The sequence below is a fragment of the Bosea sp. BIWAKO-01 genome, assembly GCF_001748145.1.
In the GTDB taxonomy this organism is placed as follows: Bacteria; Pseudomonadota; Alphaproteobacteria; order Rhizobiales; family Beijerinckiaceae; genus Allobosea.
Genome location: NZ_BCQA01000001.1, coordinates 5,144,633 through 5,257,902, shown reverse-complemented (window position 1 = coordinate 5,257,902; position 113,270 = coordinate 5,144,633). Strand labels below are relative to the sequence as shown.

Here is a 113,270-nt window from a genome sequence, read left to right as displayed (position 1 = left end):
TTCAGGATCTCGCGCGTCGTCTCGATCGGCAGCTTGTCGAGCGGCATGCCGAGGATCGCCAAGGCCATGATCGGCTTGCCGCCCATCGCATAGACATCCGAGATCGCATTGGTCGCCGCTATCCGGCCGAAATCATGCGGATCGTCGACCATCGGCATGAAGAAATCCGTCGTCGCGACGACGCAGGTCTCATCGTCGATCTGCCAGACCGCCGCATCGTCGCCGGTCTCCGTGCCGACGAGAAGCTGACGGTAAGGCCCCGCCGCAGGGTGGTCCGCAAGCAGTTGCTGCAGGACCGACGGCGCCAGCTTGCAGCCGCAGCCGCCGCCATGCGCCAGGCTGGTCAGGCGGGGGGGAGCGGGAGTTTCGAGTTCGATCGTGTCGCCCATGGTCAAGTCTCCAGAAGAGCAGCGCCCCGTCCGCCTCGCCGACTAGGCCGTGATTTCGGCCGACTTGATCGTGTACTTGAACGTGTCGGCATCGAGACAGTCTAGCAACGCGCCAGCGATTTCGGCCTGCGGATACATCAGGAATGCCACCTTGTGGCGCGAGCCCGGCAATTCCAGGTCATGAGCCATGTTGTAGCCGAGCCAGTTGCCCTCCCAGGCGCCGAACAGCGTCCTTCGCGCCGCCACCACCTTCGGCGTGTCGATTGCATTGTTCCCTGGCGGCTCCTCCAGCACGACCTTGCGCACATCGGCGGGATCGGTTGCGACCCAACCATAGCCATCGAGCCAGACCTCGGCTCGGCAATGCTGCGCCTTGGTAATGGTCGCGGATCCGGCGCCGAGGCTGGCATAGCCGAACTTCGACGGCGCGACGCGAATACCGTAGATGTCGCGGGCCGGGATTCCAGCGGCACGTACCAGCGCGACGTAGAGCGCGTTCAGATCGGCGCATTTGCCGCCGAGATTGCCGGTGCGCAGCATCGAGGCGACGTCGCCGGTACCGCAACCGCGCGTCTTGGCGTCACGGAACGTGTTCACGACAACCCATTCGTAGATCGCCCGCGCCTTGTCGAGGTCGCTTGCCTTGCCGGCAATCGCCTTCTCGGCAGTCTCCTGGACGATGCCGTCGGTGGGCATCAGCTCGGTCGCCTCGAGATAGAGCCTGCGCTCGGCCGCGCTCAGCATTGGCACCTGGGAGCTTGCACCGAGATCTTCGGCCCGGTCGCGCAGCGAAAAACTGCTGCGAACCTCGATAGTCGGCGCTGGCTCACCGTCCTTGAAGACAACATGCAGAAACTGCGCGCCATATTTGGGATCACTGACGACCTCCGCCGAGGCAGCGTTGCCCTGCCAGGTGTTCTTGCCCAACCTGATCCATTCGCCCTCCTGCACTGACGGCAGCGGAATCCAGGCCTGTGCCCTGCCCCTCGCCGGCAACTCGAGATGGGTCAGCACCTCGAAGCCGCGCCAGGCACCGGGCGTAGGCGCAAAGACGGCGTCCTGGGCAAGGACGCGCTGCGGAGCTACAAACCCCGCGGCTGCGACCACGGCACCGGATTTCAGCATGTCACGACGCGTGATCATCGGATCTCCTCCCTGCTCTGGTTTCCATCGGTCGTCTCTCCGGCCAGCGTCCCGTCCTTGCGCTGCGACAGTCGCGTCAGCACGCGGATGACGGCTGGGCCCGTCCAATCGAGCGGCTCTTCGGCCTTCAAGGCCGGGCTCAGGTCGTGACCGAGCACGAAGCTCGTCGGCAATCCCTCAACATGCCAGGCCTTCATCGCACTGCGGTCGCGGTCCAGCAGGATGGGGAATGAAACCGGGCGCTCGCGGAAGAAGGTCCTGACACGGGCATCGACCTCGCCGACATCGACGGCCAGGATCGTGACCTGGACCGACTGCTGAGCCGCGAGTGCGTTCAGCGAGGCCATTTCCTCGATGCAGGGTGCGCACCATGTCGCGAAGAAATGGACGATCACGGGGCCGCCGCGCAGATCCGCCAGATCGATACGAGCGCCGTCGAGGCGGTCGAGAACGAGTGTTGGGGTGGGTTCAGCAAACCAAGGCTTGAGCACTTCGGCCGGGCCCGACGTGCTGGCGAGCACCAGCGACGAGGCGATCAACAGCACCCGCCAGGAGCGCCCTTGTCCGGCATTCAGTCGATGAGCGCCCCGAAACTCGGGAGCCGTGACCGTAACCACGCCACATCTTGTCCCAGATGCTCCAGCAAGGTCAATTTCGACTTTCGCCGCGACCCATGATGAGCGCGCACCCGGGGGCCTGTTTGGATCATGGGAGCGGACCCGATGTCCGGTCCGATGATGTGGTGCGCTTGTTGCCGGAGACGTTCCGCAAGCGGTTCGTCCCGATCATGGAATTCGCGCCGCTGCTTCAGAGCGAGAGGCGTGACCTCGCCTGCTCGGCCTGCGCCTTCGCCATCGCAATCAGCGGTGACCGGCGCGCGAGGACATCTTGGACATTCGTCTTGTCCGCACGCTCGGGAGCGCCTGAATCGAAGGGCGGTTGCGGGTCGTATTCAAGGACGAGCTGGATGCGGCGTGCGGTCTCCTCACCCTTGAGCGTGGCAGCGAGCGTCAATCCGAAATCCAGTCCGGCCGTCACACCTCCGCCGGTCATCCGGTTGCGATCGATCACGACGCGATCAGTCTGAAGCTCTGCGCCCATCACAGGCAGCAGATCCCGGACATACCAGTGCGAGGTTGCCCGATAGCCCTTCAACAGTCCTGCTGCTCCGAGCAGCAGAGAGCCGGTGCAGACGCTCGTGACATAACGAGCTTGCGCGCCTCGTTCGGCGAGGAAGCCCAGCACCTCGCTATCCCCCATCAGGGCGACACTGCCCTTCAACCCGCCGGGGAGGAACAGGACGTCGAGATCGCGTGGGCATTCGGAGAATGTCGCCGTTGGCGCAACCGGGATTTTCACGTCGCTGGTGACGGCCGCTCTGCTCTTCCAGACCAGATGAATTTCAGCTTGCAGCAGCGAGAACACCGTTAGCGGACCGACGAGATCGAGCAGAACCATATCCGGGTGGACAAGCATCGCGACACGTATCGGTGCCGAGCCCGTTTCCGCAGGTTGTGCCTCGGCCGCCCGCACATGTCCGAACAATCCCGAGAGCGCCCCTGTCGCTGCCAGTGCCGTCAGGTTCCGGCGCGTCATGTCATTCGTCATGGCTTGATCTCCACGGTCTCACCGAGGCGGATCATCTCGAAATCGGAGACCAGGATTTCGAGTTCGATGGTCCACCGACCCCCGATGGGAATGACGAGGCTGTCGACATGCCAGGTGCCGTCGCTCGACCGGACGGCCTGACGCTCGATCGGCTCGACACCGGCCGACGGGTTCGACATCACGCAGCGAACCTCCTTGACCGTGAGCGGTCCAAACTCCCCGTCCAGCAGTGAAATCGAAACGGAGGTCGGCCCCGCACGTCCAGGCGAGACACGGATGTCCGCCATCGCCTTGGCCGTGTGAATGTGGACCGATGCAGGCGGCGTGGCCGCATTGACAAGTGCCCGCGGCGGCGGCGTGAAGCGCCAGGTCGCAACGGTGCCAAGGACAAGGAACACCAGCAAGGTTTCGGCCGCGATCACGCGCCGCATCGTCTTGGCGGCGATGCCCGTTCGAGACAGGACAAGGGGCGTGAGGCGGTAGCGATTGACGGCAGCCAGGCCCAGCAGGATTGCAACCCACGCGAGCTTGATCAGCAGAACCCAGCCATAGCCGGTCGAAATCAGTGCGCCTGGCTGTTCGAGCTGAACTGCCGCCAGAATTCCGCCGCTGAGCAGGGTCAAGCCAACAACGACAGGGATCCAGCGCGAGAACTGGCGCAGCACGGCAACTGCGTCGGGCTCCCGCAGGGCAAAGAACAGAGGCAACAGGGCTCCTGCCCAGGCGGAGACGCTGACGGCGTGAACAAAGACTGCGGTCCGCATCAGCCATTGCGGGCTGGCCGCGCTGGCATGGCCGCTCGCGGCGAGTGCCACCCCTACACTCAGGAGGGCTGCTCCGCCGAAGACCTGCCCCATGCGGCCGCGTGCCGCCAGGGAGGCCAATCCGAGCAGGAATGCGACTGCTGCAGTCAGCGCCGTGCGGCCAAAGCTGCTGGCGGCCGCGGCGCTCCAGACGTCTGCCTCGCCCAGGCTACCGAGGGAACGATCCAGGACATCGAGCCCTTGCGCGGCGAGTGCGAGCGGCAAGGCGGCAGATCCGAGCAGGATGAACGATGCGACCGGTCGCCGGGCATTGCGAGGCAAGGGACCAATCCAGGCCGCATAGGCTGCCCCGCCGAGCCCCATGAGCAAGCCCAGATAGAGGCCCAGCTTTCCCAGCCATAGGGTAGCCCGCACAGCAGGATCAGTCCGCGTCTCAGGAGTTGGCGACTGGCCGCTTGGTGCACCGATTGAGAAGACCACTGCGCCGCCAACCGGGTGCCCATCCTCGGAAATGACGCGCCAGCTCAGAACATGCGTGCCGGTTGACAGGTCGGCGGGCGCTTCGATCATCAGCGTCCTGTCCTTCAGCACGAACCGATCGAGCGTGCGGGACGCGCTGTCTGGTCCGATCAGCTTCAGGACGAGCGGCGACACCGGTTCACTGAAGCTCAGTGTCAACACCGCAGGGGCATTGGTCACCACCGCGCCGTCCGCCGGCGAGGCGGCGATCAGCGCGGCATGAGCGAAGGCGCGTCCGGTCATTGCCGTGGCGACGGCCAAGGCGCAGGTCAGGGCGAAGACGAGGCGAAGGGGCCAGCGCATGGCAACTCCCAGCAGCCGGGCGCGAAGCCCTGCTGCCTTGCTCGGTTTACTTCTTCGGGGTGAGCTTCAGACCGGGAGCCGGATACTTGTAGTCGTCCGCGCTCTTGCCCTCAGTCGGGATCTCGATCCAGCGTTCGACTGCGCCGCCCTCGCACTCCTGGACGACCGGTACGTAGAGGACGGTGTCGGCCTTCAGGTCGGAGGTCAGATACCCGCGCAGCACGAACTCGTCATAGTGCTCGTCAAGCAGCCTGCCGCCGCTCCAGACCACTTCCTTCACGCCTTCCGAAGTCGGTGTGCCGTAGTAGTCGAAAGCTTTGCCATAGGGGCCCTTCACCGTTTCCAGTGTCCAGCCGGGCTTGGGCATCGGCTTGATCGCGATCACGCCCTCGGGAATCCGGACGCGGACTTTCGTTGTTGCGGCGCCCTGGCAACCATGGGGCACGCGCAGCACGGCCTTGTAGGTCGAGCCGACCGGAGCCTGCTGCGTTTCGAGGGTGATATGAGCGAGAGCACCGGTTGTTCCCAGAGTGACGAGCATCGCTGCGAGGAGATGGGTCTTCATGGCGTAATCCTTGGTCTGTGAGAGTGGCTCTGCGACGGATTGGTGAGAGCGTCCGTGACGCTCGATGCCTTTGAGTGTGGTCATCGGACTGCGAGTGCCGCCCGATGATGGCGATCCCGGCACGACGGCCTCGGACAGATTGCGATCAGCAAAGGAACCGCTGGCATGGGGATCCGAGGCATGGCAGGCGCGAGCCCCGTGCTTCATTCGCTTACAGGGCAGACATCGCGCCGAATGCTCGGATCCGCGAAGCTGGTGCACATCTGCAGGGGATGGCGGGCAAGTCGGCCTTGAAGCCGAGATCGCGCAACAGAGCGGCCCCGCATGCGCGAACGCATGGCGGCCTGCTCAGGTCTCAGACGGGCGGTGCGCGAGGATTGGCAGGCGATCGGCCGGCGACAAAGCCTTGGGGCGCGTCAAAATGCCTGATGAAGGCGTTCCGGTCGGCGATCCGGTAGACAACTGGCAGATAGCCAATTGCTGACGGCGCATCCGCTTGAGCCGAATGAGCGCAGCCGAGCGCGCAGCCGCTCATCAGATCATGCTGCGCAGTGCCACGCTCGGTCGTGCCAACCGGTGAAGAGGCGCTCGGCGAGCAAAGCGTTATGGCCAACGTGCGATCAAGAGCAATGCTCGCAGCATTGGCACCGGACGCGAGCCCCGTCAGAACCGCCTGGAGCACGAGCAGATAGGCCACGGCGACCGCAACCCAACGGCTCGAACCTACTCTCTGGCGCCACACGGACAAGGGCTGCCCTCCTGACGTTTGGATAGCACTGCTGTTGGCTGCGTCAATTGCTGAGGCGCAAACAAGCGTCGGGCACCTCACGTGAGGCAGCACGGCATGGAGCTGTATGCGCGGTCCCCCTCGCCCACCGCGCAGAGATCCCCGACCTGCCGAGAAGCTGGAGAGGCGATGCCGGCTTGACGGCGACGTCGCGGCGGCATCCTGCGCCGCCGCGACGAGCCTCGGGTGCTCAGCGAGCGGCGGCCCGGACGTACCGAGCGGCTTCGACCATGTTGACGAGGCCGGGCCTGACCTCCTCCCATTTGCGAGTCTTCAGGCCGCAATCGGGGTTGATCCAGAGCTGTTCGTCTGCGAGCTGGAGGCGAGCGAGTTTCATCAGGCTTGTCATCTCGCCCACCTCGGGCACCCGCGGCGAATGGATGTCATAGACGCCGGGACCGATCTCGTTGGGGTAGCGATAGGTCTTGAAGGCGTCGAGCAGTTCCATCTTCGAGCGCGAAGTCTCGATCGAGATCACATCGGCGTCCATCGCTGCGATCGCGTCGATGATGTCGTTGAACTCTGAGTAGCACATATGGGTGTGCACCTGGGTTGCGTCGGTGACGCCCGAAGCACAGAGCCTGAAGCTGCCGACTGCCCAGTCCAGATAGCCCTTCCACTCGCTCTTGCGCAGCGGCAGCCCCTCGCGCAGCGCTGCCTCGTCGATCTGGATCATCGCGGCTCCGGCCTTCTCCAAATCGATGACCTCGTCCCGGATCGCCAGCGCGATCTGGCGGCAGGAGGCACTGCGCGGGATGTCGTCGCGGACGAAGGACCAGTTCAGGATCGTCACAGGCCCAGTCAGCATGCCCTTCATCGGCCTCGTCGTCAGCGACTGCGAATAGGTCCACCAGCCGACTGTCATCGGCTTCGGCCGCGAGACGTCGCCGAACAGGATCGGCGGCCGCACACAGCGCGAGCCGTAGCTCTGGACCCAGCCGTGTTTGGTGAAGGCGAAGCCGGCGAGCTGTTCGCCGAAATACTGCACCATGTCGTTGCGCTCGAACTCGCCATGGACGAGCACGTCGAGGCCGATCTCCTCCTGCCAGCGCACCGTGCGCTCGGTCTCCTCACGCAGGAATTGCTCATAGTCGGCATCGGTGATCAGGCCCTTGGCATGAGCCGAGCGGGCCTTGCGGACCTCGGCTGTCTGCGGGAAGGAGCCGATCGTCGTCGTCGGGAAGGCCGGTAGGTTGAAGCGCTCGCGCTGCAATCTTGCGCGGGCGGCGAAGGGGCTCCCGCGGTCCGTCATGCTGGGCGTCACCGCCGCGACACGCGCAGCCACTGCGGCGTCGTGGACTTTCGGCGAGGCCTTTCGGGCCGCCGCTGCGGCCGCCGAGGCGTCCAGCGCATCCCTGACGCTGTCGCGGCCGCCCGCGAGGGCTTTGCCCAGCACCGAGAGTTCGCCCATCTTCTGCACGGAGAAGGCGAGCCAGCTCTTCAGGTCGGAATCGAGATCGGTTTCGAGATCGAGATCGATCGGCGTGTGCAGCAGCGAGCAGGACGACGCGATCTGGACATGGTCGGTACCGCGCCTGGCGACAACCGGCTCGACGCGGTCGAGCAGCGCCGGCAGGTTGGCCCGCCAGATGTTGCGGCCATCGATCATGCCGAGCTTCAGCACGAGCCCACGCGGCGCCTTGGCCAGCACCTCCTTGAGCTGCGCGGGAGCGCGCACGAGGTCGAGATGAAGGCCGGCGACAGGCAGCGTGACCGCTGTGTCGAGATTGTCGCCGAGAGCACCGAAATAGGTCGTCAGCATCACCTTCAGCTGCGGCAAGGCATGGGCGATGGTGGCGTAGGTCCGGCGCAGGGCGTCACAGGCGGCCTCTTCGAGATCGAGCACGAGACAAGGCTCGTCGATCTGGACCCATTCGGCGCCATTGGCAGAAAGGCGGCGCAGCACATCGATATAGACCGGCAGCAGCTCGCCGAGCAGCGAGAGCGGATCGAGGCTGGCATACTTGCTCTTGCCGAGCTTCAGATAGGTGACCGGTCCAAGCAGGACCGGGCGAGTGTCGTAGCCGAGTGACCTGGCCTCACGGTACTCGTCGACCGCCTTGAGAGAGGAGAGCGCGAAGCGCTGTCCGGTCGCGAATTCCGGCACCATGTAGTGGTAGTTGGTGTCGAACCACTTGGTCATTTCCTGCGCCGGGGCGCCGTGGGAATGTTCGTGGTCGTGGTGGGCATGGCCGCAGGAGGTGTGCGGCTCGGTCTCGCCTTGCGCACCTCGCGCCATGGCGAAATAGGTCGCCAGCCCGACCGGACCGCCCTTCCAGCCATAGATGTCGGGAATCGCGCCGACCATCGCGCTGGTGTCCAGCACCTGATCGTAGAACGAGAAGTCGTTCGACGGGATGACAGTGACGCCGCGCGCCTTCTGGCGGGCCCAGTTGGCGGCGCGCAATGCCGCGGCGGTGTCGAGCAGGTCCTTTTCGGTCGACTTGCCCGACCAATAGCTTTCGAGAGCGGACTTGAGTTCGCGGCGCGGACCAATGCGCGGCGTGCCAAGGGTCGCGACAGGAAGTGAAGATGACATAGGCTTACCCCAAAAGTTGGGGGCAAAGGCCAAAGCGGACGCGTCCAGGATTCCGCCGGCGAAGAGCCTGCGCAATCGCAAAGCGCTCCACCGGGACACCCCGCCCGAGGACGTTCAATTCGTCGAGGCAGGTCTCCTGGCTCACGGGTCATCGCTGCTGTCCGGCCTTCCCGAGACCTTGCCGGCCTCAGTGACACATCTTGGACAGCGGCTCACCGCTTACAGTTGCGGGGGCAGCGCCGGCCTTGCCCAGGTCAATAGCGACCCCGACGCACCGGCTTCCCTCTTAGCTCCGGGCAAACAGACCCGGAGAACCACGACAGCCCAACCTAGGTCCAAATGGCCGCTGCGGTCAATGGAAATATAAAGACATCTTTATGTCTCCATATCATTTTCTACGTCGACTGACGCTACCCCCGACTGCGGGACGTTCCCTGGTTGCGCGCTGACGATGCGGGGCAAGCAGTTCCCTTGAGATTGCTAAAGTAGAATAATTAGAATCTACATCTACTATAAATTGCAGATGTACTTTGCGAGATGAAGTCGCATCAGAAAACACTGTGTTAAATTTACAATTGCGAATCCTATCAACGGAGGACTACATCCACCCGCAAATGGACTGGGGTCTTCCAATGAAGAACAAATCAAAACTATATTTTTCAGCCGCTTTCCTTTTTACAATTCTTCAAAGCACGATTTGTTACTCTCAAGCTATCGCGGATGGCGGCAGTGCGTCACCGGCGTTCACGCTCGACCAGATTACGGTCACGGCGACGCGTGGTGAGAAGCAGGCTCTCGATGTTCCCGGCGTCGTGAACGTCATTTCACGGCAGGAACTCGACGAGCGCATGACGCGCGACATGCAGGACCTCGTGCGCTATCAGCCGGGCGTCAGCGTCAACCGCCTCACCAGCGGCACCGACCCGTTCGGCAACCTCGATGGCTTCACGATCCGCGGGGTCGGCGGCAACCGCGTCCAGATGCAGATCGATGGATCGCGCGTGATCGAACGCATCACCGACGGCAACCGCAACTTCGTCGACATGCCCTTCCTGAAGAGTGTCGAGATCGTGCGTGGGCCAGGCTCGGTGCTCTGGGGCGCCGATGCGCTGGGCGGCATCGTCGCCTATCGTACGCTCGATCCGCAGGACCTGCTGAAGGGCAAGGACAAGCCCTATGCCGTGCGTCTCGATGCCGGTTACGACAGTTTCGACCGCTCCTTCACCAAGACCGGCATCGCAGCCTTCAGGCTCACCCCTGCCCTCGAGGCCATTGTCGGCCTGAGCCAGAAGACAGCGGAGGAGGCCAAACTTGGCCGTGCCCGGGCCGATGGCGGCCGCTGGGGCTGCCCTGTGCCGAGCCTGCGCTATCTCGGCTGCGACACGCTGAACCCGCTCGACAGCACGGTCTGGAACGCCTTCGGCAAGATCGTCTTCTCGCCGACGACTGACCATACGTTCAAGCTGACCGGCGAGTATTTCGACAACAGTTCAAAGGTCAACCAGCTCTGGGACTACAACGTCGTCTCGTCCGGCATTCGCAACGGACCCTACATCCGAGACGAGGTGAAGTCGCGCCAACGCATCGCCTTCGAGCATCAATGGGATGTCGGCTCGAGCTTCCTTGACTCGATCCGCTGGCAGGCATCCTTCTCGCCGCAGAAGCGTGAAGTCACCAATAACCGGTTCCAGACGCAGGCCAATAACCAGGAGCGCTTCACGCGCGGCTTCCTCGACTATTCCGAGCAATTCTCGCAGCTCGACATCCAGGCCAAGTCGAGCTTCGCACTCGGCTCGAGCTTCCACAGGCTGACCTACGGGTTCCAGGGCGACGTCACCAAAACCGATTACGAGCGTCGCGACGACGTCCGGAACATGTCGACCGGCGTCACCACCACGACGATTGCAGGCGGTTTCAACTTCGCCAACGCGACGACGACGCGCTACGATTTCTATCTGCAGGACGAAATCGAGCTGATGAATGGTCGCTGGACGATCACGCCGGGTGTCCGTTACGCCAATTACAAGATCGACCCGAGCATTGGGCCAGGTTACGTCATCGTGCCCGGCAAGGCTCCGCGCGAGATCGACTCGCATAAGCTGATCCCGCAGGTCGGCACGATCTTCAAGCTCGACGAGACCTATTCGCTCTATGCCCGCTACGCCCAGGGCTTCAAGATGCCGACCGCGCAGCAGCTCTATACGTCGCTGCCGATGGGCACCCAGAACCTGATCCCGAATCCCGATCTCAAGCCCGAGAGCGTCACGTCCTACGAGGCCGGCTTCCGAGGTCGCTTCGACAATGGCTGGTTCTCGGTCGGCGTCTTCCATGCCGATTACAAGGACTTCATTCAGAACTTCGCGCCGATCCCCGGTTCGACCGATCTGACTTATCGCAACCTCTCGAGCGTGAAGATTTCCGGTATCGAGGCATCAGCCGAGTGGAAATTCCACGAGCGCTGGCTCGCCAATGTCGCGCTGAGCTACCAGTACGGCACGCAGAAGACCGACGCTGGCGCTTTGACCACGCCCTACAATGCCACCACTCCCCTGACCGCCGTGGCCGGGCTGAAATACCTGATGCCGGAATATGGGCTGGAGGCGGAGGTCATCGGAACCTTCGGAGCCGGCGTCACGCGCGCCAGCGCGCCGACTATCTTCAAGCCGGCAGGGTACACCGTGTTCGATGCCTTCCTGAACTGGAAGCCGACCTCGCACATCACCGTCCGCGGCGGCGTGCAGAACATCTTCGATCGCCGCTATTTCTCGAACGTCTATAATTTCGACAAGGTTCCTGCTTCGGCCGCAGTCGCCGCGACCAATCCGCTCGAACTGCAGACCGCGGCTGGCCGTACCTTCAAGCTCGCAGCCTCAGTCGAGTTCTGAGACGCAACGACTTAGCGCCACCCAATTCGCGACCGCGGCTGCAACGGCTGCGGTCAGTCACGCGACGCTCCGAGCGAGACCCCGGAGCGTCGCATCCTTTCCTTGGAGTCCCCTATGACAAACACCACACATCCCCGCGAACTGCTGAAGCAACCCTCGGCCGAAATCCTGGCAAGCCTGCCCGCCATGGGCCGCGTCATGCTGAGCGCACGCTCCGGCGGCGCGACGCATGAGCGCATGGGCGTAGTCGGCACCGTCACGATCGACGGGACCAAGGCGCGCCTTGAAGGAGAATTCCACGACAGCACGCTCGATCTTTCGGTCGTAACCCGACTGGTCGCCGACCGCACCAGCAAGATGCGCGACCGGGTGCTGCCCCGGCTCGAGTGCCAGGACGCTGCCGGCGAGGTGCTGTTCAGCCTGATCGGGCTCGACGGGTTGGAGCTCTTCGACAAGGCGCTTGCCCTATTCGGCCCCGGCGAGGCCCTGGAGCCGGTCGAGCGCGAGAGCGCTGCCGGCGGCGGATCGCCTGATGTGCCGCAGGATGATCTCGGTGCCGCGACCTTCGCCGCGATCCTGCGCAATGCCGTGCCGGTCTCGATCGATTTCACGAAACCAGGTCTGGCCCAGCATTGGGGAGGTGCGCTGCCGGAGCCGAAGCCGGCCATGGGCTTCGTCAACATCATGCAGGGCGACTTCCACCTTCACTTGCGCGCGGGTGCGGTCGCAGGCTGGCTGCGGCAGGTCGTCGGCTCAGAGGTCGAGCTTGCGGCGCATGATTCCGACGGCCAGCCGTTCGGCCTCGTGCTGCGCGGCCCGGCCGCGGCCTTCGATGGCGTTCCGCTCGGCAACGCCCATGGCTGAGCCCTCCCTCACCGCCGGATCGGTGTCTCTGGCTCATCCGCGCGCGACCTGGCTCTTGCTGGAGACCGGCGAGGCTATTGCCCAGCACGATCTGCTGCGGACGATGGCGCAGAAGCGCGTCGTGCTGCTCGGCGAGAGCCATGACATCGCCGAGATCCATCGCTGGCAGCTCCATGTCACGGCGTTCCTGCACGCGCTGCGGCCGCAGATGGCGGTCGGCTTCGAGATGTTCCCGCGCCGGCTCCAGCCGGTGCTAGACGGCTGGGTCGAGGGCGAGATGGACACCGCGACCTTCCTGGAGCGGTCGGAATGGGCACAGGTCTGGGGTTTCGATCCCGAGCTCTACCTGCCGCTCTTCCATTTCTGCCGACAGCAGCGCGTGCCGATGCTCGCGCTCAACTGCCATCGGCCGCTGGTCACGCGTGTCGGCCAGGTCGGTTGGGATGCAATCCCCGTCGATGAGCGCGATGGCGTGACGCCGGCTGCCCCCGCGACGGAGGGGTACCGGCGCTACCTCGCCGGAATCATGAGCGGTTTTTCCGGGCCAGATCGCCCGCGCGCCATGGAACCGGATCGCTTCGATCGCTTCATTCGAGCCCAGCAGACCTGGGATCGCGCCTTCGCCTGCGGCATCGCCGATCATCTGGCAAGGGCTCAAGACAACCCGCTCGTCGTCGGCATCATCGGGCGCGGCCATCTCGAATACGGCCATGGCACGCCCTATCAGCTCCGCGACCTCGGCATCGATGATCTGGCTGTCCTGCTGCCGACCGACCGTGCCAGCCATGACCAGGAAAGCCTGAAGGGCATTGGCGACGCGATCTTCAGGCTCGACACGCCGGAGCCGCCCTCGCCGCGACGCGGTTCGCCCAGGGCCTCTTCGTGACCAAGATCATCTCGCAGATCACGCTGTTGACCCGGCTCTGCATCAGCGGGCCGGGTGGGCGGGCCGGATTGGTCTACTTCGCGCTCGTGCTCGGGCTCGGCTTGGCCGGTGTCCAGGTTTCGGTCCGCCTGATCGCCTGGACGGCGGATTTCTACAATGCGCTGCAGAAGCTCGATGTCGAGGCGACACTGCACCAGATCGCGGTGTTCTTCGGGCTGGTCGCGATCAGCGTGAGCCTGTTCCTGAGTGGCAGCTACCTGCGCAAGATGCTGCAGATCCGCTGGCGCCGCTCGCTGACCGAAGCTGCGCTCGACCGCTGGCTCTCCAACAAGGCCTATTGGCATCTGCGAGACCGCACGGATAACGGCCTCGACAACCCGGACCAGCGCATCGCCGAAGACTGCCGCATCTTTGTCGACAAGCTGACCGGCGAGGCGATCGAGCTCATCACCAACACCGTCGCGCTGGTCTCCTTCTTCGCGATCCTGTGGTCGCTCTCGACCTTTCCCCTCGCCTTCACGGTTGGAGGCGTCGCGGTCGAGATCCCGCGCTACATGGTCTGGGCTGCGCCGCTCTACGTCGCGATCTCGAGCGGCCTGACGCATTGGCTCGGCAAGCCTTTGAAATCCCTCGCCTTCGAGCAGCAGCGCCGCGAGGCCGATTTCCGCTTCGCACTGACGCGGCTGCGCGAGCATGTCGAGGCCGTCGCTCTCGCGAATGGCGAGGCCGCTGAACGGCGCCTGCTCGCGGACCGCTTCGGCGCGATCATCCAGAACTGGCGCGGCCTCGCCAATCGCGAGTTGATCCTCGGCTGCTTCACCAGGCCCTATATGCAGACGGTCCTGCGCATCCCGCTCTTCCTTGCGTTGCCGGCCTTCCTGGCGGGGCGCGTCACCTTCGGCGGTTTGATGCAGATCGGCTCGGCCTTCCAGAATGTCGTGACCACGCTGTCCTGGTTCATCTTCTCCTATCGCGATCTTGCCGAGCTCGCGGCATCGGCCAGCCGTCTGAGTCATTTCCTTGGGGCGGCCGAGGACAACGTGGATACGCCGCGGCCAGCGCTCGTCACGGGACAGGAGAACCGGATCCTGCTGCAGGATGTCGCCCTCCGCGTCCCTGACGGCCGCGCCCTCGAGCCCCTCCCCGAGATCAGGCTTGAAGCAGGCGGGACCTATTGGATTTCAGCGCCCTCCGGGCATGGCAAGAGTGCCCTGGTGAAGGCCCTTGCCGGACTGTGGCGGCATGGCTCGGGGCAAATCGAACGGCCGGATGCCAAAATGGTCTTCCTGCCGCAGCAGCCCTACCTGCCCCTCGGCGGGTTGCGGGGAGCATTGGCCTATCCCGCCTCTCCTGAGACCCATCGGGCAGAGGACTATGAGCGAGCCCTGGGGGCCGTCGGCATGACCCAGTTGTGGGAGATCGACGAGCCGGCCTGGAACGACGCGCGCCGCGGCCTGTCCGGCGGCGAGCGTCAGCGGCTGGCGCTCGCCCGCATCCATCTCCAGAAGCCGGACTGGATCGTACTCGACGAGGCGACCAGTGCGCTCGACCCGGCGGCCGAACGCGATCTGCTCGCGACCTTGCGCCAGGACTTGCCGCTGGCGACTTTCATCCTGATCGCGCACCGGCCGCCCTTGGGCCTGGACGACTATCGCGCAATCCACCTGTCGAGACGCGATGGCGATGGCTCTTGCGCCGGAGCCTCTGACGAGCGCCGCGGCGAGTTTGCAGGGGCTTAGCATGTCCCGAAGCTGCCATCCTTGCTGCTGCGCTCCGATCGTTGCGGCTCCATCAGAGATCGTCAGATGACCGCCGCTTCGTTCACCGCTGGGTTGAGGTCAGCGCTACGCCAGCGTTTTCGGACCTTGGCCCTGCTGCCCCGGCTGCTGCACTCGTTCTGGCAGACGAGTCCCGCGCTGTCGGCCGCGATCATCGTCTTGCGCCTGCTGCGCGCCGCTCAACCGCCGCTCGTGCTGTTCATCGGCAAGCTGATCGTCGACGAGATCATCCTCCAGACCGCCTCACCAGCTCCTGGACCGACGCTGGCGGACTGGGTGGAAAGCGGGCGCCTGAGCGCGGTCGCTGGCTGGCTCCTGCTCGAGTTCCTGCTCGTCGCCACCGCAAATGCGCTCGCGCGCATCGGAGCCTTCGTGGAAAGGGTCCTGACCGAGCGCCATGATAATGCGCTCGGCGTGGCGCTCATCCAGCAGGTGGCGAGTCTGGATCTGCGCGACATCGAGGCCAGCTCTGCGCAGGACAGGCTGCAGCGGGCCCGCACCCAGCGCTTCATGGGTAACCAGCTGCTGACCTCCCTGCTGAGCCAGGCTCAGGATTTCGTCTCGCTCATCCTGTTTGTCATCGGCCTGCTCTCCTATGCGCCCCTGCTGATCGTTCTGCTGTTGCTCGCACTCCTGCCAACGCTCGCCGGTGAAGCGCATTTCAATGCAAAGGGTTATGGGCTGAACGTCTCGGTCACGCCCGAGCGCCGGCAAATGGATTACATCCAGATCGTCGGTTCAGTGGCCGAATCCGCCAAGGAGATGAAGCTGTTCGGGCTCGGCGCCTACCTGGCGGGTCGCTTTGCCGAACTCGCCGACAAGGTGCATCGGGGCAATCGCGATCTCGCGGCTCGGCGCACGCTCTGGGGCAGTCTGTTTGGGGCAATCGCCTCCCTGGCCTATTACGCGGCCTATGCCGTCATCGCCTGGCGTGCCCTGAAGGGTGAACTCGGCATCGGCGATCTCACCTTTCTCGCCGGCTCGTTGCTGCGGCTGAACGGCCTGTTCGAGCGGCTTATCCTCGGCCTGACCCAGATCACGTCGCAGACCCAGTATCTCGACGACTTCTTCTCGTTCATGGATCTCCGTTCGACGATGGTCGCTCCGTCGAACCCACGACCATTCCCGGTGCCGATGCGGCAGGGTATCGTCTTCGACAAGGTCGGATTCCGGTATCCCGGCAAGGGTGCCTGGGCGCTGCGCGATCTCAGCTTCTCCATTCCCGTCGGCGAGACACTCGCCCTCGTTGGTGAAAACGGCGCCGGCAAAACCACGATCGTCAAGCTGCTGACCAGGCTCTACGAGCCGGACGAGGGCCGCATCCTCGTCGACGGCATCGACATCCGCGATATCGACATCGCCGAGCTGCAGCACCAGGTCGGCGCCATTTTCCAGGATTTCGTGCGCTATCACATGACCGCCGCAGAGAATATCGGCATTGGGCGGGTCGGCTGCCTCAGCGATCGGCCGCGTGTCATCGAGGCGGCGCAAAAGAGCCTCGCCCATCCGCTGATCGAGACCCTGCCGGAGGGCTACGAGCAGATGCTGGGCCGCGTCTTTGCGCGTGGGCTCGATCTCTCGGGCGGCGAATGGCAGAAGATCGCGATTGCCAGAGCCTATTTCCGCGACGCAGCCATCCTGATTCTCGACGAGCCGACCGCAGCGCTGGATGCCCGCGCTGAAGCGGAGATCTTCGAACGCTTCCGCAATCTGAGCGAGGCGAAGACCGCATTGCTGATCTCGCATCGCTTCGCGACCGTCCGGATGGCCGACCGCATCCTGGTGCTGGAGAATGGCGCCATCCTCGAAAGCGGCAGCCATGAGGAGCTCATCGCGCTGCACGGGCGCTACGCCGAGCTGTTCGCGTTGCAGGCCGCAGGCTTCCAGTAAGGCCTCAGGCGCCTCGGGCCAGGGCCTCGACCGGGTCCAGGCCCGCGGCATTGCGCGCCGGCAGGAATCCGAAGCCGACACCGATCAGCGTCGAGCAGGCAATCGCTGCCGCGAACGCCTCGGCCGAGTAGATGAAGCGCACCGGCGAGCCGGAGAGCGCGAATCCCCAGCCGATGGAGAGCGCCAGAGCGATGCCGAGCACGCCCCCGATGAAGCAGACCAGAGAGGCCTCGATCAGGAATTGCTGGAGGATGTCGCCGCGTCGCGCGCCCACGGCCATGCGCAGCCCGATCTCGCCGGTGCGCTCGATCACCGAGACCAGCATGATGTTCATCACGCCGATGCCCCCGACGAGCAGGGAGATCACGGCGATCGAGGCGATCAGCAGCGCGAAGGTCGCGTTGTTGCTGGTGATCGCCTGACGGATTGCGTCATTGTTCCGGATAAAGAAATCCTCGGCGCGGTGGCGATGCGTCAACAGCTCGGTGACGGCGCTCTGCGCCGACTCCATCGGTGTGTCGTCATTGACGCGCAGGATGACGCTGCGCAACGAGAGATCCCCGAGGAAACGGCCCTGGACGGTGGTGTAAGGCAGGGAGACCTGCGGGTTCAGGCTGGCGCCGAAGCCGCTCTGCTGGGGCCGCATCACCCCGATAACGCGGGCCGGGACCGAGCCGACCAGGATGACGCTGCCGATCGGGTCCTGGCCGGTCCGCGCGAACAGGGCACTGACCGTGTTCTCGTCGATGACCACATCCTGCGAGAGGCGCCGGACGTCGTCCGCGTCGAAGAACCGGCCCTGGGCCAGGACGCCGCCCGTGACCGCGAAATACTGCTCGCCGACGCCCATGACGAGACCCGATGCCTCGGCGGAACCGAAACGCAGCGTGGCATTCGTCGACACGGTCGGCGTGACGCCTTCGGCATAGGGCTGACTCGCGAGGATATGGGCGTCGGCGACTGTCAGGGTCTTGATCTGGCCCGAGCGGCGATCTCCGATGGTGGCTCCGGGGTAGATCTCGAGCGTATTGGTGCCGAGCCCGGCGATATTGGCGAGAACCTGCTGGCGCGAGCCCTCCCCCAGCGCCACCACGCTGACGACAGAGGCGATGCCGATGACGATGCCGAGCATGGTCAGCGCGGAGCGCAGCTTATGGGCGCGCATCGACAGGAGGGCCATGCCGAAGGCCTCGCGCAGCCGGCCGAGCGCGGCCCGCCACGAGCCACCCCGCGGCACGTCCAGCACCGGGTTCGCCTTGGAACTGAGCGCTGGGCGGGTCCTCCGATCGGAGATGATCCGGCCGTCGCTAAGCTCGATGATGCGGTCGGCCCGGGCCGCGACGTTCATGTCATGGGTGACGAGAATGATCGTGTGGCCCTCGCGGCCGAGTTCCTCGAGCAGGCTCAGCATCTCCTCGCCGCTCTTGCGGTCGAGTGCGCCGGTCGGCTCGTCGGCAAGGATGACCCGGGCTCCGTTCATCAGGGCCCGCGCGATCGAAACCCGCTGCTGCTGGCCGCCGGACATCTCGGCAGGGCGGTGGGTCTTGCGGGCACCGAGGCCAAGCCTGTCGAGCAAGGCGGCCGCACGATTGCGCCGGGGCTCGGCGGCAACGCCTGCATAAATCGCCGGCACCTCGACATTGGCGAGTGCGGTCAGTTCCGACAGCAGATGATAGCGCTGGAAGACGAAGCCGAAATACTCGCGCCGCAGCCGTGCCAATTCGTCCGGCCCGAGATCGCGCGTCGGGCGACCGTCGATCTCGTAGACACCGCCGGTCGGCCGGTCGAGGCAGCCGATGATGTTCATCAAGGTGGACTTGCCCGAGCCCGACGGTCCGACGATCGCAACCATCTCGCCGGCCTCGATGGTCAACTCGGCCCCGTCGAGCGCCGCAATCGCCGCTTCGCCTGCGCCGAAATCGCGCCGGACCCCGCTCAGCCTGATCAGCGGCACGCCCATGCGGTCAGAACCCGAGCGGGCCACGCATGCGGCGGGCCGCTGCGGGGGAGCCCGCGTGCGCGACGACGACACGCTCGCCTGCCTTCAGCCCGGAAGAGATTTCCGCGACGATCTTGTTGTCGAGCCCAACCGTAACCTTGCGCGGCGCTGGCTTGCCATCGTCTCCGACGACATCGAGCAAGAGCTCTCCGCCTCGACGCCTGATTGCCGTGGACGGCACGGTGACGACACCCCGCACCCGCCCGACGACCACCGTTACCTGGACCGTCATCGAGGTCAGCAGCCTTCCGTCGGAATTGGGCACCTCGAACAGCGCGTTGTAATAGATCGCCGAGGAGGTCGAGGAGGAGTTGGTGCCCGAAGAGGCCGAGGCGCTGCTCGTATTCTGGGTCTTCAGCGTGTCCGGCGCCGGTTCGACAAAGGCGATCCTGCCAGGGAAGCGCCGATCGGGCGCGCCGAGAACACTGAACAGGGCCTCCTGGCCGGCCTTGACCCTCAGCACATCTGCTTCCGAGATCTTGGCCTTGACCGTCATGGTCGAAACATCGCCAAGCACGATGATGGTCGGCGCGGACTGAGCCGCGTTCACCGTCTGGCCCTCCTGCGTCACGATGGCCAATACAGTGCCCGCCGCCGGAGCCGTGATGCGGGTATAGCCGAGCTTGGCGCGAGCGGTCTCGACCTTGACGCCACCGGAAATGATCTGGGCGTCGAGCGCCGCGATCTGGGCGCGCGTCGTGCGCACCGTCATCTCGGCCGATTCGTAATTATCGCGGGAGACCGCGTTCTGGCCGAGCATCTGCTTCTGACGGGCAAGCACGGATTCGGCATAGGCGAGACTGGCCAGGCGCTCCTCCCGCTGCGCCTGCAGCACGGCGAGCTCGGCCTCGGCCGAGCGCAGTTCATTCTGCTGGGTGACGCCGTCGATCTCGGCGATCAGGTCGCCCTCGCTCACGTTCTGGCCCAGGGTCACCTTGAGCGAGATCAGCCGGCCGGAGACCTGCGCGCCGACGCTCACCTGCCGGATCGGCTCCAGCGCGCCGCTGGCCAGCACCACCTCTTCGACATCGCCCATCGTGGCGGCGACCGTCGGCAGTTGGATCGCGGCAGGCTGCGGCGCCTGCTGCGAGCACAGCGCATAGCCGCCCGCCCCCAGCATGCCCAGGACAAGCAGCAGCATGAAGGAACGGCGTGACGTCATGGGCTCGGGACCTCCACGGAGACGGCACGCAGGCGGGGCCCTTGCGGCGGGTCCTCGACGCGCGGGCGCGAGACCTCGACCGGCCGGAGCCAGCCGCCGCCAAGCGCCTTGTTGAGAGCGATGAACCGGGTCGCCAGCGCGATCTGACTCTGAATCCGCGAATCCTCGGAGCTATATTGCGAGCGCTGCGCATCGAGCACATCGAGGAAGCTGGCGCCGCCCGACTGGTAGAGCGCCTGGGACAGCTGCGCCGCCTGACCGGAAGTCGCAGCCGCCGTCGACAGGCTGCCCAGGCGCAGACGCTCCTGCCGCAATCCAACCAGTGCGTCCTCGACATCCTGCAGGGCGCTCAGCACGGCAAGCCGAAGCGCTGCATCCGACTGGTCGCGCCGGGCGCGCGCCACGTCGACCGCCGCCGCGAGTTCCCCGCCATTGAAGATCGGCACGCTAAGCGATGGACCGATCGACCAACCGATCGCACTGTTCTTCGCGAGGTCGCCGAGCTTCAGCGCCGAGGTCGAGATATTGCCGGTCAGGCTCACGGAAGGGTAGCGAACCGCCTCGGCCTGGCCGATCCGTGCCGTCGCCTGGGCGAGACTGCGCTCGGCCCGCCGGACATCCGGCCGATTGCGCAGCACATCCGCCGGGACGCCGGCTTGCGGTGGCGCGGGCGTGGCCGGCACCTTCGCTGCGCCGCTCAAGCGCGAGCCCATGGCGGATGGCGGGCGGCCAACCAGCACCGCAATGCGGTGCAGGGTCTGCGCCAGCGCGGTTTCGAGCGCCGGAATCTGCGCCTCGGTGCTCGCGACCTGCGCCACCGACCTCGCCGTATCGACGGCCGAGACATCGCCGGCCTGGAAACGGACCCGCGTCAGCGCCTCGGTCACCCTTTGGGTTTCGACCGTCCGCCGCGCCAGCACGATGCGCGCCTGGTAGCCGCGCGCCTCGATGACCGCCGCAGCAACATCGCCGACGAGCGTCAGCAGCACACCGTCAAGGTCGTCCTCGGCTGCCTCGGTCCCATAGGTTGCGGCTTCGATGGCACGGTCGCGTCCGCCGAAGATATCGAGCTCCCAGGAGGTGTCGAAGCCCGCGCGAAAGCTGTTGCCCATGCCGTTGCCGCCCCCTGAATCGGAGCTTGTGGCGTAGCGCGAGCGCGTTGCCGATGCTGAGCCATTGACCTGAGGAAACAGTGGGGCGATCGCCTGGACCCGGCTCGCGCGCGCTTCGCGAATTCGCGCCTTGGCCTGGGCGACATCGAGATTGCCTGCAACCGCTTCGGTGACGAGCCCATCCAGGACAGGGTCCTTGAATTGCCGCCACCATTCCGACGAAACGGGCGGTCGCGCAGGTGACGTGGCGCCGTTCCAGTGCGCCGGCAAATCTTGCGCCGGCGCGACATAGTCAGGGCCGACCGAACAGGCGCCGAGGCAGAGCAGAACGGGCAGCGCAAGCAGCCTCGTTCGATCCGATATCAGCCTGTCGCCAGAGTGCATCCCGTCCATGTCCGCCGCATTGGCGACCTTTCCATTCCGGGCGGAAAGGGCGCAGATCGGCGGTCATAGGCGCCGTATTTCAGAGTGATTCCAAAGAGAACGGCTCCGCGGAGTGCCGGTCTCTGGCGATGGTGAACGCCTACAAAGCGGCTTCGCGAATTGCAAGGCACCAGACCCGCGAAGCGGTTCATCGGGTCTGAGCCAGGACCAGGCTGATCAAGTGGCCAACGCGGCCATGATGCCATCCGCCCTGCCCCCGTGGACCTGGCCATATCGTCCGGCAGCGACCTGCGATCGATGGCGTATTGCGCCGTTCAGTCCTCGTCGCGTCTCCGAAGCAGATAGGTATCCATGATCCAGCCCTTTTCCTCTCGCGCTTCGCGCCGGCTGCGCTCGATATCGCCCATCACCTCCGAGAGCTTTCCGGCGATCAGGATTTCGTCCTCGGTGCCGAGATAGGCGCCCCAATAGATATCGAGATCTTCACCGGCGACGCGCCTGAAGGCCTGGTCCCCGTCGAGCATGACGACCACACTATCGAGGTCATTGGGAAAGCCTTCCGCGAGTTTGCGTCCAGTGGTGATCAGCACCGGCTCGCCAATCCGGTTGAGGGTGACCCGGTGTTGCGCCGCAAGGGCCTGCACGCTGCTGATGCCCGGGATCACATCGTATTCGAGAGCGAAGCCCCTGGCGCGAATATGCTCGATGATCCGCAGCGTACTGTCATAGAGCGTCGGATCGCCCCAGACGAGGAAGGCTCCGCATTCGCCGTCCTCGAGTTCGTCCGTGAACAGGACCTCGTAGTCATGGGCAATACGCGCATGCCATTCGTCGACGCTTCCCCGGTAATTCGTTCCAGCGGCGGAACGCTCGGGGATCGGAACCGAAACCAGGCGATAATCCGAGCCTTCGATGAAGCGCTCGCAGATGTCTTTCCGCAGCCGTCCGAGCTCCGCCTTGTCTGTCCCCTTGTCGGGAATGAAGAAGACGTCGGCCTGGTTGAGGGCGTTGATCGCCTGGACCGTGACATAGTCGGGATTGCCGGCACCAATTCCGATGATCAGGATCTTGCGCATTCGGCCTCCATGTCCGGGCTCAGATGCCCATCGTTCAGCTGCCATAGCATGTGGGACGGCAGCGCGAGCAGCTGCGCCATGACGCCCCCAGGGCCGATCGCCGCATGCAATTCGGCGGAAGCTTGCATCGATGGTGGTGATCCCGGGCTCATCGCGCGATGGCGGAGACAGGACGCAGAAGCGGCCGGCTCGACCATTCCCGTTCTTTAAGGGCTAACGCATAGGCTGCGGCAAGCTGTTGACAGAATCGTCCCGATGGCCACTACATATGGTGGTCACGGTCTCTCGAGTCGCAAGATCGAGAGCTAAGAGGGAAGCCGGTGCGAAACCGGCGCTGCCCCCGCAACTGTCAGCGGCGAGTACTTGTCCAGAATACCAGTCACTGAGGCCGCCAGGCCTTGGGAAGACGGGACAAGAGCGATGACCCGCGAGCCAGGAGACCTGCCGCGACAGCAGAATCGTCCTCGGGCGGGGTGTCCCGGTGGATCGCTTGGTCATGTCTGCGGGCGCTCGTCGCCGCGACATTCTCCGTTGCGACTCCGCCTGGCCCTTGCCCCTACAGATTGGGGTTTGAAAGCCGATGTCCCTCGCGACCGATACCATCCGCCCTGAGACGTTCAGCCCGATCGCGTCGCAAGGCAGCGATGCGCGATCGACCGCGGAACCGGGCTACCAGGTGATCCGCCGCAATGGCAGTGTCACCCCCTTCGATGCCTCCAAGATCAGCGTCGCGCTGACCAAGGCGTTTCTGGCGGTCGAGGGCAGCAGCGCCGCTGCCTCGCGCCGGATCCACGACATCGTCGCGGAGCTGACCCAGCAGATCGTCGCCGGGCTGACGCGGCGCGCCGATGCCGGCCGCACCTTCCATATCGAGGATGTGCAGGATCAGGTCGAACTCGCGTTGATGCGCAGCGAACACCACAAGGTCGCCCGCGCCTATGTGCTCTACCGCGAGGAGCGAGCCCAGGAGCGGGCCCGCGCCAAGGCGGAAGCGAAGCCTGCGGTCGCCACCGCACCGGTGCTGCGCATGGAGGCAGCCGACGGCGCGCTCGTGCCGCTCGACGCGGCGCGCCTCGCCACGGTCATTCGCGAAGCCTGCGCCGGGCTCGACGGCGTCTCGGCCGAAGCCGTGCTGAGCGAAGCGCAGCGTAACCTCTATGACGGCATCAGCCAGTATGAGCTGGCGCAGGCGCCGATCCTGGCGGCGCGCACCCTCGTCGAGACCGAGCCGAACTATTCCAAGGTCTCGGCACGCCTGCTGCTCGATAAGCTCCGCCGCGAGGCGCTGAGCTTCGTCTCCGGCCGGCCGGAACAGGCGACACAGTCAGAAATGTCAGGACGTTATGGCGACTATCTCCACGCCTATGTGAAGACCGGCATCGCCAACGAGCTGCTCGATCCCGAGCTTGGACGCTTCGATCTTGCCCGGCTTGCCGCGGCGCTCAAACCGGAACGCGACCTCCAGTTCGACTATCTCGGCTTCCAGACGCTCTATGACCGCTATTTCCTGCATGTCCGAGGCAATCGCTTCGAGCTGCCGCAGGCCTTCTTCATGCGTGTCGCGATGGGTCTGGCGATCCGCGAGATCGACCGCGAGGCCCGGGCGATCGCCTTCTACGACCTGCTCTCCTCCTTCGACTTCATGGCCTCGACGCCGACCCTGTTCAACGCAGGAACCCTCAGGCCGCAGCTCTCCTCCTGCTTCCTGACCACGGTGCCGGACGATCTCGACGGCATCTTCAAGGCGGTGAAGGACAACGCCCTGCTGGCCAAATATTCCGGTGGGCTCGGCAATGACTGGACGCCGGTGCGTGGCCTTGGCGCCCATATCAAGGGCACCAATGGCGAGAGCCAGGGCATCGTTCCCTTCCTCAAGGTCGCCAACGACACCGCGATCGCCGTCAACCAGGGTGGCAAGCGCAAGGGCGCCGTCTGCGCCTATCTCGAAACCTGGCATGTCGACATCGAGGAGTTCCTCGACCTGCGCAAGAACACCGGCGACGACCGACGCCGTACCCATGACATGAACACCGCGAACTGGATCCCCGACCTGTTCATGCAGCGGGTCGCGGCCGGAGGTCAGTGGACGCTGTTCTCGCCCGACGAGACGCCCGACCTCCACGATCTCTACGGTAAGCCGTTCAAGGCGGCCTATGAGGCCTACGAAGCCAAGGCAGAGCGCGGCGAGATCAAGGTGTTCAAGCGCCTGAACGCGCTCGATCTTTGGCGCAAGATGCTGACCATGCTGTTCGAAACCGGCCATCCCTGGATCACCTTCAAGGATGCCTGCAACCTGCGCTCGCCGCAGCAGCATGCCGGCGTCGTGCATTCCTCGAACCTGTGCACCGAGATCACGCTGAACACCTCGGCCGACGAGGTCGCCGTCTGCAATCTGGGCTCGATCAACCTGGCAGCCCATGTGACGGCCGACGGGCTCGACCGGGCCAGGCTCGGCAAGACGGTCGCGACCGCGATGCGAATGCTCGACAATGTCATCGACATCAATTTCTACACGATCCCCGAGGCGCGCCGCTCGAACCTGCGTCATCGCCCGGTCGGCCTCGGCATCATGGGCTTCCAGGATGCGCTGCAGATCCTGCGCCTGCCCGCCGCGTCCGAGGGCGCCGTCGCCTTCGCCGATAGCTCGATGGAGGCGGTCAGCTGGTTTGCGATCTCGGCCTCGGTCGATCTTGCCGCCGAGCGCGGTCGCTATCCGAGCTTCGAGGGCTCGCTCTGGTCGAAGGGTATCCTGCCGATCGACTCGCTCGACATTCTCTCCGACGCCCGCGACGGCGATGTCGAGCTCGATCGTTCGACGACTTTGGACTGGGACAGCCTGCGCGAGCGGGTGAAGACCACCGGCATGCGCAACTCGAACTGCATGGCGATTGCCCCGACTGCAACGATCTCCAACATCGTCGGTGTCTCGCAGTCGATCGAGCCGTCCTACAGCCAGCTCTACGTCAAGGCGAACATGTCGGGCGACTTCACGGTCGTGAATGCCGACCTCGTCCGCGATCTCAAGGCGCGCGATCTTTGGGACGAGGTCATGGTCTCGGACCTGAAATACTATGACGGAAAGGTCAGTCAGATCGACCGCGTCCCCGACGATCTCAAGGCGCTCTACGCCACCTCCTTCGAGATCGAGACGAGCTGGCTGATCCGCGCCGCCGCACGCCGTCAGAAATGGATCGACCAGGGCCAGTCGCTCAATCTCTACATGGCGCAGCCTTCCGGCAGGAAGCTCGACGAGGCCTATCGCCTCGCCTGGCGGCTCGGTCTGAAGACGACCTATTACCTGCGCGCGCTCTCGGCGACCCATGTCGAGAAGTCGACGCTGAAGGGCACTGACGGCAAGCTCAATGCGGTGTCGGCGACGGTCCCCGTCGCGGCCAAGCCGATCCTCGTCGACATCCCGCTCGACAATGGCATGGCCGTGCCGAACGCCTGCTCGATCGACGATCCGACCTGCGAAGCCTGCCAGTGAGGCAGCCGCGGCGTCCACGCTCGCCTTCGCGGCGCGCATGGATGCCCGACCCTGCCCGATAGCGAACGATACGGACGGCCGGGGCAGACCCGGCCATGACATTCAGACCCGATTGGATATTCATCATGCTCGACTGGTCAGACAGCAAGCCTGCCGCCGCCCTCGATCTCAATCCGGCCGCGGCCGGCGGAACCCATGCCGATGCCACCGGCCTCGGCGAGATCGATCGCTCCGGCGGCCGCGTCAGCGTCGACGAGAAGCGGATGATCAACTGCCGCGCCGATGTGAACCAGCTCCTGCCGCTCAAGTACAAATGGGCCTGGGAGAAATACCTCGCCGGCTGCAACAACCACTGGATGCCGACAGAGGTCTCGATGCAGGCCGATATCGCTCTGTGGAAGTCGAAGGACGGGCTGACCGACGACGAGCGCCGTGCGATCAAGCGCAATCTCGGCTTCTTCGCGGCCTCGGAAAGCCTCGTCGCCAACAACATCGTGCTGGCGATCTACCGCCATCTCACCAATCCGGAATGCCGGCAGTACCTGCTGCGCCAGGCTTTCGAGGAGGCGGTGCACACCCACACCTTCCAGTACATCGTCGAGAGCCTCGGCCTCGACGAGGGCGAGCTCTTCAACATGTATCGCGAGGTGCCCTCGATCACCGACAAGGCGGCCTGGGCCCTGAAGCATACCCAGCATCTCGACGATCCCGATTTCGAGACCGGCACGCCCGAGGCCGATCAGGCCTTCCTGCGCGACCTCGTCGCCTTCTACGTGATCTTCGAGGGCATGTGGTTCTACACCGGCTTCGCCCAGATCCTGTCGCTCGGCCGGCGCAACAAGATGGTCGGCATCGCCGAGCAGTACCAGTACATCCTGCGCGACGAGAGCATTCATCTGAATTTCGGCATCGACGTGATCAACCAGATCAAGATCGAGAACCCGCATCTCTGGACCAAGGCCTTCCAGGATGAACTGCGCGGCATGATCCGCGACGCTGCCGAACTCGAGGCCGCCTATGGCCGGGACACCATGCCGCGCGGTTTCCTCGGCCTGAATGCTGCGCTCTGCGAGCAGTACATGCATTTCATTGCCAACCGCCGTTGCGCGCAGCTCGGCCTCGCGCCGGTCTTCGCGGAAACGGAAAACCCGTTCCCCTGGATGAGCGAGGCGATGGACCTGAAGAAGGAGAAGAATTTCTTCGAGACCCGCGTCATCGAATACCAGAACGGCGGCGCCCTGAGCTGGGAGTAGGCCGAGAAAGATGGGCCACCGCGCTACAGGACTCCGTCAGCAGGCGGCTCAATCTCGATAATCGCGTCGTCATGCGCAATCAGAGCCTCCAACGGACTGGCCTGCAGCTTGACGCCGCCTTGGGCCCCTCTATGGTCGGCCGCGATCAAGGTTCCTCGGGTCCAGGCCCGAAGCTAAGAGGGAATTCGGTGAGGCGCCCTGCGCCGAATCCGAGGCTGCCCCCGCAACTGTAAGCGGCGAGCTCTTCTCCCATCGTCCACTGGCGCTCTCGCGCCGGGAAGGCCGGGCGAAGCCAGCGCTGACCCGCGAGCCAGGAGACCTGCCCTGATCGCAGAAGCGTCTTTCGGGCGGGGTGTCCGGGGGGATTTGCGTCGGCGGCAGGTCGTGGACCGACACCCCCGAACCTATCCGCTCAAGCTCCCGGCTCGTCATCTCGGGGAGCGATGAATTCCATGTCCATGATGCTGAACCACGCCGTCGCAGCCGCGGCAGAGCGCTTGACGCAGACGTATCGAGCAGTCTATCAAAATTGTAATACTGTTACATTACAGGGTCAGCCATGCGAGGGCCCCGCGCCTCGCGAGGCATGCCGCCGCTCGACGCTATCGGAGACTTCAATGCGCAGCGCCGCACGCCTTTCTTGCCTTTCGTTCGTCGCAGCCATCGGCATGTCGATGTCCGGAGCGGCCTTGGCCGCGCCGACGCAGTATCCGCTGACGCTGGAGAATTGCCGGGAGACGATAACGTTCAACCAGGCGCCAAAGCGCGTCGTGGCGGTCGGACAGACGCAGACCGTAATCCTCTACGCACTCGGGCTCGGCGACAAGGTCGTGGGCACAGCCGTGTGGTTCAGCCCTGTTGCGAAGCCCTATGAGGCGGTCAACGCCAAGGTGAAGCGGCTTGCCGACAACGATCCGAGTTTCGAGGCGGTCGTCGCCCAGGAACCCGACCTCGTGACTGCGATGTTCGAATGGCACATCGGTCCCAACGGCATCGTCGGCAAGCGCGACCAGTTTGCGAAGCTGAAGGTGCCGACCTACGTCTCGCCCACCGACTGCGTCGGCAAGGACAATTCCGGGCCTGGCGACGGCGTTCGCACGCAGATGTTCACGATGGAACTCGTCTACCGCAATATTCGCGAGTTCGGGCAGATCTTCGATGTCTCCGATCGCGCCGAAGCTCTGGTCGCCGAATTGAAGGCGCGCGAGGACAAGGCGGTCGCTTCAGTTGCCGGGATCAAGCCGCAGGATGTTCCTGTCGTCGTCTGGTTCTCCAGCAAGGACATCAAGGGGGACGCCTTCCTGGCCGGCAAGAATGGCGTGCCTGCCTATATCCTGTCGAAGCTCGGCGCCCGGAACGTCATCACCACCAATGAGGAATGGCCGCTGGTCGGTTGGGAGACGGTCGCTTCCGCCAACCCTGCCGTCATCGTCGTGGTCAAGATGGATCGCCGGCGTTTCCCGGCAGACGACATCAATCTCAAGCTCGACTTCCTCAAGACCGACGCGGTTGCGAGCAAGCTCGACGCCAGCCGGCAGCAGCGGATCGTGATCATGGATGTCGGCGCGACCAGGGCCGGGCTTGATACGATCGACGGTATCGAGGCGCTGGCCAACGGCATCAAGAGCTTCGGCCTCACCAAGTGAGCCATGGAGTGGCTCGGCCCAACTGGTTGGCGAGGGGCGCAGTAGCGATCCTCGCCTTCGCCCTGCTGATACTCGCGATCGCGCTCGCCGTGACGATCGGCGAAATGTCGATCCCGCTTGCCACGGTCTTCAAGGCCGTCGGCAACGGGTTGTTCGATCTCGATTACCCCGTAAGCGCGATCCAGCAGGGCGTCATCTTCGACTACCGGTTGAGCCGGGCTGTGGTGGCGGCCCTCTGCGGCGGTGCGCTCGCGCTTTCGGGCGCGATCCTGCAGGCGCTTCTGCGCAATCCTCTCGCAGAACCTTATATCCTCGGGATCTCGGCCGGAGCCTCGACGGGTGCGGTCGCGGTGATGATCCTGGGCTTCGGCGGCGCTGCGCTCAGCATATCCGGCGGTGCCTTCCTCGGCGCCATTGCCGCGCTCGTCATCGTCGCCTTGCTCGCCGCAGGGGCCGGCGGCGCGACCGACCGTGTGATTCTCGCAGGCGTCGCCGGATCGCAGCTTTTCAATGCGGCGACCGCGACGATCGTCACCACGCTGGCCAGTGCCGAACAGGCCCGCGGCGTGATGTTCTGGCTCCTCGGCAATTTCGGGGGCGTGCGCTGGCCCGATGTCTGGCTCGCCACGCCAGTGGCCTTCGCGGGCTTCGCCGTCTGTATCTTCCATACAAAGGCGCTCGATGCGTTCGCCTTCGGGGCGGATGCCGCTGCCGCATTGGGCGTGGCGGTGACCCGTGTGCGCATCGTGCTGTTCGTGACGACAGCCGTCATGACCGCGACCATGGTCAGCATCGTCGGCACGATCGGGTTCGTCGGTCTCGTCATACCCCACGCGGCGCGCTTCCTGACGGGCCCGGCCCATGCCCGGCTGCTCCCGGCATGCCTGATCATCGGTGCGATCTTCATGATCCTGGCCGACATCCTGTCGCGGACGCTGGTGCCGCAGCAGATTCTGCCGATCGGCGTCGTGACGGCGCTGTTTGGCGCCCCGGCTTTCGCCTTCATACTCTATCGCGCAAGGCGACCGGCATGACACTGGCCGCGCGCGACGTCCGTTGGAGCGCCGGAGGGCGCATGATCGTGGACGGCGTGACGCTGCACGCCGAACCCGGAAAGATCCTCGGTCTCATCGGCCCCAACGGTTCGGGAAAGTCGAGCCTGTTGAGGCTGCTGTGTCGCCTGCGCAAGGTTGCAAGCGGCGTGGTGACGCTGGATGACCGCGAGATCGGCACCTTGTCGCGGCACGACCTCGCCCGGCGCCTGGCCTTTGTCGAGCAGCAGGCGACGACCGAAATCCAGCTCTCCGTATGCGACGTCGTCAGGCTCGGACGGACCCCGCATCGCGGCGCACTCGCGTCCTGGACAGCGGCCGACGAAGACGCGGTCGAGGCCGCGCTGGCACGCGTCGATATGGCCGATCGACATGACCAGTTCTGGCACACGCTATCGGGCGGCGAGCGCCAGCGCGTCCATATCGCGCGCGCATTGGCGCAAATGCCGAGTGAACTCATCCTCGACGAGCCGACCAACCATCTCGATATCCAGCACCAGCTATCGATTCTGACCCTGATCAGGCGCCTGGGTATCACCTGCATCATGGCCTTGCACGATCTCAACCTGGCATCGCTTTTCTGCGACGAGATCGCCGTGCTGCATGCGGGCAAGCTGGTCGATGCCGGGACGCCGGAAACCGTGATGACCGAAGCGCTGATCCAGCATGTCTTTGGTGTCGCGGTTTCCATCCGCCGCGCCGCATCGGGCCGGAGGCGCATCGAATACCTGATCGAACCCTTTTGAGGTGGAAAGAGATGACGATGCAGCGAAGCGTTGGGGCCGGCGTCACCGACTACTGGAACGCCCGTGCCCCTAAATTTGATGGTGCTGCCTCCCATGTTGCCCAGCGCGAGCTCTGGCAGGCCGTGCTTGAGGCGGCCTTCCAGGCGGATGGCCCCAAGGACGTTGTCGATCTCGGGACCGGGACGGGCGCTTGCGCCCTCCTTGCTGCGTCGCTGGGGCATCGCGTCCGCGCCTGCGACGGGTCTGCGAACATGCTTGAGGTCGCTCGTGCGGTGGCTCGGCAAGCCGGCCTCGCCATTGCGTTTCAGGACAGCACGATCGAAGCGGCCGAGATCGCTGATGCGTCCGCCGATATCGTCACGCTCCGCAATGTCCTCTGGACGCTCGAGCGCCCCATTGAAGCGTTGCTGCAGGCCCATCGTATTCTGCGACCGGGCGGTCTCGTGCTCGTATCCGACGGATTATGGTCGGTGGCTCCTCAATATCGTTCCACCTATCCAGAGGAGCTTGCCGCACGGCTACCCCTGCATGATGGCTTGACGGAAGCCGCAGCGCAGGACCTGCTCACGCGAGCGGGTTTCACCGGGTTCAGACGCTGGCAGCACCTGTTCCCCGCTTCCCCCTATCCGGGAAATGTTCCCGTCTTCGTCCTGACCGCGCGCTCACTCGCTGGCTAGCCTCGAAGGCTTCAGCGCGTCAGTCGAGCGGGCCTCAAGCCGCGCAGGCTATTGCCCAGGAACCAGTGCTCGGCTTGAGCGAGATCGCCGGGCCGCAGTTGCTGCTCCAGGGCCCGTCCGCTCTCGATCAGGGTCTGGCGCAGCACGCCCGGCAAGAGACCATCGGACAGGGGCGGTGTGAGCAGGAGCCCGTCCCGCTCGACGAAGATGTTGCTGCGCGTTGCTTCGGTGACAAAGCCCGCGCGGTTTTGGAAGACGGCTTCATCGGCGCCGCGCTCGACGGCTGCCGCAAATGCAGTCTCGTAGGTACGACGGCGCGTTGTCTTGTATCGCAGGAATGGGTCGCCCTCGTCGGCCCTTGCGGCGGCGAGGACGACCTCGAGAGGCCGGTCTGGCTCGGCAGCGAGCACTGGTGCGGCGACATCGAGCATGCCGTTGCGATGGAGTTCGAGGCGGATACGGCGCAGCCCTTGCGGCGCAAAGGTCTCGACCAGCGCAGCGAGACGCGTTTCCGCCTCATCGCGGTCGAAGCGGAAGCCGAGCGCCTTTGCCGAACGGTCCAGGCGGCCGAGATGCAGGGGCAGCCGTGCAAAACCGGTCTCGTGCGACCAGCCCAGCGTTTCGATCAGCCCGTAATCATCGGCGAGGTCGGTCAGGACACGGGCCTTCAACAGGCATTCGAAATACTCGTCCGCAGCACGCGAATCCGTGACGATGCCGCCGCCAACGCCATAGCGGCCGGCACCCCCTGGAAAGATCGTAGCCGTGCGGATTGCGACATTGAAGCGAAGATCGCCATTGGGCGAGATCTGCCCAATTGAACCGGTATAGAGATCGCGCGCCCCGTCCTCGAGTTCGCGGATGATCTCCATCGCCCGCAGCTTGGGCGCGCCGGTGATCGAGCCGCAGGGGAAGACAGCCCGCAGCAGGTCTTCGAGCGAGAGGCCAGGACGCAACCTGGATGTCACCGTCGACGTCAGCGTGTGAAATGTCGGATAGGTCTCGACCCGGAAGAGGCTTGGCACTTCGACCGACCCCATGGCGCTGACCCGTCCGAGATCGTTGCGTAGCAGGTCAACGATCATCAGGTTCTCGGCGCGTTGCTTGGGGTCGGCCTGCAACTGTTCCATGGCGGCGCGCTCCGCCTCCGGTCCGTCGCGTCGCGGTGCTGTTCCCTTCATCGGGCGCGTCGTCGCCCGCCCCGACTCGACCTCGAGAAAGAGCTCCGGCGAAACCGACAGGATCGTCGCATCGTCGATGGCGACGATGCCGCCATGCGCCACGGGCTGGCTCGACCGCAAGGCTGCATAGAGCGCGAGGGGATCGCCCTCGTAGCGAAAGTCGATCGGAAAGGTCAGGTTGACCTGGTAGGCGTCGCCGGCGTGAAGATAGTCCAGCACACGCTGGATCTTGGCCGCGTGCGCTGGCGCATCGAGCTGCGGACGAACAGCGCCGAGTGGAGGCGGAGGCCCCAGTGCTCCAAACGCCTGGTCCAACTGCGCTGCAGGAAGCTGCAACGGCGCCCGAAACAGCCCGAACCACAGCAGGGGAAGCGCCCTCGCCTGCGGGATCGACGCGACGAGGCGTGGCTCGAAGGCGTATCCCAGCTCGTAGCTCAGGAAGCCGGCGGCATGCAGCCCCCGGGACAGGCCGTCTTCGATTCTACCGAGCGCAGACGAGATCTCCTCGATATGGTCGCATCGAACGACCTCGACCGGATCACAATAGAGTTGGGCCGATGCGGCCGCCGCGAGCCGGTCCTCCAGCAGCACGAAGGGGCGCCGCGTCGTGAGCATGGTGTCGATTGCAGGCGGCATCGGCGGCGTGGTTTCTGATTGGAGTGCAGAGGCTGCGCTCGAAGCGGCTTCGCGGATCGCGGCAATGCCTCGCTCCGATGGCAGCCTGGAATTGTAGGCCCGATCGCGTCCCGCCGTGAGCCTGACGAGAGCCACGCCGAATGCTCAGCGAGCCGTGGCCAGGGAGCTCCGCTGCCAGCTCAGCTCCGCAGGCCGGGAGCCTCCTGGCCCGTGCGCGCTACGTATTCCGTATAGCCGCCGCCATAGGTGTGAACGCCCTCGGGGGTCAGTTCGAGAACCCGGTTGGACAGTGCGGCAAGGAAATGGCGGTCGTGCGAGACGAACAGCATGGTCCCCTCATATTGCGCCAAGGCCGTGATGAGCATCTCCTTCGTCGCGATATCCAGGTGATTGGTGGGCTCGTCCAGCACCAGGAAGTTCGGCGGATCGTAGAGCATCTTCGCCATCACCAGCCGGGCCTTCTCGCCACCGGACAGGACCCTGCACCGCTTCTCGACATCGTCGCCGGAAAAGCCGAAACAGCCGGCCAGTGCACGCAGGGAGCCCTGCCCCGCCTGGGGAAACGAGTCTTCAAGCGACTGGAACACGGTGGCGTCACCGTCCAGCACCTCCATGGCGTGCTGGGCGAAGTAACCCAGCTTGATGGTGCCACCCAGCGCGACCGTGCCGTCGTCCGGCTCGGTGGCTCCCGTCACCAGCTTCAACAGCGTCGATTTGCCGGCGCCGTTGATGCCCATCACGCACCAGCGCTCCTTGCGGCGCACCTGGAAATCAAGCCCGTCATAGATGCTGCGGCTGCCATAGCGCTTGTGCACGTTCTTCAGGGTGACCACGTCCTCGCCGGAACGCGGTGCTGGCAGGAATTCGAACTGGACAGTCTGGCGGCGCTTGGGCGGCTCGACGCGGTCGATCTTCTCTAGCTTCTTCACACGGCTTTGCACCTGCGCGGCATGCGAGGCGCGCGCCTTGAAGCGCTCGATGAAGTTGATCTCCTTGGCGAGCATCGCCTGCTGGCGCTCGAACTGGGCCTGCTGCTGCTTCTCGCTGAGCGCGCGCTGCTGCTGGTAGAACTCGTAATCGCCCGAATAGGTCGTCAGCGCCCCACCGTCGATCTCGACGATCTTGTCGACGATCCGGTTCATGAATTCGCGGTCATGCGAAGTCATGAGCAGCGCGCCGTCATAGCCCTTCAGGAAGTCCTCGAGCCAGATCAGGCTCTCCAGGTCGAGATGGTTGCTCGGCTCGTCGAGCAGCATGGCGTCTGGGCGCATGAGCAGGATCCTGGCCAGCGCGACGCGCATCTTCCAGCCGCCGGAGAGAGCACCGACATCGCCGTCCATCATCTCCTGGCTGAAACCGAGGCCGGCGAGCACCTCGCGCGCCCGCCCATCCATGGCGTAGCCGTCGAGCTCCTCGAACCGTCCCTGGACCTCGCCATAGCGCGTAATGATCTCGTCCATCTCGTCTGCGCGGTCGGGATCGGCCATGGCAGTCTCGAGCTCCTTGAGCTCGGTCGCGACGGCACTGACCGGGCCCGCGCCGTCCATGACCTCGGAGACGGCGCTGCGGCCGGACATATCGCCCACGTCCTGGCTGAAATAGCCGATCGTCACGCCACGATCGACAGCCACGAGGCCCTCGTCGGGCGCCTCCTGCCCCGTGATCATGCGGAAGAGCGTTGTCTTGCCGGCGCCATTGGGGCCGACAAGGCCGACCTTCTCTCCTTTCTGGAGCGCCGCGGATGCCTCGATGAAGACAATCTGCTTGCCGTTCTGCTTGCCGATGTTCTCGAGACGAATCATGCTTCTACGGGACCAAATTCCAGGGAGGTCCCGCGCCTTTAAGCCATGGGCCGCGCCCACGGAAGGGTTTGCCTGCAATTCATTCAGCTCTTCCTGAGGATCTTCAGCGTGCCGCCAGCCAGACCTTGGCAGCGGCCGCATCGGCCTCCGACAGCTCATGTCCCGCTGCGATCACTTGCGCATCGACCTGGGCGCCGGCTTGCCTCAGCCGCGTTTCCAGCTCCGCTGCCTGCACACCAAAGGGATCGGAAGCCCCGGCCAGGATCAGGATATCCGCCCCTGCAAGGTCGGTCTCCTGCGGCGGTTCGAGCACGTTCATCGCGCGCAGCAGGATGGCCCTGCGGATCGGGCCAGGATGGATCTGCATCATCGCGGCAAGGAAGTTCGCGCCGTTGGAATAGCCGAGATAAGTCGTGCGTGCCGGGTCCAGCCCGTAATCCTTTGTCGCACTCTCGACAAAGGCCGCGAAGGCGGCGGCCTCGGCACGAATATCGGCCTGATCGAATTCGGTCGGCGACGATCGGCGAAACCAGCGTGCCGTCCCCTCCTCGGTGCTGCGTCCACGCACGCCGAGCAAGGTCGCTTCCGGCGCGATCCGGTGCGCCAGCGGCATCAGATCCGCCTCGTTGCCGCCGGTGCCGTGGAGCAGCACGAGAGTGGTGCCGTCCGTCGTTGCGGGCACATGGAAACGGTGCACGAAGGGCAGATCGCGATAGGTCATGCGAGGTTCCCCCGGCAGGGAGAATTGCGGCAGCACGACACGGATCTCGGAGGCCCGGCTGGCATCAGATGGAGGAACCATCAGGCTGGTTCCAAGCCTGTCCTCGGGCTCGTCGACCGTAAATCCCGGGCCGTCGCTCGCCAGTTCAATCAGGGTTCCGCCGGGTTCGCGAACATAGAGAGAGGTGAAGTATTTCCTGTCGTGAAGCGTGGTGACCGAGGAATTGAGGCGTGCCAGAGAACTTTCGATGGCCTTCACTGCAGCCTCATCCCTCGCCCGGAAGGCGACATGGTCTGCGATGCCCGTGCCTGGAGCACCGGGCCAGAACCCGCCGGCATCGCGGATATCGATGACGTCGCCACTGTCGGACACCATGCGCTGAACAGCCGACGTGGCCGCGGCTGGCCGGTAGCCGAAGCGTGCGACGAAGGCGGTCGTTTCCTCCCGCGTTTCGGACAGGATGGTTGCGCCGCGGACCCGGCGGATCGCATCCTCGGGAGCGATCCCGGGAGCCTGCCATGGCGCCGCGGCCGCCATATCCGTACCCACGAGCTTCACGATCACCCCGTCGGGGTCGCGCAAACGCAAGACGGGCTCGCCGAATTCCTGCTTCGGTCCCTCAGTGGGCACACGCTGCGTCAGTGCCCGCGTCAGCCAAAAGCCGATGCTCGCCGGTGGCACGGCCAGCGCGATCTCGCTCACCTGCCCATGTCCGACCCGACCTGGCGAGCCGTCCTGCCAGACGAGAAAGGTGACGAGCGAGCCAGGCGAACCCAGGCGGTCGCCGTAGAACAGGTGGAGTTGCTCCGCATCCTCGTAGCCGCCGGTCTGCTTGACGAGGCGCAGGCCGAGGAAGCCGACGTAGAAATCGACATTGGCCTGCGCATCACGGGTGATCAGAGTGAGGTGGTGGATGCCTCCGGTCATGTCGTCTCCTCAGACAGGCCTCGGCTGGCCATCGGCTCAGGCTTGCGAGTGCGCACTTTACGGAGCCGCGCGGCGATAGGCGAAGTAACGCCCTTCCGGGATACCATCGGGGAGTGAAACGGCAACCAGCGCAGGGTGTTCAAGATTGGAGCCGCTGATGATGAGTGCATCGTCCTGCGCGAGTGCGGCAACATGCTCCGGCAACCAGGCCAGATGGATTCGGTCGCGTTCCGGCACACCTGTTGTGGCGTCGACATGGATCAACGCGGCACTGCGGCCATGGCGCTCCACGAAGTCCGGTAGCGTCTTTGCCATGTCGCCGAGCACCAGCGCGCTCTCCGGAGGCATCGAACGCGGATTGGCCCTGGCCTCACGGTCGAAGGCATAAATCTCCCGCTTCGGCAGGATTTCGCGCAGATGATCGTATGTGCGGCCATTGCCGAGGCCAAGCTCGAGCACGAGCCCATTGCTGTTGGTGACGGACTTTGCCGCCCAGTCGAGGATGCGGCGCTGGGCTTCGAGGCGGCGGATAAAACTGTCGAGGCGGCTCATGAAAAGCGTCTGTCTCCGGCATCGGCGCAATCGCAATTGCGGGCGTAGCATCGGCCAAATGGCTTGCTTGTCATTTGCTGCGGCCGATGCCCTAATCCATTTAGATGCATACAGAATGCCGCAATGGCATCGCGTCAATGGCCATCAAGAGCCTGGTTTCGTTTCAGGGAGGACGAGCATTCATGATCAAGTCTAGCTGGCTCATTGCGCTGGCGGTATCCGCGGGTTTCGGCGTGGCGGCCGCTGCTCCGGCGCAGGCCCAGGCCTGGCCGCAGAAACCCATCACCTTCATCGTGCCCTTCCCGGCCGGCGGCGGCACCGATGCCTTTGCCCGGCCGATCGCCGCCCAGCTCGAGCAGCAGCTCGGGCAGCGCATCATCATCGACAATCGTGGTGGTGCCGGCGGGACGGTGGGCGCTTCGGCAGCGGCGCGGATGGCTCCGGACGGCTACACCTTCTTCGTTGGGGCCGCGCATCATGCGATTGCGCCTGCGCTCTATCCGAAGCTCGACTACAATATCCAGACCGATTTTGTTCCGGTTGGAGTCATCGCCCAGCCGCCCCAGGTTGTCGTCGTCCATCCGGGCAAGGTCCAGGCCAAGACGCTGGCCGAGCTGATCGACTACGCCAGGAAAAATCCCGACAAACTCAACTACGCATCAGCGGGAAACGGCACGACGCACCATCTTGCAGGTGAACTCTTCAAGCTCGTCACCAAGACCAACCTGACCCATGTTCCCTACCGCGGTGCCGGACCAGCGATGCAGGATCTGGTCGCTGGCCAGGTCGATGTGATGTTCGACGGGCTTGGCTCCTCGGCCGCACAGGTGCAAAGCGGTGCGCTGCGTGCCCTGGCGGTCGCCGCCCCGGCGCGGTCGGATGCCATTCCGGACGTACCGACCGCCAAGGAGGCCGGCCTTGACGGCTACGAGGTCGCGACCTGGTACGCCATCTGGGCGCCGAAGAACACGCCGGACGAGATCGTGACGCGCATGCGCGGCGAGATCGAGAAAGCGCTGAAGGCTCCGATGATCACCGAAGCCTGGAAGAAGAACGGCTCCACGATTCCTGCGATCTACGGCGCCGATTTCGGCAAGTTCGTCACAGCTGAAGTGGCTCGTTGGGGCAAGGTCGTCGGCGACGCCAAGATCAAGCTCGACTGAAGCGCCCTTCCCGGACATGGCGATCAGCTTTCGTCGCCCGCGCCGTCGATCACGGCGCGGGCGACTGTCATCGTAAAGCCAGCCCGGGCGAGCGCCGCGAGGTCCTTCTGGCGGTTCTCGGCACGGTCCCTGCGGCTCCAGGGCCCAAGTCGCTTGCGTCGGGCGGCGATCCGCGCCGCAGCCAGTTCCTCATCCTCGGTGGTGCGGCTCGCCTCCGCGACCAGCTCGCGCCCGACACCCTTGGCCGCAAGTCGCGCGGCAACGGCGCGGGCGGACTGCCCCTTTCGGCGCAAGGTTGCCGCCCGCCCTTCCGCAAAGCGCCTGTCATCGACCAGCCCTGCCGCAACGCAGCGCGCCACCGTTTCATCGATAAGTGCGGCGAAGGATTGGGGTTCGTCGCCATGGTGACGGCAACTCATCATCACCTTGCGCTGGAGGACGCGCTGCAACTGCCCGGCAGGGGCCGAGTAGCGCTCAAGATAATGCATCGCCGCTCGCTGCAGATAATCGGCACTGATCCGCCGTGGCGGTTTGCGCGGACCGGCGCTGTGCGGAACCCCGCCCCCATTGGCACCGCTCATTCTAGTCCAGACCAGGTTTCGATCGTGCCGACTTGACCGATGAGCGCCGGTCCTTGCTTTGCAGGCGGCGCTCCTTGGATGCTTTCGTCGGCTTGGTCGGCCGGCGTGTTTCGGGGCGGACCGCAGCCTCGCGGATCATGTCCAGCAGGCGCTCCAGTGCCTCCTCGCGATTGCGCTTCTGGCTCCTCTGCGCCTGGGCGACGATGACGATGACACCGTCCTGCGTCAGCCTGCTGCCCGCGATCTTCATCAGCCGGATCGCCACATCATTCGGCAGGGACGGAGATCGGCGCGCATCGAACTTCAACTGGACCGCGCTCGACACCTTGTTGACATGCTGCCCTCCTGGCCCGGAGGAGCGCACGAAGCTTTCCTCGAGCTCGCTCTCGTCGAGGGTAATGGACGGGGTGACTTGAATCATGGGAGGACGGTAGCTCAACCTCTGGAGAATTGCAGCGTTGAAGCCCTCTCGCGATATTGCCCGGCTGATCGAGATCATGGCGGCGCTACGGACCCCCGGCACCGGCTGCCCCTGGGATTTGGAGCAGGACTTTGCTTCGATTGCGCCCTACACGGTCGAGGAGGCCTATGAGGTCGCAGACGCGATCGCGCGCGGTGACAAGATCGATCTCCAGGACGAACTCGGCGACCTGCTGCTTCAGGTGGTTTTCCATGCGCGCATGGCCGAGGAAGAAGGTGCCTTCGCCTTTGCCGATGTGGTCGAGGCGATCACCAGCAAGCTGATCCGCCGCCACCCACACGTCTTCGGCGATGCACGGGACCTCTCACCGGCGGAGGTCAAGGCGCTCTGGCACCGCATCAAGGCACAGGAGAAGGCTGACAAGGCCGCCGCGCACCGCGCTGCCGGGTTGCCCGAGACCAGCGAGGACAGGGGTGTTCTCGCGGGCGTGCCCCATACCTTGCCTGCTCTCACCCGCGCCTGGAAACTCCAGGCCAAGGCCTCGACCGTCGGGTTCGATTGGAACGATGCCAGGCTCGTTCTGGACAAGATCCGCGAGGAAACGGCGGAGATCGAGGAGGCGCTTGCGGGCGGCAGCAAAGACGCCATCCGGGAGGAGATCGGAGACCTGCTCTTCGTCGTCGCCAACCTGGCGCGTCATGTCGATGCCGACCCTGAAGGGTGCCTCAACGCGGCCAACACCAAGTTCGAACGCCGGTTCCGGGGAATCGAAGACGCACTTGCCGCCGAGGGTCGGGACGCGAAGGATGCGACGCTCGACGAGCTGGAAGCGCTCTGGCAGGCGGTAAAGCGGACGGAAAAGGCGAAGGCCGGCTCTGGCTAGAGGGTCGGCCCGAAAGGTGGCTTGCGGTTCTCGGGAAAGCCGATGCAAACACATCGGGCCATCACATCGGATCCGATGTGATATCTGGCCCGATGATCTAACCTTGGCGCTCTGCCTGGGGAAAACGCGCCCCAAACGCCCCTTCCCGCTCCGGCGGGAGCCGCACGGTCAAGGCGAGAGCGCCGTCCTCGGCATCCTCGCGGCTGAGGACCTCGCCATTGCTGTGCAGCCAGGCAAGCGACTTGCCGTCGCCGGGCTCGAGCGTGAGGCGGTAGACCGGCCGGCTGCGCGCGATGCGGGTTTCGATCGCGTCGGTCAGACGATCAACCCCTTCTCCCGTCAAAGCTGAAACCAGGACGGGACGTGAGGTAACCGGCCTGAGCTCTGCCAGCGCAAGCTGCCGGTCGTGCTCTTCTCCAACAAGCAGGTCGGCTTTGTTCCAGACCTCGACGACGCGCTGCCCGTCGTCCGGATCGATGCCGAGATCCCTCAGAATGGCCTGCACATCGGCCGCCTGGGCCTGCGTATCGTCATGAGCGAGGTCGCGCACATGTAGCAGCACGTCGGCTTCGATCGCATCCTCGAGCGTGGCCCGGAAGGCGGCGATGAGCTGGGTCGGCAGGTCCGAAATGAATCCGACGGTGTCGGAGAGCATGATGCGGGCGCCATGCGGCAGCTTGATTGCGCGCGCGGTCGGGTCGAGCGTCGCAAACAGCATGTCCTGGGCCAGGACATCGGCAGAGGTCAGTCGATTGAACAGCGTCGACTTTCCAGCGTTGGTGTAGCCAACCAGCGCAACAACCGGATAAGGCACGCGTTTCCGACTGGCACGATGCAGCGAACGAGTACGTTTCACCGTATCGAGATCGCGTTCGATCTTGGTCATCCGCTCCTGGATGACGCGCCGGTCGGCCTCGATCTGCGTCTCGCCAGGACCGCCAAGGAAGCCGAAGCCGCCACGCTGACGTTCCAGGTGGGTCCAGGACCGCACCAGGCGGCTCTTCTGGTAATTGAGGTGGGCGAGTTCGACCTGCAGCGCGCCCTCCTTGGTGCGGGCGCGCCGGCCGAAGATCTCAAGGATCAGGCCGGTTCGGTCGATGACCTTGCAGCCCCAGGCCTTTTCAAGATTGCGCTGTTGCACCGGCGACAGCGCGCAATCCATCACGACGAGGCCGATCTCCTCGTTGGTGATGCGCTCGGCGATCTCCTCGACCTTGCCCTTGCCGAGATAGGTCGCCGGTCTCAGCGCCGTCAGCAGCGCAGAGATGGGCTCGACCACGGAAAGATCGATCGCAGCCGCAAGCCCCACCGCCTCGTCCAGCCGCGCGGCGAAGGAGCGTTGATTCGCATCCGCCGCCGCGCCACGGCGCTGCAGGTAAGGGCCGATGACGAAGGCACGGGTATTGGCCGCGATGTCGCGCTCGATCTCGTCGAGCGGCTTCACCCCGGCCGGTACGTCGTCCGTGCCCGAGCGCCCTGCCACGGCCTCAGGCCTTGTCCGTTTCCTCAGGCTCGAAGAGCTGGACCGGATGGCCGGGCATAATCGTCGAGATGGCATGCTTGTAAACGAGCTGCGAATGTCCGTCGCGACGGAGCAGCACGCAGAAATTGTCGAACCAGGTGACGACGCCCTGCAGCTTCACGCCGTTGACGAGGAAAATCGTCAGCGGAATTTTCTGCTTGCGGACGTGATTGAGGAAGGTGTCCTGAAGGTTTTGAGCCCGCTCTGCGGCCATGTTCAGCCCCTGTTGTTGGGATCGCGCTTCGGGTTGCGTTGGCGATCCAATTCGTTCCGTTCAGCGTCCGGCCGAGCGCCGGGGCATTTCGGAACACCGATAGGTCATTAGACCGCGTGCATATGCTGCAATGCAAGTGGTTCGAAAGGCATGCGCAGCAGAAAGTCCTGCGTTCGACGCAGGCGCACATGCAGATCGCGCCTGCCTCTCCGTCAACCGACCCCGAGCGACTTCAGCTTGCGGTGCAGGGCCGAGCGCTCCATGCCGATAAATTCGGCCGTGCGTGAGATATTTCCGGAGAAGCGGGCGATCTGTGCGATCAGATACTCACGCTCGAAAATCTCGCGCGCATCGCGCAGTGGCAGGCTCATCAAGCGTTCGCCGCCTGACCCCGACGGCGTCGTCGGCACCATGGCACCGACCTCGGCGGGCAGCATCTCGATGGTGATGTCGGCGCTCGGGTCCCCCTTGGTCAGAATCATCAGCCGTTCGACATTGTTGCGCAGCTCGCGGACGTTGCCTGGCCATTCATGCGACTGCAGAACCGCCATCGCGTCGCCGCCGATTCTGCGCTTCGGCAGGCCGGTCGCGACCGAGATCTGGTCCATGAAGAACTCGATCAGTTCTGGCACGTCCTCGCGCCGCTCGGAGAGTGACGGTACGCGCACCGGCACTACGCTCAGCCGATGATAGAGATCCTCGCGGAAGCGTCCGTCGGTGATCAACTGGGCGAGATCGCGGCTGGTCGAAGAAATGATGCGGACGTCGACATGGACGCGCGTCGCGCCGCCGACGCGCTGAAAATTCTGATCGACGAGAACGCGCAGGATGCGGTTCTGCGTCTCTCGCGGCATGTCGCCGATTTCGTCGATATAGAGCGAACCGCCATGGGCTTCCTCGAGCGCTCCGACCCGGCGGGAACGGCCCTCCCCGCCCTCGACGCCAAAGAGCTCCTCCTCCATCGTTTCCGGCGTGATCGTCGCTGCGTTGATGACGATGAAGGGGCCGGTTGACCGGCTGGAGGCCTCGTGCAGGGTCCGGGCGGCCAGTTCCTTGCCGCATCCCGGCTCGCCGGTGATCAGCACACGCGCATTGGTGGGCGCGACGCGGTCGATGGTCTGGCGCAACTGGTTGACGACGGTCGACTTGCCGACGATCCTGCTTGCCTGCACCGAGCGCGTCTTCAGTTCGCGCACTTCGCGCCGCAGCCGCGACGCCTCGAGCGCGCGCTCCGCGACCAGGATCAGCCGGTCGGCCTTGAACGGCTTCTCGATGAAGTCATAGGCACCGCTCTTGATGGCGGACACCGCAGTCTCGATGTTGCCGTGACCGGAGATCATCACCACCGCAAGGTCCGGATGGCTCTCCTTGATCAGGTCGAGCACCTGCAAGCCGTCGAGCCGGCTGCCCTGCAGCCAGATGTCGAGAAAGACCAGGTTCGGCCGGCGGGCCGCGATCGCCGCCAGAGCCTCGTCCGCCGATCCCGCCTTGCGCGTGCGGTAGCCCTCGTCCTCGAGCAGGCCGGAAACCAGTTCCCTGATGTCGACTTCGTCGTCTACGACCAGAATGTCAGCGCTCATTCCTGAGTTCCGTTCTGCTTGTTCATGGCGATATCGGCGGGCTTGCCACCGGATTCGGCATCATCGGGTTGCTGCTCCGGCCCGGCTTCGGGGAACCAGAGCCTGACGCGCGCGCCGCGTCCGCCTTCATGGACGTCCGGTCGGTCGAGCAGTTCGATGCCGCCGCCATGGTCCTCGAGGATCTTGCCGACAATCGCGAGACCGAGGCCGGTGCCGCCCTCGCGTGTCGTCATATAGGGTTCTAGCAGTTTCTGGCGCTGATCGATGGGCAGGCCTTTGCCGTTATCGATGACGTCGATGATGATCGTGCCATCCTCGCGGCGCTGGAAGGAGACATCGATCCTGCCGGGGCCGCGTTGGTCCATCGGCAAGGCTTCGATCGCTTCGGTGGCGTTCTTGATGACATTCGTGAGCGCCTGGGACATCAGCCGGCGGTCGAACTGCGCCAGAACCGGCTCCGCAGGCAGGTCCTCCGACAAGGTCAGCTCCGGATTGCCGACGCGCATCAGGAAGACGATTTGGCGCACCGTCTCGACGATGTCCTCGCGCTCCAGTGAGGGCTTTGGCATGCGCGCGAAGGACGAGAACTCATCGACCATGCGCCGGATATCTTCGACCTGGCGCACGATCGTCGCCGTGCACTGCTCGAAGATTTCCTTGTCGTCGACGATCACGCGGCCGAATTTACGCCGGATACGCTCGGCCGAAAGCTGGATCGGCGTCAGCGGATTCTTGATTTCGTGCGCAATGCGCCGTGCGACGTCGGCCCAGGCCGCTGTGCGCTGTGCCGAGACCAGATCGGTGATGTCATCCAGCGTCACGACGAGGCCTGCGCCGGCCCCTTCGCCTTCGCGAACGGCGCGGACATTGACCATTCGGTCGTGGCCAGCACGCGTGATCGCAATCTGGCCGGAGCTTTGCCTCTGCCGATTATGCAGCGCCTCGGCAACGAAACCTGCGATTTCGGGAGCGACCTGACCGATCGGCTCGCCCAGCAGACGCCCGCCGGCGCCAAGCAGGATTTCAGCCGAGCGGTTCATGATGGTGATGTGGCCGTCGGCATCGAGGCCCAGCACGCCGGACGACACACCCGACAGGACCGTTTCGGTGAAGCGCCGTCGTCGATCGATGACTTCGCTGGCCGTGACCAGCCCGTCGCGCTGCCGACGCAGCTCCGCCGTCATCTTGTTGAAGGTCTCACCGAGATGAGCGAGGTCGCCCTCCGATCGTCGTATCGGGACCTGGACATAGAAATTGCCGCTGGAGACCTGGTCGGTCGCGTGGATCATCCGCCGTATCGGTGCCACGAGCCCGTTGGCGAAACTGAGCCCGATCCAGATCGCCGAGAGCAGCAGGATGACGGCGATCAGGGCATACATCGAGGCAAAGGCGATCTGCACGCCCTTCCGGCGTGCATCGATCGAGAGATACTCGACGGCAGCGCCACGGGCGACGGCCGGAAACTCGACCGCGAGCGGGTTCACCTCACGGGCGACATAGAGGAAAGCGTTGTCATAGGTCGGCAACTTGACCAGCGCGCCGAAGATGCGCCCGGTCGAGGGCAGTACACAGATCGGCTCGGGCGAGGATTGAGCATCCTCGAACGCGGCTTCATCGGGTTTCGGTGCATCGCGCAGCACATCGATATTCGCCCTTACGAGGACCGTCGCCGGCGGCCGCATGATCGTCGCGACCGGGACTCCGAGCGCCGTGGCACGGGCTGTCAGGAAGTTCTCGAACCATTTGCGGTCGGCATCGAAGGCAGGTTTCGCCCGCGTCAGATCGTCCGCCAGCACACGGATTTCGCGGCCGAGCGACTGGCACTGGCCCGCCGCATAGGCGTCAGCGACCTCGACCGATTTGAAGATGGCATCGCGCATCCGATCCGAGAACCAGGGCTCGAGGCCGCGCTCGATGGTGACGGTCGCGATCACCGCCACGAGCACCGCCGGCAAGGCGGCAATGATGCTGAACAGGCCGACGATGCGGACATGCAACCCCGCGGCCGCAGCCCCGGCACGCCTCGCCCGGATCAGCACAGCCGTCTCGAACGCGACGATGATCAGCAGCAGCAGGATCAGGAAGCCGTTGAGCACGAAGACGCCGATGACGACCTCGTGCACTGGCACGATGGGAGTCGCGCCGGACAGGACAAGGAAAGTCACCAGTGCCGAGACGAGCGCGAATACGACGACGAGGGCCCCGAGCCAGCCCGAGACGCGTCGCGGCGTATCCTCGCCACGCGGCGTGATCCTGATATCGCTGATGGAGGCGGTCACTCTGTCTCAACAACTCCGCAAATGCCGGACGCAAGGGTACCCGGCTCGGCGCACTGATGCGCCGCCGCAACGGTGTTGTCAAAATATGACATATGAAAGGCAGGAAACCCTTGCCCCGCCTTACAAAGGCTCAGCGTGGCGAGCGGACCACCTGCATGTCGAGTTCCCGAATCTTCTTGCGCAAGGTGTTGCGATTGAGCCCGAGCAGCTCGGCCGCGCGGATCTGATTGCCGCGAGTTGCGGCAAGCGCAGCGGCGATCAATGGCGGTTCGACCTCGCGCAAAATGCGGTGATAGAGTCCAGGTGGCGGGATATTGTCGCCGAAACCGCCGAAATATTGACCGAGATGGCGCTCGACCGAACCCGACAAGGTCTCCGCCCGCTCCGGCCCCGAGCTATGGGCGAAGCTCGAGTTTGCGGAGGCCGGCTGCAGTTCGGCCTCGACGATCGGTGCGGTGATCGTCTCCTGTGGATAGAGCGCAGCGAGGCGCCGGACGAGATTCTCCAGTTCCCGGACATTGCCCGGCCAGCGATAACGCCGCATCACGTCCATCGCTTCCGAATCGATCTGCTTGCGCGGCAGCCCTTCCTTCTCAACCAGCGAGAAGAAGTGCCGGGCGAGATCCGGAATGTCTTCGACCCGCTCGCGCAGCGGCGGCAGCCTGATCGGCACGACGTTGAGGCGGAAGAACAGATCCTCGCGGAATAGTCCCTGCGCGATCGAGATACGCAGATCCTTGTTGGTCGCCGCCACGATGCGGACATTCGTCCTGATCGGCGTACGCCCTCCGACCGTCGTGTATTCGCCCTGCTGCAGCACGCGCAGGAGCCGCGTCTGGGCCTCCATCGGCATGTCGCCGATTTCGTCGAGGAAGAGCGTGCCGCCCTCGGCTTGCTCGAAGCGACCGGAGGAGCGGGTGAGTGCGCCGGTGAAGGCGCCCTTCTCATGGCCGAACAGTTCGGATTCGATCAGGTCCTTCGGAATGGCGGCCATGTTGATGGCGACGAAGGGACCGTTGCGGCGCTTGCCGTAATCGTGGAGCGCGCGGGCAACCAACTCCTTGCCTGTGCCGGACTCACCGTTGATCATCACGGTGAGATCGATCGGCATCAGCCTCGCAAGCGCCCGGTAGACGTCCTGCATGGCCGGCGAGCGGCCGATCAGCGGAATGTCATCGGGCTCGGCCACGGCATTGGCACGCCCGCCATCGCCGCGCGGCCGGGAAAGGGCTCTCCCGACGATCGCGACGAGTTCCTTCAGATCGAAGGGCTTCGGCAGATATTCATATGCGCCGCGCTCGGACGCCTTGATCGCGGTCATGAAGGTGTTCTGCGCGCTCATCACGATGATCGGCAGGTCAGGCCTTACCCGCTTGATGCGCGGCAGCAGATCGAAGGCGTTCCCGTCGGGCATCACCACATCGGTGATGATGAGATCGCCCAGCCCTTGCGCTGCCCAGGTCCAGAGTGTCGCCGCCTGTCCTGTCGTCCGGACCTCGTACCCGGCCCGCGCGAGGGCCTGGTTGAGCACCGTGCGGATCGCGGCGTCGTCGTCGGCGATGAGAATGTTACCCGTGGGCATTCAATTATCCTGTGAACCTCAAGCGCTCCGTGTGGGACGCGCTTCATGCAGGGGCAGAAGAATCCGGAATGTCGTGCGCCGCGGCACAGACTCGCATTCGACGATTCCGCCGTGGTCGCCGATCACCTTCGCTACGAGTGCAAGTCCAAGGCCACTGCCCTGCGCCTTGGTGGTGACGAAGGGATCGAACAGATGCGGCAGCAGGTCGTGAGGCACGCCGGGGCCATTGTCGCGGATGCCGATCTCCAGCGGCAGCGCAATCCGACTTGCTGAGCCGGCATGCTGCATGCGGATCCCGGGGCGATAGGCCGTGGTCAGTGTGATCTCACCATCAATCGCATGTTCGCCAATGGCTTCCGCCGCATTCTTCATCAGGTTCAGAAGAACCTGGACCAACTGATCGCGGTTGCCGGCGACCGGCGGCAATGAAGGATCGTAAACCTCGTTGAAGCGGATGTGCCGGGCGAAGCCCGATTGGGCCAGCCGTTTCACATGATCCAGCACGTCATGGACATTGACTGGACCGCGCTCGCTCGGACGTTCATCGCCAAACAGCTCGACACGCTCGACCAGCTTCACGATCCGATCGGCCTCGTCGCAGATCAGCTGGGTCAACATCCGATCGCTGTCGGGCACCGAGGCTTCAAGAAGCTGCGCCGCACCGCGAATGCCGGAGAGCGGGTTCTTGATCTCGTGTGCGAGCATCGCGCCGAGCGCAGTGATGGAGCGGGCTGCTCCTCGATGCGTCAGCTGTCTGTCCATTTTTTCGGCAATTGTTCGTTCTTGCAGCATCAGGACGACGGCTTCGCTCTGATTGGGCAAGGGTGAGGCAAAAACATCGACGATGCGTTCGATGCCGATCCGGGGCGAGCCCAGATCCAGTCGGTACTCGGTCACGCTGGCGCCGCGCCGCTGCACATCCTCCACCAGGGACAGTACGGGGGAGCCAAAGGCGATCACATCATCCAGGCGCTGGCGCTTGAGCACGACCACGCTCGACTGGAAGAAGTCCTCCGCTGCCGTGTTGGCGTAAAGAATGCCGTGCCCTTCGCCGATGACGAGCACCGGCATGGGCAGGACATTCAGCGCCTGCATTTCCACCATATCGAGCAAGGTCAAATCCCGCTCATCGCCAACCTCGTCGGCAAATGCCATCGCCATACGCAATCGTTCCTCGCTCAGGCTGCCTCGCGGCTGCATTCAGTGGAAAACAGGGCAGCCAGCGCGCGCAGGGCCTGATGAGGATCATCCGTGGTCAGAAGCGCGCGACGTTGTTCGGGGTCAGGGGCACAGCCGGTCGCGACCGCCTCATCGGCATAGGCGGCCAGATGCTTCCGGGCATGACGCACGCCCTGCTCGCGGCCGAGCAGGGACAGCAGGCCCTCGTAATGCTCCTGCGCAACCGCATGCTTCTGTGCTGGGCTCAACTCCGTCACCGGGCGTCCGGCGAGTGCGTCACCCACCGCGCCGACAAGCCAGGGCCGCCCCAGAGCCGCGCGTCCAACCATGACGAAATTCGCGCCCGAGCGCTCAAGGCATGCCTCGGCATCCGCGACGCTGTGAATGTCGCCATTGGCAACGAGCGGGAAATCACCGGTTTCGCGCACGGCCTGAATCGCGGCCCAGTCGGCGACGCCCTTGTAGAACTGCTGCCGGGTGCGGCCATGGACCGTGATCATCGCTGCGCCGGCGGATACGGCGCGGTGCGCCAGTTCGGGCGCGTTGCGGGATGCGTCATCCCAGCCGAGCCGCATCTTCACCGTCACCGGAATGGTCACGGAACTGACCGCCGCCTCGACAAGCGAAAGCGCATGGTCGAGATCGCGCATCAGTGCCGAGCCAGCCCAGCCGCCCGTCACGCGCTTGGCGGGGCAGCCCATATTGATATCGACGATCTGCGCCCCGGTGGCTTCGGCCAGCCGGGCAGCCTCTCCTAGCCAGTGCGGATCGCAGCCGGCAAGCTGGACGACATGCGGGAAGACCCCTGCCCCCTCGGCGCGCAAGCGGGCCTCTTCGCTGCCGCGCACGAATTCGTCGGATGCGACCATTTCGGAGACGACGAGCCCCGCACCGAATCGTGCAGCGATGCGACGCATCACGACGTCGGTGACGCCCGACATCGGCGCAAGAAAGGCTCGGGAGGCGATCGCAACCCCGGCAATGCCGGAGAGTTCGTCGCCCGATTTTGAGGCAATATCCATTATGGCTATTTATTGGACATTGCTGCATCAGCGCAAGGGATTTCGAACCAATGCTGCAATGCAATATCGCCGCAGCCCGGAGCGGATGGTCGCAGCGCCTCGCGCCGCACTTGGCGATTGCATGACCGGCGACTATCAACCGGGCTCTAGCTGGAGCCTCGCCGTGTCGTCCGAAACAGTGACATGTCTTCCGTCGGTGGCGGCCCTCGTCGTTGCGGCGGGGCGCGGCCTGCGTGCCGGCGGAGACTTGCCAAAGCAATATCGCCTTCTCGCCGGCCTGCCAGTCCTGCGGCGAACCCTGCTTCCATTGCTGGCAGAGCGGGCAATATGCCATGTCGTGGTCGTCATCGGGGCAGGTGATGAGGCCTGCTATGCCGACGCTGTCGCGGGCTTCTCGTCCGGGAAGCTGCTCGGCCCCGTCACGGGGGGCGCGACCAGGCAGGACTCAGTGCGACTTGGCCTGCAGGCATTGGCAGCATCGGGATTCGAGGGAACCGTGCTGGTCCATGATGCGGCCAGACCGTTCGCGTCCCGAACCTTGATCGAGCGCGCAATCGAAGCCGCGCAGGACGGTTCGGCCTCTATCCCTGCCCTGCCGGTCACCGACACGATCAAGCGTGTGGACGGCAAGGGACATATCATCGAGACGCCGCCGCGCGACCAGCTCGTCAGCGTACAGACGCCCCAGGCCTTTGCCTTCCGCTCGCTGCTGGCAGCCCATGAGGCGGCAGCCGCCGCGGCTGTCACCGGTCTCACCGACGATGCCGCCCTGATCGAATGGGCGGGCCATGCGGTCACGACCTTCCCTGGAGAGGCCATGAACGTGAAGCTGACGCATCCCGAGGATTTTGTCCTGGCGGAGGAGAAGCTACGCAGGCAGCTGACCACCCGGGTCGGCACCGGCTATGATGTCCACGCCTTCACCGAAGGCGATCATGTCTGGCTCGGCGGTGTCCGCATTCCGCACGCGCGCGGTGTACGAGCCCATTCCGACGGTGACGTCGCGCTGCACGCCTTGACCGATGCCATTCTCGGGGCGCTGGCGGATGGCGATATCGGCACGCATTTTCCGCCGAGTGATCCGCAATGGCGCGGGGCCTCATCCGACCGCTTTCTCGCATTTGCCGCCGAGCGCGTCAGCGGGCGCGGCGGCGTGATCGACCATCTCGATCTCAGCATCGTTTGCGAGGCACCGAAGGTCGGCCCGTATCGCGAGCAGATCCGGGCGCGGATCGCCGAGGTCACAGGGGTGCGGCTCGACCAGGTCGGACTCAAGGCGACGACATCGGAGCGCATGGGCTTTACAGGTCGCGGCGAAGGGCTGGCGGCCTTGGCAACGGCCACGCTGCGCCTGCCGAACGAGGAGTAGGGCAACGACCATGTTCGATTCCGAGATCACCACCCTCGCCATCGAAGTTCTGACGATCTGCCGCGATCGTGGCCTGAGCGTCGCGACGGTCGAGTCCTGCACCGGCGGGCTCGTCTCGGGCGCGCTTACCGCAATCCCGGGCTCGTCCGACGTCGTCAATGGTGGGTTGGTGACCTATTCGAACGCCGCCAAGACTGCGCTGGCAGGCGTGCAAGCGACGCTGATCGACAGCTACGGCGCGGTCAGCGAGCCGGTTGCCCGCGCCATGGCGGAGGGCGGCCGCGCGATGCTCAAGGCCGATCTTTCCGTCGCGATCACCGGCGTTGCCGGGCCAGGCGGGGGCAGTGCCGCCAAGCCCGTCGGGCTCGTCCATTTCGGCTGCGCATCAACTGCCATGACCACGCACCGGGAAAGGCGCTTCGGCGATCAGGGGAGAGACGAAATCCGCCGCCTCTCCGTCATCGAGGCGCTCGAGATGCTCAAGCAGGCGGCGCTGAGCCATCGGTGACCGCGGTCCGGGCACGGCCATAGACAAGGTCGGCCCGCCTCTCGAAAGCCTCGGCGAACTTGCGAAAGGCCTTGTCGAACATCGTCCCCATCAGCAGGCCAAGCATGCGGCTGGCGAACTCGTAGGAAATGAAGAAGGCGATCTCGCAGCCTCCTTCCATCGCCTTGAAGCTCCAGCGGTTCTCGAGATGCCGGAACGGGCCGTCGACATACTCGACAAGAATCTTCAGGTTGGCAGGATCAAGCGTGACGCGACTGGTGAAGGTCTCGCGGATCGCCTTGTAGCCGACCGTCATGTCGGCCATCAGCACCTCGCCGCCACCTTCGCGCGGCGTCCGGCGTCGCACCACCAAGCCTTCGCAGAGCGGCAGGAACTCGGGGTATTTCTCGACATCCGCCACGAGCGCGAACATGCGCTCCGGCGAGTGCTTCACCCGGCGGGTGCTGTTGAACATCGGCATGAGACGCTACGCGCTCAACCGCCGAACTTGGCTGCGCGGGCGTCCCTCAACCGCGCGAAATCCTCACCCGCATGATGCGAGGACCGCGTCAGCGGCGTCGAGGACACCATCAGGAAGCCCTTCACATAGGCGATCGCCTCGAATCCCTTGAACTCGTCGGGCGTGACGAAGCGGATCACCGCATGATGTTTGCGGGAGGGCGCGAGGTACTGGCCGATGGTCATGAAATCGACGTCGGCCGAGCGCAGGTCGTCCATCAGCTGCAGGATCTCGTTCCGCTCCTCGCCGAGGCCGACCATGATGCCTGACTTGGTGAAGATGGTGGGGTCGAGCTCCTTCACACGCTGTAGCAGGCGCAGCGAATGGAAGTAGCGCGCACCGGGGCGCACCTTCAGATACTTGCCGGGCACCGTTTCGAGATTGTGGTTGAACACGTCCGGCTTGGCCGCCACGACCACTTCGAGCGCGCCGGGCTTGCGCAGGAAATCCGGCGTCAGGATTTCGATCGTCGTGCCAGGCGAAGCCTCGCGGATCGCGCGGATCACGCGGGCGAAATGCTCCGCACCGCCGTCATCGAGATCATCGCGGTCGACCGAGGTGATGACGACATGCTCGAGGCCGAGCTTGGCGACGGCTTCGGCGACCTTGCGTGGCTCCTCGAGGTCAAGCGGCTGGGGCACGCCCGTCTTGACGTTGCAGAAGGCGCAGGCCCGCGTGCAGGTGTCGCCCATGATCATGAAGGTGGCGTGCTTCTTCTCCCAGCACTCGCCGATATTCGGGCAACCCGCTTCCTCGCAGACCGTGACGAGCTTGTTCTCCTTCACGATCTTCTGCGTTTCGGCCCATTTCGGTGAGCCGGGAGCTTTCACCCTGATCCAGTCCGGCTTGCGAAGGACGGGGTTCTCCGGGCGCTTCTGTTTCTCGGGATGGCGCAACTCGGCCGCAGGTTTGGCATCCGCCTTGGGATTGCCGACATTGGGCCGCGGGTCGCGGTTCAGAAGATCGAGAACGAGAGCCATGTCGTTTCCAGTCACCCGGCGCCTGCAAGAGGCGCCAATTTGCTCTAGCTAATCTGCATCAGGCCCGGCGGCAACCTGACCGGAGGTCGCGTCAGGCTGCAGGTTTCCGCAAGGCGTTCCAGATCACGATCACCACGCAGGCGCCTGCGATAGCCGCGACCAGGGTGCGAGGGAAGCCGTGGATCGGGATGTCGAGCAGCTCGGCCAGGCGGCTGCCGACGAAGGAGCCTGCCACTCCCACCAGCATGTTGGTGAAGAGGCCGTGATCGGACGACGTGATGCGCTCCGCGATCCAGCCGGCGAGCAGGCCGATCAGCAGTGTCGCGAAGAAGCCGTAACCGGGCGTGCCGAGTGCGGCGTAGATGGGGCTATCCATGATCTGTCGTCCCTTTCGTCAGCCTGCAGCATGAAACTGCCGGACAGGCCGGGAACGGCCTGCACCGGTCGTCATGCGATGAACCTGGCCAGCAGCACCACGAGGATCGCGCCGAGCACCGCCATTGCCGCCTCGTCGAGAAAGGCGTGTCCGGTCCGCACCCGCCAACCGGTGATCCGCACCAGCCCCTGCCCGACCAGCATGCCGAGCACACCGACAACGGCGTGACGGACCAGCCCGCCACCGCCCACCACGAGGCTGGCGACGAAGCCTGTTACGGTCCCGAGCAGGATCGTCGGCGCGAGCGCCCGCCAATCCAGTGGCAAGCCGCGACCAGGAGGCAGGATCTCGACCTTGTCATCTGGGATGACGCGGTCGGGACCACGGGATTTGCGCGTGCGCGGGCGTGTCGTCATCGCCGGGATATGCCCTCGCGCGGTGCGAGTTTCCAGACCGTCAGGCGATCACCCGCGCCAACAGCACCACGACGATGGCGCCGATCGTCGCTGTGATGATCTGCGAGACCAGCGGGTTGCCGATTCCGAGATTCACGCCGAGCGCCGAGAGCAGAAAGCTGCCGACGAAAGCGCCGATCAGGCCGGTGATGATGTAGCGGACAAGCCCACCACCACCGACGACGATACTGGCGAGCCAGCCGGCGACGAGACCGATGATGATGGCGACGATAATCGAACGCAGATCCATGTTGGTCTCCAGCTCTCGTGTGTCAGGCTGCCATCACCGAACCCGGCGCCGAGAGCGCCGGCTCAGCATCTCTAAGCGTTCAGCACCTTCCCATAGGCGTCGAGCACGCTTTCCTTCATCGTCTCCGACAGCGTCGGATGCGGGAAGATGGTGTGCATCAGCTCCTCCTCGGTCGTCTCGAGGTTCATGGCGACGACGAAGCCCTGGATCAACTCCGTCACTTCCGCCCCGACCATATGCGCGCCCAGCAGCTTGCCGGTCTTGGCATCGAAGATCGTCTTGACCAGGCCGCTGTCTTCGCCGAGCGCGACCGCCTTGCCGTTGGCAACGAAGTTGAACCGGCCAACCTTGAGCTCGTGCCCTGCCGCCTTGGCCTTGGCCTCGGTCAGGCCGACGCTAGCGATCTGCGGGTGACAATAGGTGCAGCCCGGGATCATGTTCTTGTCCATCGGGTGCGGATGCAGGCCCTTGATCGCCTCGACGCAGATCACTGCCTCGTGCTCGGCCTTGTGCGCCAGCATCGGCGGCCCCGCGACGTCGCCGATCGCGTAGACGCCCTTCACATTGGTCCTGCAGAATTCGTCGATGGCGATGAAGCCGCGATCGGTCTTCACGCCGAGCGTCTCCAGGCCAAGATTCTCGACATTGGCCACGACGCCGACGGCGGAGATCATGCGGTCGGCTTGAATCGTCTGCTTGCCGCCCTTCTCGTCCTCGATATGGGCGGTGATCGAATCCGCCGATTTCTCGACCTTGGTCACCTTGGCGCTGGTGATGATCTTCATGCCCTGCTTCTCGAAGGCCTTGCGGGCGAAGGCGCCAATCTCGGCATCCTCGACCGGCACGACCTGCGGCAGGACCTCGACCACCGTCACCTCGACGCCCATGGTGCGGTAGAATGAAGCGAACTCGATGCCGATCGCGCCCGAGCCCATCACCAGCAGCGATTTCGGCATCTTCTGCGGGACCATGGCCTCGAAATAGGTCCAGATCAGCTTGCCATCCGGCTCGAGGCCGGGAAGGGCACGCGGGCGAGCGCCCGTCGCGACAATGATGTGGTCGGCGGTGTAGCTGCCCTCGCCCTTGGCATTCTTCGGCGGTGGAACCTGCGGCTGCATGGCAGGCTTTGCCGTCTTGCCGACCACGATCGTGCCGGGCTTGGTCAGTTTGGCCTCGCCCCAAATCACGTCGACCTTGTTCTTCTTCATCAGGAATTGGACGCCATTGTTCATGCGGGCGGCGATGCCACGCGAGCGTTGAACGATGGCGGCAAGATCGGCCTTGAAGGAGCCCTCGAGCGTCAGCCCATAGTCCTTGGCGTGCTGGCCGTAATGCAGGATCTCGGCCGAGCGGAGCAGCGCCTTGGTCGGGATGCAGCCCCAGTTCGAGCAGATGCCGGCAAGATGCTCACGCTCGACGATCGCCGTCTTGAAGCCGAGCTGCGCCGAGCGGATCGCTGCGATGTAACCGCCGGGGCCGGAGCCGATGATGATGACGTCGTAATCGGACATGGGGTGACGCTCCCGGTCTGCGTGAAGTCAGAGAAGATGGCCCGTTGCAGCCTTGACGCAATCGTCGTTGATTGCGCCGAACTGCTTGTCGGCCTCGTTGAAAAGCGCATCGAACTCGGCTTTGGGCAGCTTGGCGCCCTCGCCTGCGATCCGGTTGAGATGCCAGGCCAGTGCGGAGTACCTGTCTCGCGACGGCTGCTCCTGGAAATTGGCGAGGAAGGTACCCAGCGCGCCGAACCTGTAGGCGAGGCCCTTGAGTTCGATGCTGGTCATGCCGCCCTCTCCGCTCATATTTGCCGCTTCGGCTTTCAGACGGAACTCGAAGAAGACGGCGATGATATCCTTGCAACTGCGCAGGCTTTCGGCGCGCAAGACATTCCGCTGAACGCTGTCGATGCTGCGGGCATAATTCACGTTCTGCAGAATCGAAGCCCCTAGCGACATCAGCGCGACGACGACCGAAACCATGGCGAGGCGATTGCTTCCAGAGGAACCGCTGTCTCCGCCCGCCATGGCATGGGTCTCACACCAGCATCGCCATCGGCTTCTCCACATAGCCCTTGAAGGCCTGCAGGAGTTCCGCACCGAGTGCGCCATCGACCGCGCGGTGGTCGGTCGAGAGCGTCACCGACATGATGGTCGCAATCGCCAGCGCACCGTTCTTGACCACGGCGCGCTGCTCGCCGGCGCCGACCGCCAGGATCGTCGCATGCGGCGGATTGATCACCGCGGCGAAATCCTTGACCCCGAACATGCCGAGATTGGAGACCGCCGACGTGCCGCCCTGGTATTCCTCGGGCTTGAGCTTGCGGGTCTTGGCACGCGCCGCCATGTCCTTCATCTCGTTCGAGATCTGGCTCAGCGGCTTGTGGCAGGCGTCGCGGATGATCGGCGTGATCAGGCCGCCCGGGATCGAGACCGCGACGCCCACATCGGCATGCTTGTGCTTGAGCATGGCGCCGTCGGTCCAGCTGACATTGGCATCCGGCACGGCGCGCAGCGCCAGAGCGAGAGCCTTGATCACCATGTCGTTGACCGAAAGCTTGTAAGCCGGCTTGCCGTCCTTCTCGGGTGCCGCAGCGTTGAGTTCTGCGCGCAGCTTCAGCAGCGCGTCGAGTTCGCAATCGACGGTGACGTAGAAATGCGGGATCGTCTGCTTCGCTTCGGTCAGACGGCGCGCGATAGTCTTGCGCATGCCGTCATGCGGAATCTCCTCGTAGGAGCCCGGCTCGAACAGCTTCTTGACCGCTTCGTCGGAGGGGCCGGTCGCGAGCGGCGCGGCCACCGTCTTGGGCGCTGCTGCCGCAGGAGCGGCTGCCGGCGCGGCCTTGGCGGTGCCGCCGGCCTTCGCCGTCTCGATATCGCGCTCGACGATCCGTCCGTGCGGGCCCGAGCCCTGGACCTTTGCAAGATCAAGCCCGGCATCCCTGGCGAGGCGGCGCGCCAGCGGCGAGGCGAAGGGGCGGCTGCCGTCGGCAGCATGCGCAGCGGGCTGCCCAGCCACGACCGGGGCAGCAGCGGGAGCTGCCGCGGCTGCCTTGGCCTCGACCTTTGGCGCAGCCTCGCTCTTGGCGGGCGCGGCGCTGGGGGCCGCTACGCTCTTGGCGTCCTCGCCCTCGCCGGCGATCACGCCGATGATCTCGTTGACCGCGACATCGGCCGTGCCTTCCGGCACCACGATCTTGGCCAGGATGCCCTCATCGACGGCCTCGACCTCCATCGTCGCCTTGTCGGTCTCGATCTCGGCAAGGATGTCGCCGGACTTGATGGCGTCCCCTTCCTTCTTGAGCCACTTGGCGAGATTGCCCTTCTCCATGGTCGGCGAGAGCGCGGGCATCAGGATGTTTACGGGCATGGCTGGAGGCTCGCTTTTTCCAATTGGATGAGCAGCAGGCGGCGTGTCAGGCCCATGCCGAAGCTGAGGGACACGAAAACGAAGGCGATATAGTCGAGATGTTCCAGGGCGGTGCCGGCCAGCGTCCTCCCGAACATCAGCTCGGGAGCGAAGGTCTGGACTGCCTCCGGGATCAGCATCAGCACACCGCCCGCCGCCAGCAGGTAGGCGCAGAGATCGAGGCGGTGCAGGCGCAGCCGGGCGCCAGCCAGATGCGGCGGAGCCAGCGGGCGCAGCCGAAGCCGCTCCCGAGGTTTGAAATACGCGACCGCTCCAGAGGCCCCGGCAGCTGCGAGGCCGACCGCTGCGATCATGGCAGGGACGGTCAGCGCCACGGCATCAGGCCCTGTAGCAGACGGCCTTCGCCGCCGCGATGACCTCGCCGACATTCGGCAGGGCGAGCTTCTCGAGATTATGCGCATACGGCATCGGCACATCCTTGCCGGTGACGCGGGCGACCGGCGCGTCGAGATAGTCGAAGGCCGCTTCCATGATGCGCATGCCGATTTCGGCGGTGACGCCGGACTGCGGGAAGCCTTCCTCGACCGCGACGCAGCGGTTGGTCTTCTGCACGGAGGCAATGACCGTCTCGATATCCATCGGCCGGATGGTGCGCAGGTCGATGACTTCGGCCTCGATGCCTTCCTTGGCCAGGGCTTCGGCGGCGCCGAGTGCATAGGTCATGCCGATGCCGAAGGAGACGATGGTGACATCCGTGCCCGGACGCACGACCTTGGCCTTGCCGATCGGGATCAGGAAATCGTCGCCCTTCGGAACCTCGAAGGTGCGCCCGTAGAGAATTTCGTTCTCGAGGAAGATGATCGGGTTCGGATCGCGGATCGCGCTCTTCAGGAGGCCCTTCGCGTCCGAGGCGCTGTAGGGCATCACCACCTTGAGGCCGGGCACATTCGAGTACCAGGCGGCGTAGTCATGGCTGTGCTGGGCGGCGACGCGGGCGGCAGCACCGTTGGGTCCGCGGAACACGATCGGGCAGCCCATCTGGCCGCCGGACATGTAGAGCGTCTTGGCCGCCGAGTTGATGATCTGGTCGATCGCCTGCATGGCGAAATTGAAGGTCATGAACTCGACGATCGGCCTCAGGCCGGTCAGCGCTGCACCGACGCCGATACCGGCGAAGCCGTGCTCGGTGATCGGTGTGTCAATGACGCGCTTGGGGCCGAATTCCTGGAGCAGGCCCTGCGTGACCTTGTAGGCGCCCTGATACTCGGCGACCTCTTCGCCCATGACGAAGACATCGCCATCCCGGCGCATCTCCTCCGCCATGGCATCGCGCAGCGCCTCGCGGACCGTCATGGTGACGACCTCCGCACCCGCGGGGAACTCGCTCGACGCGTCATAGGACTTCGCCTGAGCAGGTACGCTCGGTGCGGTGGTGGCCGCAGGAGCTTCGGCCGAGGCCTTCTCCGCCTTGGCCTCGGGCTCGGCCGGCTTCTCGGCAACCGCCGCCGGCTTGGCGCCGCCTGAGGCAGCCGCCTTCACATCCTCACCATCGGCCGCGATCACGCCGATCGGCGTATTGACCGCGACGTTCTCGGTGCCGTCGGCAACCAGGATCTTGGCAAGGATGCCTTCGTCGACCGCTTCGACTTCCATGGTCGCCTTGTCGGTCTCGATCTCGGCCAGGATGTCGCCTGCCTTGATGGCATCCCCCTCGGCCTTGAGCCATTTGGCGAGCTTGCCCTCCTCCATGGTGGGCGAAAGCGCGGGCATAAGGATATCAATCGGCATGAACACACCCGGAATTTGAAAGGACGCGGGATCAGGAGATGCCGGCAAGGCCGGCAGAGACTTAGGCGCGGTCCGGGCCTCAGGCCCGGGCGTGCTCCAGCGTAATATCGGTGAAGAGCTCCGAGACATCGGGCTCCGGATCATGCGTTGCGAATTCGGCCGCGTCGTTGACGATCTCGCGGATCTTGGCGTCGATCGCCTTGAGCTCGTCCTCGGCAATCTTGAAATCGCGGGTGAGGCGCCCCCTCACCTGCTCGATCGGATCATGCTCTTCGCGCATCCGCTGGACTTCGTCCTTGGAGCGGTACTTTGCCGGATCAGACATCGAGTGACCGCGATAGCGATAGGTCTGCATCTCGAGAATGTAGGGACCCTTGCCCGAGCGGGCATGCGCGATCGCGCGCTCGCCGGCAGCGCGCACGGCGCGGACATCCATGCCGTCGACCTGCTCGCCGGGGATGGAGAAGGACAGGCCGCGCTTGGAGAAATCGGTCTGCGCCGAAGCGCGGTTGACCGAGGTGCCCATGGCGTAGCGGTTGTTCTCGATCACGAACACGACCGGCAGCTTCCAGAGCTGGGCCATGTTGAAGCTCTCATAGACCTGGCCCTGATTGGCCGCGCCGTCGCCGAAATAGGTCATCGAGACCCGGCCGTCCTCCCGGTACCAGTTGGCGAAACCGAGGCCCGCACCGAGCGATACCTGCGCGCCGACGATGCCGTGCCCGCCGTAGAAGTTCTTCTCGCGGGAGAACATGTGCATCGAGCCGCCCTTGCCCTTGGAGTAGCCTCCGCGGCGCCCGGTCAGCTCGGCCATCACGCCGCGTGATTCCATTCCGGTCGCAAGCATGTGACCGTGATCGCGATAGCCGGTGATGACCTGATCGCCATCCTTCGAGGCCATCTGCATGCCGATGACGACGGCTTCCTGGCCGATATAGAGGTGGCAGAAGCCACCGATCAGGCCCATGCCGTACATCTGCCCCGCCTTCTCCTCGAAGCGGCGGATCAGCAGCATCTCGTAATAGGCGTGAAGGTCTTCTTCCCTTGTGAAGGCGGGCATGTTGCTCAGCGCCTTGGCCGCCCCCTTCTCCGCGGTTGTCTTGGCTGAACTGGCCTTTGCCGCGCCCTTGGCCGCGGTTTTGGCTTGAGCGGGAGCTTTCGTCTTGCGCGCGGCAACGGCCATCGGCGATCCTCCAAGATCATTCGACCTTGGTTGTAGAGGATCACATACCCCTTGGCGAGGGAGGTATCTCGCAATGCAACATGAGTTACATCGCTGATATTTCTACGCTTTCGTGTATTAACTTGAATCCAGTTAATCGATGTAACCGGAACTATTCTGCGGCTTTTCCCGCTGCTCAGCGCCCCATGATGATGACATCGTTCCGATGGATCCGGCCGAGCGACGCGCGCGCGCGCTCTTCCAGCAGATCGCGATCGACAGCTTCGTCACGCATCAGGGCAAGGCGCTGCTCCCAGCTCTTGCGCTCCGTGGTGAGCTCCTTGAGCTCATCCTCCATGACCCGCAGCGATTCCTGCAGGCCGCCGCGGGCCTCGAGCCCACGCGAGCCATGCTGGGCATGGAACATGAAGTAGCCGATCGCTCCACTCGATACGAGATAGAGCGCGAGCGTGATGAAAAAGGATCTGAGACCACGGCGAACGACCATGCCGGCAGGCTATCCTTGCGTGGTTTATGCCGCGTTAACGATCAGGGGCGAGAAACCTGAACGAACCCATCCGAACTCACCGGAGCGCCGCGCGCGATCGCGATGAGGTCAGCCTCGACACGCTGCGCGATCGGCAGTCGGAAATGCAGCGGATCCCAGTAATTCGCATCCTGTTGCGTGACGGCCGAGCGATGGGCGAAATCGGCGATGACGGCACCGCGCCGCGCCGCCAGGGATCGGAGCGCTTCCTTGCAGGCTGCATAGTGCTGCCAGCCTGCCGAGCCCTCGCGCGGCAGCGCCGTGAGATGGGCGGGCGGAAGGACGATCAGCTTGCTCGTCTCCCGCGGCAAGGCCGCCAGGGCGGTGTCGAGCCAATCCAGCGCTGGAAAGCGCCAGCCATCCCGTTCCTTCGCAGCCACCTCCGTCGCGGGTGCGATCGGTGTCAGGTCTGGAGCAGTGCCGCCATAGTTCTGGAACAAATGAAAGCGAGCCCGCGCGAGATCGTATGTCTCTTCGGGGGGCGTGAACACTTCGTAGCCGTCGCGGCGGATCCGCTCGGGCAGATAACCGAGCTTGTAAGCCAGGAGGCGGCCCGCGATTTCCAGCGTCGTCAGGTTGATCAGCTTCGGCCAATCGTTCCAGCGCGCCTCGTCATAGAGCCAGGGCGGGAACGGGCGTGGAGTCAGGCGTTTGGCCGGTTCGGTCGCGTCGGGCTCGCACCAGGTCGTGTCGATGCCCCAGATCACCGCCTTGGGTGTTGCCGACTTGCGCGCGAACAGCTCCGCTATCTGGACCTGCTCCCACGGCGTGGCAGCGTTCATGGCAAGATTGGCCATGCGGACATCGAGGCCCTTCGACAGGACCGCGGGGTCGAGCAGCCGCATCGTCGATGTCCCGAAGATGGCAGCATCGAAAGCGCCCGAGCGTACGAGCTGCGGGTACATGTAGCGTTGGTTGATATCCATCAGCGGGCGCGCCGCCTGCCCGGCGGCAAGGCGTGAACCGAACGGATCCATCACCGCGATGAAGCCGAAGATAAGCAGGACCAGCGCGAGCGCCGTGCCGAGAAACGCCAACGACCAACGCTTCCAGCCCGCTGCGCCAGCGTCCTTCAAACTAGCCAATGCGAGGGGTTTCCCCGGCAAGAACCTTGCGGAAGACCGGCATGTCGATATTGCCGCCCCCAAGGACGACGCCAACCGAGGCGCCCTGGTTGAGTTCGGATTCGGCTGCTGCTGCCGCCAGCGGCGCAGCCCCCGCGCCTTCCGCGAGATTATGGGTGTCGAGATAATAGTTCCGGATCGCCTCGGCGATCGCATCCTCGCTGACGCGCACGATCCGCGCCGCACCCTTGAGGATGATCGCGAGAGCTCCGGCATCGGGCATCCGAACAGCAATCCCGTCGGCAAAGCTCGGCGCATCCTCGACCGGGACGACCTGTTTCGCCTCGACCGAGCGGGCGTAGGAATCGGCGATGTCCGAGACGACGCCGATGATCTCGGTCTTGATGCCGAGCGCATCACGGGCCGCGATCAACCCGCAGATTCCCGAGCCAAGTCCGATCCCGACATAGACGCGCGCCAGATTCGGCCGCGCCGTGAAGAGCTCGAGCGCATAGGTTGCGACACCGCAGACGAGATCGCGATGGAAGGATGGCACCATCTCATAGCTGCGCTCGCGGGCGATTTGCTGAGCTGCAGCCCTAGCCTCGTCGAAATCCCGGCCGGTTTCGATCAGTTCGGCTCCGAGCGCCCTCATCGCAGCGTTCTTTTCCACAGCATTGCCGAGCGGCACGACAATGACCGAAGGCAGCCCGACTCCGCTTGCAGCCATCGCGATGCTCTGGCCGTGATTGCCACGTGTCGCCGAGACGACGCCCTTCACATGCGGGCGCTCGCGCTTCAGCCGGTCGAGATAGACGATGCCGCCGCGCAGCTTGAAAGCCCCGATCGGCGTGTGATTTTCGTGCTTCACCACGATTTCGAAGCCATGGCGCTGCTTCAGCAGCGGCCAGGCATATTGCGGCGTTCCCGGGAAGACAGTGTCCACAAGAGCCTTGGCGGCCTTGATCTCGGACAGGGTGGGCAAATCGGTCATGCGGATCCTCCGGAGCGCTTCTGCCATATCTCAAAGCCATCGAACAATGACCGGAGTGTGCGAACGATGTTGACCGGCGCGCGGGGCGTCCGTATGTCAGCGGCCTGTGAGGGCGGGTAGCTCAGTGGTAGAGCACGTGACTTTTAATCATGTGGTCGAGGGTTCGATCCCCTCCCCGCTCACCAGCAAGATCAGTGGTTTGCGCTGAACTTCAGAGGCTTGACGCTTCCCCGCGGCAAAATTGGGAAGCCAGTTGATCCGCTGGGAAAGGATTGCTCTTCCAGACGCGATCCGACTCGGATGGACATTTTTCGCCACCTGAGCCTGCAGGAATGCGCTGCAACCGCCCGGTCCGCGGCCCTTCAGGCGCTTCTATCAATCATGAATTTCAAGAATGAGCGCTTGGGTGCGCTCCGGCCGAAGATGCGCGCGCTCATTGTTTGGCTCCCTCCGGCGAACACTTCAGACACGGAGGCCGCCGCTTCATCGCTGCCTCATGGCTGCAGGCAGCGATGAAGCGAATCCTTCCTCGTCGGTGACGATTGCGTCGCCTCCCGACGATAACGCCCTGACCTGCAAAGACTTCTTCGAGACGCCTCCCCGGTGGTCGCAGCTGCCTCACCTCACATGGTCAAGGGCTCGGACGCATTCCATGAAAGCTCACTTGACACCGTCTGTATCAATATCATTATCGATATTGATGAACGCGCTCATTCCAAACCAGATTCGAAGGCCCCGTGACGTCGTCTACGAGTCACTGAAGCGCCAGATCATGCTGAACGAGCTGCGCCCCGAGAGCGCGCTCACCGAGCTCGGCATGGCGCGCGAGCATGGTTGCAGCCAGGGCACGATCCGCGAGGCGCTCCTGCGCTTGCAGGAGGACGGGCTCGTCACCCGCTCCGGCCATCGCGGCACGATGGTCACCAGGCTTGATCCGGAGGAGGCGGAGGAAATTCTGGCCCTGCGCCGCCGTATCGAGATTCGCGGCGCCTTGCGGGCGGTGCAGCATGTCGAGCGGGACAGCCTGGAGCGGCTATACGCGATACAGGCCGACATGGATGCCGTCGCCGCAGCCGGCGACGAATATGCCCTGATCATCCTCGATATGGCTTTCCACCTGACGATCTTCCGCCTGTCGGGACTGGATGCGCTCGAACAGATCCTGACCCGCTGCACCCTGCACTCGCACCGTTCGAAGCTCTGGGCACCCGGTCATCGCCGCCCGCTCGCAGAAACCGCTGCGCGCCATGGGATACTGCTCGCATTGCTCGAGGCCCGCGATGGCGAAGGCCTGTCGCAGGCGATGGCGGAGCATATCGACACGATCGTCCTGCGTGACGGAGCCGCCGAATGACGACCTGGATCGATCCGCAGATGCAGGTGCTTCTGGAGCGGCTGCGCGCCGGTCCGGCTTTCGATTTCCGCTCCGCTCCGATAGGCGAGGCGCGCGCAACCGTCGATGCCGCAACCTTGCCGTGGAGCGAGGGCGCTCCGGCGATCCCGGCAAGCGATATGGTCATTCCCACGGATGCCGGCGCGATGCGTGCGCGGCTTTACCGGCCTGAAGGCGCGCAGGCAGCGTCCGTCATCGTCTATGCGCATGGCGGCGGCTGGACCTTCGGCTCAATCGAGACCCATGACGGCACGATGCGCAATCTCGCGGTGGCAGCGGGCTGCGCCGTGCTGGGCGTCGATTACAGGCTTGCTCCCGAACACCCGTTCCCGGCCCCGCTCGACGATGTTCTGGCCGCCATCGCCTTAGTCGAACGTGGTGGGCTGGGCACGCCCGTTCCGGCGGAACGGATCGCGATCGCTGGCGATTCCGCAGGCGCCAATCTAGCGCTGGCAGCGCTGCTGCGCCGGCGCGATGAGGGCTTGCCGCCGTTATCCGCCGCCGCGCTGTTCTACGGCTGCTACGAGCCCGACTTCTCGACGGCGAGCCATGCGGCCTTCGGTGGCGGCGACTACCTGCTCACCAGCGCGAATATGCGCTGGTACTGGAACAATTTCCTCGGCGACGAGCCGGACGAGACGCTGAGTCTGGCCGCGCCTGGCCGGGCTGCCCTCGCCGGCTTGCCGCCGCTCTATCTCTCCGCCGCAGGGCTCGATCCGCTACGCGACGACACCATCCGGCTGGCCCAGCGCTTGGGCGAAGCCGGCGTGCCCTACCGTTTCGATCATGTTCCCGGCGTCGTGCATGGCTGCCTGCGCATGAGCAGGGAACTCACTGCCGCGGCCGACATGATCACCGCTGGTGGCCGCCACATTGCCAACCACCTCAACGATAAAAAAACCGGAGGAAACCAACCATGGAACGCAGGACTTTCATCAAGTTAGCGGGCGCCAGCGCTCTCGCCAGCCCTCTAGCCCGCCCCGCCATCGCCCAAGGCACCACGACGGTGCGCTGGTGGTATCACTTCGACAATCCGCAGCATTCGCCGGCCGAACTCGTCGCCAAGTTCGAGGCAGCGAACCCCGGCATCAAGGTCCAGGCCGAGAGCATCCCCTGGGGCGGAGGTAACGACTACCAGACCCGGCTCTTCGCCGCCCTCGTCGCCGGCAACGGACCCGACTGCGCGATGGTGCGGTTGTCCTGGGCTGCCCGCTTCCAGCAGATGAAGGCGCTTTCCCCGATCGATGACCTGATCGCCGGCTGGGCCGGGCGCAGCGACATTGCGGACAACATCTGGAAGATCAACAGGGGCGCCGACGGCAAGCAATATTACCTGCCTCTGCAATATGTCGTGCTCTATCTCTATTATCGGCAGGACCTGTTCGAGCAGGCGGGGCTGAAACCGCCGGCAACCTTCGATGAATTCCGTGCGGCGGCCAAAGCGCTCACGAAGGGCGATGTCTCGGGCTTCGGCCTGCGTGGCGGCGCAGGCGGCTTCGACCACTGGGGCCCGTTCGTTCTCGGCGGCGGCGCCAATTTCGAGAAGGGCGGAATGGTCAGCGACAAGGCGCTCGCAGCCAACCGCTGGTTCGTGGATCTCAGCGTCAAGGACAAGGTGGTGCCGGCCTCGGCTCCGACCGACAGCTTCCGGCAGATCGTCGATACCTTCAAGGCCGGCCGGACTGCCATGACCATCCACCATGTCGGCTCGGCCAACGAGATCGTCGGTGTGCTCGGCGACAAGGTTTCGGCCGTGCCGGTCCCGCGAGGCCCGGATGGCAAGGGCTGGACCTATTTCGGCGACGAGTCCAACGCCGTCTTCGCCGCCAGCAAGGCCAGGGAGGCCGCCTTCAAATGGTGCGCCTTCCTCTCCACGGCGGAGAACAACGTGGTTCTGAACAAGTTCACCGGGCAGTTGCCGATCGCGACCTCGGCGGCGAAGGACTGGACGCTGCACCCCAAGCGCTTCGTCGATGCGAGCGCGGCCTCGCTGCCATTCGCGGCCTCGCTGCCGGATTCGCCCAAGACGCCGGATTTCATCGCCCGGGTCTGGCCGGCCAACATGCAAAGGGCGCTGCTCGGGCAGATCCAGCCTGACGAGATGATGCGTGCCATCGAGCAGCATTTTCACGGCTGACGAGATTGGCGGCAGCCGGGCTCCGTCTGCCGCCTCCAGCCCTCGTTTCGACAGGTTTGAATCGTGGCTTCGCTCCCCCTCGCGCACAGGCAGCCCCTCGGCCGCAGCCTGACGCCCTTCTGGTTCCTGCTGCCAGCGATCCTGGTCACGGCGGGCGTCGTCCTGATTCCCGTAGCGCAGACCGCCTGGCTCAGTCTGCAGGACTACCTGCTCTACGATCCCGACAACGCCCGCTTCGTCGGACTGGGCAATTTCGCCAGGATCGCGCGAGACGAGGTTTTCTGGATCTCGCTGGGCCAATCCTTCATCTGGATCATTGGAGTTGTCGGCCTGCAGTTCCTGCTTGGGCTCGCCGCAGCCCTGCTGCTCAACCAGAGCTTCTGGTGGCGTGGACTGGCGCGCTCGCTCGTCATCATTCCCTGGGCGCTGCCGAGCGTCATCATCGGGTTGATGTGGACCTGGATGTACGACTTCAATCTCGGCGTCATCAACGACATCGCGATGCGCCTGGGCCTGATCGCCGCACCTATCGCCTGGCTGGCGCGGCCCGATACCGCACTCTACGCCATCATGCTGGCGCTGATCTGGCAGGGTTTCCCCTTCTTCGCCGTCACCATTCTGGCCGGCCTGCAGACGGTTCCCGCCGAGCTCTATGAGGCAGCCGAGATCGACGGCGCCACCGCCCGACAGCAGCTCTTCTACGTCACCCTGCCCTCGATCGCCGATGTCATCGCAACCGCGCTGTTGCTGCGCACGATCTGGGTTGCGAACTCGCTCGACGTCATCCTGGTCATGACCGGCGGCGGACCGGGCTACGCCACCCATACCCTGCCGCTCTACGCCTTCCTGCGCGCATCGAGCAGCATGGAGTTCGGCTATGGCGCCGCGCTGGCGCTGATCCTCACGGCTATGCTGTTGGGTGTCGTCTATCTCTATGTCAGGCGGGCGGCCCGGGGCATCGAGACATGATCGAACGACGCACCCGAAGCCGGCGGATTCTGGAGGTGGAGCTTCCCGTCCTCCTCATCGTTCTCTTCGCGCTCGGCCCCTATGCCTGGATGATCCTGACCTCGTTGAAGCCGCAGGCGGAGCTTTCCGCCTGGCCGCTCCACTATTGGCCACGCGAGGCGACACTCGAGCATTACCGCGATCTGATTGCCCGCACGAGCTTCGCCGGCAGCCTGGGCAACAGCCTGATCATTGCGGTCGGCGCCAGCGTGCTCGGCCTCGGGGTCAGCATCCCCGCGGCCTATGCCTTCTCGCGCTTCCGCTTCTCCGGACGCAGGGGCCTCCTGACCGGCTTCCTCGTCATCAACATGTTCCCTGTCGTGCTGCTCATCATCCCGCTCTTCCTGATGATGCGCCGGCTCGGGCTGATCGACACCTATCTCGGCGTCATTCTCGGTCATTCGACCTTCTCGATCCCCTTCGCGATCTGGATGCTGACCAGCTATTTCAATGCGATCCCCAAGGATCTCGACGAAGCGGCGATGATCGACGGCGCCAGCCGCCTGCAGACCATCCGCCTCATCATCCTGCCCTTGCTGATGCCCGGCGTCGTCACGGCCGGCATCTACATATTCATCACCTCCTGGAACGAATACCTCTTCGCGATGATGCTCTCGGGCCAGGCGGTGCGCACCGTCACGGTCGCGCTCCAGCTCTTCATCGGCGAGTTCACCATCCAGTGGGGCCTTCTCACGGCCGGCGGCACGCTGATCGCGCTACCGGTCACCTTCCTCTTCCTTCTGGTGCAAAGGCGGCTCGTGGGCGGGCTCACAGCCGGTGCGGTGAAATCATGACGACAAATCCGATCGGGGTCATCTCGATGTTCTACGCGCGGCCGTTCACGCGCGAGCATTTCGGCTGCTTCCAGCGGATGAAACGGGCCGGAGCCGATGTCGTCGAGCTGCTGGTACCGGAGCCGGGTGAACTCGATCTGGGCGAGACCCGCGCGGCCATCGCCGATGCCGGGCTCTCCTGCGTGCTCGCAGCCCGGGTCAACCTCAACCGCGACCTCGCCAGCGCCGATGCCGGCGCCCACCACGCGGGCGTCACCTATCTCGAAACATGCGTCGATGTGGCCGCAGCCCTCGGCGCAGCCATTGTCGGGGGGCCGCTCTATGGCGCCCCTCTCGTCTTCGCAGGCCGAGCTCCCGCCCCCGTCGACGACGATGAGCGCAAGCGCCGCATCGATGCGATCGTCGCCGGCCTCTCGCAGGCCGGGAAGCGCGCGGCCGAGTCCGGCGTCCAGTTCGGCGTCGAGCCGCTCAACCGCTTCGAGACCGATATCTGCAACACGACCCGTCACGCGCTCGAAATCGTCGAGCGCGTGAGCAATCCCGCCGTCGGCGTGATGCTCGATACCTTCCACATGAACATGGAGGAGTTCGATCTCACCGATGCCATCCGGCAAGCAGGATCGAAACTCCTGCATTTCCAGGCCAATGAGAACAATCGCGGCTTCGTCGGCTCCGGCCATATCGACTGGCCGACGATCGCCCGTGCATTGCGCGACGTCGCCTATCGCGGGCCGATCGTGCTCGAGCCGTTCCGACGCCGCGATGAGCGAGCGGGCACCCCCCTGGCCCAGTGGCGTGCGCCCACCGAGAACGAAGACGAACCGCTGGCGGCCAGCATCGCCTTCCTGAAGGCTGCACTCGCATTCGCCGGGAGGACGGCATGACCGGTTCAAGGACAGGCGCGCTTCGGGTCGGCTGGATCGGCTGCGGCCTCCATGCCAACGAGATGCTGCTGCCGCAGCTGACGCGGCATGATGTCGAGATCACCGCGCTCTGCGACACGGATGAGGCGCGGTTGAATACGACCGGCCGGCGCTACGGCGTTCCCGAGGCCGCTCGCCTGCGCGATTGGCGCAGCCTGCTGTCCCGTGGCGATCTCGACGCGGTCGGCCTCGCGGTCGGTCCTGCCCTGCATCACGAGATCGGATTGGCAGCGATCGCACGCGGCTTGCCGCTCTTCATCGAGAAGCCGCCGGCGCCGACGGCGCGACAAGCGGCCGAACTCGCGGAAGCGGCTGCGAGCCGCAAGGTGCCGGTCGTGCTCGGCTTCATGAAGCGCTATTCGACGGCCAACCGCATTGCCGCCAACGTCATTGGCACGAAGGAATTCGGCGCAACCGCGAGCTTCCTCGGCGAGTACATGACGGCGCCGACCTATTTCGCGGGAGATCCCGATTATTCCGGCTTCTACCTGCATCATTGCGTGCACTATTTCGATCTCGTGCCGCACCTTATGGGCGAGGTCACGAGCGTGAGCGCGAGGCGGCACGAGTTGGCACCCGGCAAGCTGCTGCTCCATGTCGATTTCCGCTTTGCCAATGGCGGCATCGGCACCCTGGTCATGGGTACGCATCAGTCGCGCGGCACGCCGATGGAATGGTGGCAAGTGATGGGCGACCACGCCCGCGTCGAGGTCCGCAATGTTCATGAGGTTCGCTATTTCAGGGCGCCCCCCTTCAAGGTCTCACGGGCCGAGGCCAGCCTGATCGACGGCGAAGACACCCTGGTCTGGGAGCCAAATCTGACAGCTGCGGCAAACGAGGACCACAAGGGCTATCACGCGCTTCTCGGCGACTTCGTCCGTGCTGCGCGCGGCGAGCCGACCATGGCACCGAACGCGGCCGATGGAGCTGCCGCCATGGCGCTGCTCGAACAGGTCGTCGTCGAGCGCTGAGTCTGCTTGCGCGCCCCTTCGGGACGCTGCGCGTCTGCGCCTGCGGGCCTGCTAGGGGGCGAGGAGCGGCCGGATGCTGGATAGGTTCTCGATGGTATGGCCGAGATGCTGCCGCAGCCTCTCGGCCGCCTCCTCCTGGCGGCCCGCGGCCAGGCTGTCGAGAATGGCGAGATGCTCCTCGCATTGCTTCCGATAGCGTTTGCGGTCGAGCATCGAACGATAGGAGAGCAGCCGGCGGATGCGGTTGATCCGCCGGATCGTCTCGAGGAAGAACGGATTTCCGGAGCCGGCGACGATCGTCTCGTGGAAGCGGACACCGCGTTCGTGGAGTGCGTCCGCGCTGTCTGTCTCGATCGCCCCGTCGAGGAGCCTGCGCTCGGCAGCCCTGCAAGCCGCGATGCTCTCGGGCGCAAGATGATAGCCGGGTTCGAGCAATGCTGCAGGCTCCAGCGCCAGCCGCAGACGGTAGGTCTGCTCGAGGCTCTCCGGGGTGGTGAGAACCGGCGTGAAGCTCCAGCCATAGCCCGGGCGGCGCTCGGCCCAGCCCTCCTGGCTGATCCGCGTCAGGACAGCATTGAGTTCGGCGCGGGTCAGCTCGTAGCTGTCCCTGAGATCGGACTCGGTGACCTGCTCGGACAACCGGCCGCACAGATGGTCGTCGGCGATGCGGAAATAGGCCTTCGTCACACTGTCGGGTTCGGCAAGGCCAAGGGCTTCGCCGGAGGGAGGCGTTCCCTCGGCGACGAAATAGCCGCGATTGTGCTCGTGGCTCAGGACGCCCTTCTCGGCAAGCAGCTGCAAGGCCTGACCGACGGGAAAGCGCGACACGCCGAAACGCGTCGCGATATCCTGTGAGCGCAAATGTGTCCCGGTGCCCAGATGCCCCTCTCGGATCTGATCGAGAATCCGAGCAGCGAGCGGGGTCGCCAGGTCTCGTCTCCCACTGCCTGCCATCGTCCCAGCCCTGCCGGCGCCAGCGCGCCCGACTGTGGCTCTAGGTGATGACATGGCTCGCAGGCAAGGTGCCTATTTCACCAGCCCGATCGTGCGCAGGATGTCGCCGACCCGAACCTGCTCTTCCCTGAGGAAGGCTGCGAAGGGCTCCCCGGCAAGATAGTAATCGTCCCAGCCGCGCGCCTTCAGCAGCGCTTTCCACTCGCCGCTCGCAACCATCGTATCGAAGAGCTTGGTCAACTGAGCCTTCTGTTCGGCGCTGATGCCCGGCGCGGCCATGACCGCCCGCCAGTTGACCACCTCGACATCGTAGCCGAGCTCCTTCAGCGTCGGTACATCGACGCTATCCAGCCGCTTGCCCGAGGAAATGGCCAGCGCGCGCAGCTTGCCGGCCTTGATCTGGCCCTCGAATTCGCCATAGCCGGAAACGCCGGCCGTGACACGGCCTCCGAGCATGGCCGCGAGCGCCTCCCCGCCACCGGAGAATGCGACATAGTTCACCTTGCCGGCATCAGCGCCGGCCACCTTCGTCACGAGCGCTGCAAGAATATGATCGGCGCCTCCCGCCGATCCGCCGGCCCAGGTCACCCGAGCGACGTCGGCCGTGATCGCGGCGAGGAAGTCCTTCATCGTCTTGTGCGGCGACGTCTCGGGAACGACGATGACCAGCGGATCGCCGGTGAGACGCGCAAGCGGCGTCACCTGGTCCAGCGTGACCGGCGACTTGTTGGTCAGGATCGCCCCGACCATGGTGATCCCGTTGACCAGGAGCTGGCTCGAATCACCCTTGGCTCCGTTGATGAACTGGGCAAGCCCGATCGTGCCGCCGGCACCGGTGACATTCGTGACCTGTACGCCGCGAACGGCCTTCGTCTCGGTCAACACCTGCTGGATCGAGCGGGCGGCGCCGTCCCAACCACCGCCTGGCCCCGCGGGAGCAATGATCTTGAGTTCCTGCGGCGGCGTCTGGGCCGTCGCCAGTTCTGGCGTCATCGCCATCGCGGCAAGCAGGCCCGCTGCGAAAATTCTGCCGATGGTCATCTCGATCCTCCCCGATCGTGTTGGATTGGGCGCGATTGCGCCGGTTACGCCCGCGCTTGGCCGGGCAACTCTTCGCCGCTGACGGTGAAGGACGTGGCGGGTGCCGTCAGGTGGCGCCCGAGGATCAATGGAATGATGCCGCCGGCGCGCAGCGTCGCGCATTCGAGCGCGGTCTCGACTGCGGCGCGCAGGAAAAGCGGTTGGTTACGCCCGGTCTTGCGATGAAGCCTTGCCGGCACCTCGCAGCGCGGAAGGATGGCGTGCGGCAGGGCTTCGATCTCGATCATGTCGCCTGGCGCAAGCGCCAGCGCTTCGACGCCCTCCCCGGCCGAGAGCGACAGCGGCAGAATGCCCATCCCGATCAGGTTGGACCGGTGGATGCGCTCGAAACTCTCAGCCAGAACCGCTGCGACACCGAGCAGGCCGAGAACCTTGGCCGCCCAGTCGCGCGACGAACCGGTGCCGTATCGCTCACCCGCGACGACGACCGTCGCCTCCCCCGACTGGCGATAGCGCTCGGCCACTCGCCAGAGCGGCAGGGTCTCGCCGCTCGGAACATGGACGGTCGAGCCGGGTGCGATGCCTGGCGCGAGACGGTTGACGACCGTGCGATTGGTGAAGAGGCCGCGCAGCATGACCTCCCAGTTGCCTCGCCGCGAGGCATAGACGTTGAGGTCTCGGGCATCCTGGCCCTGTGCGATCAGCCATTGCGCGGCCTCGCTCTCGGACGGGATCTGGCCTGCTGGGGAAATGTGATCCGTCGTGATGTCGTCACCGAGCACGATCAGTGGGTGGGCGCTGTAATGGCCGAGCCGGGCCGGGTGATCTGCTCGGGCAAAGGGCGGCGGACGCAGATAGGTCGATGTCGGATCCCAGGGGAACCCTGGGCTCGCCGGCGCATCGAGCTCCGTCCAGTTCCTGCTCGCAGAGGCCTGTGCGAACGCCTGCGCGAAGTCGACGGGCTCAAGCGCTTGCACAAGCGCGGCATCGATCTCGGCTCCGCTCGGCCAGAGCATCGCCAGGTCGACAGAGGTTCCTGCGGCCGTGGTTGCGAGAGTGCCCTTGGTGATGTCGCGATCGGCATCACCCGCGAGGGCATAGGCGACGACCAGCGCCGGAGAGGCCAGGAAGCCGGCATCGATCTGGCCATGGACGCGGCCGGGAAAGTTGCGGTTGCCGGACAGGACCGCGACAGGAAGGACCGTGCCCGCGCGGGCGGCTTCATCCATTACAGGATGAAGTGGGCCGGAATTTCCGATGCAGGTGGTGCAGCCATAACCAACGATTCCGAAGCCGAGCGCCTCGAGTTCCTCGAGCAGGCCGGCACGCCGAAGATAGCGCTCGGCCGCGGGTGAACCAGGTGCGAGTGATGTCTTGACCCAGGCGGGGGGCTTGAGGCCGAGCTGGCGTGCCTTGCGTGCCACCAGGCCTGCGGCCACCAGCAGCCGCGGATCGGACGTATTGGTGCAGCTTGTGATCGCGGCAATCGCGACGGGAAAGCGTGGCAATCCGATCCCGGGCGCCTGCGCCTGCGGCATCGACTCGAGCGCGGGAACCACCTCATCCGGCGCGACCAGATCCTGCGGTCGGCGCGGGCCGGCGAGGCTGATCGAGACCGCCGCCAGATCGATCTCGACGATCTCGGTAAAGCGTGGCTGCGCCTGCGGGTCGAACCAGAGGGCTTGAGACCGAGCGTAATCAGAGACGAACGCGATATGCTCCGGCTTGCGACCCGTTTGAGCGAGATAGGCCAGCGTCGCGTCATCGATCGGAAAATATCCGGTCGAGGCGCCGAACTCCGGCGCCATATTGGCGATGACAGCGCGCTCACCGCCCGACAGTGTCGCAGCCCCTGGCCCAAAGAACTCGACGAATGCGCCGGCAACGCCCTGGGCACGCAGCCGTTGCGTCACCGTCAGCGCGAGATCCGTCGCGCTGACGCCTTCACGCAGGCGGTTGATCAGGCGCACGCCGATCACCTCGGGAATGCGCATCATCACCGGCATGCCGAACATCACGCTCTCGGCCTCGAGCCCGCCAACGCCCCAGCCGAGCACACCGATGCCATTAATCATCGGGGTGTGGCTGTCGGTGCCGATCAGCGTGTCGGGAGCCGCCCAAAGCCGGCCGTCGACGGTGTGGGGCGCGACGACTGTCGCGAGTTGCTCCAGATTGATCGTGTGCATGATGCCGGTGCCGGGCGGGTGCACCCGGACGCCGTCAAGGGCCAGCGTCGACCATTTGAGAAAGCGGTAGCGCTCGCCGTTTCGCTTGTATTCCCGTTCGAGATTGACGCGCATCGCGTCCGGCGACGCGGAGAGATCGACGCCCAGCGAATGGTCGACCGAGACGTCGACCGGAAGGATCGGGCTGAGCTGCCTGGGATCACCGCCGGTTTCGGCGATCGCGTCGCGCATGGCTGCGACATCGACCAGCGCGGGAGTGCAGGTCGTGTCATGCATGAGGACACGACCTGGCAAAAAGGCGATCTCGACATCCGAACGCCCGCTCGCGAGCCAGCCGCGAAAGCCCTGCAACGCCGCTTTGCGCTCGTCAGCTCCCATAGGCTGCCGAATGACGTTTTCGGCGAGAATGCGCAGGACATGCGGCAGGCGAAGGAGGTCGGTCCCGAGCGTCGCCTGCAAGTCCGCAACCACATAGTCACGGCCGGCAAGGCGGCTTGTCCTGGAAGTCGAGGATGGGTTTGGAATCATGCCTCATAATGCATATTAACGACCATAAATGCAATATTGCTCGACCTGTCTCAATCGTCGCTGAACGTCCAGGCGTTGCGGGCGCTACCACCGACCCGACAGCCCTTCATGATCGTCCAGTTGCTGGTGTCGGCAGCCAGCAGGGTACAGCGGCAATCGCCGCCGCCCTTTTCCGTGTAGGAGACACCAGTCGCCCGTGAAACCACCGCCTCCCCACCGGGCGCCCGGACACCGGTCCTGTACAGATCAGGCACGCTGAACCAGGGGCCCGGGATCGCTGAAAGGCGGAAGGCGACAGCCAGAGAATTGATCTGCGCTGCGATCAGCCTAGGGCAGGGTCACTTCTTGAAGGCCACGAGGCAGAGCAACTGGAACAGGATCTGCGCCGCCACTTGCGCGGTATTGGTCGTCGGGTCGTATTGTGGAGCAACCTCGACGACATCGCCGCCGATGATGTCGACGCCTGCGACCCCACGCAGGATCTCCAGCACTTCGCGCGGCAAGAGCCCTCCGACCTCGGGAGTGCCGGTACCAGGGGCGAAGCCCGGGTCGATGCTATCGACGTCGAAGGAGACATAGACTGGTCCGGAACCGACCACGGCCTTCGCCTTCTCGATCACCGCGGCAAGCCCCATGGCGCCAACCTCTTCGGCATGGATCACGGTCATTCCGGAATCGAAGGAGAACTCCCAGAGATATTCACCGCCACCCCGAATGCCGATCTGGACCGTCCGCGTGGGATCGAGCACGCCGGCCAGGACCGCCTCCCGGAACGGGCCACCGTGATGGAATTTCGAGCCTTCGTAGGGCCCGGCGGTATCGCAATGCGCGTCGATATGGATCATGCCGACCGGGCGCCTGGCGCCCAGCCCCTTCAGAATTGAGCCGGTGATCGAATGGTCGCCTCCAACCGAGAGCGGAATCGTCGCTGTTTCGCCGATCATGCGGTAGCAGGCTTCGATATCTGCATGGCAATCAGCCAGGCTGTAGCGACTGCTGAGCGCGATATCTCCGACATCGGCGACACGTAATGGGCCGAGCGGGGCGACGCGCAGGACATGCTCGTATGGTCCGATGCGCTCGACGGCGCGGACAGCGCGGGGCCCAAGCCGGGCGCCGGCACGGTTGGTCACGCCCAGATCCATCGGCACGCCGATTAATGCGACGTCGAGCCCGGCGAGTTTTTCGGCCGAGAGCCCGTCCGCGAGAAAGGGAGCGTCGAGGAAGGTCGCGGGATCGGCGAACGGCCATTTGCGCCGGTCCGAACCCTGAAAGATGGTGTCCGCGACGGCCTTGAAATGTGGATCGTGCATCTCGCCACCGCCGGCCGAAGCGTAGCGCTGGCGCAAGCGGTCAAGGGCGGCATTGTCGAAGGGCATGGCAACCTGCGGGGAATGATGCGGAAGCCCGGAAGGCTGGCACCAGAGCCGTGCGGCCGGAACGGCGAAAACGCACGCGGCCCTATAAACGAAACTGAACAGGCCCCTCTTTTGCCTCCTCCCGGCGGCGGTCTGACGACGCTCGGGCGGGTGGCTGCAAACCTGCCGGTATGGCTGCGTAGAACCATCTTCGATGATATGGTGCGGGCCGCATGCTGGAACTCGACCCCTATCTGCTGCGCGCCTTCCTGACCGTTGCTGAAGTCGGAACGGTCAATGGCGCCGCCTTGTCGCTGAACCGCACACAGGCGGCGGTCAGCATGCAGATTCGCAAGCTCGAGGAACTGCTCGGGAGCGACCTGTTCGAGCGTTCTTCGAAGGGCCTTGAGTTGACCAATAACGGCGTTCTGCTCACGCCCTATGCCCGCGAAATCCTGAGACTCAACAGCGAGATCGGAAAACGCCTCAACGGCAAGATGATCGAAGGGCGGGTTCGGCTCGGCGTCGTCGAGGATTTCGCCGCGACGCGTCTCATCGAAATCCTGAAGTCCTTTCGAGACCAGAACCCCAAGGTCGACATCGATATCATCGTCGAGCCGAACAAGCGCCTTGCCGCGATGTTCGAGAACGAGAAGCTCGACATCGTGGTCTGCGACACGACACGGCTCAACCGCAAGCCAACCCTGGTCTGGTCCGACCGGCTGCTCTGGGTTGTGCGCTCGGACATGGTGATCTCTACGAGTTCGCCATTGCCGATCATCATGTTCGAGGAATCCTGCCCCTGGCGCACGCCGGCGCTCACCGCTTTGTCGGGTCATGACCTGCAGTGGAAGATCGTTTGCGAAGCCTCGACGCTGGTTGCCATGGCGACTGCCGTGCGCGTCGGCATCGGCATCGGCCCGATGATCGCGGCGACGATCCCGGAGGATTGCCGGGTGCTCGACCATGCCGCCGGACTGCCTGAACCGGTGGAGGTCAGCATCGGGCTTTATTCCCGGACCGGCGCGCCGGGCGAAGCGCGTTACCTCTCGGATTTCATCGCGCAGCAGAGCGACCTGCGCCGCCCCTGAACCGGTCCCGGCATTCACGCCCGCTTATAGCCGGACAAGCATTTTCGCCCTACCGCCGCGCCCTGCTTGTGAGTGCAATCGTGTCTCTGAACGGCTCGGGAGCCTGATCGTCCCGCACGATCGGCACAGCCTGTGGCCCCTCGACCCTCTGGCGCGAAGGACCTGACACCATGACGATGACACGCCGACATCTTCTGTCCCTGATGGGCGCGACCGGCGCCGCAGGGCTCGCCTGGCCGCATGTGGCCAGGGCTCAGACCGCGAGCGGCCTCACCGCTGTCGAGTGGGGCGGCGACGTCGTGGAGGCGATGAAGCAGGTCGCCACCAAGCAAACTGCTGCGCAATTCAACTGGGTCCTGCACCAGGGCGGAGCCGGAGCGATCCTGCCCAAGATCAAAGCGGCCTGGCCCAAGGTCGACTATGACTACATCGCCGGCTGGGAGGGTTCCTTCAACAGCATGATCGCCGAGGATTGGGTCGAGACCATCACGGCGGCCGATATCCCCAATCTGGCCGATATCCCGGAAAAGATCATGATGCGGGATGCCAAGGGCAATGTGAAAGCAGTGCCCCGCGCGATCGGGGGCATGTATTTCGGCTACCGGACCGACACCGCCCCCTTCGCCATCAGCAAGATCGACGACCTCTTCGACAAGCGCCTCAAAGGTGCGATCTGCTGGCCCGGGCCGACCCAGAGCATGATGCTGCAGATCGTCGCGCTGGCGCTGCAGGGCGGCGGCAACGAATCCAATATGGAGCCGGGCTGGAAGCTGATGAAGGACCTGGCGAAGTCCGGCAATATCGGCCGAATTGCCGTGACCGACGTCGATTTCACCAACTCATTCACGTCCGGCGAGACCTCCGTCGGCTTCTTTGCCGAGCCGAGCTGGGCTGCGGTCGCCAAGAATTTCAAGATCACCCGCCTGACCAAACAGGCAGGCATGGCGACCTTCCTCTACCAAAGCGGCTTTGCCGTCATGAAGAACCGGCCGAACCGCAAGGCGACCTGCGATTTCATCAACTTTGCGATCAGCCCCGAAATGAGCACGCTCTACGCGAAGGTGGCTGGCGAAGCGCCATTGAACAGCAAGGCTGCCATACCGCCAGAGCTGGCTCACCTCTCCTTCACGCCAAAGGAGTTCGAGAGTTTCGTGCATGTGCCGGACTACAAGGTCGTGCTGGGCCAGCAGGATGCCTGGGCCAAACGCTGGGAGTCCGACATCGCGCCACTGCTGTGAGTGCCATGACCGCCATCCCAGTCCAAGACGCGCCGGTCGCGATCCCTGCGCCGCCCCGCGCGACATTCTTCCTGCTCGCGCCAGGCTTGCTGCTGCTGTTCGCCATCTTTGCCCTGCCCCTGTTCGGGCTCGTGCTGGAAAGCCTCAAGCAATATGTGCCGGGCCGGGTCGGCTCGGCCGCCAATGCCCCTCTGACGTTGGAGAATTATCGCGAGCTCGCGACGCCCTCCTTCGCGGGCGTGCTCTACGAAACCTTCAAGTTGAGCACAGCGGCATCCCTTGCTGGACTGCTGGCGGCGTTTCCACTGGCCTATTGCATCGTGCGGCGGTTTTCGCCGCGCCAGCGCGCCGCCTGCATCGGCCTTCTGGTGATGCTGATACTGCTCAGCATGCTGGTGCGCACCTACGCGCTCGAACTGGCCTTCGGCTCGGTCGGGGTTGCTCGTCCATTGCTTCTGGCGCTCGGGATTTCTCCGACAAGTCGCTGGTACACAGAGACCCTGGTCGCAGCCGGCTTGCTGCATGCGATCGTGCCGATGTGCACGCTGACCCTTCTGGGAACGATCCAGAATATCGATCCTCGCTTCTGCGATGCGGCCCAGTCGCTGGGCGCCCCGGCCTGGAAGGCCCATCTCGGCATCACGGTTCCGCTGGCCCTGCCCGGGCTGGTCTCGGCATTCCTGATCGCCATGACCTTTTCGATCAGCGCCTTCGTCATTCCGATGGTGCTCGGCAAGGGGCGCGTTCTGTTCCTTTCGAATACGATCTACACACGCTTCAGCGACGTCGCGAACTATCCCAGCGGCGCCGCGGTCTCGATCGTGATGCTCGCCATCTCGCTGCTCGTGCTGTCTCTGGTTTCGCTGGTGCAGCGTCATAGGGGCTCGCGCTCATGACCGGTAGCGCAAAGCGCCTTGGCGACCGGCTCCTGGGTGGCGCGATGATTGCCATGCTGGTTCTGGTGCTCGCCTTCCTGGTGACGCCGCTTCTGGTCACCTGCCTGCTCGCCTTCGACGCCCGCAGCTTTCTTGGCCCGTTACCGCCGCCGGCGCTGTCCATGCGCTGGTTCGAGAAGCTGGTTTCGCTCGACTACGTCACCACCGGCCTGGCGACCAGCCTCAAGATCGCCGTCCTCACGACCGCCGTCGATGTGCTGGTCGGCACGGCCGCCGCGGTCGCGCTCGATCGCAGTAATTTTCCCGGTCGCTCGCTGCTGATGGCCGCGTTCCTTTCGCCGCTCATCGTGCCGGCGGTGGTGATCGGCTTTGCGTTGCTGCTGTTTCTGTCGCGCATCGGCATCGTCGACGGCTTCACCAGACTGCTCTGCGGCCATATCGTGATCACCCTGCCCTATGTCGTGCGCACCGTGCTCGCCAGCCTGACCGGTCGGGACAGGCGCCTGACAGAAGCGGCACTGGTCCTTGGCGCGACGGAACGCCAGGCCTTCTGGAACATCACGCTGCCCCTGATCCGGAGCGGCATGATCACAGGCGCAGTCTTCGCCTTCGCCGTATCGTTGGACGACGTTGCAGTCAGCATGTTCCTGACGGACCCGTCGACCTACACCTTGCCGGTCGCCCTCGTCAGCAACATGCGCGCGTCCTTCGATCTCACGATCGCAGCCGCTGCCGTTCTCCTGATGGCGGTCAGCGCCGTCCTCATCATCGTTCTGGAGCGCTTCGTCGGTTTCGACCGCCTGTTGGGCCAGGGGCTGTTTCGTTCATAGGGGTCACGCCGTGAGCAACGCCGTCGAATTTCACAGAGTCAGCCGTCGCTTCGGTGCCGTTACAGCCGTCGATGACGTTTCCTTCTCGATCGCCGCCGGCGAAACCGTTGCTCTGCTCGGGCCGAGCGGCTGCGGCAAGACCAGCATCCTGCGGGTCATTGCCGGCTTCGAACGGCCCGACCACGGCACGGTCAGCATCGGAGGCCGCGACGTCACTGCACTCAAGCCCTATGAGCGCAATGTCGGGCTGCTGTTCCAGCACTATGCCCTGTTCCCGCACATGACCGTTGCGGAGAACATTGCCTACGGACTGCGCCACCGCGGCACTGACAGGCGCGAGATTCCCGATCGTGTCGAGGCGATGCTGGCGCTCGTAAGGTTGCAGGGGTTCGGCAGCCGCCGGCCGCATCAACTCAGCGGAGGCCAGCAGCAGCGCGTCGCCCTCGCCCGCGCCCTGGCCACGCGGCCAGGCCTCATCCTGCTCGACGAACCGCTTTCCGCGCTTGACGCCAAGCTGCGTCAGGATCTGCGCGCCGAACTCAAGCAGGTTCTGGCCGCCGTCAATTCGACGGCGATGGTCGTCACCCATGACCAGGAAGAGGCGATGAGCCTTGGTGAACGCGTCTTCCTGATGCAGGCGGGCCGTATCGTCCAGGTCGGCGCCCCGTCGGACGTCTATGGTCGCCCCGGCTCGCGCTTCGCCGCCGACTTCATGGGGCGCACCAACTGGATCGAAGCCCAGGTGACGCGGCGCGAAACCGGCCTCGCCCGGGCTCTGAGCCGATCGGGCCTGTCGCTCACCGTGCCGGACTGCCCATCGGACGCAATCGACATCTGTGTCCGCCCCGAGAACATCATCCTGTCCACCGCCGCCGATGCTGATCCGGCTGGAATGGCCAACAGTGCGAAGGGCAGGATCCTCAATGTCGCCCTGCTCGGCTCCACCCGCCAGATCCTGGTCGAGATGGCCGGCGGCGAGCAGATTCTCGTGATGCAGGCCAACCGTGTCGGCGACGGTCTTGGCCCAGGTCAGGCCGTGACGATCGGCTTTCCGGTCGATGCCTGCATCACCATGCCGTCCGGCAACGCGACCGGACTTGCCGCCTCACTCTAGCGTTCTCAGGGAAGGATGAACGATATGACCACGACCTCCTCGATCAAGACATCGCTGCTGGCACTCAGCCTGCTGGCCGGCATCGGCCTTGCGACGGCCCCGGTTCGTGCCGACGCTCTCGACGACATCACGAAGGCAGGCACCCTGAAGGTCGGTGTCTTCGCGGATTTTCCGCCCTTCTCATCGGCCAGCGCCGATATGAGCCTCAAGGGCTATGACATCGACATCGCCGAGACCATAGCCAACGCGCTGAAGGTGAAGCTCAACCTGGTCAACGTAACCGGCCAGAACCGCATCCCGTATCTGACCGAGCGTCGGGTCGACATCCTGCTCAGCGTCGGCCACAGCGCCGAGCGCGAGAAGGTCATCGATTTCACGGCCGCCTACGCCCCCTACTACATCGCCGTCATCGGCCCGCAGGCCTTAAAGGTCGAAGGCAAGGCGGACCTCGCGGGCAAGTCGATCGCGGTGAGCCGCGGCACGCTGGAAGACACGTCGCTCACCGAGGCTGCGCCGCCCTCCGCCGACATCAAGCGCTTCGACAGCTACAACTCCGTCATCCAGGCCTTCATTTCCGGCCAGGCGCAGCTGATGGTCGTCGGCAACGATGTCGGCGCCCAGGTGCTCTCGCGCCAGACGACATTGAAGCCCGAGCAAAAATTCCAGCTGATGACGTCGCCGGACCATATCGCGCTGAACAAGGACGAGCCGCGTCTCAAGCAGGCACTCAACGAGATTGTCGCCAGGCTGCTTGCCGATGGCACGCTGAACAAAGCCTCGCTCAAGTGGCTCGGCAAGCCGCTTGATCCCAAGGATCTCTGAAGCTTGGCCTACAGCCTCAACTTCGACTGGCTGAGCCAGGCCTCCGAACCCATCGCGCGCGGCGCGATGGCGACGGTGGGGTTGATCGCCGTCACGACCGTGCTTGGAACGGTCTGCAGTGTGTTGGGGGCAGCGGCGGTGCGCAGCCGCTCTCCCTGGCTGCGCGGCATGGTCGGCAGCTATGTCGAGCTGATCCGGAACACGCCGTTTCTGGTCCAGCTCTTCTTCATCTTCTTCGGCTTGCCCAGCCTTGGCCTGCGGCTTGATCCTGCAGTCGCAGCGATCCTCGCGATGACGATCAACCTCTCGGCCTATGGCACCGAGATCGTCGCTGCGGGGCTGGATGCCGTACCCATTGGTCAGAGGGAGGCCGGCCGCGCACTTGGGCTGCGACCCGCGCTGGTCTTCGTCAAGATTGTCCTGCCGCAGGCGCTGAAGGTGATTTTCCCGGCACTGCAGAGCCAGGTCATCATCATGATGCTGGAATCCGCGGCGGTGTCGCAGATCTCGGTGCGCGAACTGACCTATGAGGCGGACATGCTGCAGGCGCGCAGCTTCCGCGCCTTCGAGACCTATTTCGTCGTCACCATGGTCTATCTGACGCTGAGCATTGGGTTGCGCCGCATCTTGGGCCTGACCGGACGGAAATTCCTGATCGGGGGGGCGTCCTGATGGACTTCACCTTCTGGGACATCCTGCGCAACCTGCTGCTCGCGACACGCTGGACGGTCCTGCTCTCGATTGTCGCCTTCATCGGCGGTGGCGTGGTGGGAATGGCGATCCTGCTGGCACGGGTCTCATCCCGTCACTGGCTGCGTCATGTCGCCGAGCTCTATATCGGGCTCTTCCAGGGCACGCCCCTGCTGATGCAGCTGTTCCTGGTCTTCTTCGGGCTTCCGCTGATCGGTTTCCGCATCGAACCCTGGTCCGCTGCTGTCGTCGCCCTGACCCTCTGCGCCAGCGCCTATCTCGCGGAGATCTGGCGCGGCGGGGTCGAGGCCCTGCCAAAGGGCCAATGGGATGCCGCCAAAAGCCTTGGCCTGCACTATCCCAACCAGATGCGGCTCGTGATCCTGCCTCAGGCCTTTGCGATCACACGAGCGCCTGTGGTCGGCTACCTCGTGCAACTCGTCAAAAGCACGGCGCTGACCTCGATCATCGGCTTCGACGAGTTGATGCGAACCTCCAACGCCATCTCGAATGCGACCTTTGAGCCTCTCACCGTCTATGGCCTGGTTGCATTGATCTATTTTGTCATCTGCCTGCCGCTCACCCGCTACGCCCGCCATCTGCAGGCTCACGCCCCGGCCTGAAGAACGGCAAGCTGTCGCACAGGGGATCATGCAGCCGACTGCGTGCCGGCGCGGCCTACGCCTCTGGTCCGCTGCCTATGCAATATCGAGCGCATGGCGCTAAACTGGCTCCATGCAAATCGTCATACGGGATAGGCCCATAGCTGAATGAGCGAGCATCTCATTCGCAAGCTCGAAATGCCTGAAGTCGCGCAACTCATGGACTGGGCGGCGGACGAGGGCTGGAATCCCGGCCTCAATGACGCTGCGGCGTTCCGCGCGACCGACCCTGAGGGCTTCATCGGTGCCTTCGTCGACGGCGAGATGGTCGCCGGCATCTCGGCGGTTGCCTATGGTACGAGCTACGGCTTCATCGGCCTCTATATCTGCCGCCACGACATGCGCGGCTGCGGTCACGGCAAGGCCGTCTGGGAGGCCGGCATGGCGCGGCTTGCTGGGCGCACGATCGGGCTCGACGGAGTTGACGAACAATTCGAGAATTACCGTCGAAAGGGCTTTGCGCCTGCCTACCGAACTATCCGTTTCGGAGGTGCCTTTTCGCGGCTCCCGGTTGATAGCCGGATGGTGAACAACGTCAGCCCGGATCTTCTGCTCCACGTCATGGCCTTTGACCGAAGGGTTTTTCCGGAATCGCGGGACACCTTCCTGAGGCACTGGCTCATGCCGCCGCATCGAGCGTGCGTCGCAACCTCGGATGGCGCGGTCACCGGGTACGGGGTGATGCGCAAGTGCCGTTCAGGCTGGAAAATCGGCGCGCTATCCGCAATCGACCACGCGACGGCTGCGACGCTCGTTCAGCATCTGGGCTCTGCTGTGGAGGGCGACGTCTATATCGACGTTCCAGCCGCGCGGCAGCGGTTCATCGACATGTTGGTCGGTGCTGGCCTTCGGCCTGGTTTCGAGACGACGCGAATGTATCTCGGCAGACCGTTTCCTCTGGCGCCCGAGTTGTTCGGGGTGACCACCCTGGAACTCGGATAGGTGGCACCGCACTGCGGGTTGTTCGGCGGATACGGTCTCGACCTTGCGCCGGACAAACGGCCTGCGACTGCGCGGTCGCACGATCTTGCCCTCGACGCTTGCCTGAACCGCGAAAATGGAGTGCCATCTCCGAGCCGGCGGTGGCCGGGCATTGGGAGACCAGACCATGGCTAGACAAGTGATCCTGGCAGCCGCGTCGGCATTCGTGCTCGCGACCGTCTTTTCCTCACCGTCCCAGGCACTGACGATGAAGGAATGTAGTACGAAGTATCAGGACGCCAAGAAGGCGAATACTCTGAAGGGCCAGAAGTGGAACGATTTCCGCAAGGCCCAGTGCGGTGATGACGATGCCGCAGAGAGCGACGCGGCCGCAGCTGTCCAGGATGCTCCCGTAGCTCCGGCTCCAGCTGCCGCACCGGCAACGCCCGGAGCCAAGCCTGCCGCCGCTCCTGCGCGGGCCAAGCCGGCAGTGTTCCCCAAGACGGTCGCGCAGAAATACACGGATGAGTCGCCGGGCAAAGCCCGGCTGAAGACCTGCGCCGATCAGTACAATGCCAACAAGACCGCCAACGCCAACGGCACATTGAAATGGATCGAGAAGGGCGGCGGCTACTGGAGCCAGTGCAACGCCAAGCTGAAGAGCTGACACGCTCTGGCGGCGGCCCAGGCCGCCGCCATATTGCTCAATATTCCCATAATGATGCGATAATTTTCGCTATCGGAACATGAGGCCTCCAGCTCATCGCAGCCGGGTCGGCCCGGCCTGACGAGGTTCGTTGGATAGGCGACCTGTGCACGCCAGTTGCCGTAGCGGAAGGTCGCATACTCAGGATTAGCATTTACCTCCCGTTAACTCTTTTCTCCCCTTTTTGGATCGTCTTCTGAGCTGGAGCTGGGGGCTCAAAAAGGGAAGATGACATGCAGGCTTTCGACCCTGAGAACGGTGCCGAACATCTCGTCGGACGACCTGTCGCAGATGTCGAGCGCGATCTGATCCTCGCCACCCTGAAGGAAACCGGCGGCAATCGCACCCATGCGGCCGCCATGCTTTGCATATCGATCAGGACGCTTCGCAATAAGCTCGGCGCCTATGCCTCTGACGGCTACGCGATTCCAGAACCTGGCCAATCCGCGCATTGAGAGATTCTGCGGCGATAAATGGGCTGCTTGCATTGGATCGGCGGCCCATTTGGCCATATCTTGGCCATTAATGCGGCAAAATCTAACAAGCTGTCGCCTGCGCAGGATCCGCATCATGAAGAGAGCCACGTTACTCGCCATGGTGCTGATCTCCGGCGGTCTCGCTGCCTGCCAGACCATCACAGCGGCAGAACAGCGTAGCGCCGACGAGGTCCGCTGCCGATCCTATGGCTTCCGGCCAGGCACAGACGCTTTTGCGAAATGCCTGCTCGACGTCGATCTGGCTCGCGCGGCGGCGCGCCTCTATCGCTTCGAAAACGCAGGGGGGCCCGGTTGGGGCTATTATCCCTATGGAGGACGCCCCTGGTACTGGTGAGTACTGCCTCGAGCCGTCACGCCCTGGCGCGGCGCGTGGGGCTTAGTCCTGGAACTGCTTCACAGAACCATGCGCTCATGCAGGTCGATGATCTTGCAGTCGATAGCAGGGGTACGGTTGCCGCGATGATGCAGCGTGCGGCGCTCTTTCTGTTCCGGGCCAACCCAGATCCGCACCGTTTCGAGAAGGAGGTTGTCGCGCTCGATCATGCTCAGATCGGCAACGCGGTATTCGCGAGACAGTGGCCCCGCGAGCAGGCCGTAGGCCTTTAGATCCCGGCATTTCCTGATGGTCATGACCATCGCTCCGCGGGGCCCCTGCAAGGCGCAAGGCCGGTGACCAGCAAAAGATCGTTGCTGCAGGCGATCTTTATGGAACCCTTATGTCTCCCCCCTGCCTTTCCCCTCGACCCCTTACTGCCCCAGGCACCACATCTCCGGTCTAACCTGACTGGAGATTGGCCATGGCCGACATCGTCTTCATTGCGCTCGGGCTCGGAGCCTTCGGGCTCTTCGCGGCCTATGCTGCGCAGTTGCGCAAGGTCTGACGACCATGGCGCTCACCTGGCTTTACGGGGCCGCGGCGCTTGGGCTCGCGGTCTACATGGTCGCTGCGCTGCTGCGCCCCGACCGCTTCTGACACAGCTTTCATAAAGGAGACCTCGCATGGACTGGCGGGGCTGGGCCGAGATCGTTTTCACGATCGCGCTGACTGTGGCCGTGGGTTGGCCACTTGGAATCTTCATGGCTCGCGTCTGGGCGGGCGAACGAACCTGGCTCGATCCAGTGCTGAGACCGGTCGAAGCCCTGGCCTATGCGGCCTTTGGCGTCGATCGCCATAGGCAGCAGAGCTGGTTTGCTTACACTGGCGCGCTGATTGCCTTCAGCGCCGCCGGGTTTGCGCTGCTCTACGGGATGCTGCGCCTGCAGGGCGTGCTCCCGCTCAATCCGCAAGGCTTTGACGGGCTGTCGCCGCACCTGGCCTTCAACACCGCCGTCAGCTTCGTCACCAACACGAACTGGCAGTCCTATGGCGGCGAGACAACGATGAGCAATCTCAGCCAGATGGCTGGGCTCACCGTGCAGAACTTCGTCTCGGCCGGCGCTGGCCTCGCGGTCGCCGCTGCATTGTCGCGCGCCTTCGCTGCGGATCGCGGCGAGGGCCTCGGCAATTTCTGGGTCGATCTGACCCGTTCAGTCCTCTACGTCCTGCTCCCGCTGTCCATCGTCACGGCCCTCGCGCTGGTTGCGGCCGGTGTGCCGCAGACACTGCTCGCCAATGTCGAGGCTTCGACTGTCGAAGGCGCGAAGCAGGTGATCTCGCTGTTCCCGACCGCGAGCCAGGAAGCCATCAAGCAATGGGGCACCAATGGCGGCGGCATCTTCAACGTAAACTCGGCGCACCCGCTCGAGAATCCGACGCCGCTGACCAACCTGATCGAGGTGGTTTCACTGAACGCGCTCGCCTTCGGCACGGTCATCGCCTTCGGCCGTGTCGCCGGCGCACGCCGCGAGGCGCGCGCGCTGATCGCGGTCATGGCGATCCTCGTCGGCGTCGCGGCCTCGGCCATCTACGCGTCCGAGACGCTGACGCCGCAGCCGGCGATGATCGCCGCCGGCATCCCCGATGCCTCCGCCAACATGGAAGGCAAGGAAGTCCGCTTCGGCGCCCCCACGTCGGCCATGTGGGCCGCCCAGACCACCGGTGCCTCGAACGGCTCGGTCAATTCCATGCATGGCAGCTACATGCCGCTCGGAGGCGGCGTTGCGATGTTCCTGATGCAGCTCGGCGAGATTCTGCCCGGCGGCGTCGGTTCCGGCCTCTACGGCATGGTGGTGATGGCGCTGCTCGCGGTCTTCGTCGCCGGCCTGATGGTCGGGCGCACACCGGAATATCTCGGCAAGAAGGTGGAGGCACGTGAGATCAAGTTCGCGATGCTGGCGGTGCTCATCCTGCCTCTCTCGATCCTCGGCTTCTCCGCGATCGCTGCGGTGCTGCCGGTCGCGCTCGAGGGACTGCTCAACAAGGGGCCGCGCGGTCTGACCGAAATCCTCTACGCCTACTCCTCGGCGACGGGAAACAACGGCTCGGCCTATGCCGGCCTGACCGCCAATGCGCCCTGGTGGAACACCACGCTCGGCATCGCGATGCTGCTTGGCCGCTTCGCCTATGCCATTCCGGTGCTCGCCATCGCGGGCGCCATCGCAGCCAAGCCGAAACTCCAGCCCACCGCCGGCACTCTGCCTTCTGACAGCCCGCTCTTCGTCGGCCTGCTGATCGGCATCATCCTGATCCTGGGTGGCCTGCAATTCTTCCCGGCGCTCGCGCTCGGACCAATCGTCGAGCACTTCCAGGTGCTTGCGGCGGCTCGTTGAGCCGACAAGGGAAAGCTTCCATGAGTATGTCCTTCGTCAAATCCTCCAGCTTCGACCAAGGCGTCGTGCTGACGGCGCTGAAGAGCGCCTTCGTCAAGCTCGACCCGCGCAAGCTCACCGGAAACCCGGTGATCCTGGCCACGGAGGTCGTCGCGGCGCTCGCGACGGTTTCCGCCGCGGTTGCCCTTTCCGCCGGCGCACCTGCCGGATTTCCGATCCAGATCGCGGCCTGGCTCTGGCTGACCGTGCTCTTCGCCAATTTTGCCGAGAGCATCGCCGAGGGGCGTGGCAAGGCCGCGGCGGATTCGCTTCGTGCCGCCCGCGTCACCACCAAGGCCAAGCTGATCATCGACCCTGAGCGGAATGCGATGATCCCGACCCCGGCCCACAAGCTCGTTCCGGGCGATCTCGTGCTGGTCGAGGCCGGCGACGTGATCCCGGCCGATGGCGAGATTATCGAGGGTGTCGCCTCGGTCAACGAGGCCGCGATCACCGGCGAGTCCGCTCCGGTGATCCGGGAGAGCGGCGGCGACCGCTCGGCCGTCACCGGCGGCACCACGGTGGTCTCCGACTGGATCAAGATGAGGGTCACGTCGCAGCCGGGCTCCTCCTTCCTCGATCGCATGATCGCGATGGTGGAAGGCGCCGACCGACGCAAGACACCCAACGAGCTCGCTCTTGCCGTGCTGCTCGCCGGCCTGACGCTGGTCTTCCTGGTCGCAGTCGTCACGCTGACCGGCCTGGGTGCCTTCTCCGGCATCGCGCTCGATCCCATGGTGCTCGGTGCGCTCTTCGTCACGCTGATCCCGACCACGATCGGCGGATTGCTCAGTGCGGTCGGCATCGCGGGCATGGACCGGCTGCTCAAGGTCAACGTGCTCGCGACCTCCGGGCGCGCGGTCGAAGCGGCGGGCGACATCGACACGCTGCTGCTCGACAAGACCGGCACGATCACCTTCGGCAACCGCATGGCGGTCGAGGTCATCCCGGCGCCGGGCGTTCGCCCGGACAATGCGCTGCGCGCCGCGCTCATGGCCTCTCTCGCCGACGAGACCCCCGAGGGCCGCTCGATCGTCGAACTGGCGCGGGAGCAAGGCATTACCGCCAGCATTCCTGACCATGCGACCGCGATCGCGTTCAGCGCGACGACGCGTCAGTCGGGCCTCGACGATAACGGGCAGTCCTGGCGCAAGGGCGCAGTCGATGCCGTGCTGACCATGCTCGATCTGCGCGACGGCCAGGTCCCGACCGAGATGCGCCACGCGGTCGACCGCATCGCCCGCTCGGGCGGCACGCCGCTCGCGGTCAGCGAGAACGGTGCGCTGGTCGGCGTCATCCACCTCAAGGATGTGGTGAAGCCTGGCGTCAAGGATCGCTTCGCCGATCTTCGCCGCATGGGTGTGCGCACCGTGATGATCACCGGCGACAATCCCGTCACCGCTGCGGCCATCGCTTCCGAAGCCGGCGTCGACGATTTTCTCGCCGAGGCGACGCCGGAGGACAAGCTGCGCATGATCCGCACCGAGCAGGCCAAGGGCCGTCTCGTCGCAATGTGCGGCGACGGCGCCAATGACGCTCCGGCGCTGGCGCAAGCCGATGTCGGCGTGGCCATGCAGACCGGCGCGCAAGCGGCCCGCGAGGCCGGCAACATGGTCGATCTCGACAGCGATCCGACCAAGGTCCTGGAGATCGTCGAGGTCGGCAAGCAGCTCCTGATCACGCGCGGAGCACTGACCACCTTCTCGATCGCCAACGACGTCGCCAAGTATTTCGCGATCATCCCGGCCCTGTTCGTGGCGGCGCTGCCGGCCTTGGGCGCCCTCAACGTCATGGGGCTCACAAGCCCGCACAGCGCCATCCTCTCTGCCGTGATCTTCAACGCGCTGGTCATCGTCGCGCTGATCCCGCTCGCCCTGCGCGGCGTGCGCTATCGCGCCATCGGCGCCGCCAAGCTGCTCTCGCGCAACCTCACCCTCTATGGCATCGGCGGGCTGATCGCGCCCTTCGTCGGCATCAAGCTGATCGACATGATCGTCGCAGCCCTGAAGCTCGCCTGACGCCGCGGACAAGGAGCAACCCATGCTGTCCCATCTTCGCCCCGCCATCGTTTCGATGGTGTTCTTCACCCTTCTCCTCGGCCTTGCCTACCCGCTCGGCGTCACCGGTATCGCCGGCGCGGCCTTCCCGTCCCAGGCCGGCGGTTCTCTGATACGCAATACGCAAGGCGAGATCGTCGGTTCGCAGTTGATCGGCCAGAACTTCAAGGGCGACGCCTATCTGCGTCCCCGCCCCTCCGCCGCCGGCAAGGACGGTTATGATGCCGCCGGCTCCTCGGGCTCGAATCTGGGGCCCTTGAACGAGGACCTCGCTGCGCGGATCAAGGCCGATGCCGACGCGCTGCGGGAGGCCGACGGGAAGGGTTCCCTGCCGGCCGATGCGGTTACCGCTTCCGCTTCGGGTCTGGATCCCCATATCTCGCCGGAGAACGCGGCCCGCCAGGTCGCTCGCATCGCCAAAACCCGCGGCATCGCCCCGGACCAGGTTGCGGCGATCATCGCAGCGAACACGCAGGAGCCGACCTTCGGCTTTCTCGGTCGCTCGCGTGTAAACGTGCTGACCGCGAATCTCGCCCTCGACGCGCGTTACCCGAAGCCGCAAGCTAAGGCGCCATGAGCCCAGCATTATGACTGCAGACGAGACCAGATTCCGGGAGCAGGGACGCCCCGATCCCGATGCCCTTCTGGCGCAGGCCGGCCGCAAACGCGGCCGGCTCAAGATTTTTCTGGGCATGGCTCCAGGCGTCGGCAAGACCTACGAGATGCTGTCCCAGGGCCGCCGCGCCCAGGCCGAGCATGGCGAGGTCCTTGTCGGCGTGGTCGAGACCCATGGCAGGCGCGAGACCGAGGCCCTGCTCGATGGGCTCGAGGTCATGGCGCGCCGGCCGATCGAGCATCGCGGCCGGACCTTGCTGGAATTCGACCTCGACGCGGCGCTGGCCGTCAAACCGCGCCTCCTGCTCGTCGACGAATATGCTCATTCCAACGCTCCCGGCAGCCGCCACCCGAAACGCTGGCAGGATGTCGAGGAACTGCTCGAATCCGGTATCGACATCTGGACAACGCTGAACGTCCAGCATCTGGAGAGCCTCGTCGACGTGGTCTGGAAGATCACCGGCGTACGCCAGCGTGAAACGGTGCCGGACAGCGTCCTCAGCCGGGCGGACGAGATCGAGCTGATCGACATCACTCCGACCGAACTGCGCCAGCGCATGGCCGAGGGCAAGGTCTATCTGCCCGAGACGGCGCGGCTCGCCGCCGACAATTTCTTCAAGCCTGAGAACCTGACGGCGCTGCGCGAACTGGCCTTGCGCCGCGCCGCCCAGACCGTCGACGACCAGCTCAGCCAGGCGATGAAGCGTGCCGGCGTCGAAGGCCCCTGGGCGGCCGGCGAGCGCATCCTGGTCCTGATCGGGCCGGACGCCATGGCGAGTTCGCTGGTGCGCGCGGGTCGGCGCCTCTCCGACATGATGATGGACGCGCCCTGGACGGTGGCACATGTCGAGCGGCCGAACCGCGTCGAGCCGGATTCCGCTCGTGGCCGCAGCCTGTCGGAAGCGCTCAAGCTCGCCGAACAGCTCGGCGCAGCCAATGTCGTGCTGACCGGCGACGATCTCGTCGCCACCGTGCTGGACTATGCCAGGCGCAACAACGTCACCCAGATCGTCGTCGGCAAGTCGCACCGCCGGGGCTGGCGCGCCTGGTTCCACCGGTCGCTGGCGCCAGCCCTGCTCGAGGCACAGAACGGCGCGGCGCTGCACATCATCACCGAGAGCGCGTCCGGGCCTGCCGTCCCATCATCACCCGTTCCGAAGCGCGCGCTGCAGTGGGGCGGCCACCTGGCCTCCGCAGCGCTGGTTGGCGGCACGATCCTGATCGGGGAGATGATCCAGAACCGTGTCGAGAATGCCAATCTCGCCATGCTGTTCATGGTCAGCGTGCTGATATCGGGGCTCGCATTTGGTCTCTGGCCAGCCGTCACGGCGGCAGCCTTCGCCGCGGTCGCCTATAATTTCTTCTTCCTCGAGCCGCTGCTGAGCTTCTGGATCGGCCATCCCGCGGATGTCCTAACATTCCTCGTCTTCTTCGCGGTGGCGATGACGACGGGGGGCCTTACAGGGCGGGTCCGGGATCAGGCCAGGGCCACCGCACGACGAGCCTCGGCAATCTCCGCATTGCTCGCCGCGAGCCGGCGGCTGTCGGGAGCCGCGCGCAAGGAGGATGCTGCCACGATCCTGGCCGAGCAGCTTTCGGCCGCGACGTCCGGTAAAGTCGTCGTCTTCCTGCCCCATGGCGAGGAAATCGCTGCGGCGGCCGGAGCGCCTGCGCTCGAAGCGCTCAGCACAGCAGACATGACCGCGGCACGCTGGACCTGGACGCGCGGCGAGCCGGCCGGTGCCGGCACCGGCACCTTGCCCAATGCTGCCTGGACGTTCCGCGCGTTGCAGGGCGTGCGTTCGCGCTCGGGCGTCGTCGGGTTCGAACCCCAGGCGCTGCTCGACGCCGAGAACGAACGCTTCGCGCTGGCGCTGCTCGATCAGGGGGCGATCGCGCTGGAGCGGGCCGAGCTGGCCGCCGCGGCCGTCGACGCGGAGGCGCTCCGCCGCAGTGATCGGCTGCGCTCGGCGCTGCTCAACTCCGTCAGCCATGATCTGCGCACGCCGCTGGCGACGGTGCTGGGATCGGCAACGACGCTGATCGACTTCGGCAAGACGGTCGAGCCCGCGGTGCGCGACGACCTGATGCTCTCGATCCGCGAGGAGGCCGAAAGGCTTAATCGCTATGTTGGCGACCTGCTCGATATGTCGCGACTGGAAGGCGGAGCGCTGGTGACGCGCCGTGACTGGACGGATGTGCGCGACGTGATCGCCGCAGCGATCGAGCGCGTCTCGCGTCGCCTCGGGCACCGCCGCGTCCAGCGCGATTTTCCCGCTGCGCTTTCGGCCGTACGGGCCGACCCCGGCCTGCTCGAGCAGGCTCTGGTCAACATCCTGGAAAATGCCATCACCTATAGCGAGGACGGCTCGCTGATTGAGACGGCGGCCTATGAGGACAGAGGCAATGTCGTGATCTCGATCGAGGATGAGGGGCGCGGTATCCCCACCGCCGAGCTGGAACGCGTCTTCGAGAAGTTCCGCAGGCTCGAGGAATCGACCGACCGTGGCGGGGAGCGCGGCAAGGGCGCAGGCCTCGGCCTCGCCATCTCCAAGGGCTTCGTCGAGGCGATGGGCGGTCGGATCGCAGCCGCGAGCCCGATCCAGGACCGTCCGGACGGAACTCCGGGCGGCACCCGCATCCTGATCAGCCTGCGCAAGGACAGCGCGCCCGGAGCAACGACATGACAGCCTTTCGCCCGCGTATCCTCGTCATCGACGATGAACCGCAGATCCATCGCTTCCTGGCTCCCGCGCTTGATGCCGCCGGCTATGAGCCGGTTCGCGCCGATGATGCCGCAGCCGGCCTGCGCGAGCTTGCACGAAAGCCGCCGGATGCGGTGGTGCTCGACCTCGGTCTGCCCGACATGGACGGCAAGGAAGCGCTGGCCAAGGCGCGGGCCTTCTATGACGGCCCGGTGATCATCCTCTCGGCGCGGGATCGCGAGACCGAGAAGATCGATGCGCTCGATGCCGGCGCCGATGACTATGTCGAGAAGCCCTTCGGTGTCGGCGAATTGCTGGCGCGGCTGCGCGTGGCGCTGCGCCACCGCATCGAGCGTCAGGGCGCCGACGCGGTGATTCGCTCGGGCGCCGTCGAGATCGACCTCGTCAATCGACGCGTCAGCCGCAACGGAACGCATGTGAAGCTGTCGCCAAAGGAATACGACCTGCTTGCCTCGCTCGCCGGCGGCAATGGCCGGGTGCTGACCCATCGCCAGATCCTCACTGCGGTCTGGGGCCCGGCGCATGAGCACGATGTGCAGTATCTTCGCGTCTTCGTCGGCCAGCTCCGCCAGAAGCTCGAGGAAGACCCCACGAGCCCAAAACTGATCGAGACCGAGCCCGGCGTCGGTTACCGGCTCGGCGGGCTGGTCTAGCGTCACAGCTAGCGCATGGCAGCCTTGAGAGGATTATTTCGCCCCCGCCCCTTCTGCAGGTGCGGCGAAGACAAAAATCCTCCTTTTCAATGGGAATAAGAAAAAACACGCTACCAGACGTGAATTGAACCAGCTGCCGCGCTGCCGTATTTGAGATGTTCGGAATAGCGAACAGGGTGAGCGGTGAAGGTGGCCATTCTCAACGTCATCGACCGGCAGGGTCAGCCCCATGAACTCGAGGCCGTCGAAGGCTGGCGGGTTATGGAAATCCTGCGCGACTATCGCGTCGGGATCGAAGGTGTCTGCGGTGGTTCCTGCGATTGCGCCACCTGCCATGTCATCGTCGCGCCGGAATGGGCAGCACGCCTGCCCGAGCCGCGGGAGGATGAGATCGACGCGCTCGACACGCTGCCGCTGATCGAACAGACCTCCCGGCTGTCCTGCCAGATCATCTGGTCCGATGATCTCGACGGCCTGACGCTGACCCTGGCGGAGGCTGCGTGATGGCTGCTGCTCCCAAGCGCCCGCCCCTTCCGGCAATCCTTCTCGCCAATGATCTGCTTGATGGCGACGTCGTCTTCGCTTCGGTTACCGCCGCCGGTGCGCTCGCCTGGACGCGCGATCCCACACTGGCGCTGCTCGCAGCCGATGACGCGGCCGCAGCGCGGTTGGAGGCGTATGCCGTCAGCGAATTCGCAGCCCAGCATGTCGTCGATGCCTACCTCGTCGATGTCTCGATCGAGGCCGGCGGGCCGGTGCCACGGCATTATCGCGAACGCATGAAGACGCTCGGACCGAGCAACCGTCCCGATCTCGGCAAGCAGGCCGGGGACGGTATCGCAGCCGAGCGGAGGGCCTGAGACATGTATCGCTACGATGAATTCGATGCGCGCTTCGTCCGCGAGCGGGTCGCCCAGTTCCGGGACCAGGTCGGCCGCCGGCTCAATGGTTCGCTGACCGAGGACGAGTTCAAGCCGCTGCGGTTGAAGAATGGTGTCTACCTGCAGCTCCACGCCTATATGCTGCGCATTGCAGTGCCATACGGAACGCTGTCGTCGCGCCAATTGCGCCAGCTTGCCCTGATCGGCGAACGCTATGACCGCGGCTACGGCCATTTCACGACGCGCCAGAACCTGCAGTTCAACTGGCCGAAACTGCGTGACATCCCGGAGATCCTGGATCTCCTTGCCGATGTCGAGATGCATTGCATCCAGACCTCGGGCAATTGCATCCGCAATGTCACCGCCGATCATTTCGCCGGCGTTGCTCAGGACGAGATCGAGGACCCGCGCCCGACCGCCGAACTGATCCGGCAATGGTCGAGCCTGCATCCCGAGTTCAGCTACCTGCCGCGCAAGTTCAAGATCGCGGTGACAGGGGCCGAGCATGACCGGGCCGTGATCAAGGCGCATGACATCGGCCTGCGCCTGCGGCGGCACCCGGACACCAATGCCGTCTCCTATGAAGTCAGTGTCGGTGGCGGCCTCGGCCGCACGCCGATGATCGGCAAGGTGGTGCGCGATTATCTGCCCAAGGCCGATCTCCTCGCCTATCTCGAGGCGATCATGCGGGTCTATAATCTCGAAGGCCGCCGCGACAACAAGTACAAGGCCCGCGTCAAGATCCTGGTCCACGAGATTGGCGTCGAGGAATTCACGCGGCGCGTCGAGGAGGAGTTCGCCCGGCTCGACGGTCCCTCCGTCAACGCCGACCCCGCGGAGGTCGCGCGCATCGCCACCTATTTCACTCCCCCGACCTACGAGGTCCTGCCCGCCGTCAGCCGCGTGCTGGAGGCGACCAAGGCCACAAACCCGACCTTCGCGCGCTGGGTCGAGGTCAACACAGTGCCGCACAAGGCTCCTGGCTATGCGGCGCTGACCATTTCGCTGAAGCCGATAGGCCAGGCGCCTGGCGATGCGACCTCGGAGCAGATGCGGCTCGTCGCCGACCTGGCCGAGCAGTATTCGCATGACGAGTTGCGCGTTACCCATGCGCAGAACCTCGTCCTGCCGCATGTGCGCCAACGCGATCTCTTTGCAATCTGGCAGAAGCTCGGCGAAGCGGGCCTGGCCTCCGCCAATGTCGGGATGATCACAGACATCATCTCCTGCCCCGGCCTCGACTATTGCGCGCTGGCGACAGCCCGCTCGATCCCGATCGCCCAGGCCATCCAGCATCGCTTCGCCGATGCCGAGCGTCAGCGCGAGATCGGCGAGCTGAACATCAAGATTTCCGGCTGCATCAATGCCTGCGGCCATCACCATGTCGGCCATATCGGCATTCTCGGGCTTGAGAAGCGCGGCATCGAATCCTACCAGATCACGCTGGGTGGCGATGCGACCGAGAACGCGGCCATCGGCGAGATTCTTGGTCCCGGCCTTGCTGCCGAGGACGTGCCTGATGCGATCGAACGCATCGTCAATGTCTATGTCGAGGCGCGTCAGGGGAACGAGAGCTTCATCGATGCCGTCCGCCGGCTCGGCCTCGGACCTTTCAAGGCCGCATTCCAGGAGGTCGCCCATGCTGTTGCTTGATCGCTCCGGCACCAAGACGGATGTCTGGACGCGCAGCGAAGGGGCCGCCATCGACAACCTCTCGCATGCCCTCGTCGACTGGGAGGCATTGCCGGAGGCGCTGCGGCAGAAAGCCCGTGACCAGCGCATCGGCGTGACCGTGCCCAATCATATCCGCATCGCCGAGCTCAAGCTCGTCCTGCGGCAGCTCTCGCTGGTGAGCGTTGCCTTCCCGGCTTTCTCGGACGGGCGCGGCTTCAGCCTGGCCAAGCTCATTCGCAACCATGGCTTTACCGGGACCTTGCGCGCCACTGGTCCCTTGATCGCCGACCAGTTCGCCTATGCGCTCTCATGCGGCTTCGACGAGATCGAATTGCCGGAGACGAGTGCAGCGCGGCAACCGGTCGAGCAATGGCTGACCGCGGCCGACCGGATCAGCCATGGCTACCAGCGCGGCTACGGCGACAACCGCAACATTCTTGACCAGCGGCGCGCGGCCCGCGCTGCAGCAGGTTGATCCATGGCCAGGTTCTCGCAGAGCGAGGCAGGCCGCCAGCGCGCCCATGAGGGTGAGGATTTGAGGGAGGACTGCATGGACGGCGACCTGTTGCGCGCGATTCCGCCTCGCCCCTATGAGCGCTGGTTCGATATTTGCTTTCGGCTTATCATCCTTGCGCTTGCCGGATTCTGGTTGTTGATGCCGCCGGCCGGCGCACCGGATCGACCGGTTGACCTGAAGGCGGCAGAAACCACGCGATGACGCAAAGAGCGCCCGAATCGACGACTGCGCGCCGCATCGAGCGGCTGGCGACGTTGCCGCTGTTCCACAAGCTGGACGGGCGCAAGGTGGTGCTCGCAGGCACCGGCGAAGGCGCGCTTTGGAAGGCCGAGTTGCTCGCCGCGTCGGGAGCCGCCCTCCTCATTCTTGCCGGCGAAGACACGGACCTGTTCGACAGCCTCGTCGCAGATCCTCCCGCGGCCGAGATCACCCTGCGCAGCCGCGGCTGGCAGCCAGATGACTTCGCCGACGCTGCGCTGGCCATCGGCGAGATCGACGAGGACGAGGAGGCACGCGCCTTTGCGGCCGCCGCACGGCAGGCCGGCGTGCCGGTCAATGTCGTCGACAAGCCGGAGTTCTGTGACTTCGCCTTCGGGTCGGTCGTAAATCGGTCCCCGCTGGTCGTCGCGATCTCGACCGACGGCGCCTCGCCCGTCTTCGGCCAGACCATCCGCACCAAGATCGAAGCCTTGCTTCCGGCCGGTCTCAAGGACTGGGCGCAGGCCGCCAAGGAATGGCGGCCGGCAGTTCAGGCCCGCGACCTGCCCTTCGCGCTGCGTCGTGCCTTCTGGGAGAAATTCACCCGCCGCGCCATGGCGGAACCGGACCGCGCGCCGCAACTCCACGACGAAGCGGAGCTCTTTACCGCACTCGACCGGCTCGAGAGCAGCCATCAGGGCGCAGGACGGGTCACGCTCGTCGGTGCAGGTCCCGGCGATCCGGAATTGCTGACCCTGAAGGCGATCCGCGCGCTGCAGAGCGCCGACATCATCCTCTATGACGATCTCGTCTCCACGGGCGTGCTGGAATTCGCCCGCCGCGAGGCCAAACGCATGCTGGTCGGCAAGACCGGCTATGGTCCCTCGGTCAAGCAGGACGACATCAACACGCTGATCGTTTCGCTCGCGAGCCACGGCAAGCATGTCGTGCGGCTGAAGGGCGGAGATCCCGGCATTTTCGGCCGCGCCGGCGAGGAGATCGATGCCTGCGCCCGGGCTGGTATTCCCGTCGTCATGGTGCCCGGCATCTCGGCGGCTCAGGGGGCCGCGGCGTCGCTCGGCCTCTCACTGACCCACCGCGATCATGCCAGGCGGCTGCAGTTCGTGACCGGCCATGCCCGTACGGGGACGCTGCCGGCGGATCTCGACTGGCAGGCGCTGGCCGATCCCCATGCCACGACCGTGATTTATATGGCGCGAAACACCCTGGCTGCTTTCCGCGAGCAGGCGATTGCCGCAGGGCTTGCGCCCGAGACGCCGGCGATCGCAGTGGTCGCCGCGACGCAGCCCGGCGAAGCGCGTTTGCGCGCAACGATCGCCACCCTGCCGGAGCGGCTTGGCGAGTTGCCGCCCAAAGGGCCGTTGCTTGTGCTGATCGGACGCGCGCTCGAAGGTGTTGCAGCCGAGGCGCTCGATCTGCAGACTCTGCGCAGCGCCTGATCGGCCGATCGAATCGGCTGGCGCCCGATATGCGGGTTTGGGTCCGGCCCCGCCTTAACGACGCGATTGCCGCATCTGCCTTGGAACGCCTTGAAAGGAGAGACGTTTTCTCCTGACGAGGCAAAGTTTGGAAGGGGCCACCTGCACCGGTAGGTTGAGGAAAGACTGCCAATTCAGTACGCTTTGTTTGTTATTCAGAACGGTTGCCCGCTCATATGAGCTGACGGCATTGATCTCGACGGAGCACTGACATGACGCGAGAGCGCATTCGCCGGATAATTCACGCAGCCCTGATCGTCGGCGCTTTTTCCATCTGCTTCGGTATCGTCAGCGGCGCTCGCGCCCAGAGCGAGTTGCTCAACGTCTCCTATGATCCGACGCGCGAGCTCTACCGCGCCATCAACGCCGCCTTCACCGCCGAGTGGCAGCAGAAGACGGGGCAGAAGCTGACGATCCGCCAGTCGCATGGTGGTTCGGGCGCCCAGGCCCGCACGGTGATCGACGGGCTCAATGCCGACGTGCTGACATTGGCGCTGGCCGGCGACATCGACGCCGTTGCCGAGCGCTCGAAGAAGATCCCGCTCGACTGGCAAAAGCGCTTGCCGCAAAACTCCTCCCCCTACACCTCGACGATCGTGTTCCTGACCCGCAAGGGCAACCCCAAGGCCGTCAAGGACTGGGGTGACCTCGCCAAGCCCGGCATCAGCGTCATCACCCCGAACCCCAAGACGTCGGGTGGCGCACGCTGGAACTATCTCGCGGCCTGGGCCTGGGCCGAGAAGGCCTATGGCAAGGACGAGGCGAAGGTGCGTGACTATATCGCCGCCGTGCTGAAGAACGTGCCGGTACTCGACACGGGCGCTCGCGGCTCGACCACGACCTTCGCCCAGCGCGGCCAGGGTGACGTCTTCCTATCCTGGGAGAACGAGGCCTTCCTCGTGCTGCAGGAATTCGGCGCCGACAAGTTCGATATCGTCGTGCCCTCGCTCTCGATCCTGGCAGAGCCGCCGGTGACGATCGTCGACGGCAATGTCGATGCCAAGGGAACGCGTGCCGCGGCCCAGGCCTATCTCGAATTCCTCTATACGCCGGCTGCACAGGCCATCATCGCGAAGAACTTCTACCGGCCGCGCAACACGGAAGCCGCGGCACCTGAGGACCTCGCGCGTTTCCCCAAGCTTGAGTTGATCACGATCGACACCGTTTTCGGTGGCTGGACCAAGGCACAGAAGGATCATTTCGCCGATGGCGGAACCTTCGATCAGCTCTACAAGCCGGCGCGGTGACTGCGTGGCGGTAACGGCCAGCTCCTGGCGGCAGCCCAGCATCCTTCCCGGTTTCGGGTTGTCGCTGGGCATCACGATCAGCGCCCTGTCGCTGATCGTGCTCATCCCGCTCGCGGCTCTCTTCCTCAAGGCGGCAAGCGCTGGCCCTGCCGATATCTGGGCAATCATCACCTCGGCCCGCACCCAGGCCGCCCTGAGGCTGTCCTTTGGCGCTGCCCTGTTTTCCGCGATCCTCAACGCCATCTTCGGGCTGATCATCGCCTGGGTTCTGGTGCGCTATCGCTTCCCCGGCCGGCGGCTGCTCGATGCCGCAGTCGACCTGCCCTTCGCATTGCCGACCGCTGTCGCAGGCATCGCCCTCGCCTCGATCTACGCGCCGAACGGCTGGATCGGCGCCCTGCTGGCTGCCTACAATATCAAGGTCGCCTATACCCCTCTCGGCGTCATGGTGGCGCTCGTCTTCATCGGCCTGCCCTTCGTGGTGCGGACCGTCCAGCCGGTGCTGGAGGAAGCTGATGCGGATATCGAGGAGGCCGCCGCGTTGCTGGGCGCCAGCCGGTTGCGCACCATCTTCAGGGTCATTCTGCCCGGCATCGTGCCGGCGTTGCTGACCGGCTTCGTCCTCGCCTTCGCGCGTGCCGTCGGCGAGTACGGCTCGGTGATCTTCATCGCGGGCAACGTGCCGATGTTTTCCGAGATCGCCCCGCTGCTGATCGTGATCCGGCTGGAGCAGTTCGACTATGCCGGTGCTTCCGTCGTCGCGACGATCATGCTGATCGTCTCCTTCGCAATGATCCTGGCGATCAATGGAATCCAGTCCTGGAGCCGCGGGAGACTGGGGCATGTCTGACGCGCCTCTACCGGCCGCCGTCTACAGGACCGACCGCGCGCTGCGCGACGGCTTCTGGATCCGCGCTCTGCTTTTGACCCTGGCGCTGGGCTTTCTGGTCCTGTTCCTGTTCCTGCCGCTGATCGCGGTCTTCGTCGAAGCCTTCGCGAAGGGATATGGGCTCTTCCTCGAAAGCATCACGGAGCCCGATGCGCTGAGCGCCGTCCGCCTGACCCTGCTGGTCGCCGCCATCGCGGTGCCCTTCAATCTGGTCGTCGGCGTCGCCGCCGCCTGGGCCATCGCCAAGTTCGAGTTCCGGGGAAAGAGCCTGCTGATCAGCTTCATCGACCTGCCGTTCTCGGTTTCTCCAGTGATCTCGGGCCTGGTCTATGTTCTGCTCTTCGGCGCGCAGGGCTTTCTCGGCCCCTGGCTCAAGGCCCATGATATCGAGATCATCTTCGCGCTGCCCGGGCTGGTGCTGGCGACGATCTTCGTCACCTTCCCCTTCGTTGCGCGCGAGCTGATTCCGCACATGCAGGCGCTCGGCTCCAGCGACGAAGAGGCGGCCCTGACGCTGGGCGCCTCGCCCTGGCGCACCTTCCTGACCATCACGCTGCCGAACGTGAAATGGAGCCTGTTCTATGGCGTGCTGCTCTGTAACGCCCGCGCCATGGGCGAGTTCGGCGCCGTCACGGTCGTGTCCGGCCGGATCAGGGGGCTGACCACGACGATGCCGCTGCATGTCGAGATTCTCTACAATGAATACAACAGCGTCGCTGCCTTCGCCGTCGCCTCGCTGCTGGCAGGGCTGGCACTGGTGACGCTCGCCCTCAAGACCTATCTCGAATGGCACTTCGCGGATGCGATCTCCGCCAAGTCGCGCCATTGACGGAGGCTACCAATGTCCGTTGCCGTGACCATCGAGAGCGTCCAGAAGACCTTCTCGAACTTTCCTGCCCTTCGCGGCGTTTCGCTCGACGTGCAGCCCGGCGAACTCGTCGCGCTGCTCGGCCCATCGGGCTCGGGCAAGACCACGCTGCTGCGGCTGATCGCAGGGCTCGAACAGGCCGATGATGGCCGCGTACTGTTCGACGAAACCGATACGCGCCGGCTCAGCCTGCGCGAGCGGCGGATCGGCTTCGTCTTCCAGCATTACGCGCTGTTCAGGCATATGGACGTCGCGGCCAACATTGCCTTCGGCCTCAAGGCCCGGCCGCGGAGCGAGCGGCCAAGCGCGAGCGAAATCTCCAGGCGCGTCAGCGAACTGCTCGAACTTGTCCAGCTCGGCGGCCTCGAGCGGCGATTCCCGACACAGCTGTCAGGTGGCCAGCGCCAGCGCGTCGCACTTGCCCGCGCGCTCGCCATCGAGCCGCGCGTGCTGCTGCTCGACGAACCCTTTGGTGCGCTCGATGCCAAGGTCCGCAAGGATTTGCGCAGCTGGCTGCGCGACCTTCACAGGCGCACCGGCCACACCACCCTCTTCGTCACCCATGACCAGGAAGAAGCGCTTGAGCTGGCCGACCGCGTCGCGATCCTGCACGACGGGCGGCTGGAGCAGGTCGGTTCGCCCGACGACGTCTATGACCATCCAGCGACGCCCTTCGTCTGCGAATTCCTGGGGGAAGCCAACAAGCTCCCTGTCGAGGTCGTCGGCGGGCAGGCCTTCTTCGGCAACCGCCCAGTCCTCGGCGGCTTGCAGCAGAACCAGGGCGGGGCGGCCTCGCTCTATGTCCGGCCGCAGCATATGCGCATCGTTGACGATACGCCGCTCGCGCTGCCCGGCGTGGTCGAGGATTTGCGCCGCAACGGGCCGCTTCGGCGCGCCGAAATCGCCGTTGAAGGCCTGATCAGGCGGATCGATGTCGATCTCGCAAGCCAGGTCGCACCGGCCATCGGCGAACGGGTGCGCTTGCGGATCACCCATGGCAGCCTGTTCGCCGCGGCGTGACGCCACCCTCGCCTCATCGCCACCGACCGTTTAAGTCTTTCGCCGAGTCAGGCTTTGAGAGGACACGACGATGAAAGCACGGGCAAGCTGGGTCGAGGGCATGGCCTTCATGGGTGAGGCCGGCAGCGGCCACGCCGTCGTCATGGACGGCGCTCCGGAATATGGCGGGCGCAATATCGGCATCCGGCCGATGGAGATGCTGCTTATCGGATTGGCAGGCTGCACAGGCTTCGATGTCGTCTCGATCCTCAAGAAGGGCCGCGAAGCTGTCACGGGTTGCGAGGTCGAAGTCGAGGCCGAACGCGCGACGGAAGACCCGAAGGTCTTCACGAAGATCCATCTCTCCTATCGCGTGACCGGCCGCGGGCTGGCGCAGGCCAAGGTCGAGCGCGCCGTCACCTTGTCGAAGGAAAAATACTGCTCCGCCTCGATCATGCTCGGGGCGACGGCCGAGATGAGCTACGCGCTCGAAGTTGTCGATGAACTGCAGCAGGTGGCGGCGGAATGAGCGAAACCTTCTCCGGACTGATCACGCCCGAGGCCCTGGCCCCGCGCCTGGCCGACGGCAACCTCGTCGTTCTCGACATCCGCTCATCGGTCGATGGCGGCGGAAGGGCGGCCTATGAGGCGGGACACGTCCCAGACGCCGTGCATACCAACTACGTCGCCGACGGCTGGCGCGCCAAGGTCGGCAATGCACCAGGCATGCTGCCGCCGCTCGATCATCTGGCAGGGCTGGTCGGCAGCCTCGGCATCAAGCCGCATGATGATGTCGTCATCGTACCGGCGGGCGTCAGCGCGACCGATTTCGCCGCAGCCGCGCGGGTCTACTGGACCTTGAAGCTGATCGGCCATGGCCAGCAGGCCATTCTCGACGGCGGCTTCCGCGCGTGGAGCGCCGACCCGTCGCGACCGATCGAGCCCGGTCCATCTGCGCCAAAGCCGGCCGGGCCTTATCCAGTCGTAGTGCAGCAGCGGCTGCGCAGCACCGCCGATGCCGCCCTGGTCGCCTCGAAGAGCAGGCTCGCGACACTGGTCGACGCCCGGTCGGCGAGCTATTTCGAGGGCCGCGAGAAGGCTGCGGAAGCGACGCGCGCGGGGCATATTCCAGGCGCCATTTCGCGTGACTACGCAGAGGCCTTCGATCTCTCGACCGGTCGCCTGAAACCTGCAGGCGATCTGTCCTCCCTGTTCTCCGGCGTGCCGAACGGACCGGCAATTTCCTATTGCAACACCGGCCACACCGCAGCGCTGAACTGGTTCGTGCTCTCCGAGCTTCTGGGGAACGACGAGGTTTCGCTCTATGATGGCTCGATGACGGATTGGACGCAGGATCTCGAGCGCCCGGTTGCAACGAGGGATAATCAGGCGGCCTGATGACGCCGAGCGGAGGCGCGCCTTGATGCGCGCCTCCGCTCGCTCGTCCCCTGCCTGAAGCCAGTGGTCGTTCGAGCCTTTCAGACGTGCCTCGACCGCGAGGGCCTATGCCGGGCAATCCGATACACGGCTGCCGGCGGGATGTTGCGCAATGTCGAGCCGATCCGTGTTGCACGAAGGCCGAGGCGATCCAGGATTGGCTTCGGGATGGGGCAGCGCGTCGTATAGGTGAACTGATAGAAGGCGCCGCCCGGCCGCAAATAGCCAAACGCGCCCCTCAGAATGGCGATGACCTTGCGCGGCGGCATCGAGAGCACGGGAAGGCCGCTGATCACGGCGCCAGCTCCTCCTGCTTCGTAGAGAGCCGCTTCGCGAATGCGTGAAGCGTCCATCCAGCGCACACGGGCCTCGGGAAAGCGCATTTCGAGCAACCGTGCAAAATCCGATCCGAACTCGACGAGGATCAGGTCGTGCTCGGGCACACCCCGCCTGATGAGTGCCTGGGTAAATGCGCCGGTTCCCGATCCAAGCTCGATGACAGGCCCGGTTTCCGGCGTGATTTCCTGTGTGATCAGATCCGCCAGGGCCGTGCCCGACGGCGTCACCGAAGCGACACGCAGCGGCGCACCGATCCAGGCGCGGAGAAAGGACCAGTTGTCGGAGGCCAGCATACCGGCTCTCTGTCCGGAGGCGTCTTCATGCGCAACGCGGAGGCTTCGCCCGGCGCTGGGCGGCAATCTCGATGACATGTGCAGTCCATCCCAGTGGCGGCCACCGCAACGGTTGAGCGGGCCCGGAGCTTCGGTGAGTGCACCGCTCCGTTTCGCGGCGCCGTCGGGACCGATCCCACGACTGGGTTGAGCCTGCCTGTCATGCGGCCCCGTTAAGGACCGCCAGGCTCGACGAAGCCGCGGCGAGCTCTCCCGGCTGCGGCCGGGACCGGCCTGCCATGCAAGGTTGGCGCAATCCGCAGTCGATAGGCGGTTCCCCCTGAGGAGCGGGAGATTCCGCCTTGCGCATCTTGTTGGTCGAGGATGAGCCGGCAATGGCTTCAGCCCTGCGCACTGCGCTGACCCGTCAGGACATGGTCGTCGACCATTTGCCGACCAGAGCGGATGCAGAAGCAATGCTGAGCGAAAGCTGCGGCATCTATGATGCAGTGCTGCTCGACCGCCAGTTGCCCGATGGCGACGGCCTGGATCTGGTGCGAAAGCTGCGGGCAAAGGGCGATACGGTGCCGGTCCTCATGCTGACGGCGCGCGGGGACCTGAACGACCGGGTCGCGGGTCTCGACCATGGAGCCGATGACTATCTCGGCAAGCCCTTCGCCTTCGAGGAACTTCTGGCGCGCCTGCGCGCACTCCTGCGCCGGCCCTCCGGCATGCGTTCCGATACAGTGCGGATCGGTCGCCTTTCCTTCGATTTCGTCCACCGCGAGACCCGCGTGGTAGGCCAGATGCTCGCTATGCCGCGGCGCGAATTGCTGGTGCTCGAAGCCCTGATGCGCCGGATGGGGCGAATGGTCTTGCGAACCTTCCTGATGGAGGCCGTGTTCGGTCTGGATGACGAGATCCAGTCCAACGCGCTCGACACCCATGTCTCTCGCCTGCGCCGCAAGCTGGCGGAAGCCGATGCCGGCGCGACGATCGATGGGATTCGCGGAGTAGGCTACCTCATCCGCGAAGCCGCCTGACGATGGATGGCGGGCATTCCCTCAAACGCCGGCTGATCGGGCGGCTCATGGCGTTCCAGGCTGCCGCCATCATGCTGATCGTCGCTGGCTTGTTCGCCACAGGGGCGTTGTTCGATTTCTCATCGGTCGAGAGCACCATCGAAACCCTGCGAGGCGCGGTGGCGCGCGGACCGACCGGCAAGTTGGTGCTGCGGCCCACGCGCCAATTGACCCGGATGCGGGCCTCGAATCCAAATCTCTGGTTCGTCATACGCGACCGTACGGGCCACCGCGTGTCCGAGGGAGCCGTCCCCGCGGATTTCAGCCAGCTCGGCGACAGCCTCGATCACATCGGCCAGGCCCGCCTCGGCTGGAATATCGGCGATCCTCCCCGCGCCACGGCACGCATCAGATGGGTCAGCAGCGCAGCTGGCGAGGTTCAGGTCGTGACGGGCACGGAGACCCGGGCGTCGTTCTATCTTGTGGCCCTGGGCATGAGCCTCGTGTTCCTCAAGGAGGTTCTGCCCGTTCTCGCCGTCATGGCGGTCGCTGCCCTCCTCGTCACTCCGCTGGTGGTCCGAGGCGCCTTGGCTGGATTGGGCAGGGCAGCAGAACAGGCCGGACGCATCGAGATCGACCGACGGGGCGTTCGCTTGCCCCTTGATGACGTGCCGGTCGAGATCGCGCCGCTGGTCACGGCGGTGAATGCCGCCCTTGTTCGTCTCGACAGGGGCTACGAGCAACACAAGCGCTTCCTCGCCGCAGCCGCGCATGAACTGCGGACACCCGTCGCCATTCTCAATACGAGGCTGGCATCCCTGCCGGCGGGAGAAGAGAAGACGCGCCTCCTCCAGGATGTTGCGCGCCTGGCGACCATGATGGAACAGCTTCTGGACCTCGAGCGGCTTGATCAGCAGACCGATACGTTCGCGCCCATGGACCTCAACGCGATTGCGAAGCGGGTCGTGGTCGACCTCGCCCCCCTGGCTTTCGCTGCAGGCTATCAGATGGAGTTCAAGCCTGAGGGAGATCCAGTCACGGTCATTGGAGATCCGCTATCGGTCGAGCGGGCCCTGACCAATCTGGTTCAGAACGCGATCGAGCATGGCGGCCGGGCTGGAACGATTGCCGTTCGCGTCGGTCACTCCGCGATCATCGATATCCAGGACGAGGGATGCGGCATTCCACGCGAGCAACGCGAGCGTGTCTTCGAGCCCTTTCAGAGGCTTCATGCGCAAAGCCGAGGCTCGGGCCTCGGCCTCAATCTCGTTCGCGAGATCATGCATCGTCACGGAGGCGAGGTGCTCGCGCTTGATTCGGCATCGGGCGGTGCCTGTCTCAGGATGGTCTTCCCCCAGCCAGGCCTGGCCGCCTGAGCACGCAGCTATTTCCAGAAGCCGTTATCCTTCGTCCGCTCCCGCCACCTCCAGGGCTGGAATTCCGCATGGCACTCATACGCCTCTCCTGAACTGTAGCGCCCGTCCGTACAGGGATCGTAGGGCGCGCGGCCTTCTCGCCAGCGTCGCAGTTCCGCCTCGCAATCGATCCGTCGGCCGACGCTGAAGCGCCCATCCCCACAGGGCGAATAAGGCTCTCGTTCGTCCTCGACCAGTCGCACGAGCGGAGCACTCGCAGGCCATGGCAGCATCGAGCCGGCTTGGGGATGCGCCTGTGCCGAAACGACGGCAGCGGAAAGCGCCAACATGGTCGCGACGCCCCTGCCGGTGTTGGTGCGGGCCCTGTTCATCCTGATCTCCGTCCGCGACGATGCAACAGCTGCCCTCGCCCGCCGGCATCGTCCCGGGGCTCGATTGAATGAACATTGCAAGGGATAAGGAATCAGGCGGTCCTGCCTGCGATCCCGGCCGCAATTTGCAAAACCTCTAAAAACACGTCAAAGGAAACGCCATATGCGCCGGCCCAGCCGCGCCCCTTCCTGATCCAGTGTCCGAGCTTGTCGCCGATGAACGCCGTCGCGCCGAAGATTTCTTTCGTCTCCCTTGGCTGCCCCAAGGCCCTCGTCGATTCCGAACGCATCATCACCTCGCTGCGCTCGGAAGGCTATGAGCTCAGCAAGAGCCATGCGGGCGCTGACCTCGTCATCGTCAATACCTGCGGCTTCCTCGACAGCGCCAAGGCGGAGTCGCTGGAGGCGATCGGCTCAGCCATGGCCGAGAACGGCAAGGTCATCGTCACCGGCTGCATGGGCGCCGAGCCCGAGCAGATCCGCGACGCCTTCCCGAACGTGCTGGCGATCACCGGCCCCCAGGCCTATGAGAGCGTCGTCTCGGCAGTGCATCAGGCGGTGCCGCCCAGGCACGATCCCTTTGTCGACTTGGTGCCGGACCAGGGTGTCAAGCTCACGCCGAGGCACTACGCCTATCTCAAGATTTCAGAGGGTTGCAACAATCGGTGCAGCTTCTGCATTATCCCGAAACTGCGCGGAGACCTGGTCTCGCGGCCGATCGGCGATGTGCTGCGGGAGGCCGAGAAGCTGGTCAAGGCTGGCGTCAAGGAACTGCTGGTCATCTCCCAGGACACCAGCGCCTATGGCCTCGATGTCAAATACGCCCCCTCGCTCTGGAAGGATCGCGAGGTCCGCACGCGCTTCTTCGAGCTGGCGCGGGAACTCGGCCAGATGGGGGTCTGGGTGCGGATGCACTATGTCTATCCCTATCCGCATGTCGACGAGGTTATCCCACTGATGCAGGAAGGGCTCATTCTGCCCTATCTCGATATTCCGTTTCAGCACGCATCTCCCAGCGTTCTCAAGGCGATGAAGCGCCCGGCTCATCAGGACCGCACGCTCGACCGCCTGCGCAAATGGCGCGAGATCTGTCCCGATCTCGCGATCCGCTCGACCTTCATCGTCGGCTTCCCCGGCGAGACAGAGGAGGATGTCCAGTTCCTGCTCGACTGGCTGAAGGAAGCAAAGCTCGAGCGCGTCGGCTGCTTCAAATACGAACCGGTCAAGGGGGCGCCTGCCAATGATCTCGGCTTGCCGCTGATCCCGGAGGACGAGAAGGAAGCGCGCTGGCATCGTTTCATGAAGGCGCAGGCCGAAATCAGCACCCGGATCGTCAAAAGCCGGGTCGGCAAGCGCATTCAGGTGATCATCGACGAGGCGGGCCCGACGGTCGCCAAGGGCCGCTCCAAATGGGATGCGCCGGAGATCGACGGCAATGTCTATGTTGCGAGTCGCCGGCCGCTGAGGGCCGGCGAGGTCGTGACCGTGAAGATCGAGCGGGCCGACGCTTACGATCTGCACGGAATGGCCGTCTGATCGGGCCTGGATGAGGATCAGCATCTGCTGGCCCTCATTTCCCGTCATCTTCGGAACGGGCTCACAGGATTCGGGACGATGATCGGCCCTGCTTTCAGAGCGGGCAACGGCCGGATGGGGGGGATCGCGGAGGCTGATGATCTAATCTGCCTTCGCCGGACGGAACCGAGGCGCCCGAGCCACCAGCCAAATCTCTGGGCGAGCATGGCCAGCGCCACCGCATAGCCGATCAGGGCGAAGATCCAGCTCATGGTCGTGAGACTGAGCGCGCCCAGCACGAGCGCCGAACGCCCGAGCACTTTCAGGACCGCTCGGGTGGTGGACCCCTTGGCGGCGCTCAGCCGTGCCGCGCGCCCAATATCGCCGGCCTCGTCTGCAACCGCGAGAACCTGGCGCAGACCGGCCTGGCCCGTTCGGGCATAGACTGCGCCGGCATCCTGCCCAAGCGTTGCCAGGCGCGTCATCGCAGCCGGCCGCACGATCGCAGTCGAGGATGCGCGGGCTGCTGCCAGGTCGAAGCGCGCCGCTGCGCCGAGACTGGCGGTCAGAGCCGGACGACCGACGGCTCCCGCGGCCATGCGGGTGAGATTGGCCGTCAGCTTTGGCGAAAGCATGCCGGCCTTCGCCGTTGCCTTGACGACACTGAGACCACCGCGTGCAGGTAGGCCGCTGCCGAGGCTCGCCCATGTCGCAACGCTCAGCGCGAGCCCGCCGGCAGCCAGCACCAGGACAACATGGTCCGTTGCCTCGCCGCGGAGCAGCTTCTGGCCTTCGCCAGCGAGGTCCCGCAGGTCGCCGACGCCGACAACATCGCTGACCACCGCACCGGCGAAGCCGGCATTGCTCGCGCGTTCGCCCGACAGGAAACCGGAGCCGAAATCCTTGAGCGCGCGTGTCATCGCCTCATCCTTCAACCGGGCGAGGCGTTCGCGCTGGTCCTCAGTGACAATGAGGCGATGCTCGGCGGCCAGCTCGACAAAGCTGCCGGCAAGGTCGCTGTCGCCAGCGGCAATCGCGGCATCGATCTCGTCTGCGATGCGCCCGGGCGCAAGCGCGCCCTGCAGGCGCAGGTCCGACAGGGCTACGGGATCATTGGCCGCCACCTGCAATTGCACGCCATTCCATCCGCGCGGCAGCACCGATACGCCCGCGCCGATCAGCGCCGGCACGACGCATAGCGCCCGAATTGCCCTCTTCATCTTGCCCAGCCACCCATCCTGCCGCCCGCGGCGGCAGGAGATCTAGGCAACAATCTGGGCGAGATTGCTGCGACGAGGCGGCGAACTCTACGGAATCAGGACCGTCGAGCCCGTCGTGCCGCGGCTCTCCAGCGTGCGATGTGCCTCGGCTGCATCCTTCATCGGGAAGGTCGCGTTCACCGGTATCGTGACCTTGCCCGAGGTGACGGCGCCGAACAGGTTCTTCGCCATCTCGACCATCGTCTCGCGCTTTGCGGTGTGGGAGTTCAGTGTCGGACGGGTGACGTAGAGCGAGCCCTTCGCAGCCAGGATGCCGAGATTGAACGCTTCGACCGCGCCCGACGCATTGCCGAAGCTCGCAAGCACGCCGAACGGCTTGAGCGAGTCGAGCGAGGCCATGAACGTGTCCTTGCCGACGCCGTCATAGACCACGTCGCAGAGCTTTCCGCCGGTGATGTCCTTGACCCGTGCCGCGACATTCTCGTCACGGTAGAGAATGACCACGTCGGCACCATGCGCCTTGGCGAGCTCGGCCTTGTCCTTGGAGCCTGCGGTGCCGATCACGGTCGCGCCGAGGGCCTTGCCCCATTGGCACAGGATCAGGCCGGTGCCGCCAGCAGCTGCATGCACAAGGATCGTGTCGCCCGGCTTCACCTTGTAGGTCCGGTGCAGCAGATATTCGGCGGTCAAGCCCTTCAGCATCATGCTGGCCGCAGCCTCAAAGGAGATCGCAGCAGGCAGAGCCACCGTCGATGCCGCCGCCACGATGCGCTCCTCGGCATAGGCTCCGAGCGTCGCAACGCAGGCGACGCGGTCGCCCGGCTTGAACTCGGTGACGTCGGGGCCGACGGCAAGGACTTCGCCGGCCGACTCATTGCCCAGCACGAAGGGCAGCTTGGGGGCCGCGTAAAGGCCCGATCGAAAATAGGTATCGATGAAGTTGAGGCCGATCGCGCGGTTCTTCACCAGAAGCTCACCTGGCCCGGGCGCCGGCAACGCAACGTCCTCGTATTTCAGAACCTCCGGTCCGCCGGTCTGGTGAACGCGTATCGCCTTGACCATTGACATTGCTCCATCACGTGAAGCCCGGACCATAGGGACTTGCATCGCATCAGCGCAACGGCCGTGCTGCTGGGCGGGTCGGCGCCGAACGCCGGGCCGGTAGATGCTGGTGCGGGATCGGGGCGCGACGTGAACGCTTCCGTCCTTCATCCGGACACATTTCACGCAGTCTCTGTGCGAACCTGCGACGCAGCGCGGACTGGCCAGACGCCTTCGGGTCGGCTAGCCAAGTGCCATGACTTCGCGTGCTACGCTCCCGCATCCTGATCAGGCCGAGATCGCCATCATCGGCGCCGGCGCCGTTGGGCTGGCTGCCGCGCTCGCTTGTGCGGCAGATGGCTGGCAGGTCACCGTATTCGGCCGCCCGGTCGCCCCGCGAGACGGCCGCACCGTGGCGCTGCTCGACGGCTCCTGGCGCATGCTCGCCGAACTCGGCCTGCTCCCGGCCCTCGACGGCAAGGCTGCTCCGCTTGCGGTGATGCGCCTTGTCGATGACACCGGCAGCCTGTTCCGGCAGCCACCGGTCGAGTTCTACGCGTCCGAACTCGGGCTCGATGCTTTCGGCTGGAATGTCGAGAATGCCGACCTCGTTGCGGTGTTGGCCGAGCATGTCCAGGCCAACCCGAACATCCGGACCGTGCCGCATATGGTTTCGGCGATCGAAGCCGTCGATGATGTGGTCAGGATCTCCGGCGCCGAGTTCGAGCCCGTCCGCGCCAGGCTGGTGATCGGCGCCGATGGCCGCCAATCCCGCGTGCGGGAGGCCGCCGGTATCTCCATAAGGGACTGGCGTTATCCGCAGATCGCTTTGACGGCGATCCTCGGCCATCGCCGCGACCATCGCGAGACCTCGACGGAATTCCACACGCGCAGCGGCCCCTGCACGCTCGTCCCCCTGCCCGGCCGCCGCTCCTCGCTGGTCTGGATGCTCGAGCCGAAAGAGGCCGAGCGTATCGCCGCGTTGGACGATGCCATGTTCGCCCGCAGCGTCGAGACGCAGACGCATTCGCTGCTCGGCGCGATGACCGTCGAGGGCGCCCGTGGGCGCGTTCCCATGGGCGGCCTCTCGGTGGCACGTTTCGGGGCGAGCCGAATGGCATTGATCGGGGAAGCGGCGCATGTCTTCCCGCCGATCGGCGCTCAGGGGCTCAATCTCGGCTTGCGCGACGTCGCAGCCCTGCGCCGCGTTCTGCAGGGTGCTGAAGACC

The 113,270-nt window shown here is 64.9% G+C and carries 104 protein-coding genes, 1 tRNA gene, 1 pseudogene and 3 riboswitches (2 of these 109 running past the window's edge); of the genes and pseudogenes, 57 read left to right on the top strand and 49 right to left on the bottom strand.

All coding sequences use genetic code 11. The annotated features are described in order from the left end of the window. From selD to metE, 8 genes are all read right to left on the bottom strand, one after another. Nucleotides 1–389 carry the beginning of a selenide, water dikinase SelD gene (selD, locus tag BIWAKO_RS24605; protein WP_069880891.1) on the bottom strand. Its footprint begins 718 nt before the window's first position, so only the first 389 of its 1,107 coding nucleotides appear in the window; the start codon lies at nt 387–389; the stop codon falls past the left edge of the window. A 42-nt stretch (nt 390–431) separates the two neighbouring features. Beyond that, a complete protein-coding gene (locus BIWAKO_RS24600; RefSeq protein ID WP_176733399.1) occupies nt 432–1,532 on the bottom strand; it encodes a transglutaminase-like domain-containing protein in 1,101 nt (366 codons plus the stop codon). Further along, nucleotides 1,529–2,149, bottom strand: coding sequence for a TlpA family protein disulfide reductase (locus tag BIWAKO_RS24595; RefSeq protein ID WP_176733398.1), 621 nt, complete (start codon nt 2,147–2,149; stop codon nt 1,529–1,531). Before BIWAKO_RS24595 ends, BIWAKO_RS24600 begins: the two co-directional genes overlap by 4 nt. Before the next feature lie 190 nt (nt 2,150–2,339). Continuing rightward, nucleotides 2,340–3,140, bottom strand: a complete 801-nt coding sequence (locus BIWAKO_RS24590; protein WP_244523537.1) for a DJ-1/PfpI family protein — start codon at nt 3,138–3,140, stop codon at nt 2,340–2,342. Next, a complete protein-coding gene (locus BIWAKO_RS24585; RefSeq protein WP_069880890.1) occupies nt 3,137–4,726 on the bottom strand; it encodes a copper resistance CopC/CopD family protein in 1,590 nt (529 codons plus the stop codon). The genes BIWAKO_RS24590 and BIWAKO_RS24585 overlap by 4 nt, the downstream gene beginning before the upstream one ends. A 46-nt stretch (nt 4,727–4,772) precedes the next feature. Next, nucleotides 4,773–5,291, bottom strand: a complete 519-nt coding sequence (locus BIWAKO_RS24580; RefSeq protein WP_069882750.1) for a YcnI family copper-binding membrane protein — start codon at nt 5,289–5,291, stop codon at nt 4,773–4,775. Between the two features lie 355 nt (nt 5,292–5,646). Beyond that, nucleotides 5,647–5,988 (bottom strand): hypothetical protein, encoded by a 342-nt coding sequence (locus tag BIWAKO_RS24575; protein WP_069880889.1) that lies wholly within the window; start codon nt 5,986–5,988, stop codon nt 5,647–5,649. A gap of 280 nt (nt 5,989–6,268) precedes the next feature. Continuing rightward, nucleotides 6,269–8,617: a 5-methyltetrahydropteroyltriglutamate--homocysteine S-methyltransferase gene (metE, locus tag BIWAKO_RS24570; protein WP_069880888.1), complete on the bottom strand. Its 2,349-nt coding sequence runs from the start codon at nt 8,615–8,617 to the stop codon at nt 6,269–6,271. A gap of 109 nt (nt 8,618–8,726) precedes the next feature. Then, nucleotides 8,727–8,951: riboswitch (cobalamin riboswitch) on the bottom strand. Nucleotides 8,952–9,231: 280 nt separating this feature from the next. Between metE and BIWAKO_RS24565 the strand changes: the two genes are divergently transcribed. From BIWAKO_RS24565 to BIWAKO_RS24545, 5 genes are all read left to right on the top strand, one after another. Beyond that, nucleotides 9,232–11,502, top strand: a complete 2,271-nt coding sequence (locus BIWAKO_RS24565; protein WP_084651765.1) for a TonB-dependent hemoglobin/transferrin/lactoferrin family receptor — start codon at nt 9,232–9,234, stop codon at nt 11,500–11,502. 114 nt (nt 11,503–11,616) lie between these two features. Then, nucleotides 11,617–12,366, top strand: coding sequence for a hypothetical protein (locus tag BIWAKO_RS24560; protein WP_069880886.1), 750 nt, complete (start codon nt 11,617–11,619; stop codon nt 12,364–12,366). Next, on the top strand, nt 12,359–13,252 hold the full coding sequence (locus BIWAKO_RS24555; RefSeq protein ID WP_069880885.1) for a ChaN family lipoprotein: 894 nt from the start codon (nt 12,359–12,361) through the stop codon (nt 13,250–13,252). Before BIWAKO_RS24560 ends, BIWAKO_RS24555 begins: the two co-directional genes overlap by 8 nt. Beyond that, nucleotides 13,249–14,991, top strand: a complete 1,743-nt coding sequence (locus BIWAKO_RS24550) for an ABC transporter ATP-binding protein/permease (RefSeq protein ID WP_069880884.1) — start codon at nt 13,249–13,251, stop codon at nt 14,989–14,991. Before BIWAKO_RS24555 ends, BIWAKO_RS24550 begins: the two co-directional genes overlap by 4 nt. Before the next feature lie 66 nt (nt 14,992–15,057). Next, the gene (locus BIWAKO_RS24545) at nt 15,058–16,920 is read left to right on the top strand and encodes an ABC transporter ATP-binding protein (protein WP_069880883.1); all 1,863 of its coding nucleotides are present in this window, start codon (nt 15,058–15,060) and stop codon (nt 16,918–16,920) included. 4 nt (nt 16,921–16,924) lie between these two features. Here BIWAKO_RS24545 and BIWAKO_RS24540 read toward each other — a convergent pair whose 3' ends face one another. The 4 genes from BIWAKO_RS24540 to cobF form a co-directional block, all read right to left on the bottom strand. Beyond that, nucleotides 16,925–18,880, bottom strand: a complete 1,956-nt coding sequence (locus tag BIWAKO_RS24540) for a MacB family efflux pump subunit (protein WP_069880882.1) — start codon at nt 18,878–18,880, stop codon at nt 16,925–16,927. Between the two features lie 4 nt (nt 18,881–18,884). Next, nucleotides 18,885–20,081 carry an efflux RND transporter periplasmic adaptor subunit gene (locus tag BIWAKO_RS24535; protein WP_141740215.1) on the bottom strand — a complete coding sequence of 399 codons (1,197 nt, stop codon included), beginning with the start codon at nt 20,079–20,081 and terminating at the stop codon, nt 18,885–18,887. Continuing rightward, nucleotides 20,078–21,586, bottom strand: a complete 1,509-nt coding sequence (locus tag BIWAKO_RS24530) for an efflux transporter outer membrane subunit (RefSeq protein ID WP_069880880.1) — start codon at nt 21,584–21,586, stop codon at nt 20,078–20,080. The genes BIWAKO_RS24535 and BIWAKO_RS24530 overlap by 4 nt, the downstream gene beginning before the upstream one ends. 305 nt (nt 21,587–21,891) lie before the next feature. Then, the gene (gene cobF / locus BIWAKO_RS24525; protein WP_069880879.1) at nt 21,892–22,653 is read right to left on the bottom strand and encodes a precorrin-6A synthase (deacetylating); all 762 of its coding nucleotides are present in this window, start codon (nt 22,651–22,653) and stop codon (nt 21,892–21,894) included. 261 nt (nt 22,654–22,914) lie between these two features. Then, a riboswitch (cobalamin riboswitch) is annotated at nt 22,915–23,116 on the top strand. A gap of 117 nt (nt 23,117–23,233) precedes the next feature. Between cobF and BIWAKO_RS24520 the strand changes: the two genes are divergently transcribed. From BIWAKO_RS24520 to BIWAKO_RS24495, 6 genes are all read left to right on the top strand, one after another. Further along, on the top strand, nt 23,234–26,140 hold the full coding sequence (locus BIWAKO_RS24520; protein ID WP_069880878.1) for a ribonucleoside-diphosphate reductase subunit alpha: 2,907 nt from the start codon (nt 23,234–23,236) through the stop codon (nt 26,138–26,140). A gap of 125 nt (nt 26,141–26,265) precedes the next feature. Then, the gene (locus BIWAKO_RS24515) at nt 26,266–27,393 is read left to right on the top strand and encodes a ribonucleotide-diphosphate reductase subunit beta (RefSeq protein WP_074471612.1); all 1,128 of its coding nucleotides are present in this window, start codon (nt 26,266–26,268) and stop codon (nt 27,391–27,393) included. 131 nt (nt 27,394–27,524) lie between these two features. Then, nucleotides 27,525–27,734: riboswitch (cobalamin riboswitch) on the top strand. A 276-nt stretch (nt 27,735–28,010) separates the two neighbouring features. Then, a complete protein-coding gene (locus BIWAKO_RS24510) occupies nt 28,011–29,039 on the top strand; it encodes an ABC transporter substrate-binding protein (RefSeq protein WP_069880877.1) in 1,029 nt (342 codons plus the stop codon). A gap of 8 nt (nt 29,040–29,047) precedes the next feature. Continuing rightward, the gene (locus tag BIWAKO_RS24505) at nt 29,048–30,073 is read left to right on the top strand and encodes a FecCD family ABC transporter permease (protein ID WP_371332055.1); all 1,026 of its coding nucleotides are present in this window, start codon (nt 29,048–29,050) and stop codon (nt 30,071–30,073) included. Beyond that, nucleotides 30,070–30,837 carry an ABC transporter ATP-binding protein gene (locus BIWAKO_RS24500; RefSeq protein WP_069880875.1) on the top strand — a complete coding sequence of 256 codons (768 nt, stop codon included), beginning with the start codon at nt 30,070–30,072 and terminating at the stop codon, nt 30,835–30,837. The genes BIWAKO_RS24505 and BIWAKO_RS24500 overlap by 4 nt, the downstream gene beginning before the upstream one ends. A 17-nt stretch (nt 30,838–30,854) precedes the next feature. Continuing rightward, complete coding sequence (locus BIWAKO_RS24495; protein ID WP_069882749.1) at nt 30,855–31,514, top strand: class I SAM-dependent methyltransferase; 660 nt, start codon at nt 30,855–30,857, stop codon at nt 31,512–31,514. Nucleotides 31,515–31,525: 11 nt separating this feature from the next. Here BIWAKO_RS24495 and BIWAKO_RS24490 read toward each other — a convergent pair whose 3' ends face one another. The 4 genes from BIWAKO_RS24490 to BIWAKO_RS24475 form a co-directional block, all read right to left on the bottom strand. Continuing rightward, the gene (locus tag BIWAKO_RS24490; RefSeq protein WP_201788644.1) at nt 31,526–33,466 is read right to left on the bottom strand and encodes an aminodeoxychorismate synthase component I; all 1,941 of its coding nucleotides are present in this window, start codon (nt 33,464–33,466) and stop codon (nt 31,526–31,528) included. Between the two features lie 44 nt (nt 33,467–33,510). Further along, entirely contained in the window at nt 33,511–35,133 is a 1,623-nt protein-coding gene (locus tag BIWAKO_RS24485; protein ID WP_069880874.1) for an ABC-F family ATP-binding cassette domain-containing protein, read from the bottom strand. Between the two features lie 103 nt (nt 35,134–35,236). Then, nucleotides 35,237–36,781, bottom strand: coding sequence for a VOC family protein (locus BIWAKO_RS24480; RefSeq protein ID WP_069880873.1), 1,545 nt, complete (start codon nt 36,779–36,781; stop codon nt 35,237–35,239). A gap of 57 nt (nt 36,782–36,838) precedes the next feature. Then, complete coding sequence (locus BIWAKO_RS24475; RefSeq protein ID WP_069880872.1) at nt 36,839–37,333, bottom strand: class I SAM-dependent methyltransferase; 495 nt, start codon at nt 37,331–37,333, stop codon at nt 36,839–36,841. 182 nt (nt 37,334–37,515) lie between these two features. On the opposite strand from BIWAKO_RS24475, the gene BIWAKO_RS24470 reads away from it, so the two are divergent. Then, a complete protein-coding gene (locus tag BIWAKO_RS24470) occupies nt 37,516–38,496 on the top strand; it encodes a Bug family tripartite tricarboxylate transporter substrate binding protein (RefSeq protein ID WP_069882747.1) in 981 nt (326 codons plus the stop codon). Nucleotides 38,497–38,519: 23 nt separating this feature from the next. On the opposite strand, the gene BIWAKO_RS24465 is transcribed toward BIWAKO_RS24470, so the two are convergent. Next, entirely contained in the window at nt 38,520–38,984 is a 465-nt protein-coding gene (locus BIWAKO_RS24465; RefSeq protein ID WP_244523536.1) for a regulatory protein RecX, read from the bottom strand. Nucleotides 38,985–39,078: 94 nt separating this feature from the next. Next, complete coding sequence (gene arfB, locus BIWAKO_RS24460; protein ID WP_069880870.1) at nt 39,079–39,498, bottom strand: alternative ribosome rescue aminoacyl-tRNA hydrolase ArfB; 420 nt, start codon at nt 39,496–39,498, stop codon at nt 39,079–39,081. A gap of 37 nt (nt 39,499–39,535) precedes the next feature. Here arfB and mazG point away from each other — a divergent pair, with 37 nt between their 5' ends. Beyond that, on the top strand, nt 39,536–40,381 hold the full coding sequence (gene mazG, locus BIWAKO_RS24455) for a nucleoside triphosphate pyrophosphohydrolase (protein ID WP_069880869.1): 846 nt from the start codon (nt 39,536–39,538) through the stop codon (nt 40,379–40,381). A 97-nt stretch (nt 40,382–40,478) separates the two neighbouring features. Here mazG and hflX read toward each other — a convergent pair whose 3' ends face one another. The 7 genes from hflX to dusB form a co-directional block, all read right to left on the bottom strand. Next, nucleotides 40,479–41,864 carry a GTPase HflX gene (hflX, locus tag BIWAKO_RS24450; protein ID WP_244523535.1) on the bottom strand — a complete coding sequence of 462 codons (1,386 nt, stop codon included), beginning with the start codon at nt 41,862–41,864 and terminating at the stop codon, nt 40,479–40,481. A 4-nt stretch (nt 41,865–41,868) separates the two neighbouring features. Next, on the bottom strand, nt 41,869–42,117 hold the full coding sequence (gene hfq / locus BIWAKO_RS24445) for an RNA chaperone Hfq (RefSeq protein WP_069880868.1): 249 nt from the start codon (nt 42,115–42,117) through the stop codon (nt 41,869–41,871). 212 nt (nt 42,118–42,329) lie between these two features. Next, complete coding sequence (gene ntrX, locus BIWAKO_RS24440; RefSeq protein WP_069880867.1) at nt 42,330–43,697, bottom strand: nitrogen assimilation response regulator NtrX; 1,368 nt, start codon at nt 43,695–43,697, stop codon at nt 42,330–42,332. After that, nucleotides 43,694–45,976 (bottom strand): sensor histidine kinase NtrY-like, encoded by a 2,283-nt coding sequence (locus BIWAKO_RS24435; RefSeq protein ID WP_069880866.1) that lies wholly within the window; start codon nt 45,974–45,976, stop codon nt 43,694–43,696. The genes ntrX and BIWAKO_RS24435 overlap by 4 nt, the downstream gene beginning before the upstream one ends. Before the next feature lie 130 nt (nt 45,977–46,106). Next, nucleotides 46,107–47,558 carry a nitrogen regulation protein NR(I) gene (ntrC, locus tag BIWAKO_RS24430; protein ID WP_069880865.1) on the bottom strand — a complete coding sequence of 484 codons (1,452 nt, stop codon included), beginning with the start codon at nt 47,556–47,558 and terminating at the stop codon, nt 46,107–46,109. An 18-nt stretch (nt 47,559–47,576) separates the two neighbouring features. Continuing rightward, entirely contained in the window at nt 47,577–48,662 is a 1,086-nt protein-coding gene (locus BIWAKO_RS24425; RefSeq protein WP_069882745.1) for a two-component system sensor histidine kinase NtrB, read from the bottom strand. A 74-nt stretch (nt 48,663–48,736) separates the two neighbouring features. Then, nucleotides 48,737–49,759 (bottom strand): tRNA dihydrouridine synthase DusB, encoded by a 1,023-nt coding sequence (dusB, locus tag BIWAKO_RS24420; protein WP_069880864.1) that lies wholly within the window; start codon nt 49,757–49,759, stop codon nt 48,737–48,739. 163 nt (nt 49,760–49,922) lie between these two features. Between dusB and BIWAKO_RS24415 the strand changes: the two genes are divergently transcribed. Further along, nucleotides 49,923–51,128 carry a bifunctional 2-C-methyl-D-erythritol 4-phosphate cytidylyltransferase/2-C-methyl-D-erythritol 2,4-cyclodiphosphate synthase gene (locus tag BIWAKO_RS24415; RefSeq protein ID WP_069882744.1) on the top strand — a complete coding sequence of 402 codons (1,206 nt, stop codon included), beginning with the start codon at nt 49,923–49,925 and terminating at the stop codon, nt 51,126–51,128. Between the two features lie 10 nt (nt 51,129–51,138). Next, a complete protein-coding gene (locus BIWAKO_RS24410; RefSeq protein ID WP_069880863.1) occupies nt 51,139–51,636 on the top strand; it encodes a CinA family protein in 498 nt (165 codons plus the stop codon). On the opposite strand, the gene BIWAKO_RS24405 is transcribed toward BIWAKO_RS24410, so the two are convergent. The 14 genes from BIWAKO_RS24405 to BIWAKO_RS24340 all read right to left on the bottom strand — a co-directional run bounded on the left by BIWAKO_RS24405 (nt 51,608) and on the right by BIWAKO_RS24340 (nt 63,117). Continuing rightward, nucleotides 51,608–52,096: a type II toxin-antitoxin system RatA family toxin gene (locus tag BIWAKO_RS24405; protein WP_069880862.1), complete on the bottom strand. Its 489-nt coding sequence runs from the start codon at nt 52,094–52,096 to the stop codon at nt 51,608–51,610. The genes BIWAKO_RS24410 and BIWAKO_RS24405 overlap by 29 nt on opposite strands. 14 nt (nt 52,097–52,110) lie before the next feature. After that, nucleotides 52,111–53,115 (bottom strand): lipoyl synthase, encoded by a 1,005-nt coding sequence (gene lipA, locus BIWAKO_RS24400; RefSeq protein ID WP_069880861.1) that lies wholly within the window; start codon nt 53,113–53,115, stop codon nt 52,111–52,113. Between the two features lie 91 nt (nt 53,116–53,206). Continuing rightward, a complete protein-coding gene (locus tag BIWAKO_RS24395) occupies nt 53,207–53,491 on the bottom strand; it encodes a GlsB/YeaQ/YmgE family stress response membrane protein (protein WP_069880860.1) in 285 nt (94 codons plus the stop codon). 71 nt (nt 53,492–53,562) lie between these two features. Beyond that, nucleotides 53,563–53,907, bottom strand: a complete 345-nt coding sequence (locus BIWAKO_RS24390) for a GlsB/YeaQ/YmgE family stress response membrane protein (RefSeq protein ID WP_244523534.1) — start codon at nt 53,905–53,907, stop codon at nt 53,563–53,565. Between the two features lie 40 nt (nt 53,908–53,947). After that, nucleotides 53,948–54,196: a GlsB/YeaQ/YmgE family stress response membrane protein gene (locus BIWAKO_RS24385; RefSeq protein WP_043242677.1), complete on the bottom strand. Its 249-nt coding sequence runs from the start codon at nt 54,194–54,196 to the stop codon at nt 53,948–53,950. Between the two features lie 71 nt (nt 54,197–54,267). Continuing rightward, entirely contained in the window at nt 54,268–55,707 is a 1,440-nt protein-coding gene (gene lpdA, locus BIWAKO_RS24380) for a dihydrolipoyl dehydrogenase (protein ID WP_069880859.1), read from the bottom strand. Nucleotides 55,708–55,734: 27 nt separating this feature from the next. Further along, nucleotides 55,735–56,220 carry a hypothetical protein gene (locus BIWAKO_RS24375; RefSeq protein ID WP_069880858.1) on the bottom strand — a complete coding sequence of 162 codons (486 nt, stop codon included), beginning with the start codon at nt 56,218–56,220 and terminating at the stop codon, nt 55,735–55,737. Between the two features lie 10 nt (nt 56,221–56,230). After that, on the bottom strand, nt 56,231–57,562 hold the full coding sequence (locus BIWAKO_RS24370; protein WP_069880857.1) for a pyruvate dehydrogenase complex dihydrolipoamide acetyltransferase: 1,332 nt from the start codon (nt 57,560–57,562) through the stop codon (nt 56,231–56,233). After that, nucleotides 57,553–57,936, bottom strand: coding sequence for a hypothetical protein (locus BIWAKO_RS24365; RefSeq protein WP_141740214.1), 384 nt, complete (start codon nt 57,934–57,936; stop codon nt 57,553–57,555). Before BIWAKO_RS24365 ends, BIWAKO_RS24370 begins: the two co-directional genes overlap by 10 nt. Nucleotides 57,937–57,940: 4 nt before the next feature. After that, nucleotides 57,941–59,350: a pyruvate dehydrogenase complex E1 component subunit beta gene (locus BIWAKO_RS24360; RefSeq protein ID WP_069882742.1), complete on the bottom strand. Its 1,410-nt coding sequence runs from the start codon at nt 59,348–59,350 to the stop codon at nt 57,941–57,943. 79 nt (nt 59,351–59,429) lie between these two features. After that, entirely contained in the window at nt 59,430–60,410 is a 981-nt protein-coding gene (pdhA, locus tag BIWAKO_RS24355) for a pyruvate dehydrogenase (acetyl-transferring) E1 component subunit alpha (protein WP_244523678.1), read from the bottom strand. A 298-nt stretch (nt 60,411–60,708) separates the two neighbouring features. After that, complete coding sequence (locus tag BIWAKO_RS24350) at nt 60,709–61,020, bottom strand: FtsB family cell division protein (RefSeq protein ID WP_069880854.1); 312 nt, start codon at nt 61,018–61,020, stop codon at nt 60,709–60,711. Nucleotides 61,021–61,061: 41 nt separating this feature from the next. Further along, the gene (locus tag BIWAKO_RS24345; RefSeq protein WP_244523533.1) at nt 61,062–62,144 is read right to left on the bottom strand and encodes a nickel-dependent hydrogenase large subunit; all 1,083 of its coding nucleotides are present in this window, start codon (nt 62,142–62,144) and stop codon (nt 61,062–61,064) included. Then, nucleotides 62,137–63,117, bottom strand: a complete 981-nt coding sequence (locus tag BIWAKO_RS24340) for a threonine dehydratase (RefSeq protein ID WP_069882741.1) — start codon at nt 63,115–63,117, stop codon at nt 62,137–62,139. Before BIWAKO_RS24340 ends, BIWAKO_RS24345 begins: the two co-directional genes overlap by 8 nt. A 110-nt stretch (nt 63,118–63,227) precedes the next feature. Here BIWAKO_RS24340 and BIWAKO_RS24335 point away from each other — a divergent pair. The 8 genes from BIWAKO_RS24335 (at nt 63,228) to BIWAKO_RS24295 (ending at nt 70,343) form a co-directional block, all read left to right on the top strand. Further along, nucleotides 63,228–63,302, top strand: a tRNA-Lys gene (locus BIWAKO_RS24335). Between the two features lie 515 nt (nt 63,303–63,817). After that, nucleotides 63,818–64,471 (top strand): GntR family transcriptional regulator, encoded by a 654-nt coding sequence (locus BIWAKO_RS24325; protein WP_069880851.1) that lies wholly within the window; start codon nt 63,818–63,820, stop codon nt 64,469–64,471. After that, on the top strand, nt 64,468–65,454 hold the full coding sequence (locus BIWAKO_RS24320) for an alpha/beta hydrolase (RefSeq protein ID WP_069880850.1): 987 nt from the start codon (nt 64,468–64,470) through the stop codon (nt 65,452–65,454). Before BIWAKO_RS24325 ends, BIWAKO_RS24320 begins: the two co-directional genes overlap by 4 nt. Next, entirely contained in the window at nt 65,427–66,647 is a 1,221-nt protein-coding gene (locus BIWAKO_RS24315; RefSeq protein ID WP_069880849.1) for an ABC transporter substrate-binding protein, read from the top strand. The genes BIWAKO_RS24320 and BIWAKO_RS24315 overlap by 28 nt, the downstream gene beginning before the upstream one ends. 63 nt (nt 66,648–66,710) lie before the next feature. Beyond that, a complete protein-coding gene (locus BIWAKO_RS24310; protein ID WP_141740213.1) occupies nt 66,711–67,616 on the top strand; it encodes a carbohydrate ABC transporter permease in 906 nt (301 codons plus the stop codon). Beyond that, nucleotides 67,613–68,449 carry a carbohydrate ABC transporter permease gene (locus BIWAKO_RS24305; RefSeq protein WP_069880847.1) on the top strand — a complete coding sequence of 279 codons (837 nt, stop codon included), beginning with the start codon at nt 67,613–67,615 and terminating at the stop codon, nt 68,447–68,449. Before BIWAKO_RS24310 ends, BIWAKO_RS24305 begins: the two co-directional genes overlap by 4 nt. Further along, complete coding sequence (locus BIWAKO_RS24300; protein ID WP_069880846.1) at nt 68,446–69,333, top strand: sugar phosphate isomerase/epimerase family protein; 888 nt, start codon at nt 68,446–68,448, stop codon at nt 69,331–69,333. Before BIWAKO_RS24305 ends, BIWAKO_RS24300 begins: the two co-directional genes overlap by 4 nt. Then, nucleotides 69,330–70,343, top strand: a complete 1,014-nt coding sequence (locus BIWAKO_RS24295; RefSeq protein WP_069880845.1) for a Gfo/Idh/MocA family protein — start codon at nt 69,330–69,332, stop codon at nt 70,341–70,343. Before BIWAKO_RS24300 ends, BIWAKO_RS24295 begins: the two co-directional genes overlap by 4 nt. 51 nt (nt 70,344–70,394) lie before the next feature. On the opposite strand, the gene BIWAKO_RS24290 is transcribed toward BIWAKO_RS24295, so the two are convergent. From BIWAKO_RS24290 to BIWAKO_RS24275, 5 genes are all read right to left on the bottom strand, one after another. Next, nucleotides 70,395–71,297, bottom strand: coding sequence for a GntR family transcriptional regulator (locus BIWAKO_RS24290; RefSeq protein WP_069880844.1), 903 nt, complete (start codon nt 71,295–71,297; stop codon nt 70,395–70,397). A 72-nt stretch (nt 71,298–71,369) separates the two neighbouring features. Further along, on the bottom strand, nt 71,370–72,338 hold the full coding sequence (locus BIWAKO_RS24285; RefSeq protein WP_069880843.1) for a Bug family tripartite tricarboxylate transporter substrate binding protein: 969 nt from the start codon (nt 72,336–72,338) through the stop codon (nt 71,370–71,372). Nucleotides 72,339–72,382: 44 nt separating this feature from the next. After that, nucleotides 72,383–75,052, bottom strand: a complete 2,670-nt coding sequence (gene acnA / locus BIWAKO_RS24280) for an aconitate hydratase AcnA (RefSeq protein ID WP_069880842.1) — start codon at nt 75,050–75,052, stop codon at nt 72,383–72,385. Nucleotides 75,053–75,102: 50 nt separating this feature from the next. After that, nucleotides 75,103–75,306, bottom strand: a complete 204-nt coding sequence (locus BIWAKO_RS35530; RefSeq protein ID WP_141740212.1) for a hypothetical protein — start codon at nt 75,304–75,306, stop codon at nt 75,103–75,105. Between the two features lie 84 nt (nt 75,307–75,390). Next, a complete protein-coding gene (locus BIWAKO_RS24275; RefSeq protein ID WP_069880841.1) occupies nt 75,391–76,431 on the bottom strand; it encodes an agmatinase in 1,041 nt (346 codons plus the stop codon). A gap of 212 nt (nt 76,432–76,643) precedes the next feature. Between BIWAKO_RS24275 and BIWAKO_RS24270 the strand changes: the two genes are divergently transcribed. The 12 genes and pseudogenes from BIWAKO_RS24270 to BIWAKO_RS24215 all read left to right on the top strand — a co-directional run bounded on the left by BIWAKO_RS24270 (nt 76,644) and on the right by BIWAKO_RS24215 (nt 86,211). Next, complete coding sequence (locus tag BIWAKO_RS24270; protein ID WP_069880840.1) at nt 76,644–77,501, top strand: LysR substrate-binding domain-containing protein; 858 nt, start codon at nt 76,644–76,646, stop codon at nt 77,499–77,501. 170 nt (nt 77,502–77,671) lie between these two features. After that, entirely contained in the window at nt 77,672–78,739 is a 1,068-nt protein-coding gene (locus tag BIWAKO_RS24265; RefSeq protein ID WP_084651759.1) for an ABC transporter substrate-binding protein, read from the top strand. A gap of 5 nt (nt 78,740–78,744) precedes the next feature. Next, nucleotides 78,745–79,635 (top strand): ABC transporter permease, encoded by an 891-nt coding sequence (locus BIWAKO_RS24260; protein WP_069880838.1) that lies wholly within the window; start codon nt 78,745–78,747, stop codon nt 79,633–79,635. After that, nucleotides 79,632–80,465, top strand: a complete 834-nt coding sequence (locus BIWAKO_RS24255; RefSeq protein WP_069880837.1) for an ABC transporter permease — start codon at nt 79,632–79,634, stop codon at nt 80,463–80,465. The genes BIWAKO_RS24260 and BIWAKO_RS24255 overlap by 4 nt, the downstream gene beginning before the upstream one ends. Nucleotides 80,466–80,475: 10 nt before the next feature. Next, nucleotides 80,476–81,579, top strand: a complete 1,104-nt coding sequence (locus tag BIWAKO_RS24250; RefSeq protein WP_069880836.1) for an ABC transporter ATP-binding protein — start codon at nt 80,476–80,478, stop codon at nt 81,577–81,579. Nucleotides 81,580–81,603: 24 nt separating this feature from the next. Beyond that, a complete protein-coding gene (locus BIWAKO_RS24245; RefSeq protein ID WP_069882740.1) occupies nt 81,604–82,401 on the top strand; it encodes a transporter substrate-binding domain-containing protein in 798 nt (265 codons plus the stop codon). Between the two features lie 3 nt (nt 82,402–82,404). Next, nucleotides 82,405–83,073, top strand: a complete 669-nt coding sequence (locus BIWAKO_RS24240; RefSeq protein ID WP_069880835.1) for an amino acid ABC transporter permease — start codon at nt 82,405–82,407, stop codon at nt 83,071–83,073. Continuing rightward, on the top strand, nt 83,070–83,714 hold the full coding sequence (locus BIWAKO_RS24235) for an amino acid ABC transporter permease (protein WP_069880834.1): 645 nt from the start codon (nt 83,070–83,072) through the stop codon (nt 83,712–83,714). Before BIWAKO_RS24240 ends, BIWAKO_RS24235 begins: the two co-directional genes overlap by 4 nt. A gap of 147 nt (nt 83,715–83,861) precedes the next feature. Then, nucleotides 83,862–84,695, top strand: a complete 834-nt coding sequence (locus tag BIWAKO_RS24230; RefSeq protein ID WP_069880833.1) for a GNAT family N-acetyltransferase — start codon at nt 83,862–83,864, stop codon at nt 84,693–84,695. 166 nt (nt 84,696–84,861) lie between these two features. After that, on the top strand, nt 84,862–85,341 hold the full coding sequence (locus BIWAKO_RS24225; protein WP_069880832.1) for a hypothetical protein: 480 nt from the start codon (nt 84,862–84,864) through the stop codon (nt 85,339–85,341). 305 nt (nt 85,342–85,646) lie between these two features. Next, nucleotides 85,647–85,835 (top strand): annotated as a pseudogene (locus BIWAKO_RS24220) (helix-turn-helix domain-containing protein); the annotation flags it as partial. Between the two features lie 115 nt (nt 85,836–85,950). Continuing rightward, entirely contained in the window at nt 85,951–86,211 is a 261-nt protein-coding gene (locus BIWAKO_RS24215; protein ID WP_069880830.1) for a hypothetical protein, read from the top strand. Between the two features lie 59 nt (nt 86,212–86,270). On the opposite strand, the gene BIWAKO_RS24210 is transcribed toward BIWAKO_RS24215, so the two are convergent. Beyond that, complete coding sequence (locus BIWAKO_RS24210) at nt 86,271–86,513, bottom strand: hypothetical protein (protein ID WP_069880829.1); 243 nt, start codon at nt 86,511–86,513, stop codon at nt 86,271–86,273. Nucleotides 86,514–86,763: 250 nt separating this feature from the next. Between BIWAKO_RS24210 and kdpF the strand changes: the two genes are divergently transcribed. From kdpF to BIWAKO_RS24125, 18 genes are all read left to right on the top strand, one after another. After that, nucleotides 86,764–86,850, top strand: a complete 87-nt coding sequence (gene kdpF / locus BIWAKO_RS37415) for a K(+)-transporting ATPase subunit F (protein ID WP_069880828.1) — start codon at nt 86,764–86,766, stop codon at nt 86,848–86,850. Between the two features lie 26 nt (nt 86,851–86,876). After that, entirely contained in the window at nt 86,877–88,586 is a 1,710-nt protein-coding gene (gene kdpA / locus BIWAKO_RS24200; RefSeq protein WP_069880827.1) for a potassium-transporting ATPase subunit KdpA, read from the top strand. A gap of 20 nt (nt 88,587–88,606) precedes the next feature. After that, nucleotides 88,607–90,643, top strand: a complete 2,037-nt coding sequence (gene kdpB / locus BIWAKO_RS24195; RefSeq protein ID WP_069880826.1) for a potassium-transporting ATPase subunit KdpB — start codon at nt 88,607–88,609, stop codon at nt 90,641–90,643. A 22-nt stretch (nt 90,644–90,665) separates the two neighbouring features. Then, a complete protein-coding gene (gene kdpC / locus BIWAKO_RS24190; RefSeq protein WP_069880825.1) occupies nt 90,666–91,259 on the top strand; it encodes a potassium-transporting ATPase subunit KdpC in 594 nt (197 codons plus the stop codon). A gap of 10 nt (nt 91,260–91,269) precedes the next feature. Then, nucleotides 91,270–93,984 carry a sensor histidine kinase gene (locus tag BIWAKO_RS24185; protein WP_069880824.1) on the top strand — a complete coding sequence of 905 codons (2,715 nt, stop codon included), beginning with the start codon at nt 91,270–91,272 and terminating at the stop codon, nt 93,982–93,984. Continuing rightward, entirely contained in the window at nt 93,981–94,676 is a 696-nt protein-coding gene (locus tag BIWAKO_RS24180; RefSeq protein WP_069880823.1) for a response regulator, read from the top strand. The genes BIWAKO_RS24185 and BIWAKO_RS24180 overlap by 4 nt, the downstream gene beginning before the upstream one ends. A gap of 189 nt (nt 94,677–94,865) precedes the next feature. After that, complete coding sequence (locus BIWAKO_RS24175) at nt 94,866–95,180, top strand: 2Fe-2S iron-sulfur cluster-binding protein (RefSeq protein WP_069882739.1); 315 nt, start codon at nt 94,866–94,868, stop codon at nt 95,178–95,180. Beyond that, on the top strand, nt 95,180–95,536 hold the full coding sequence (locus tag BIWAKO_RS24170; protein WP_069882738.1) for a DUF2849 domain-containing protein: 357 nt from the start codon (nt 95,180–95,182) through the stop codon (nt 95,534–95,536). The genes BIWAKO_RS24175 and BIWAKO_RS24170 overlap by 1 nt, the downstream gene beginning before the upstream one ends. Before the next feature lie 3 nt (nt 95,537–95,539). Then, nucleotides 95,540–97,210, top strand: a complete 1,671-nt coding sequence (locus tag BIWAKO_RS24165; protein ID WP_069880822.1) for a nitrite/sulfite reductase — start codon at nt 95,540–95,542, stop codon at nt 97,208–97,210. Further along, nucleotides 97,197–97,706, top strand: coding sequence for a DUF934 domain-containing protein (locus BIWAKO_RS24160; protein ID WP_069880821.1), 510 nt, complete (start codon nt 97,197–97,199; stop codon nt 97,704–97,706). Before BIWAKO_RS24165 ends, BIWAKO_RS24160 begins: the two co-directional genes overlap by 14 nt. A gap of 75 nt (nt 97,707–97,781) precedes the next feature. Further along, on the top strand, nt 97,782–97,949 hold the full coding sequence (locus tag BIWAKO_RS36100; protein WP_176733396.1) for a hypothetical protein: 168 nt from the start codon (nt 97,782–97,784) through the stop codon (nt 97,947–97,949). Then, on the top strand, nt 97,946–99,406 hold the full coding sequence (gene cysG / locus BIWAKO_RS24155) for a siroheme synthase CysG (RefSeq protein WP_069880820.1): 1,461 nt from the start codon (nt 97,946–97,948) through the stop codon (nt 99,404–99,406). Before BIWAKO_RS36100 ends, cysG begins: the two co-directional genes overlap by 4 nt. Before the next feature lie 251 nt (nt 99,407–99,657). Further along, complete coding sequence (locus BIWAKO_RS24150; protein WP_069880819.1) at nt 99,658–100,692, top strand: sulfate ABC transporter substrate-binding protein; 1,035 nt, start codon at nt 99,658–99,660, stop codon at nt 100,690–100,692. Continuing rightward, complete coding sequence (gene cysT, locus BIWAKO_RS24145; RefSeq protein ID WP_074471610.1) at nt 100,652–101,542, top strand: sulfate ABC transporter permease subunit CysT; 891 nt, start codon at nt 100,652–100,654, stop codon at nt 101,540–101,542. Before BIWAKO_RS24150 ends, cysT begins: the two co-directional genes overlap by 41 nt. Continuing rightward, nucleotides 101,535–102,410 carry a sulfate ABC transporter permease subunit CysW gene (cysW, locus tag BIWAKO_RS24140; protein ID WP_084651757.1) on the top strand — a complete coding sequence of 292 codons (876 nt, stop codon included), beginning with the start codon at nt 101,535–101,537 and terminating at the stop codon, nt 102,408–102,410. Before cysT ends, cysW begins: the two co-directional genes overlap by 8 nt. 12 nt (nt 102,411–102,422) lie before the next feature. Further along, the gene (locus tag BIWAKO_RS24135; RefSeq protein WP_069880816.1) at nt 102,423–103,469 is read left to right on the top strand and encodes a sulfate/molybdate ABC transporter ATP-binding protein; all 1,047 of its coding nucleotides are present in this window, start codon (nt 102,423–102,425) and stop codon (nt 103,467–103,469) included. 70 nt (nt 103,470–103,539) lie between these two features. Next, nucleotides 103,540–103,977 carry an OsmC family protein gene (locus tag BIWAKO_RS24130; RefSeq protein ID WP_069880815.1) on the top strand — a complete coding sequence of 146 codons (438 nt, stop codon included), beginning with the start codon at nt 103,540–103,542 and terminating at the stop codon, nt 103,975–103,977. Then, nucleotides 103,974–104,846 carry a sulfurtransferase gene (locus tag BIWAKO_RS24125; RefSeq protein WP_069880814.1) on the top strand — a complete coding sequence of 291 codons (873 nt, stop codon included), beginning with the start codon at nt 103,974–103,976 and terminating at the stop codon, nt 104,844–104,846. The genes BIWAKO_RS24130 and BIWAKO_RS24125 overlap by 4 nt, the downstream gene beginning before the upstream one ends. An 80-nt stretch (nt 104,847–104,926) precedes the next feature. Here BIWAKO_RS24125 and BIWAKO_RS24120 read toward each other — a convergent pair whose 3' ends face one another. Then, nucleotides 104,927–105,517, bottom strand: a complete 591-nt coding sequence (locus tag BIWAKO_RS24120) for a class I SAM-dependent methyltransferase (RefSeq protein ID WP_069880813.1) — start codon at nt 105,515–105,517, stop codon at nt 104,927–104,929. A gap of 341 nt (nt 105,518–105,858) precedes the next feature. Between BIWAKO_RS24120 and BIWAKO_RS24115 the strand changes: the two genes are divergently transcribed. Further along, nucleotides 105,859–106,539 (top strand): response regulator transcription factor, encoded by a 681-nt coding sequence (locus BIWAKO_RS24115; RefSeq protein ID WP_069880812.1) that lies wholly within the window; start codon nt 105,859–105,861, stop codon nt 106,537–106,539. After that, complete coding sequence (locus BIWAKO_RS24110) at nt 106,536–107,894, top strand: sensor histidine kinase (RefSeq protein ID WP_371332212.1); 1,359 nt, start codon at nt 106,536–106,538, stop codon at nt 107,892–107,894. The genes BIWAKO_RS24115 and BIWAKO_RS24110 overlap by 4 nt, the downstream gene beginning before the upstream one ends. 8 nt (nt 107,895–107,902) lie before the next feature. On the opposite strand, the gene BIWAKO_RS35525 is transcribed toward BIWAKO_RS24110, so the two are convergent. Then, on the bottom strand, nt 107,903–108,265 hold the full coding sequence (locus BIWAKO_RS35525) for a hypothetical protein (protein WP_141740211.1): 363 nt from the start codon (nt 108,263–108,265) through the stop codon (nt 107,903–107,905). 216 nt (nt 108,266–108,481) lie between these two features. On the opposite strand from BIWAKO_RS35525, the gene rimO reads away from it, so the two are divergent. Beyond that, complete coding sequence (rimO, locus tag BIWAKO_RS24105; protein ID WP_069880810.1) at nt 108,482–109,801, top strand: 30S ribosomal protein S12 methylthiotransferase RimO; 1,320 nt, start codon at nt 108,482–108,484, stop codon at nt 109,799–109,801. A 44-nt stretch (nt 109,802–109,845) separates the two neighbouring features. On the opposite strand, the gene BIWAKO_RS24100 is transcribed toward rimO, so the two are convergent. Together BIWAKO_RS24100 and BIWAKO_RS24095 are read right to left on the bottom strand one after the other, a co-directional pair. Further along, the gene (locus BIWAKO_RS24100; protein ID WP_141740210.1) at nt 109,846–111,000 is read right to left on the bottom strand and encodes a hypothetical protein; all 1,155 of its coding nucleotides are present in this window, start codon (nt 110,998–111,000) and stop codon (nt 109,846–109,848) included. Nucleotides 111,001–111,087: 87 nt separating this feature from the next. Then, complete coding sequence (locus BIWAKO_RS24095) at nt 111,088–112,062, bottom strand: quinone oxidoreductase family protein (protein ID WP_069880808.1); 975 nt, start codon at nt 112,060–112,062, stop codon at nt 111,088–111,090. A gap of 235 nt (nt 112,063–112,297) precedes the next feature. Here BIWAKO_RS24095 and BIWAKO_RS24090 point away from each other — a divergent pair, with 235 nt between their 5' ends. Next, a protein-coding gene (locus tag BIWAKO_RS24090; RefSeq protein ID WP_069880807.1) for a UbiH/UbiF family hydroxylase crosses the window boundary here: on the top strand, nt 112,298–113,270 show its 5' portion. It continues 215 nt past the right edge of the window; only the first 973 of its 1,188 coding nucleotides appear in the window; its start codon is at nt 112,298–112,300; its stop codon lies off the right edge, out of view.

Bases quoted from the DNA above. Each gene is read 5' to 3' on its own strand.
- BIWAKO_RS24425 (WP_069882745.1), bottom strand. From the start codon at position 48,662: ATGGTGGAAATGCAGGCGCTGAATGTCCTGCCCATGCCGGTGCTCGTC.
- BIWAKO_RS24100 (WP_141740210.1), bottom strand. From the start codon at position 111,000: ATGAAGAGGGCAATTCGGGCGCTATGCGTCGTGCCGGCGCTGATCGGC.
- BIWAKO_RS24285 (WP_069880843.1), bottom strand. From the start codon at position 72,338: ATGACCATCGGCAGAATTTTCGCAGCGGGCCTGCTTGCCGCGATGGCG.
- BIWAKO_RS24245 (WP_069882740.1), top strand. From the start codon at position 81,604: ATGACCACGACCTCCTCGATCAAGACATCGCTGCTGGCACTCAGCCTG.
- BIWAKO_RS35525 (WP_141740211.1), bottom strand. From the start codon at position 108,265: ATGAACAGGGCCCGCACCAACACCGGCAGGGGCGTCGCGACCATGTTG.
- BIWAKO_RS24125 (WP_069880814.1), top strand. From the start codon at position 103,974: ATGAGCGAAACCTTCTCCGGACTGATCACGCCCGAGGCCCTGGCCCCG.
- BIWAKO_RS24225 (WP_069880832.1), top strand. From the start codon at position 84,862: ATGGCTAGACAAGTGATCCTGGCAGCCGCGTCGGCATTCGTGCTCGCG.
- acnA (WP_069880842.1), bottom strand. From the start codon at position 75,052: ATGATTCCAAACCCATCCTCGACTTCCAGGACAAGCCGCCTTGCCGGC.
- lipA (WP_069880861.1), bottom strand. From the start codon at position 53,115: ATGGCTCTCGTTCTCGATCTTCTGAACCGCGACCCGCGGCCCAATGTC.
- BIWAKO_RS24290 (WP_069880844.1), bottom strand. From the start codon at position 71,297: ATGGCAGGCAGTGGGAGACGAGACCTGGCGACCCCGCTCGCTGCTCGG.
- metE (WP_069880888.1), bottom strand. From the start codon at position 8,617: ATGTCATCTTCACTTCCTGTCGCGACCCTTGGCACGCCGCGCATTGGT.
- kdpC (WP_069880825.1), top strand. From the start codon at position 90,666: ATGCTGTCCCATCTTCGCCCCGCCATCGTTTCGATGGTGTTCTTCACC.
- cobF (WP_069880879.1), bottom strand. From the start codon at position 22,653: ATGCGCAAGATCCTGATCATCGGAATTGGTGCCGGCAATCCCGACTAT.
- BIWAKO_RS24480 (WP_069880873.1), bottom strand. From the start codon at position 36,781: ATGACCGGAGGCATCCACCACCTCACTCTGATCACCCGTGATGCGCAG.
- BIWAKO_RS24350 (WP_069880854.1), bottom strand. From the start codon at position 61,020: ATGGTCGTTCGCCGTGGTCTCAGATCCTTTTTCATCACGCTCGCGCTC.
- BIWAKO_RS24180 (WP_069880823.1), top strand. From the start codon at position 93,981: ATGACAGCCTTTCGCCCGCGTATCCTCGTCATCGACGATGAACCGCAG.
- BIWAKO_RS24165 (WP_069880822.1), top strand. From the start codon at position 95,540: ATGTATCGCTACGATGAATTCGATGCGCGCTTCGTCCGCGAGCGGGTC.
- BIWAKO_RS24555 (WP_069880885.1), top strand. From the start codon at position 12,359: ATGGCTGAGCCCTCCCTCACCGCCGGATCGGTGTCTCTGGCTCATCCG.
- BIWAKO_RS24390 (WP_244523534.1), bottom strand. From the start codon at position 53,907: ATGACGACACGCCCGCGCACGCGCAAATCCCGTGGTCCCGACCGCGTC.
- BIWAKO_RS24185 (WP_069880824.1), top strand. From the start codon at position 91,270: ATGACTGCAGACGAGACCAGATTCCGGGAGCAGGGACGCCCCGATCCC.
- arfB (WP_069880870.1), bottom strand. From the start codon at position 39,498: ATGATTCAAGTCACCCCGTCCATTACCCTCGACGAGAGCGAGCTCGAG.
- BIWAKO_RS24385 (WP_043242677.1), bottom strand. From the start codon at position 54,196: ATGGATCTGCGTTCGATTATCGTCGCCATCATCATCGGTCTCGTCGCC.
- BIWAKO_RS24210 (WP_069880829.1), bottom strand. From the start codon at position 86,513: ATGGTCATGACCATCAGGAAATGCCGGGATCTAAAGGCCTACGGCCTG.
- BIWAKO_RS24120 (WP_069880813.1), bottom strand. From the start codon at position 105,517: ATGCTGGCCTCCGACAACTGGTCCTTTCTCCGCGCCTGGATCGGTGCG.
- hfq (WP_069880868.1), bottom strand. From the start codon at position 42,117: ATGGCCGCAGAGCGGGCTCAAAACCTTCAGGACACCTTCCTCAATCAC.
- ntrX (WP_069880867.1), bottom strand. From the start codon at position 43,697: ATGAGCGCTGACATTCTGGTCGTAGACGACGAAGTCGACATCAGGGAA.
- dusB (WP_069880864.1), bottom strand. From the start codon at position 49,759: ATGGATATTGCCTCAAAATCGGGCGACGAACTCTCCGGCATTGCCGGG.
- BIWAKO_RS24375 (WP_069880858.1), bottom strand. From the start codon at position 56,220: ATGGCGGGCGGAGACAGCGGTTCCTCTGGAAGCAATCGCCTCGCCATG.
- BIWAKO_RS24600 (WP_176733399.1), bottom strand. From the start codon at position 1,532: ATGATCACGCGTCGTGACATGCTGAAATCCGGTGCCGTGGTCGCAGCC.
- BIWAKO_RS24255 (WP_069880837.1), top strand. From the start codon at position 79,632: ATGACCGGTAGCGCAAAGCGCCTTGGCGACCGGCTCCTGGGTGGCGCG.
- BIWAKO_RS24095 (WP_069880808.1), bottom strand. From the start codon at position 112,062: ATGGTCAAGGCGATACGCGTTCACCAGACCGGCGGACCGGAGGTTCTG.
- BIWAKO_RS24265 (WP_084651759.1), top strand. From the start codon at position 77,672: ATGACGATGACACGCCGACATCTTCTGTCCCTGATGGGCGCGACCGGC.
- BIWAKO_RS24340 (WP_069882741.1), bottom strand. From the start codon at position 63,117: ATGACCGATTTGCCCACCCTGTCCGAGATCAAGGCCGCCAAGGCTCTT.
- BIWAKO_RS24170 (WP_069882738.1), top strand. From the start codon at position 95,180: ATGGCTGCTGCTCCCAAGCGCCCGCCCCTTCCGGCAATCCTTCTCGCC.
- BIWAKO_RS24405 (WP_069880862.1), bottom strand. From the start codon at position 52,096: ATGCCGATGTTCAACAGCACCCGCCGGGTGAAGCACTCGCCGGAGCGC.
- ntrC (WP_069880865.1), bottom strand. From the start codon at position 47,558: ATGCCCACGGGTAACATTCTCATCGCCGACGACGACGCCGCGATCCGC.
- BIWAKO_RS24160 (WP_069880821.1), top strand. From the start codon at position 97,197: ATGCTGTTGCTTGATCGCTCCGGCACCAAGACGGATGTCTGGACGCGC.
- cysW (WP_084651757.1), top strand. From the start codon at position 101,535: ATGTCTGACGCGCCTCTACCGGCCGCCGTCTACAGGACCGACCGCGCG.
- BIWAKO_RS24475 (WP_069880872.1), bottom strand. From the start codon at position 37,333: ATGAGCCGCCTCGACAGTTTTATCCGCCGCCTCGAAGCCCAGCGCCGC.
- pdhA (WP_244523678.1), bottom strand. From the start codon at position 60,410: ATGCCCGCCTTCACAAGGGAAGAAGACCTTCACGCCTATTACGAGATG.
- BIWAKO_RS36100 (WP_176733396.1), top strand. From the start codon at position 97,782: ATGGACGGCGACCTGTTGCGCGCGATTCCGCCTCGCCCCTATGAGCGC.
- BIWAKO_RS24580 (WP_069882750.1), bottom strand. From the start codon at position 5,291: ATGAAGACCCATCTCCTCGCAGCGATGCTCGTCACTCTGGGAACAACC.
- BIWAKO_RS24230 (WP_069880833.1), top strand. From the start codon at position 83,862: ATGAGCGAGCATCTCATTCGCAAGCTCGAAATGCCTGAAGTCGCGCAA.
- kdpF (WP_069880828.1), top strand. From the start codon at position 86,764: ATGGCGCTCACCTGGCTTTACGGGGCCGCGGCGCTTGGGCTCGCGGTC.
- BIWAKO_RS24320 (WP_069880850.1), top strand. From the start codon at position 64,468: ATGACGACCTGGATCGATCCGCAGATGCAGGTGCTTCTGGAGCGGCTG.
- BIWAKO_RS24565 (WP_084651765.1), top strand. From the start codon at position 9,232: ATGGACTGGGGTCTTCCAATGAAGAACAAATCAAAACTATATTTTTCA.
- rimO (WP_069880810.1), top strand. From the start codon at position 108,482: ATGAACGCCGTCGCGCCGAAGATTTCTTTCGTCTCCCTTGGCTGCCCC.
- BIWAKO_RS24275 (WP_069880841.1), bottom strand. From the start codon at position 76,431: ATGCCCTTCGACAATGCCGCCCTTGACCGCTTGCGCCAGCGCTACGCT.
- lpdA (WP_069880859.1), bottom strand. From the start codon at position 55,707: ATGTCCGATTACGACGTCATCATCATCGGCTCCGGCCCCGGCGGTTAC.
- BIWAKO_RS24270 (WP_069880840.1), top strand. From the start codon at position 76,644: ATGCTGGAACTCGACCCCTATCTGCTGCGCGCCTTCCTGACCGTTGCT.
- kdpB (WP_069880826.1), top strand. From the start codon at position 88,607: ATGAGTATGTCCTTCGTCAAATCCTCCAGCTTCGACCAAGGCGTCGTG.
- BIWAKO_RS24515 (WP_074471612.1), top strand. From the start codon at position 26,266: ATGCTCGACTGGTCAGACAGCAAGCCTGCCGCCGCCCTCGATCTCAAT.
- BIWAKO_RS24215 (WP_069880830.1), top strand. From the start codon at position 85,951: ATGAAGAGAGCCACGTTACTCGCCATGGTGCTGATCTCCGGCGGTCTC.
- BIWAKO_RS24530 (WP_069880880.1), bottom strand. From the start codon at position 21,586: ATGGACGGGATGCACTCTGGCGACAGGCTGATATCGGATCGAACGAGG.
- BIWAKO_RS24540 (WP_069880882.1), bottom strand. From the start codon at position 18,880: ATGGGCGTGCCGCTGATCAGGCTGAGCGGGGTCCGGCGCGATTTCGGC.
- kdpA (WP_069880827.1), top strand. From the start codon at position 86,877: ATGGACTGGCGGGGCTGGGCCGAGATCGTTTTCACGATCGCGCTGACT.
- BIWAKO_RS24470 (WP_069882747.1), top strand. From the start codon at position 37,516: ATGATCAAGTCTAGCTGGCTCATTGCGCTGGCGGTATCCGCGGGTTTC.
- BIWAKO_RS24465 (WP_244523536.1), bottom strand. From the start codon at position 38,984: ATGCATTATCTTGAGCGCTACTCGGCCCCTGCCGGGCAGTTGCAGCGC.
- BIWAKO_RS24560 (WP_069880886.1), top strand. From the start codon at position 11,617: ATGACAAACACCACACATCCCCGCGAACTGCTGAAGCAACCCTCGGCC.
- BIWAKO_RS24395 (WP_069880860.1), bottom strand. From the start codon at position 53,491: ATGGATAGCCCCATCTACGCCGCACTCGGCACGCCCGGTTACGGCTTC.
- BIWAKO_RS24325 (WP_069880851.1), top strand. From the start codon at position 63,818: ATGAACGCGCTCATTCCAAACCAGATTCGAAGGCCCCGTGACGTCGTC.
- BIWAKO_RS24495 (WP_069882749.1), top strand. From the start codon at position 30,855: ATGCAGCGAAGCGTTGGGGCCGGCGTCACCGACTACTGGAACGCCCGT.
- BIWAKO_RS24150 (WP_069880819.1), top strand. From the start codon at position 99,658: ATGACGCGAGAGCGCATTCGCCGGATAATTCACGCAGCCCTGATCGTC.
- BIWAKO_RS24545 (WP_069880883.1), top strand. From the start codon at position 15,058: ATGACCGCCGCTTCGTTCACCGCTGGGTTGAGGTCAGCGCTACGCCAG.
- BIWAKO_RS24305 (WP_069880847.1), top strand. From the start codon at position 67,613: ATGATCGAACGACGCACCCGAAGCCGGCGGATTCTGGAGGTGGAGCTT.
- BIWAKO_RS24295 (WP_069880845.1), top strand. From the start codon at position 69,330: ATGACCGGTTCAAGGACAGGCGCGCTTCGGGTCGGCTGGATCGGCTGC.
- BIWAKO_RS24485 (WP_069880874.1), bottom strand. From the start codon at position 35,133: ATGATTCGTCTCGAGAACATCGGCAAGCAGAACGGCAAGCAGATTGTC.
- cysG (WP_069880820.1), top strand. From the start codon at position 97,946: ATGACGCAAAGAGCGCCCGAATCGACGACTGCGCGCCGCATCGAGCGG.
- BIWAKO_RS24590 (WP_244523537.1), bottom strand. From the start codon at position 3,140: ATGACGAATGACATGACGCGCCGGAACCTGACGGCACTGGCAGCGACA.
- BIWAKO_RS24510 (WP_069880877.1), top strand. From the start codon at position 28,011: ATGCGCAGCGCCGCACGCCTTTCTTGCCTTTCGTTCGTCGCAGCCATC.
- BIWAKO_RS24585 (WP_069880890.1), bottom strand. From the start codon at position 4,726: ATGCGCTGGCCCCTTCGCCTCGTCTTCGCCCTGACCTGCGCCTTGGCC.
- BIWAKO_RS24300 (WP_069880846.1), top strand. From the start codon at position 68,446: ATGACGACAAATCCGATCGGGGTCATCTCGATGTTCTACGCGCGGCCG.
- BIWAKO_RS24500 (WP_069880875.1), top strand. From the start codon at position 30,070: ATGACACTGGCCGCGCGCGACGTCCGTTGGAGCGCCGGAGGGCGCATG.
- BIWAKO_RS24135 (WP_069880816.1), top strand. From the start codon at position 102,423: ATGTCCGTTGCCGTGACCATCGAGAGCGTCCAGAAGACCTTCTCGAAC.
- BIWAKO_RS24360 (WP_069882742.1), bottom strand. From the start codon at position 59,350: ATGCCGATTGATATCCTTATGCCCGCGCTTTCGCCCACCATGGAGGAG.
- cysT (WP_074471610.1), top strand. From the start codon at position 100,652: ATGGCGGAACCTTCGATCAGCTCTACAAGCCGGCGCGGTGACTGCGTG.
- BIWAKO_RS24535 (WP_141740215.1), bottom strand. From the start codon at position 20,081: ATGACGTCACGCCGTTCCTTCATGCTGCTGCTTGTCCTGGGCATGCTG.
- BIWAKO_RS24520 (WP_069880878.1), top strand. From the start codon at position 23,234: ATGTCCCTCGCGACCGATACCATCCGCCCTGAGACGTTCAGCCCGATC.
- BIWAKO_RS24130 (WP_069880815.1), top strand. From the start codon at position 103,540: ATGAAAGCACGGGCAAGCTGGGTCGAGGGCATGGCCTTCATGGGTGAG.
- BIWAKO_RS24410 (WP_069880863.1), top strand. From the start codon at position 51,139: ATGTTCGATTCCGAGATCACCACCCTCGCCATCGAAGTTCTGACGATC.
- BIWAKO_RS24260 (WP_069880838.1), top strand. From the start codon at position 78,745: ATGACCGCCATCCCAGTCCAAGACGCGCCGGTCGCGATCCCTGCGCCG.
- BIWAKO_RS24370 (WP_069880857.1), bottom strand. From the start codon at position 57,562: ATGCCCGTAAACATCCTGATGCCCGCGCTCTCGCCGACCATGGAGAAG.
- BIWAKO_RS24315 (WP_069880849.1), top strand. From the start codon at position 65,427: ATGGAACGCAGGACTTTCATCAAGTTAGCGGGCGCCAGCGCTCTCGCC.